This is a genomic window from Devosia albogilva (assembly GCF_042685625.1).
Classification (GTDB): Bacteria; Pseudomonadota; Alphaproteobacteria; order Rhizobiales; family Devosiaceae; genus Devosia; species Devosia albogilva.
In genome coordinates this window covers 1,566,069-1,674,349 of sequence record NZ_JBHUNP010000001.1, presented here as the reverse complement: position 1 = coordinate 1,674,349, position 108,281 = coordinate 1,566,069, and the positions used below count along the sequence as shown (strand labels likewise).

The 108,281-nt window shown below is 65.5% G+C and carries 115 protein-coding genes (1 of these 115 only partly in view); 55 read left to right on the top strand and 60 right to left on the bottom strand.

The window, feature by feature from the left end; all coding sequences use genetic code 11:
• Positions 1 to 226 carry the beginning of an LPS assembly lipoprotein LptE gene (gene lptE / locus ACFSX5_RS08485; RefSeq protein WP_386832841.1) on the bottom strand. The gene continues 287 nt to the left of window position 1, outside the view, so only the first 226 of its 513 coding nucleotides appear in the window; its start codon is at positions 224 to 226; its stop codon lies beyond the left edge, outside the window.
• On the bottom strand, positions 213 to 2,828 hold the full coding sequence (gene leuS / locus ACFSX5_RS08480; protein ID WP_386832840.1) for a leucine--tRNA ligase: 2,616 nt from the start codon (positions 2,826 to 2,828) through the stop codon (positions 213 to 215). Before leuS ends, lptE begins: the two co-directional genes overlap by 14 nt.
• 126 nt (positions 2,829 to 2,954) lie before the next feature.
• Between leuS and ACFSX5_RS08475 the strand changes: the two genes are divergently transcribed.
• The 3 genes from ACFSX5_RS08475 (at position 2,955) to ACFSX5_RS08465 (ending at position 5,005) form a co-directional block, all read left to right on the top strand.
• Positions 2,955 to 3,620 carry a YggS family pyridoxal phosphate-dependent enzyme gene (locus ACFSX5_RS08475; RefSeq protein WP_386832839.1) on the top strand — a complete coding sequence of 222 codons (666 nt, stop codon included), beginning with the start codon at positions 2,955 to 2,957 and terminating at the stop codon, positions 3,618 to 3,620.
• Positions 3,621 to 3,785: 165 nt separating this feature from the next.
• Positions 3,786 to 4,469: a response regulator transcription factor gene (locus ACFSX5_RS08470; protein ID WP_386832838.1), complete on the top strand. Its 684-nt coding sequence runs from the start codon at positions 3,786 to 3,788 to the stop codon at positions 4,467 to 4,469.
• An 86-nt stretch (positions 4,470 to 4,555) separates the two neighbouring features.
• Complete coding sequence (locus ACFSX5_RS08465) at positions 4,556 to 5,005, top strand: Crp/Fnr family transcriptional regulator (RefSeq protein WP_386832837.1); 450 nt, start codon at positions 4,556 to 4,558, stop codon at positions 5,003 to 5,005.
• 3 nt (positions 5,006 to 5,008) lie between these two features.
• On the opposite strand, the gene ACFSX5_RS08460 is transcribed toward ACFSX5_RS08465, so the two are convergent.
• The 5 genes from ACFSX5_RS08460 to rimM form a co-directional block, all read right to left on the bottom strand.
• A complete protein-coding gene (locus ACFSX5_RS08460) occupies positions 5,009 to 5,971 on the bottom strand; it encodes an alpha/beta hydrolase (RefSeq protein ID WP_386832836.1) in 963 nt (320 codons plus the stop codon).
• A gap of 22 nt (positions 5,972 to 5,993) precedes the next feature.
• Positions 5,994 to 6,806 (bottom strand): exodeoxyribonuclease III, encoded by an 813-nt coding sequence (locus tag ACFSX5_RS08455; protein ID WP_386832835.1) that lies wholly within the window; start codon positions 6,804 to 6,806, stop codon positions 5,994 to 5,996.
• 107 nt (positions 6,807 to 6,913) lie between these two features.
• Positions 6,914 to 7,465, bottom strand: a complete 552-nt coding sequence (gene rplS, locus ACFSX5_RS08450; RefSeq protein WP_386832834.1) for a 50S ribosomal protein L19 — start codon at positions 7,463 to 7,465, stop codon at positions 6,914 to 6,916.
• A 185-nt stretch (positions 7,466 to 7,650) separates the two neighbouring features.
• Positions 7,651 to 8,331: a tRNA (guanosine(37)-N1)-methyltransferase TrmD gene (gene trmD, locus ACFSX5_RS08445; RefSeq protein WP_386832833.1), complete on the bottom strand. Its 681-nt coding sequence runs from the start codon at positions 8,329 to 8,331 to the stop codon at positions 7,651 to 7,653.
• A complete protein-coding gene (rimM, locus tag ACFSX5_RS08440) occupies positions 8,328 to 8,864 on the bottom strand; it encodes a ribosome maturation factor RimM (RefSeq protein WP_386832832.1) in 537 nt (178 codons plus the stop codon). Before rimM ends, trmD begins: the two co-directional genes overlap by 4 nt.
• Before the next feature lie 121 nt (positions 8,865 to 8,985).
• Here rimM and ACFSX5_RS08435 point away from each other — a divergent pair, with 121 nt between their 5' ends.
• The gene (locus tag ACFSX5_RS08435; RefSeq protein WP_386832831.1) at positions 8,986 to 9,366 is read left to right on the top strand and encodes a hypothetical protein; all 381 of its coding nucleotides are present in this window, start codon (positions 8,986 to 8,988) and stop codon (positions 9,364 to 9,366) included.
• On the opposite strand, the gene ACFSX5_RS08430 is transcribed toward ACFSX5_RS08435, so the two are convergent.
• Both ACFSX5_RS08430 and leuC read right to left on the bottom strand, forming a co-directional pair.
• Positions 9,363 to 9,785 (bottom strand): metallopeptidase family protein, encoded by a 423-nt coding sequence (locus tag ACFSX5_RS08430; protein ID WP_386832830.1) that lies wholly within the window; start codon positions 9,783 to 9,785, stop codon positions 9,363 to 9,365. The genes ACFSX5_RS08435 and ACFSX5_RS08430 overlap by 4 nt on opposite strands.
• A complete protein-coding gene (gene leuC / locus ACFSX5_RS08425; RefSeq protein ID WP_386832829.1) occupies positions 9,782 to 11,188 on the bottom strand; it encodes a 3-isopropylmalate dehydratase large subunit in 1,407 nt (468 codons plus the stop codon). Before leuC ends, ACFSX5_RS08430 begins: the two co-directional genes overlap by 4 nt.
• 212 nt (positions 11,189 to 11,400) lie before the next feature.
• Between leuC and ACFSX5_RS08420 the strand changes: the two genes are divergently transcribed.
• Positions 11,401 to 12,714, top strand: a complete 1,314-nt coding sequence (locus ACFSX5_RS08420; RefSeq protein WP_386832828.1) for a lipopolysaccharide biosynthesis protein — start codon at positions 11,401 to 11,403, stop codon at positions 12,712 to 12,714.
• Between the two features lie 187 nt (positions 12,715 to 12,901).
• A complete protein-coding gene (locus tag ACFSX5_RS08415) occupies positions 12,902 to 13,987 on the top strand; it encodes a carboxylate--amine ligase (RefSeq protein ID WP_386832827.1) in 1,086 nt (361 codons plus the stop codon).
• Here ACFSX5_RS08415 and purH read toward each other — a convergent pair.
• The 4 genes from purH to htpX all read right to left on the bottom strand — a co-directional run bounded on the left by purH (position 13,984) and on the right by htpX (position 19,637).
• On the bottom strand, positions 13,984 to 15,582 hold the full coding sequence (gene purH / locus ACFSX5_RS08410) for a bifunctional phosphoribosylaminoimidazolecarboxamide formyltransferase/IMP cyclohydrolase (RefSeq protein ID WP_386832826.1): 1,599 nt from the start codon (positions 15,580 to 15,582) through the stop codon (positions 13,984 to 13,986). The genes ACFSX5_RS08415 and purH overlap by 4 nt on opposite strands.
• Positions 15,583 to 15,637: 55 nt before the next feature.
• Positions 15,638 to 17,227, bottom strand: coding sequence for a heparinase II/III family protein (locus tag ACFSX5_RS08405; protein ID WP_386832825.1), 1,590 nt, complete (start codon positions 17,225 to 17,227; stop codon positions 15,638 to 15,640).
• 130 nt (positions 17,228 to 17,357) lie between these two features.
• Positions 17,358 to 18,644 (bottom strand): RsmB/NOP family class I SAM-dependent RNA methyltransferase, encoded by a 1,287-nt coding sequence (locus ACFSX5_RS08400; protein WP_386832824.1) that lies wholly within the window; start codon positions 18,642 to 18,644, stop codon positions 17,358 to 17,360.
• A gap of 9 nt (positions 18,645 to 18,653) precedes the next feature.
• A complete protein-coding gene (htpX, locus tag ACFSX5_RS08395) occupies positions 18,654 to 19,637 on the bottom strand; it encodes a zinc metalloprotease HtpX (protein WP_386832823.1) in 984 nt (327 codons plus the stop codon).
• A 73-nt stretch (positions 19,638 to 19,710) separates the two neighbouring features.
• On the opposite strand from htpX, the gene ACFSX5_RS08390 reads away from it, so the two are divergent.
• The 3 genes from ACFSX5_RS08390 to ACFSX5_RS08380 all read left to right on the top strand — a co-directional run bounded on the left by ACFSX5_RS08390 (position 19,711) and on the right by ACFSX5_RS08380 (position 21,378).
• A complete protein-coding gene (locus tag ACFSX5_RS08390) occupies positions 19,711 to 19,923 on the top strand; it encodes a DUF1674 domain-containing protein (RefSeq protein ID WP_386832822.1) in 213 nt (70 codons plus the stop codon).
• A 728-nt stretch (positions 19,924 to 20,651) separates the two neighbouring features.
• A complete protein-coding gene (locus ACFSX5_RS08385) occupies positions 20,652 to 20,822 on the top strand; it encodes a leucine zipper domain-containing protein (protein WP_386832821.1) in 171 nt (56 codons plus the stop codon).
• Complete coding sequence (locus tag ACFSX5_RS08380; protein WP_386832820.1) at positions 20,815 to 21,378, top strand: hypothetical protein; 564 nt, start codon at positions 20,815 to 20,817, stop codon at positions 21,376 to 21,378. Before ACFSX5_RS08385 ends, ACFSX5_RS08380 begins: the two co-directional genes overlap by 8 nt.
• Before the next feature lie 139 nt (positions 21,379 to 21,517).
• Here ACFSX5_RS08380 and ACFSX5_RS08375 read toward each other — a convergent pair whose 3' ends face one another.
• Complete coding sequence (locus ACFSX5_RS08375) at positions 21,518 to 22,810, bottom strand: IS110 family transposase (RefSeq protein ID WP_386832819.1); 1,293 nt, start codon at positions 22,808 to 22,810, stop codon at positions 21,518 to 21,520.
• Between ACFSX5_RS08375 and ACFSX5_RS08370 the strand changes: the two genes are divergently transcribed.
• Positions 22,809 to 23,225: an integrase core domain-containing protein gene (locus ACFSX5_RS08370; protein ID WP_386835604.1), complete on the top strand. Its 417-nt coding sequence runs from the start codon at positions 22,809 to 22,811 to the stop codon at positions 23,223 to 23,225. The two genes, ACFSX5_RS08375 and ACFSX5_RS08370, sit on opposite strands and share 2 nt — an antisense overlap.
• Before the next feature lie 443 nt (positions 23,226 to 23,668).
• On the opposite strand, the gene ACFSX5_RS08365 is transcribed toward ACFSX5_RS08370, so the two are convergent.
• The 5 genes from ACFSX5_RS08365 to ccmA are packed head-to-tail and all read right to left on the bottom strand — an operon-like array spanning position 23,669 to position 26,401.
• A complete protein-coding gene (locus ACFSX5_RS08365) occupies positions 23,669 to 24,202 on the bottom strand; it encodes a DsbE family thiol:disulfide interchange protein (RefSeq protein WP_386832818.1) in 534 nt (177 codons plus the stop codon).
• Positions 24,202 to 24,360, bottom strand: a complete 159-nt coding sequence (gene ccmD, locus ACFSX5_RS08360) for a heme exporter protein CcmD (protein WP_386832817.1) — start codon at positions 24,358 to 24,360, stop codon at positions 24,202 to 24,204. Before ccmD ends, ACFSX5_RS08365 begins: the two co-directional genes overlap by 1 nt.
• The gene (locus tag ACFSX5_RS08355) at positions 24,357 to 25,130 is read right to left on the bottom strand and encodes a heme ABC transporter permease (protein ID WP_386832816.1); all 774 of its coding nucleotides are present in this window, start codon (positions 25,128 to 25,130) and stop codon (positions 24,357 to 24,359) included. Before ACFSX5_RS08355 ends, ccmD begins: the two co-directional genes overlap by 4 nt.
• 9 nt (positions 25,131 to 25,139) lie before the next feature.
• Positions 25,140 to 25,793, bottom strand: a complete 654-nt coding sequence (gene ccmB, locus ACFSX5_RS08350) for a heme exporter protein CcmB (RefSeq protein ID WP_386832815.1) — start codon at positions 25,791 to 25,793, stop codon at positions 25,140 to 25,142.
• Positions 25,790 to 26,401, bottom strand: a complete 612-nt coding sequence (gene ccmA, locus ACFSX5_RS08345) for a heme ABC exporter ATP-binding protein CcmA (RefSeq protein ID WP_386832814.1) — start codon at positions 26,399 to 26,401, stop codon at positions 25,790 to 25,792. Before ccmA ends, ccmB begins: the two co-directional genes overlap by 4 nt.
• A 159-nt stretch (positions 26,402 to 26,560) precedes the next feature.
• Between ccmA and acnA the strand changes: the two genes are divergently transcribed.
• The 4 genes from acnA (at position 26,561) to ACFSX5_RS08325 (ending at position 31,391) form a co-directional block, all read left to right on the top strand.
• Positions 26,561 to 29,233 (top strand): aconitate hydratase AcnA, encoded by a 2,673-nt coding sequence (gene acnA, locus ACFSX5_RS08340; protein ID WP_386832813.1) that lies wholly within the window; start codon positions 26,561 to 26,563, stop codon positions 29,231 to 29,233.
• A 272-nt stretch (positions 29,234 to 29,505) separates the two neighbouring features.
• Positions 29,506 to 30,249 carry a DUF1223 domain-containing protein gene (locus ACFSX5_RS08335; RefSeq protein ID WP_386832812.1) on the top strand — a complete coding sequence of 248 codons (744 nt, stop codon included), beginning with the start codon at positions 29,506 to 29,508 and terminating at the stop codon, positions 30,247 to 30,249.
• 381 nt (positions 30,250 to 30,630) lie between these two features.
• The gene (locus tag ACFSX5_RS08330) at positions 30,631 to 30,921 is read left to right on the top strand and encodes a DUF2794 domain-containing protein (RefSeq protein ID WP_386832811.1); all 291 of its coding nucleotides are present in this window, start codon (positions 30,631 to 30,633) and stop codon (positions 30,919 to 30,921) included.
• A complete protein-coding gene (locus ACFSX5_RS08325) occupies positions 30,918 to 31,391 on the top strand; it encodes a GNAT family N-acetyltransferase (RefSeq protein WP_386832810.1) in 474 nt (157 codons plus the stop codon). Before ACFSX5_RS08330 ends, ACFSX5_RS08325 begins: the two co-directional genes overlap by 4 nt.
• 12 nt (positions 31,392 to 31,403) lie before the next feature.
• Here the strand turns inward: ACFSX5_RS08325 and deoD are convergent, their stop codons facing one another.
• Positions 31,404 to 32,120 carry a purine-nucleoside phosphorylase gene (deoD, locus tag ACFSX5_RS08320; protein ID WP_386832809.1) on the bottom strand — a complete coding sequence of 239 codons (717 nt, stop codon included), beginning with the start codon at positions 32,118 to 32,120 and terminating at the stop codon, positions 31,404 to 31,406.
• Between the two features lie 118 nt (positions 32,121 to 32,238).
• On the opposite strand from deoD, the gene ACFSX5_RS08315 reads away from it, so the two are divergent.
• Positions 32,239 to 32,715, top strand: a complete 477-nt coding sequence (locus tag ACFSX5_RS08315; RefSeq protein WP_386832808.1) for an SRPBCC family protein — start codon at positions 32,239 to 32,241, stop codon at positions 32,713 to 32,715.
• Positions 32,716 to 32,763: 48 nt separating this feature from the next.
• A complete protein-coding gene (gene argC / locus ACFSX5_RS08310) occupies positions 32,764 to 33,714 on the top strand; it encodes an N-acetyl-gamma-glutamyl-phosphate reductase (RefSeq protein ID WP_386832807.1) in 951 nt (316 codons plus the stop codon).
• Here the strand turns inward: argC and ACFSX5_RS08305 are convergent.
• The gene (locus ACFSX5_RS08305; protein ID WP_386832806.1) at positions 33,711 to 34,457 is read right to left on the bottom strand and encodes an SDR family NAD(P)-dependent oxidoreductase; all 747 of its coding nucleotides are present in this window, start codon (positions 34,455 to 34,457) and stop codon (positions 33,711 to 33,713) included. The genes argC and ACFSX5_RS08305 overlap by 4 nt on opposite strands.
• A 155-nt stretch (positions 34,458 to 34,612) precedes the next feature.
• Here ACFSX5_RS08305 and leuD point away from each other — a divergent pair, with 155 nt between their 5' ends.
• Genes leuD through ACFSX5_RS08285 form a run of 4 tightly spaced genes read left to right on the top strand, consistent with a single transcriptional unit; the run spans position 34,613 to position 36,698 of the window.
• Positions 34,613 to 35,218, top strand: a complete 606-nt coding sequence (gene leuD, locus ACFSX5_RS08300) for a 3-isopropylmalate dehydratase small subunit (protein ID WP_386832805.1) — start codon at positions 34,613 to 34,615, stop codon at positions 35,216 to 35,218.
• Positions 35,219 to 35,228: 10 nt separating this feature from the next.
• Positions 35,229 to 35,618, top strand: coding sequence for a RidA family protein (locus tag ACFSX5_RS08295; protein WP_386832804.1), 390 nt, complete (start codon positions 35,229 to 35,231; stop codon positions 35,616 to 35,618).
• The gene (locus ACFSX5_RS08290; RefSeq protein WP_386832803.1) at positions 35,615 to 36,043 is read left to right on the top strand and encodes a GNAT family N-acetyltransferase; all 429 of its coding nucleotides are present in this window, start codon (positions 35,615 to 35,617) and stop codon (positions 36,041 to 36,043) included. Before ACFSX5_RS08295 ends, ACFSX5_RS08290 begins: the two co-directional genes overlap by 4 nt.
• Before the next feature lie 4 nt (positions 36,044 to 36,047).
• Positions 36,048 to 36,698 carry a CPBP family intramembrane glutamic endopeptidase gene (locus tag ACFSX5_RS08285; protein WP_386832802.1) on the top strand — a complete coding sequence of 217 codons (651 nt, stop codon included), beginning with the start codon at positions 36,048 to 36,050 and terminating at the stop codon, positions 36,696 to 36,698.
• Positions 36,699 to 36,744: 46 nt separating this feature from the next.
• On the opposite strand, the gene ACFSX5_RS08280 is transcribed toward ACFSX5_RS08285, so the two are convergent.
• Positions 36,745 to 37,698 (bottom strand): homocysteine S-methyltransferase family protein, encoded by a 954-nt coding sequence (locus ACFSX5_RS08280; RefSeq protein ID WP_386832801.1) that lies wholly within the window; start codon positions 37,696 to 37,698, stop codon positions 36,745 to 36,747.
• Between the two features lie 330 nt (positions 37,699 to 38,028).
• Between ACFSX5_RS08280 and leuB the strand changes: the two genes are divergently transcribed.
• Positions 38,029 to 39,129 (top strand): 3-isopropylmalate dehydrogenase, encoded by a 1,101-nt coding sequence (gene leuB, locus ACFSX5_RS08275; RefSeq protein WP_386832800.1) that lies wholly within the window; start codon positions 38,029 to 38,031, stop codon positions 39,127 to 39,129.
• Positions 39,130 to 39,396: 267 nt separating this feature from the next.
• On the opposite strand, the gene rpsP is transcribed toward leuB, so the two are convergent.
• The 4 genes from rpsP to ACFSX5_RS08255 form a co-directional block, all read right to left on the bottom strand.
• A complete protein-coding gene (gene rpsP, locus ACFSX5_RS08270; protein WP_386832799.1) occupies positions 39,397 to 39,762 on the bottom strand; it encodes a 30S ribosomal protein S16 in 366 nt (121 codons plus the stop codon).
• Between the two features lie 28 nt (positions 39,763 to 39,790).
• Entirely contained in the window at positions 39,791 to 41,374 is a 1,584-nt protein-coding gene (ffh, locus tag ACFSX5_RS08265; protein ID WP_386832798.1) for a signal recognition particle protein, read from the bottom strand.
• Between the two features lie 321 nt (positions 41,375 to 41,695).
• Positions 41,696 to 43,126 carry a methyl-accepting chemotaxis protein gene (locus ACFSX5_RS08260; RefSeq protein ID WP_386832797.1) on the bottom strand — a complete coding sequence of 477 codons (1,431 nt, stop codon included), beginning with the start codon at positions 43,124 to 43,126 and terminating at the stop codon, positions 41,696 to 41,698.
• Between the two features lie 65 nt (positions 43,127 to 43,191).
• On the bottom strand, positions 43,192 to 43,629 hold the full coding sequence (locus ACFSX5_RS08255) for an SAM-dependent methyltransferase (RefSeq protein WP_386832796.1): 438 nt from the start codon (positions 43,627 to 43,629) through the stop codon (positions 43,192 to 43,194).
• A gap of 127 nt (positions 43,630 to 43,756) precedes the next feature.
• Between ACFSX5_RS08255 and ACFSX5_RS08250 the strand changes: the two genes are divergently transcribed.
• Positions 43,757 to 44,947, top strand: a complete 1,191-nt coding sequence (locus tag ACFSX5_RS08250) for a GNAT family N-acetyltransferase (RefSeq protein WP_386832795.1) — start codon at positions 43,757 to 43,759, stop codon at positions 44,945 to 44,947.
• A 60-nt stretch (positions 44,948 to 45,007) separates the two neighbouring features.
• On the opposite strand, the gene ACFSX5_RS08245 is transcribed toward ACFSX5_RS08250, so the two are convergent.
• Positions 45,008 to 45,958: a cupin-like domain-containing protein gene (locus ACFSX5_RS08245; protein WP_386832794.1), complete on the bottom strand. Its 951-nt coding sequence runs from the start codon at positions 45,956 to 45,958 to the stop codon at positions 45,008 to 45,010.
• A complete protein-coding gene (locus tag ACFSX5_RS08240; RefSeq protein ID WP_386832793.1) occupies positions 45,955 to 47,145 on the bottom strand; it encodes a GNAT family N-acetyltransferase in 1,191 nt (396 codons plus the stop codon). The genes ACFSX5_RS08245 and ACFSX5_RS08240 overlap by 4 nt, the downstream gene beginning before the upstream one ends.
• 227 nt (positions 47,146 to 47,372) lie before the next feature.
• Here ACFSX5_RS08240 and dapF point away from each other — a divergent pair, with 227 nt between their 5' ends.
• From dapF to ftsY, 3 genes are all read left to right on the top strand, one after another.
• Positions 47,373 to 48,242, top strand: a complete 870-nt coding sequence (dapF, locus tag ACFSX5_RS08235; RefSeq protein ID WP_386832792.1) for a diaminopimelate epimerase — start codon at positions 47,373 to 47,375, stop codon at positions 48,240 to 48,242.
• Positions 48,242 to 49,504 carry a tRNA (N(6)-L-threonylcarbamoyladenosine(37)-C(2))-methylthiotransferase MtaB gene (gene mtaB, locus ACFSX5_RS08230; RefSeq protein ID WP_386832791.1) on the top strand — a complete coding sequence of 421 codons (1,263 nt, stop codon included), beginning with the start codon at positions 48,242 to 48,244 and terminating at the stop codon, positions 49,502 to 49,504. The genes dapF and mtaB overlap by 1 nt, the downstream gene beginning before the upstream one ends.
• Before the next feature lie 80 nt (positions 49,505 to 49,584).
• On the top strand, positions 49,585 to 50,826 hold the full coding sequence (ftsY, locus tag ACFSX5_RS08225; RefSeq protein WP_386832790.1) for a signal recognition particle-docking protein FtsY: 1,242 nt from the start codon (positions 49,585 to 49,587) through the stop codon (positions 50,824 to 50,826).
• 184 nt (positions 50,827 to 51,010) lie between these two features.
• Here ftsY and ACFSX5_RS08220 read toward each other — a convergent pair whose 3' ends face one another.
• Positions 51,011 to 51,589: an NUDIX domain-containing protein gene (locus tag ACFSX5_RS08220; protein ID WP_386832789.1), complete on the bottom strand. Its 579-nt coding sequence runs from the start codon at positions 51,587 to 51,589 to the stop codon at positions 51,011 to 51,013.
• Between the two features lie 212 nt (positions 51,590 to 51,801).
• Between ACFSX5_RS08220 and sdhC the strand changes: the two genes are divergently transcribed.
• The 5 genes from sdhC to ACFSX5_RS08195 are packed head-to-tail and all read left to right on the top strand — an operon-like array spanning position 51,802 to position 55,519.
• Positions 51,802 to 52,188 (top strand): succinate dehydrogenase, cytochrome b556 subunit, encoded by a 387-nt coding sequence (sdhC, locus tag ACFSX5_RS08215; RefSeq protein WP_386832788.1) that lies wholly within the window; start codon positions 51,802 to 51,804, stop codon positions 52,186 to 52,188.
• A gap of 1 nt (position 52,189) precedes the next feature.
• Positions 52,190 to 52,585, top strand: a complete 396-nt coding sequence (gene sdhD, locus ACFSX5_RS08210; RefSeq protein ID WP_386832787.1) for a succinate dehydrogenase, hydrophobic membrane anchor protein — start codon at positions 52,190 to 52,192, stop codon at positions 52,583 to 52,585.
• A 5-nt stretch (positions 52,586 to 52,590) separates the two neighbouring features.
• A complete protein-coding gene (gene sdhA / locus ACFSX5_RS08205; RefSeq protein ID WP_386832786.1) occupies positions 52,591 to 54,402 on the top strand; it encodes a succinate dehydrogenase flavoprotein subunit in 1,812 nt (603 codons plus the stop codon).
• Positions 54,402 to 54,686, top strand: a complete 285-nt coding sequence (locus ACFSX5_RS08200; RefSeq protein ID WP_386832785.1) for a hypothetical protein — start codon at positions 54,402 to 54,404, stop codon at positions 54,684 to 54,686. Before sdhA ends, ACFSX5_RS08200 begins: the two co-directional genes overlap by 1 nt.
• Before the next feature lie 47 nt (positions 54,687 to 54,733).
• Positions 54,734 to 55,519, top strand: coding sequence for a succinate dehydrogenase iron-sulfur subunit (locus ACFSX5_RS08195; protein WP_386832784.1), 786 nt, complete (start codon positions 54,734 to 54,736; stop codon positions 55,517 to 55,519).
• A gap of 189 nt (positions 55,520 to 55,708) precedes the next feature.
• Here the strand turns inward: ACFSX5_RS08195 and ACFSX5_RS08190 are convergent, their stop codons facing one another.
• The 4 genes from ACFSX5_RS08190 to ACFSX5_RS08175 form a co-directional block, all read right to left on the bottom strand.
• Positions 55,709 to 57,391 carry a hypothetical protein gene (locus ACFSX5_RS08190; protein WP_386832783.1) on the bottom strand — a complete coding sequence of 561 codons (1,683 nt, stop codon included), beginning with the start codon at positions 57,389 to 57,391 and terminating at the stop codon, positions 55,709 to 55,711.
• A gap of 73 nt (positions 57,392 to 57,464) precedes the next feature.
• Positions 57,465 to 58,412 carry a DMT family transporter gene (locus ACFSX5_RS08185; RefSeq protein ID WP_386835602.1) on the bottom strand — a complete coding sequence of 316 codons (948 nt, stop codon included), beginning with the start codon at positions 58,410 to 58,412 and terminating at the stop codon, positions 57,465 to 57,467.
• Positions 58,413 to 58,635: 223 nt separating this feature from the next.
• Positions 58,636 to 59,565: a tyrosine recombinase XerC gene (locus tag ACFSX5_RS08180; RefSeq protein ID WP_386832782.1), complete on the bottom strand. Its 930-nt coding sequence runs from the start codon at positions 59,563 to 59,565 to the stop codon at positions 58,636 to 58,638.
• Positions 59,566 to 59,777: 212 nt separating this feature from the next.
• The gene (locus ACFSX5_RS08175; RefSeq protein WP_386832781.1) at positions 59,778 to 59,975 is read right to left on the bottom strand and encodes a hypothetical protein; all 198 of its coding nucleotides are present in this window, start codon (positions 59,973 to 59,975) and stop codon (positions 59,778 to 59,780) included.
• Positions 59,976 to 60,101: 126 nt separating this feature from the next.
• Between ACFSX5_RS08175 and ACFSX5_RS08170 the strand changes: the two genes are divergently transcribed.
• Positions 60,102 to 62,270 carry a primosomal protein N' gene (locus tag ACFSX5_RS08170; protein ID WP_386832780.1) on the top strand — a complete coding sequence of 723 codons (2,169 nt, stop codon included), beginning with the start codon at positions 60,102 to 60,104 and terminating at the stop codon, positions 62,268 to 62,270.
• A gap of 8 nt (positions 62,271 to 62,278) precedes the next feature.
• Here ACFSX5_RS08170 and ACFSX5_RS08165 read toward each other — a convergent pair whose 3' ends face one another.
• On the bottom strand, positions 62,279 to 62,467 hold the full coding sequence (locus ACFSX5_RS08165; RefSeq protein ID WP_386832779.1) for a DUF3008 family protein: 189 nt from the start codon (positions 62,465 to 62,467) through the stop codon (positions 62,279 to 62,281).
• A 271-nt stretch (positions 62,468 to 62,738) separates the two neighbouring features.
• On the opposite strand from ACFSX5_RS08165, the gene ACFSX5_RS08160 reads away from it, so the two are divergent.
• The 5 genes from ACFSX5_RS08160 to ACFSX5_RS08140 all read left to right on the top strand — a co-directional run bounded on the left by ACFSX5_RS08160 (position 62,739) and on the right by ACFSX5_RS08140 (position 67,714).
• Positions 62,739 to 63,299 carry a F0F1 ATP synthase subunit delta gene (locus ACFSX5_RS08160; protein ID WP_386832778.1) on the top strand — a complete coding sequence of 187 codons (561 nt, stop codon included), beginning with the start codon at positions 62,739 to 62,741 and terminating at the stop codon, positions 63,297 to 63,299.
• Entirely contained in the window at positions 63,300 to 64,832 is a 1,533-nt protein-coding gene (atpA, locus tag ACFSX5_RS08155) for a F0F1 ATP synthase subunit alpha (RefSeq protein WP_386832777.1), read from the top strand. It begins immediately after the preceding gene.
• Between the two features lie 25 nt (positions 64,833 to 64,857).
• Positions 64,858 to 65,745 (top strand): F0F1 ATP synthase subunit gamma, encoded by an 888-nt coding sequence (locus ACFSX5_RS08150; protein WP_386832776.1) that lies wholly within the window; start codon positions 64,858 to 64,860, stop codon positions 65,743 to 65,745.
• 20 nt (positions 65,746 to 65,765) lie between these two features.
• Positions 65,766 to 67,205: a F0F1 ATP synthase subunit beta gene (gene atpD, locus ACFSX5_RS08145; protein ID WP_386832775.1), complete on the top strand. Its 1,440-nt coding sequence runs from the start codon at positions 65,766 to 65,768 to the stop codon at positions 67,203 to 67,205.
• 83 nt (positions 67,206 to 67,288) lie between these two features.
• Positions 67,289 to 67,714, top strand: coding sequence for a F0F1 ATP synthase subunit epsilon (locus tag ACFSX5_RS08140; protein WP_386832774.1), 426 nt, complete (start codon positions 67,289 to 67,291; stop codon positions 67,712 to 67,714).
• A 230-nt stretch (positions 67,715 to 67,944) separates the two neighbouring features.
• Here ACFSX5_RS08140 and ACFSX5_RS08135 read toward each other — a convergent pair whose 3' ends face one another.
• From ACFSX5_RS08135 to ACFSX5_RS08115, 5 genes are all read right to left on the bottom strand, one after another.
• Positions 67,945 to 68,553, bottom strand: coding sequence for a DedA family protein (locus tag ACFSX5_RS08135; protein WP_386832773.1), 609 nt, complete (start codon positions 68,551 to 68,553; stop codon positions 67,945 to 67,947).
• Between the two features lie 145 nt (positions 68,554 to 68,698).
• Positions 68,699 to 70,513 carry a translational GTPase TypA gene (typA, locus tag ACFSX5_RS08130; protein WP_386832772.1) on the bottom strand — a complete coding sequence of 605 codons (1,815 nt, stop codon included), beginning with the start codon at positions 70,511 to 70,513 and terminating at the stop codon, positions 68,699 to 68,701.
• Between the two features lie 204 nt (positions 70,514 to 70,717).
• Positions 70,718 to 71,140, bottom strand: coding sequence for a hypothetical protein (locus tag ACFSX5_RS08125; protein ID WP_386832771.1), 423 nt, complete (start codon positions 71,138 to 71,140; stop codon positions 70,718 to 70,720).
• 131 nt (positions 71,141 to 71,271) lie between these two features.
• Positions 71,272 to 73,398 (bottom strand): putative bifunctional diguanylate cyclase/phosphodiesterase, encoded by a 2,127-nt coding sequence (locus ACFSX5_RS08120; RefSeq protein WP_386832770.1) that lies wholly within the window; start codon positions 73,396 to 73,398, stop codon positions 71,272 to 71,274.
• A gap of 91 nt (positions 73,399 to 73,489) precedes the next feature.
• Positions 73,490 to 74,713, bottom strand: a complete 1,224-nt coding sequence (locus ACFSX5_RS08115; RefSeq protein WP_386832769.1) for an argininosuccinate synthase — start codon at positions 74,711 to 74,713, stop codon at positions 73,490 to 73,492.
• Between the two features lie 111 nt (positions 74,714 to 74,824).
• On the opposite strand from ACFSX5_RS08115, the gene ACFSX5_RS08110 reads away from it, so the two are divergent.
• Both ACFSX5_RS08110 and ACFSX5_RS08105 read left to right on the top strand, forming a co-directional pair.
• Positions 74,825 to 75,472 carry a LysE family translocator gene (locus tag ACFSX5_RS08110; protein ID WP_386832768.1) on the top strand — a complete coding sequence of 216 codons (648 nt, stop codon included), beginning with the start codon at positions 74,825 to 74,827 and terminating at the stop codon, positions 75,470 to 75,472.
• 58 nt (positions 75,473 to 75,530) lie between these two features.
• Positions 75,531 to 76,379 carry a 23S rRNA (adenine(2030)-N(6))-methyltransferase RlmJ gene (locus ACFSX5_RS08105; RefSeq protein WP_386832767.1) on the top strand — a complete coding sequence of 283 codons (849 nt, stop codon included), beginning with the start codon at positions 75,531 to 75,533 and terminating at the stop codon, positions 76,377 to 76,379.
• Here ACFSX5_RS08105 and ACFSX5_RS08100 read toward each other — a convergent pair whose 3' ends face one another.
• From ACFSX5_RS08100 to thpR, 6 genes are all read right to left on the bottom strand, one after another.
• Positions 76,380 to 76,751 carry a VOC family protein gene (locus tag ACFSX5_RS08100; protein WP_386832766.1) on the bottom strand — a complete coding sequence of 124 codons (372 nt, stop codon included), beginning with the start codon at positions 76,749 to 76,751 and terminating at the stop codon, positions 76,380 to 76,382.
• A 46-nt stretch (positions 76,752 to 76,797) separates the two neighbouring features.
• Positions 76,798 to 77,175, bottom strand: a complete 378-nt coding sequence (locus ACFSX5_RS08095) for a restriction endonuclease (RefSeq protein ID WP_386832765.1) — start codon at positions 77,173 to 77,175, stop codon at positions 76,798 to 76,800.
• On the bottom strand, positions 77,175 to 78,383 hold the full coding sequence (gene rlmN / locus ACFSX5_RS08090; protein WP_386832764.1) for a 23S rRNA (adenine(2503)-C(2))-methyltransferase RlmN: 1,209 nt from the start codon (positions 78,381 to 78,383) through the stop codon (positions 77,175 to 77,177). The genes ACFSX5_RS08095 and rlmN overlap by 1 nt, the downstream gene beginning before the upstream one ends.
• A 110-nt stretch (positions 78,384 to 78,493) precedes the next feature.
• Positions 78,494 to 78,997: an invasion associated locus B family protein gene (locus ACFSX5_RS08085; protein ID WP_386832763.1), complete on the bottom strand. Its 504-nt coding sequence runs from the start codon at positions 78,995 to 78,997 to the stop codon at positions 78,494 to 78,496.
• An 84-nt stretch (positions 78,998 to 79,081) separates the two neighbouring features.
• Positions 79,082 to 79,603 (bottom strand): invasion associated locus B family protein, encoded by a 522-nt coding sequence (locus ACFSX5_RS08080; protein ID WP_386832762.1) that lies wholly within the window; start codon positions 79,601 to 79,603, stop codon positions 79,082 to 79,084.
• A gap of 236 nt (positions 79,604 to 79,839) precedes the next feature.
• Positions 79,840 to 80,379: an RNA 2',3'-cyclic phosphodiesterase gene (thpR, locus tag ACFSX5_RS08075; RefSeq protein ID WP_386832761.1), complete on the bottom strand. Its 540-nt coding sequence runs from the start codon at positions 80,377 to 80,379 to the stop codon at positions 79,840 to 79,842.
• Positions 80,380 to 80,578: 199 nt separating this feature from the next.
• Here thpR and ACFSX5_RS08070 point away from each other — a divergent pair, with 199 nt between their 5' ends.
• The 5 genes from ACFSX5_RS08070 (at position 80,579) to ACFSX5_RS08050 (ending at position 84,883) form a co-directional block, all read left to right on the top strand.
• Positions 80,579 to 81,304 carry a Bax inhibitor-1/YccA family protein gene (locus ACFSX5_RS08070; protein ID WP_386832760.1) on the top strand — a complete coding sequence of 242 codons (726 nt, stop codon included), beginning with the start codon at positions 80,579 to 80,581 and terminating at the stop codon, positions 81,302 to 81,304.
• Between the two features lie 95 nt (positions 81,305 to 81,399).
• On the top strand, positions 81,400 to 81,897 hold the full coding sequence (locus tag ACFSX5_RS08065; RefSeq protein ID WP_386832759.1) for a GNAT family N-acetyltransferase: 498 nt from the start codon (positions 81,400 to 81,402) through the stop codon (positions 81,895 to 81,897).
• Between the two features lie 458 nt (positions 81,898 to 82,355).
• Positions 82,356 to 83,696, top strand: coding sequence for a hypothetical protein (locus tag ACFSX5_RS08060; RefSeq protein ID WP_386832758.1), 1,341 nt, complete (start codon positions 82,356 to 82,358; stop codon positions 83,694 to 83,696).
• Positions 83,693 to 84,526, top strand: a complete 834-nt coding sequence (locus tag ACFSX5_RS08055) for a COG3904 family protein (protein WP_386832757.1) — start codon at positions 83,693 to 83,695, stop codon at positions 84,524 to 84,526. Before ACFSX5_RS08060 ends, ACFSX5_RS08055 begins: the two co-directional genes overlap by 4 nt.
• 54 nt (positions 84,527 to 84,580) lie before the next feature.
• Positions 84,581 to 84,883, top strand: a complete 303-nt coding sequence (locus tag ACFSX5_RS08050; protein WP_386832756.1) for a hypothetical protein — start codon at positions 84,581 to 84,583, stop codon at positions 84,881 to 84,883.
• Here ACFSX5_RS08050 and ACFSX5_RS08045 read toward each other — a convergent pair.
• Positions 84,871 to 86,091: a GGDEF domain-containing protein gene (locus tag ACFSX5_RS08045; protein WP_386832755.1), complete on the bottom strand. Its 1,221-nt coding sequence runs from the start codon at positions 86,089 to 86,091 to the stop codon at positions 84,871 to 84,873. The two genes, ACFSX5_RS08050 and ACFSX5_RS08045, sit on opposite strands and share 13 nt — an antisense overlap.
• A gap of 71 nt (positions 86,092 to 86,162) precedes the next feature.
• Entirely contained in the window at positions 86,163 to 87,170 is a 1,008-nt protein-coding gene (locus ACFSX5_RS08040) for an LLM class flavin-dependent oxidoreductase (RefSeq protein ID WP_386832754.1), read from the bottom strand.
• 150 nt (positions 87,171 to 87,320) lie between these two features.
• Here ACFSX5_RS08040 and ACFSX5_RS08035 point away from each other — a divergent pair, with 150 nt between their 5' ends.
• The gene (locus tag ACFSX5_RS08035; RefSeq protein ID WP_386832753.1) at positions 87,321 to 87,872 is read left to right on the top strand and encodes a hypothetical protein; all 552 of its coding nucleotides are present in this window, start codon (positions 87,321 to 87,323) and stop codon (positions 87,870 to 87,872) included.
• On the opposite strand, the gene ACFSX5_RS08030 is transcribed toward ACFSX5_RS08035, so the two are convergent.
• Positions 87,869 to 89,065 (bottom strand): BaiN/RdsA family NAD(P)/FAD-dependent oxidoreductase, encoded by a 1,197-nt coding sequence (locus ACFSX5_RS08030; protein ID WP_386832752.1) that lies wholly within the window; start codon positions 89,063 to 89,065, stop codon positions 87,869 to 87,871. The two genes, ACFSX5_RS08035 and ACFSX5_RS08030, sit on opposite strands and share 4 nt — an antisense overlap.
• A complete protein-coding gene (locus ACFSX5_RS08025; RefSeq protein ID WP_386832751.1) occupies positions 89,062 to 90,150 on the bottom strand; it encodes an outer membrane protein in 1,089 nt (362 codons plus the stop codon). The genes ACFSX5_RS08030 and ACFSX5_RS08025 overlap by 4 nt, the downstream gene beginning before the upstream one ends.
• 402 nt (positions 90,151 to 90,552) lie before the next feature.
• Between ACFSX5_RS08025 and ACFSX5_RS08020 the strand changes: the two genes are divergently transcribed.
• The 3 genes from ACFSX5_RS08020 to ACFSX5_RS08010 all read left to right on the top strand — a co-directional run bounded on the left by ACFSX5_RS08020 (position 90,553) and on the right by ACFSX5_RS08010 (position 93,544).
• On the top strand, positions 90,553 to 91,593 hold the full coding sequence (locus ACFSX5_RS08020) for an aspartate-semialdehyde dehydrogenase (protein WP_386835600.1): 1,041 nt from the start codon (positions 90,553 to 90,555) through the stop codon (positions 91,591 to 91,593).
• Positions 91,594 to 91,784: 191 nt separating this feature from the next.
• On the top strand, positions 91,785 to 92,663 hold the full coding sequence (locus tag ACFSX5_RS08015; RefSeq protein WP_386832750.1) for an EamA family transporter: 879 nt from the start codon (positions 91,785 to 91,787) through the stop codon (positions 92,661 to 92,663).
• Positions 92,663 to 93,544 carry an EamA family transporter gene (locus ACFSX5_RS08010; RefSeq protein WP_386832749.1) on the top strand — a complete coding sequence of 294 codons (882 nt, stop codon included), beginning with the start codon at positions 92,663 to 92,665 and terminating at the stop codon, positions 93,542 to 93,544. Before ACFSX5_RS08015 ends, ACFSX5_RS08010 begins: the two co-directional genes overlap by 1 nt.
• A 66-nt stretch (positions 93,545 to 93,610) precedes the next feature.
• Here ACFSX5_RS08010 and ACFSX5_RS08005 read toward each other — a convergent pair whose 3' ends face one another.
• Together ACFSX5_RS08005 and ACFSX5_RS08000 are read right to left on the bottom strand one after the other, a co-directional pair.
• The gene (locus ACFSX5_RS08005) at positions 93,611 to 93,859 is read right to left on the bottom strand and encodes a hypothetical protein (protein WP_386832748.1); all 249 of its coding nucleotides are present in this window, start codon (positions 93,857 to 93,859) and stop codon (positions 93,611 to 93,613) included.
• Positions 93,860 to 94,265: 406 nt separating this feature from the next.
• The gene (locus tag ACFSX5_RS08000; RefSeq protein WP_386832747.1) at positions 94,266 to 94,904 is read right to left on the bottom strand and encodes a carbonic anhydrase; all 639 of its coding nucleotides are present in this window, start codon (positions 94,902 to 94,904) and stop codon (positions 94,266 to 94,268) included.
• A gap of 70 nt (positions 94,905 to 94,974) precedes the next feature.
• Between ACFSX5_RS08000 and ACFSX5_RS07995 the strand changes: the two genes are divergently transcribed.
• From ACFSX5_RS07995 to ACFSX5_RS07980, 4 genes are all read left to right on the top strand, one after another.
• A complete protein-coding gene (locus ACFSX5_RS07995) occupies positions 94,975 to 95,181 on the top strand; it encodes a DUF1737 domain-containing protein (protein WP_386832746.1) in 207 nt (68 codons plus the stop codon).
• An 84-nt stretch (positions 95,182 to 95,265) separates the two neighbouring features.
• On the top strand, positions 95,266 to 95,886 hold the full coding sequence (locus tag ACFSX5_RS07990; RefSeq protein ID WP_386832745.1) for a septation protein A: 621 nt from the start codon (positions 95,266 to 95,268) through the stop codon (positions 95,884 to 95,886).
• A 352-nt stretch (positions 95,887 to 96,238) separates the two neighbouring features.
• Positions 96,239 to 96,883 (top strand): SRPBCC family protein, encoded by a 645-nt coding sequence (locus tag ACFSX5_RS07985; RefSeq protein ID WP_386832744.1) that lies wholly within the window; start codon positions 96,239 to 96,241, stop codon positions 96,881 to 96,883.
• A complete protein-coding gene (locus tag ACFSX5_RS07980; RefSeq protein WP_386832743.1) occupies positions 96,883 to 97,212 on the top strand; it encodes an ArsR/SmtB family transcription factor in 330 nt (109 codons plus the stop codon). Before ACFSX5_RS07985 ends, ACFSX5_RS07980 begins: the two co-directional genes overlap by 1 nt.
• A 101-nt stretch (positions 97,213 to 97,313) precedes the next feature.
• Here ACFSX5_RS07980 and ACFSX5_RS07975 read toward each other — a convergent pair whose 3' ends face one another.
• From ACFSX5_RS07975 to ACFSX5_RS07960, 4 genes are all read right to left on the bottom strand, one after another.
• Positions 97,314 to 97,868, bottom strand: coding sequence for a dihydrofolate reductase family protein (locus tag ACFSX5_RS07975; protein WP_386832742.1), 555 nt, complete (start codon positions 97,866 to 97,868; stop codon positions 97,314 to 97,316).
• An 83-nt stretch (positions 97,869 to 97,951) separates the two neighbouring features.
• Positions 97,952 to 98,626, bottom strand: coding sequence for a hypothetical protein (locus ACFSX5_RS07970; RefSeq protein WP_386832741.1), 675 nt, complete (start codon positions 98,624 to 98,626; stop codon positions 97,952 to 97,954).
• Positions 98,627 to 98,859: 233 nt separating this feature from the next.
• Positions 98,860 to 99,315 carry a hypothetical protein gene (locus tag ACFSX5_RS07965; RefSeq protein WP_386832740.1) on the bottom strand — a complete coding sequence of 152 codons (456 nt, stop codon included), beginning with the start codon at positions 99,313 to 99,315 and terminating at the stop codon, positions 98,860 to 98,862.
• A 260-nt stretch (positions 99,316 to 99,575) separates the two neighbouring features.
• On the bottom strand, positions 99,576 to 101,729 hold the full coding sequence (locus ACFSX5_RS07960; protein WP_386832739.1) for a sodium-translocating pyrophosphatase: 2,154 nt from the start codon (positions 101,727 to 101,729) through the stop codon (positions 99,576 to 99,578).
• Between the two features lie 253 nt (positions 101,730 to 101,982).
• Between ACFSX5_RS07960 and ACFSX5_RS07955 the strand changes: the two genes are divergently transcribed.
• A complete protein-coding gene (locus tag ACFSX5_RS07955; RefSeq protein WP_386832738.1) occupies positions 101,983 to 102,357 on the top strand; it encodes a VOC family protein in 375 nt (124 codons plus the stop codon).
• A gap of 122 nt (positions 102,358 to 102,479) precedes the next feature.
• On the opposite strand, the gene ACFSX5_RS07950 is transcribed toward ACFSX5_RS07955, so the two are convergent.
• The gene (locus tag ACFSX5_RS07950) at positions 102,480 to 103,841 is read right to left on the bottom strand and encodes a serine hydrolase (protein WP_386832737.1); all 1,362 of its coding nucleotides are present in this window, start codon (positions 103,839 to 103,841) and stop codon (positions 102,480 to 102,482) included.
• 57 nt (positions 103,842 to 103,898) lie between these two features.
• Positions 103,899 to 104,357, bottom strand: a complete 459-nt coding sequence (locus tag ACFSX5_RS07945; protein WP_386832736.1) for a MarR family winged helix-turn-helix transcriptional regulator — start codon at positions 104,355 to 104,357, stop codon at positions 103,899 to 103,901.
• A gap of 77 nt (positions 104,358 to 104,434) precedes the next feature.
• Between ACFSX5_RS07945 and ACFSX5_RS07940 the strand changes: the two genes are divergently transcribed.
• Positions 104,435 to 104,953, top strand: a complete 519-nt coding sequence (locus ACFSX5_RS07940; RefSeq protein ID WP_386832735.1) for a cytochrome b — start codon at positions 104,435 to 104,437, stop codon at positions 104,951 to 104,953.
• On the opposite strand, the gene ACFSX5_RS07935 is transcribed toward ACFSX5_RS07940, so the two are convergent.
• Positions 104,916 to 105,551 (bottom strand): chloramphenicol phosphotransferase CPT family protein, encoded by a 636-nt coding sequence (locus ACFSX5_RS07935; RefSeq protein ID WP_386832734.1) that lies wholly within the window; start codon positions 105,549 to 105,551, stop codon positions 104,916 to 104,918. The two genes, ACFSX5_RS07940 and ACFSX5_RS07935, sit on opposite strands and share 38 nt — an antisense overlap.
• Before the next feature lie 2 nt (positions 105,552 to 105,553).
• Positions 105,554 to 106,087, bottom strand: a complete 534-nt coding sequence (ppa, locus tag ACFSX5_RS07930; RefSeq protein ID WP_386832733.1) for an inorganic diphosphatase — start codon at positions 106,085 to 106,087, stop codon at positions 105,554 to 105,556.
• Positions 106,088 to 106,202: 115 nt separating this feature from the next.
• Here ppa and ACFSX5_RS07925 point away from each other — a divergent pair, with 115 nt between their 5' ends.
• Together ACFSX5_RS07925 and ACFSX5_RS07920 are read left to right on the top strand one after the other, a co-directional pair.
• A complete protein-coding gene (locus ACFSX5_RS07925; RefSeq protein ID WP_386832732.1) occupies positions 106,203 to 106,760 on the top strand; it encodes a hypothetical protein in 558 nt (185 codons plus the stop codon).
• 60 nt (positions 106,761 to 106,820) lie between these two features.
• Positions 106,821 to 107,597 carry a DUF2243 domain-containing protein gene (locus ACFSX5_RS07920; RefSeq protein ID WP_386832731.1) on the top strand — a complete coding sequence of 259 codons (777 nt, stop codon included), beginning with the start codon at positions 106,821 to 106,823 and terminating at the stop codon, positions 107,595 to 107,597.
• On the opposite strand, the gene ACFSX5_RS07915 is transcribed toward ACFSX5_RS07920, so the two are convergent.
• Positions 107,594 to 108,046: a tellurite resistance TerB family protein gene (locus ACFSX5_RS07915; protein ID WP_386832730.1), complete on the bottom strand. Its 453-nt coding sequence runs from the start codon at positions 108,044 to 108,046 to the stop codon at positions 107,594 to 107,596. The two genes, ACFSX5_RS07920 and ACFSX5_RS07915, sit on opposite strands and share 4 nt — an antisense overlap.
• Positions 108,047 to 108,281: the final 235 nt, after the last annotated feature.

Genomic DNA, 108,281 nt, shown 5'->3' with positions numbered 1-108,281 from the left:
GCGCATCGGGTGCTTCCGACGAGCCCAGACGCAAGCGCAGTTCCTGATAGATGATCTGCTCGAGCCGCCCGCTCGGCTCGGCGTAGTTCAGTGCCAGCGTTTGCTGGCCGGCCAAGGCTCCGGCGCCGCCATAAACGGGAGAGAAGCTGCAGCCGGCAAGCGGCACCGCCACGGCGACGAGCGCCGTGGCAAAGGCAAGGGAGCGGAACCCGCTAGACCACCACATTCACGATCCTGTCCGGTACGACGACGATCTTCTTCGGCGACTTCCCGTCCAGTGTGCGAAGAACGGCCTCATTCGACAAGACCAGTTTTTCGACCTCCGCCGACGGCAGGCCCTTAGCCACGGTAATCTCGGCGCGGCGCTTGCCGTTGATCTGGATCGGCAGCACCACTTCGTCGTCAACCAGCAGGGTAGGGTCGACCTCTGGCCACGGAGCGTCGGCGACCAGACCGCTCTTGCCCATGAGCTCCCAGCAGCTTTCGGCCAAATGCGGCATCATCGGCGCGATCAGTTGCACCAGGCGCTCCACGCCCTCCTCCAGCGCCGCGAGGCGCGTAGCGGGGGCAGCGGCTACGAGACCGATGCCGCGGCTCAAGGCGTTGGTCAGTTCGTAGATTTGAGCGACGGCACGGTTGAAACGCAGCCCTTCGATATCGTGGGCCACGCCCGCAACGGCACGATGTGCCGCCTTGCGCATGGCGGTTCCCTCTTCGTCTGCAGAACCCGCTTCAACGGTAACGAATTGCTGTCGCAACGCCACAGTATCGTTCACCAAACGCCAGACTCGCTGCTGGAAACGGCTGGCGCCTTCGACGCCGGCTTCGGTCCACTGCACGTCGCGTTCGGGCGGGGAGTCCGACAGCATGAACCAGCGGGCCGTGTCGGCGCCGTAGGTGGAGACGATCTCGTCGGGATCGACCACGTTCTTCTTGGATTTGCTCATCTTTTCGACCGAGCCGATGGTCACCGGCTCATTGGTCCTGAGATGGCGGGCCGAGCGGGCGTCCCCATCCGATTCGATAACGATGTCGGAGGGCGGTACCCATTCGCCGGTCTTGGCCTTGTAGGTCTCGTGGGTGACCATGCCCTGGGTGAAAAGCCCACGGAACGGCTCATCCAGCCCGACATGGCCGGTCGCCTTCATCGCCCGGGTGAAGAAGCGCGAATAGAGCAGGTGCAGAATCGCATGCTCGACGCCCCCGATATACTGGTCGACCGGCAGCCAACGATCGGCCACCGCCGGAACCGTGGGTGTCTCGGCGTCTGGCGCAGTGAAGCGCGCGAAATACCACGACGAATCCACGAAGGTGTCCATGGTGTCGGTTTCGCGCCGGGCAGCGCGGCCGCATTGCGGGCAGTCGACATGCTTCCAGGTCGGGTGGTGGTCCAGCGCATTGCCGGGCTTGTCGAAGGTCACATCCTCCGGCAGCACCACCGGCAGGTCCTTCTTCGGCACCGGCAGCGTGCCGCAGACTTCGCAGTGGATGACGGGGATCGGGCAACCCCAATAGCGCTGGCGCGACACACCCCAGTCGCGCAGGCGGTAGTTGACCTCCACCCGGCCCTGCGGCTTACCATCGACAGTGCGGGCGGCGAAGAACTCGGCGATGCGCTTCTTGGCATCCTCGATGCTCAGCCCATCCAGGAAGTCCGAGTGGAAGATGGTGCCGGCGTCGGTATAGGCCTCGGTACCCACCTCGAAACTGGCTGCATCGGCGTCCGGCGGCAGCACCACGGGCTTCACCGGCAGGTCGTATTTGCGGGCGAAGTCGAGGTCGCGCTGGTCATGGGCCGGGCAGCCAAAGATGGCGCCGGTGCCATAGTCCATCAGCACGAAATTGGCGACATAGACGGGCAGGGTGGCCCCGTCCACAACGGGGTGCTTCACCGCCAGACCCGTGGCGTAGCCCAGCTTTTCAGCCTTCTCGATGGTCTCGGTCGCCGTGCCATGGCGGCGGCACTCGGCGATGAACTCGGCCAGCGCCGGATCATCCTGCGCGAGTTCGCCGCTCAGCGGGTGATCCGGGGAGAGGGCGATGAAGGAGGCACCGAAAATGGTGTCCGGCCGGGTGGTGAAGACTTCGATGCTGTTGCGCGCGCTCTTGCCAGGCAGCAGCTCGAACAACAGGCGCAAGCCTTCGGACTTGCCGATCCAGTTGCGCTGCATGGTGCGCACCTTCTCCGGCCATCCGTCCAGACCATCGAGGGCCTCCAGCAGCTCTTCGGCCATGTCCGAGATCTTGAAGAACCACTGAGTCAGCTCGCGCTGCTCGACCACGGCGCCAGAACGCCAGCCCTTGCCGTCGATCACCTGCTCGTTGGCGAGCACGGTCATGTCGACCGGGTCCCAGTTGACCTTGCTCTGCTTGCGGGTCACCAGACCCGCCTCCAGCATGTCGATGAACAGCGCCTGCTGGTGGCGATAGTATTCAGGCTCGCAGGTGGCGACTTCGCGCGTCCAGTCGATGGCAAGGCCCATGGACTTGAGCTGCGCCTTCATGGTGGCGATGTTCTGCCGCGTCCAGGTGCCGGGATGAATGTTGCGTTCGATCGCGGCATTTTCGGCGGGCAGGCCGAACGCATCCCAGCCCATCGGATGCAACACGTTGCGGCCACGGGCGCGGTAATAGCGCGCCACGACGTCACCCATCGAGTAGTTCCGCACATGGCCCATATGGATACGGCCGGACGGGTAGGGGAACATCTCGAGCACATAGTAGGGCTCACGCGCATCGTCATTGCGGGCGACGAAGCTCTGGCGTTCATCCCAGATCTTCTGCCACTTGGGTTCCGTTTCACGCGGATTGTAGCGTTCGCCGCTCACTGGTTCGCTCGTCCTTGGGAAGGGGCCGCAGAGCGCCGGCCGGAAGGCTGGCGCAGCTTGCGTTCATTGGGGATTTTGGCTACCGGACCATCACCAGAAATCCCCAGCAAGGTCAACAGCGGCGCCATGAGTACAGACGCTCCCGGCCGGCTTCAGGCCATCCAGGCTATGGTGAACCGGGCCAGCAAGCGCTTCGATCCCGCCGGCCGACCGGTGAAGCTCGTTGCGGTGTCGAAGACCTTCCCGGCCGAGGCCGTCGAACCGCTGCTTGATGCCGGGCACCGGGTGTTCGGCGAAAACCGGGTGCAGGAGGCCAAGGACAAATGGCCCGCCCTGCGCGAGCGCTATCCGGATCTCGAGCTACACCTGATCGGGCCGTTGCAGACCAACAAGGCCCGCGAAGCCGTTGCGCTGTTCGACGTGATCGAGACGGTTGATCGCGACAAGCTCGCGGGTGTTCTCGCTGCAGAGATGAACCGGGCGGAGCGACGACTGCCCTGCTACGTCCAGGTCAATATCGGCGAGGAACCGCAAAAGGCCGGCGTCGCCCCTGGGGAGACCCTCGCCTTTGTGGAGCGCTGCCGCGAGGTTCATGGGCTCGACGTGGTCGGCCTGATGTGCATACCGCCGGATGGGGTGCCGCCCGGACCCTATTTCGCGCACCTTAACGGTCTGGCGCGGCAATCGGGGCTCGCCGGTCTTTCCATGGGCATGAGCGCAGACTTCGAAACTGCGATCGGCATGGGCGCTACGGTGGTGCGGGTGGGCTCCGCCCTTTTCGGCCGCCGCTGAGCCCAGCTTGACTTCGCTCTAGGGCAAACCACATCAGGTCTGCAACTTAAGTGCCCAAAGTCCCGTTTCTGCGGGAAGAATTGCAACACGCCGATGTGATTGGCAGCACCGGAATCGACGACTCTAGTGTTGCCTCTGGCGGGCACCAAGACCCGGAGACCGACGATGAACAAGCGACGCCTGCTGCTGGTGGACGATGACGCCGATCTGCGCCAGACCCTTGTCGAGCAGCTAAGGGACCAGCCGGAGTTCGAAGTGTTCGAGGCAGGCACCGCCAACGACGCTCTCAAGCTGCTGCGCGAAGTCAATATCGACCTCACCATTCTCGACGTCGGTCTTCCCGACATGGACGGCCGCGACATGGTCAAGCGCCTGCGCGAGGAGGGCTTTCGCAGTCCGATCCTCATGCTGACGGGCCACGATGCCGATGCCGATCAGATCCAGGGGCTCGAGGCTGGCGCCAACGACTACCTCACCAAGCCCTTCCGTTTCCCGGTGCTGCTGGCCCGCATCAACACCGCGCTGCGCCAGCACGACCAGAGCGAGGACGTGGTCTTCACCATCGGGCAGTACAGCTTCCAACCATCGGCCAAGCTGCTCGAGGCCAATGACGGAACCAAGGTGCGCCTGACCGACAAGGAAACTTCCATTCTGAAGTTCCTCTACCGGCAGGGTCCGAAGACGATCACCCGCGACATTCTGCTTAAGGAAGTCTGGGGCTACAATAATCGGGTGACGACCCACACGCTCGAAACCCATATCTACCGCCTGCGCCAGAAGATCGAGCGCGACCCGTCCAATGCCCGTCTGCTCGTCACCGAAGACGGCGGCTATCGCCTGGTGCCGTAAAAGTCCGTTCAAAACGACGGCAAATGCCCTATAGGTTGCTTCGGCTCCGCCTTGGCGGGGCCGAAACCGCATCCGGATAAGGGTTCATGATCAGGGACGATGCGGCCGAGGCGCTGGCGCGGGCCGAGTTTTTCGAAATCTGCGACGATCAGCAGCGAAGCATGCTGGCCTTCGCCGGCGACACGCGCCATTTCCATGCCGACGATGTGCTCTATCAGGCCGGCGACACGCCCGAGGGAGCCATGGTGCTGATCGAGGGCACCTTGCGCGTCAAACCCGAGGGCGCCGCCAAACCCTACGCTCTGTCCGAACCCGGAAGCGTCATCTCCGCCCTGGCGCTGGTGCTCGACAAAGCTCGTCCGATCACGGTTACGGCGGTCACCGACGCTCGGGTGCTGGTGGTGCCGCGTCAGGCGTTTCGGAAGCTGATGCAGCAGTCGCCGGACCTGGCGCAACGGGCCGCCGAGCGCATCGAATACGAGATTTCCGGCTATCTCGGCGCGCTCGAGCCGTTGCGCCAGCGGATGAAGGAATAGCCTCTAGTCGACTGCCAACAGGAACGCAGAGAGGTTGGCGTCGTAGCGGGCGGGGTCCGCGTGCCAGGACTGGATGTGATCGGCCTCGGTCCTGAGATAGCTGGTCACACCCTGGCGCTGCGCAACGAGCACATCGCTGGAACTCACCGGCACCACACGATCGGTCGAGCCGTGCGACAGGAACAGCGGACCATCGAAGCCAGCAAAGGTGCCCACCGTCTCTGCGTCGGCGAGGCGGATCGGCGCGGTGATGCCGCTGAACCAGAGCGCGCCCTGAGCCAGCCACGGCGCCAGTGGCAGCTTCATCTGCTGCATCTGCGCGGCAAGAATGCCGGCGAAGTCATTGGCCGCGGCATCAAGAACGACGGCTGAAACAGCGGTTGCGCTGTCGGAGCGCTGCAGAAACTGACCGGCAATCCCGCCGCCCATGGATTCCGCCACGAGAACGACGGAAGGGGCGCCTGCCGCCACTGCATAGTTCACGGCGGCTTCGAGGTCGCGCCATTCCGTCAATCCGAAGGCGTAGAGCCCGCTGGGGTCGGCCGGCGCATCGCTGTTATTGCGATAACTGATCAGCAAGACCGGCAAGCCGGCCTCGTGCAGCGTTGGCAGGAAGCGGTAGCCATTCTCGCGGCGGCCGCCGATGCCGTGCACGAAGATGGCCCAAGGCTTGGCGCTGTCGCTGTTGGCCGCGGGCACGAGCCACGCCGGCATGGAGCCGAGTTCTCCGTCGATGCCCACCGTCTCGAAGCTGTAGCCGAAGGCTGCATTCGGATCGCCTTCGTAGCCGATGTCTTCGGGCCGCTCGGGTGCTGGCCAACCAGAGTTCTGAACCGTGGCGGCACCAACCCGCAGTGTCTGCTCCAGGATGCGGGCGCCCTGCCAACTGCCGACGACGAGATAGCCGCAGACCAGGAAGGTGGCCCCGCCGAGAACCCAAGTGATCAACTTACGAGATGTAAGCACCGCTTACCTCCCCTTGAGCAGGCTAGAGCGAACCGAAGCGCGCTACCACCGGCACGTGATCCGACGGTTTGTCGCCGAAGCCGCGATAGGGTTTCAGGATCTCGGCGGCCGTGCAATGCGCCGCGACGTCCGCCGTCGCCCAGATGTGATCGAGGCGGCGGCCGCGATCCGACTTCTGCCAATCCTTGCCGCGATAGCTCCACCATGAGTAGAGCTTCTGGTCCGCCGGCACGTGCTTGCGTACGAGGTCCACCCAGCCATGGCCGCCATTGAGCAAGGCGGTCAGGGCTTCAGTTTCGACCGGCGTATGGCTGACGACCTTGAGCAGTTGCTTGTGGCTCCAGACATCGGTCTCGAGTGGCGCCACGTTGAAGTCGCCGGCAATGAGCTGGGCGCGGGCGAACGGCGCCTCGGCGAACCAGGTCTGGAGCTCGGACAGGAAGCCGAGCTTGTGCTTGAACTTGGGGTTTATCTCGGGGTCGGGTTCGTCGCCGCCGGCCGGGATGTAGAAATTGTGCAGCGTCACCGGGCCGTGGCCGAAATCGGTGACCGCCGAGACGTGGCGGGAATCATCGATCTCGCAGAACACGCGGCTCGAGATATCAGTCAGGGGCGTCTTCGAGACGATGGCCACGCCGTGGTAGCCCTTCTGTCCATGCACCGCCTGATGCGGATAGCCGGCGTCCACGAAGGCATTGCGAGGAAACTGATCGTTGGTGCACTTGATCTCCTGCAGCATCAGCACGTGGGGCTGGTGCTGCTGCAGCAAGTCCAGCACCATGCCGATACGCAGACGGACGGAGTTGATGTTCCAGGTGACGACTGAAGCGGGCATGGGTCTCGCGAGGTAAGGTGCAGCGACGTTTCACGTGAATCCGACGCAAAAGACAAGGCCCGGCACCTTTCGGGACCGGGCCTTAGAACTTGGACGGCTGCGAAGAGCTATTCGCTCTTGGCTTCGCCTTCGGCAGCGCTGGCCTGCTCGGCGGCAGCAGCAGCGGCTGCAGCCTCGGCGTCCTTAGCAGCCTGTTCGGCGGCAAAGGCCTCGGCAGCGGCGATCTTCTCGGCTTCACGAGCCTCGCGGGCGGCCTGAGCGGCTTCGCGCTCGCCGGCTTCGATCTTGCGGGTACGTGCGTTGGTCGATTCGAAGATACGCGCCGACTTACCGCGACGGTCGCGCAGGTAGTACAGCTTCGCACGACGCACCTTGCCGCGCTTGATCACTTCGATCGAAGCAACGTTGGGCGAGTAGAGCGGGAACACGCGCTCGACGCCTTCGCCGTAGGAAATCTTGCGGACGGTGAAGCTCTCGTTGAGGCCGCCACCGTTGCGGGCAATCACCACGCCTTCATAGGCCTGGAGACGCTCCTTGTTGCCTTCGGTGATCTTCACCCACACCTTGACGGTGTCGCCGTGGGTGAATTCGGGATGCTCGCGCTTGGCGGCGAGCGCCTGGAGCTGCTCGGCTTCGAGCTGCTGGATGATGTTGGTCATGGTCGATCCGTTTCGATCTTTTCGATGGAGCGATTTGCCGGCCCGAAGGCCGTCGCCCGGTCTTGGTTGGTGTAACGGAGGGTAGTCTTCTTGTTGCCAGGCGCGCCGGGTCCGAACCGCCCGTCACGCAATCGTCGCGCGTATAGGGGAAAACGCGGGGAGAGTCCAGCCTTCCGCTCCGGGTCCTACTTCAACAGGTCCGGCCGCCGCTGCCTTGTAAGGTCTTCACTTTGCTCCTGGCGCCATTTGCGGATGCGGGCGTGGTCGCCGGAGGTCAGCACCCCCGGAATGCTCCGCCCCTCGAATACCTGCGGCCGTGTGTACTGCGGATACTCCAGCAGCCCGTTTTCGAAGCTCTCTTCGGCATGGCTGTCTGCGCCGCCAAGCACGCCGGGGATCAGCCTTACAACCGCTTCAAGCAGGACCATGGCCGCCACTTCGCCGCCGGCAAGTACATAGTCCCCAATAGAGACTTCCTCGAGGTCCCGAGCGTCAATGACCCGTTGATCGATGCCTTCGAACCGCCCGCATACGATTACCGCACCGGGGCCAAGCGCCAGTTCCCGTGCTCGTGCCTGCGTCAGCGGCTTGCCGCGCGGCGACATCAGCAGCCGGGGCCGTGGATCTGCTGCCGGTGAGACTGCGTCGATGGCGCTGGCAAGGATGTCGGGCTTCAGCACCATGCCGGCGCCACCACCGGCGGGCGTGTCGTCCACCGTCCGATGCCGATCCGTAGCGAAATCGCGCAACTGTACTGTCTCGAGCGACCACAGACCGTCCGTGAGGCCGCGGCCCAGCACCGACGCCCCGAGCGTGCCGGGAAACAGGTCGGGGAACAGCGTGATGATCGACGCGGAAAAGCTCAATCCGGCTCTTCCTCGCCCTCCGGCGCGTCAAGCGGCACCACGATGGTCAGATAGCCGTCGGCGAGCTTTATTTCCGGCACCACGGCTTTGGTGAAGGGGTAGAGGAAGCTGTCGCCCGACTGCTCGTCCCGCACCTCGATGATGTCGCCGGCGCCATGGTTGTGGATCGCCGCGACGGTACCGATGACGGTACCATTGTCGATCCGCGCCTCGAGACCGATCAGGTCGGCGTGGTAGAAATCGTCCTCGTCGTCGGGATCGGGGAGGCGATCGCGATCGACATAGAGTTCCACGCCGTTGAGGCGCTCGGCCGTGTCCCGGTCGGAGACACCTTCCAGTGTCGCGATGACGACGTTCTTCTGGCGCCGAACCTTGGTGATGGTGACGGTGAGCCCCGCCCGGTTGGTGGCGAGCGGGCCATAACCGGCAATGTTTTCGGGTTCGGCGGTATGGGTGGCTATGCGGACCTCCCCCTTGATGCCGTGGGCGGCGCCGATCTGACCGAGAAGGATGGACTTGTTGCTGCGGCTCATGCGGCCTCGCTGGTTTTCGTGTCGTTTAGCAGGTGGATGCGCGGTTGCAAATCGGCCCGGGAACCATTGCTGCCGCCCTGTAATTGTCCTGCGGAAACACTGAATACCCGAGGAGCGATCCATGGCCCAGGTCCTGAGCAGCCGAGACGACATCAGACAATGGGTGGAAGCGCGAGGTGGCTACCCAATGCTGATGGACGTGCCGGAAGGGACCAGCAACCGCACGCTGCTGCAACTGACCTTCGGCCAGCACGCGCTCAACTCGGACAACAACGAAGGACCTGACCGCATCGGCGGCTTCCACCTCGTGAGCTGGGAAGAATGGTTCGCGGCGCTCGAAGAGGGGCAACTTGCCTTGCGCGTGTCCGACGATCCGGCGGGTGGCAATGAGGCCGAATTCGAGTTCGTGTCCAATGACGGCGAGGGGGAGACGACTGACGCGGCCCGCAAGCCCGCAGCCATCGACGTCCAATCGCCGACGCCCGAGGACCGCGGCTTCTAGCCTTCGTCGGCTGCTGCTTCGATGGCCTCCATGTCTTCGTCGGAGAAGCCGAAGTGGTGCCCAAGTTCGTGTATCAGCACGTGGGTGACGACCTCACCCAAGGTGTTGTCGTCGTTCTCGGCCCAGTAGTCGAGAATGGCACGGCGGTAGAGAAAGACGGTGTTAGGGAGCTGACCGGTCTGCGGTACGGCCCCATCCTGGGTCATGCCGATGCCGTGGAACAGGCCCATCAGTTCGAAAGGGCTCTCCATGCCGAAGCCTTCGAGCACGTCATCCTCGGCGAATTCGGCGACCGAGCAGGTCACATCCGCTGCAAGCGAGCGGAACGGCTCCGGCAAGGTGCGTAGGGCTTCGCTCGCCAGGGCCTCGATGTCGTCGAGGGTGGGCGCGTAGCGCCCGCCCCAGTCGTTCTGGCTCACTGCCACTCGCGAATGTCGACGAAGTGGCCGGCGATGGCGGCAGCAGCGGCCATGGCCGGCGAGACCAGGTGCGTGCGGCCCTTGAAGCCCTGCCGGCCCTCGAAGTTGCGGTTCGAGGTCGAAGCGCAGCGCTCGCCGGGCGCCAGCTTGTCCGGGTTCATGGCAAGACACATGGAGCAGCCCGGCTCACGCCAGTCGAAGCCTGCGTTCTTGAAGATGACGTCCAGGCCTTCCTGCTCGGCCTGTTCCTTCACCAGGCCAGAGCCGGGCACGACCATGGCAGAGACGTGGCTCGCCACTTTGCGGTCCTTGATCACGGCGGCAGCGGCGCGCAGGTCCTCAATGCGGCCATTGGTGCACGAACCCAGGAACACCCGATCGAGCTTGATGTCGGTGATCTTGGTGCCGGGCTTGAGGCCCATATATTCGAGCGCCCGCCACTTCGAGGCACGCTTGTTCTCGTCGGCGATGTCGTCGGGGTTCGGAACCACCCCGGTCACCGAGATCACGTCTTCGGGCGACGAACCCCAGGATACGATCGGCGGCAGGCTGCTGGCATCGAGCACCACGACCTTGTCGAAATGCGCGCCCTCATCGGTGTAGAGCGTCTTCCAATAATCGAGCGCCATGTCCCAGGCCTTGCCCTTGGGCGCACGTGGGCGGTCCTTCACGTAGGCGAAGGTCTTTTCGTCGGGGGCGATCAGGCCGGCACGGGCGCCGCCTTCGATGGTCATGTTGCAGACCGTCATGCGGCCTTCCATCGACAGCGAGCGGATGGCTTCGCCGGCGAACTCGATCACGTGGCCATTGCCACCGGCCGTGCCGGTCTCGCCGATGATGGCGAGGATGATGTCCTTGGCGGTGACGCCGGCCGGCAGTTGGCCGTCGACACGCACAAGCATGTTCTTGGCCTTCTGCTGCTTCAGCGTTTGCGTCGCCAGCACGTGCTCGACTTCCGAGGTGCCGATGCCGTGCGCCAGCGCACCGAAGGCGCCGTGGGTTGAGGTGTGGGAGTCGCCGCACACGATGGTCATGCCGGGCAGGGTGAAGCCCTGCTCGGGACCAACGATGTGCACGATCCCCTGCCGCCGGTCGAACGGGTCGTAATATTCGATGCCGAAGTCGCGGGTGTTTTCCTCGAGCGCCGCGATCTGCACCGCGCTTTCCGGATCAGGATTGGGCAGCGAGCGATCGGTCGTTGGCACGTTGTGGTCGACCACGGCGAGCGTGCGCTCCGGGTGGCGCACCTTGCGGCCGCTCATCCGCAGCCCCTCGAAGGCCTGCGGGCTTGTCACTTCGTGGACGAGGTGCCGGTCGATATAGAGGAGGGAGGTCCCGTCCTCGTTGTTCTGCACCAGGTGGTCGTCCCAGATCTTGTCGTAAAGCGTGCGCGGATTGGCCATTCACGAAGTCCAGCAAAGAGTTTGGGGTCGTTCTAAGCCTCAGCCACTTGACGGTCAAGCACAACCGTACTCACGGGTACGGCATGGCGTGGTGTGGTGGTGGGGAGCGAGCGGCGCAAGTGTTTACGCTTCGGCTTAACGGGATCAACACGGCTCAGGACTAGCGTATGCAAGGGGCCAGCGCGGCCCGGTTGTGCGAAACGGAAGTCGCTTTGCAGTCACTTTGGCGTCTCGTCCTGTCGCTTGCGGGCCTGATGGGTGCGCGCCTTTCGGGCGCGGCGTTTGGGTTCCTCAGCCAGGTGGTGCTTGCCCGCACCTTCCTGCCGCACGATGTGGGCACGATCTTTCTCGGCATGAGCCTCACGGCCTTTGTCAGCCTGCTCATCACCGGCGGCTATCATTCGATTGCGCTGACCTATCTGGCGCGTTTCCAGGCCTTCGGCCGCAGCCGCCTCGTGGAAGCCTTCCTCACGGCAGCGCGGCGCGACATGTACGCGCTGACCGCACTGTTTCTGCTGCTTGCGCCGGCTGCCTTCGTCCTGCCGCTCGAGGACGGCATGGCCAAAGCCGTGCTGTACGGCGTGCTTGCTGCGATCCCGGTTGCTGCAATCCGCCTCAACAACAGCGCCGCCAACGCGCAGCGGCGTTTTGCGCTGTCCTATATGCCTGATTTCGTCGTCCGGCCCGGATTGCTGCTGGCGTTCCTGGTCGTCATGATCCTGTTGGGCCTGCCTCGCACGATCGATGCGGTGCTGATCGCAACAGTGGTGATCTCGCTGCTGGTCGCCGTCGGTCAGGCGATCATCATGGGTTCCGACAATGCCTTTGGGCGGCAGAGTGGAGACGCACCGCAGCGCGATCTGCGCACGTTCTACCGTCGACGCGCTGCCGCGATGCTGATGGTCACGATCGTCGCCGGCGCCACAGCGGATCTGGTCGTGCTGCTCGGGGGCCTGTTCCTGCCACCCGATCAGGTGGCAGTACTCGGTGTCGCCATTCGGGTTGCCGCGTTGGTCGGGTTCTTCAGCACGGCTTCGCAGCAATTTGCCCTCCGCGATCTCGCCACCTCGATGGCGACGAACCGGGCGGCGACGAGTGGCATTCTCTGGCGCACCAATCTCATCGCCTTGGCAACAATGCTCGGCACCACCGTGCTGGCGATCATATTCGGCCCGCTGGTTCTGGCGCTGTTCGGTCCGGAATACGTTGCGGGCTACTGGCCCCTGGTGATCTTCCTGTTTAGCCAATCCGTGCGAGTCATGGGCGGGATGAACGCCCATCTGCTGTCGCTGGGCGGGCACCAGGTACGCAGCGCCCGCCTGTGCCTCATGGCTGTCGTGATGCTGGTGGCGGTCGCGGCGGTGCTGACACCGGCCTGGGGCCTTGTGGGCATTGCCTCGGCGCTGCTGGTGGCAGAAATCTTCTGGGCAGTCAGCCTTGGCATGCTCACGCAGCGGCTCGAGGGGCGCAGAGGCGACATCTTTCAGGGGCTTGCCACTCACCGAATCTTCACCGCAGTCCGATAAGCCGCTGGTGGGCCAATAGCGCCGGTGCCGAGCTTCGGCTATGGAGACACGGCCCGCGGACAAGCCTCTTCCCATGACCCCAGACTCGCCCAAGATCAGAACCGCTTTGCCGGCAGGCGCCGTTGTGCTCGGTGGCTCCTATGGTGCGCTGGCGGTGGCCCGCAGTGTCGGCCGGCAGGGACTTGGCGTGGCCTATCTGGCCAGCACCGACACGGTCGCCCAATACTCCAAATATGTACGGCACCACGTTGCCTGGGACGGACCAGGCGCACCCCGCGCCCTCGAGCAGCTGTTTGGCATTGCGGGTGAGTTACAGCTCGACGGGTGGATCCTGCTGCCTGCCAGCGACCATGACGTTCAGTTCGTCGCCCAGAATTACGATGTGCTCAGTCAACGCTTCTCGCTGGTGACGATGCCCTGGTCTGAGCTCGAGCAGCTCAACGACAAGGGGCAGCTATACCAATTGGCCGAACAGCTGGGGATCGAATTCCCGCGGGTGTTCTGGGACGGAAAGACGCTTCGCACGGCGCCTGAACACGTCCGGTTGCCAGCGGTGATCAAGCCAGCGTCTACCGAAAAAGCGAACCCGTTGACCAAGGCCAAAGCCTGGAAGGCGGAAACTGCCGGGGAGTACCGGCAGAAGTTCGATCTTGCGACCAGCTATATGGGCCCTGCGGGATTCGTGGTGCAGGAACTGATTCCGGGCGATGGGACCACGCAGTATTCGTATGCCGGGCTGTGGGATCACGGGCGCGAGCTCTGCGGGCTCACAGCGCGTCGTGCGCGGCAGTATCCGGCCGAGTTCGGCACCAGCCCGTTCGTCGAGACGGTCGAAGTGCCCCGGGTGCTGCAGGAGAGCCGCAGACTTCTCGAGGCCGTTCGATATCACGGCCTGGTGGAGGTCGAGTTCAAGCACGACCGGCGCGATGACAGGCTGAAGCTGCTCGACGTCAACACGCGGGTGTGGGCCTGGATCGGCCTTGGGGCAGCGGCGGGGCTGGATTTTCCGTTGCTGGCGGTCGCGCTGGCCAGCGGCCTGTTTCCCGGCGTGGCCGAGCCGATCTACGGCGCCAGCTGGATCCATCCAATTCCCAATACGGCGTCACTGCTCACCAGCCTCGTCGGCAGCGGCCGGCTTGGCTATGCCGGCCGCCGGTCGTTGCGGCGGGGTTCGGTGTCTTCGATCTATGCCGCAGATGACTGGTGGCCGGCGCTGGCGGAACTGCCGGTGCAGGTCACCCGACGCCTCAAGGGGTTGCTCCGCCGCGGCTAGTGGCGGAAGTGGCGCATGCCGGTCAGCACCATGGCGATGCCGGCCGCATCGGCCGCCTCGATGACCTTGGCATCGTTCACCGAGCCGCCGGGCTGGATCACGGCGGTGGCACCGGCAGCGACCAAGGCCTCCAGACCGTCGGGGAAGGGGAAGAAGGCGTCGGAGGCTGCGACCGAGCCTTCTGTCAGTGCGCCTTCCAGCCCCGCGGCCCTGGCGGCATCGATGGATTTCCTGTGCCCCGTGAGCGAAGAATCGACGCGGCTCATCTGGCCGGCACCGATGCCGACGGTAGCACCGTCCTTGACATAGACTATGGCGTTGGACTTGACGTGCTTCGCGACTTTCGCGGCGAGGCGCATGTCGGCCACTTCCTGCTCGGTGGGCTGACGCCTAGTCACGACGTTGAGGTCGCAATCATCCACGTTGCGGTTGTCGCGACCCTGGACCAGCAGGCCGCCGGCAACCGAGCGGACGGTCAACCCGTCCGCCTTGGGATCGGCGACGCCGCCGGTGAGGAGCAGGCGGAGGTTCTTCTTGGCCGCGATGATCTCCTGCGCCTCGGGCGTCGCGGAGGGGGCGACGATCACCTCGGTGAAGACCTTGACGATCTCGTTGGCGGTGGTGGCGTCGATTTCGCGATTGGTGGCGACGATGCCGCCGAAGGCGGAGACCGGGTCGGTCCGCAGCGCCAGCCGGTAAGCCGTGACGAGGTCGGCGGCGGTCGCGACACCGCACGGATTGGCGTGCTTGATGATGGCGACGGCTGCGACTTCGGCAGGATCAAACTCCGACACCAGTTCGAATGCGGCGTCGGTGTCGTTGATGTTGTTATAGCTCAGCGTCTTGCCTTGCACCTGGGTGGCGGTGGCGACGCCCGGCCGGTTCTCGCCCGTGGCATAGAAGGCCGCCCACTGGTGCGGATTCTCGCCATAGCGCATGACCTCCCGCAGGGTGCCGGCAAAGCTGCGGTAGCCGACATCGGGGTAGTCGATCTCACGCGCGAACCAGGCGGAGATGGCGCTGTCATAGGCGGCAGTGCGGGCATAGGCCTTCGCCGCCAGACGCTGGCGCAGGGCGTAGGGAACGCCGCCGAACCGTACGGCCTCCAGCACTTCATCGTAGTCGGTCGGGTCGACGATCACCGTCACGTAGCGGTGGTTCTTGGCTGCCGAGCGCACCATGGCCGGGCCGCCAATGTCGATGTTCTCGATGATGTCGTCGTAGCCTGCACCCGAAGCTACGGTCTTTTCGAAGGGGTAGAGGTTCACGGCGACGAGGTCGATGGCGCCGATCTCGTGGGTGTCCATCGCCGCCTTGTGCTCGGCATTGTCGCGGACCGAGAGCAGACCGCCATGCACCTTGGGGTGGAGAGTCTTGACGCGGCCGTCCATCATTTCGGGGAAGCCGGTGAGGTCGGAGATCTCGCGGACCGGCAGGCCGGCTTCGCTGATGAGGCGGTGGGTGCCGCCGGTCGAAACCAGTGCGGCGCCGGCTTCGCTGAGCCCCCGCGCGAACTCGGCCATGCCGGTTTTGTCGAAGACCGAAAGCAGGGCGCGGCCGACGCGGACAGTGTCGCTCATCTCACCAAATTCCATGTGTGTGCTGGTGCCGGCTCGCTAGCACGAAGCGCATTTGGCGCCAACCACCCGCTTACTGCTCCAGGGTGAAGATCCATGCGATCTCCGTGCCGGGGGCAACCGGCGCCTCGAGCACCAGTTGCCGCGTGCGGTGAAAGCCTAGATAGGCCGACTGACGGACGCTTTCCTCGTCGCGCAGGCTCGCGCCCTCCCAGAGGAAGCTCCAGATCTGCCCGTTCGGGAGCACCAGGCGCACGATAGCCTCGCCACGGTTTTGACGCACCATGGTGCCCGGGCCGAGATGAAACCGTACGGAGAGCAACCCCGTGCCGCCATTGTCGCCGACCAGCCGATCCTGCCCCACCACAGTGGTACCTTCCGACAGCAGGCTGATGCGGCGCTCGATCTCGAACCCGGTGCGTTTGGCGTAGCCTTGGCTGGTGATGGTCAGCGCGTGCTCGGCCGGATCGAGGGTGATCTGCGCGCCACCGGGGACGTCCTCGGCATCAATGGTCGGAGCCGAATGGGCGACGCCTTGGCGGAAGAGATCGCGGCTCTCGATGAGATCAGTGGGAGCAGGCCCGCAACTGCCGACAATGAGCTCGCTGCCGTGCGAGAGCTCGAAGGCGAGGGCACCGGCGTGGATGTCGCGATCCAGGCCCGGCGGAGGACGCAAACCGGAGTCGGCAATCACCACGGTGTCGCCATCGCGCAGGGTGCCGTAGCCGCCGAGCAGTTGAGATTTGCGCTTGGCCGCCGGGCCATGAGCCTGCACTGCGACGAGGATGTCATGCGGCAACTGGCCGGTGCCGTTGAAATAGACCGGTTCACCGGTCGACAGGGTCAGCGCATCGAGCGTTGCGTGCATGCGGTCGATCTGGGCGGCGAGTTCGTTGGCGGCTTCGCTCTTGGCTGAAGCGGCAAGTGGTCGGATGCTGGCGAGTTCCACGAGGAGCTGCAGCTGGAGCCGTGCGTTGCGCGACAGATGCAACCCACTCGGGTCGAGTTGGCTGGCAAGGGTGGCATTGAGCGCGTCGACGCGGCTGGCGAGATCGGCGGATTCGCTCTGGTCGCAGAAGGCGGCGCCAACCAGGGCTATGCCGGCGAGCAGGGCATCGGCCGGATCTCGGGCGAGCGGCGCGCGGAACTTGAGGCTCTGCACCTGGGTGCCGAGGACGCGCTGGATGGTGCGGGTCTGTTCGGCGGTGGCGTCTTCGAGCAGCAGCGCGAGGTGCCGCAGCCAATTGAGCACGCGTTGGGCAGTAAGCCCGACAGCCCAACTGGCACGGTCGAACTCGCCTTCGCGGCTGATCCAGTCCAGCACCAGAGTGCGGGCGAAGCGACGGGATGCGGGGTCACGCACATCGCGGAAGTGGCGGAGCCAGGAGAAGCCGTGGAGGTTCTGCCACCAGTCCGGGTGGGCGTCGTCGAGGCAGAAGGGCGAGGCACCGCCGGTTTCAACCAGCTTGTTGGCGAGCAGATAGCGGCCAGCCATCATGTCGCGGACGGTTTCGCTGTCTGAGGGCCGGATTTCCGGGATCTCGCCGGCAAAGGCGTCGTCACCGAGGCCGCGCCAGGTCCAGCGCATCAACGGCCAGGTCACCACGGAATCGGCGGCGCCGAGTGCGGCGCCGCGCAAGCGATCGGACAGGGGAGGTGTCACCACACTCGCTCCCGCCTGGGCATGCAGATCGCCAGGGCCGCTCTGCCGCCAATAGTCACGCTGTTCACCCTCGTCCGGTTGTCCGCCCCGGCTCGATAAGTCGAATCTACGCCGAGCGCCCTCTCAAATGCTAGCGGCGGCGGTAGCGCGCCACGAAGAAACCGTCGATTCCCCCAGGGATAATCCCCGGCAGGATGCGGAGGGTGCCTTCAGCGGTTACCGCATCGGCAAGCTCGGGCAGTTCTTCCGGGTTGATGGGGTCGGCCACCAGGTCGCCCAGCTCGGTGCCGATCCAGCGGGCTTGCTCTTCGCCTTCGGCCGGTTCGAGCGAGCAGACGCAGTAGATCAGCGTGCCGCCCGGGGCGAGGCAGTGGACGGCGCTCTCGAGCATCCGGCGCTGGAGTTTGACGCGATTTGGAATGTCGCGTTCGCTGCGGTGCCAGATCACCTCAGGATGGCGGCGGAAGGTGCCGGTGGCCGAGCAGGGTGCGTCGAGCAGCACGCCATCGAATGGTTCGTGCGGGCTGTAGGTGACCGCGTCGGCAAGAATCGTCTCAGCCGTCATGCCAAGGCGACGGAGGTTGCCGGCCAGACGGTCGAGCCGGGCGGCATCGGTGTCGAGAGCGGTGACGGTGTGGCCGCCCTTGATCAATTGGACGGTCTTGCCGCCGGGGGCGGCGCAGAGGTCGAGAACGCGGCCCGGTGCTTGCAGCTTGAGAAGCCGCGCCGGGACGGCGGCGGCGGCATCCTGCACCCACCAGCGGCCTTGGGCATAACCGGGCAGATCGTCGACAGAGCGGTCGCGGCTGTCGAGGCGGACGGTATCGGCCATGATCGGGCGGGCGCCGAGCGCCTCCACCAGCTCCGGATCGTCCTCTCGCAGGGTGAGGTCGAGCGGGGCGCCGGCGAGCAGGGCTTCGGCGATGTCGGCCACCGTCTCGTCGCCATAGGCACTGCGCCAGGCCTCCGCGCTGGACGGGGGCAGCAGCAGCTCGTCGGGCAGGAGGCCGTAGCGAGCCGAATTGGCCTGGGCGCGGCGCAGCACGGCGTTCATCAAGCCGGTGAGGTGGCGGGCCTTGTTGTCGCGTTTGAGGGCTTCGACCGCCAGGAACAGGGCGCTGTGGGCGCCGAGATCCGGCAGGAAGACGAGTTGCGCCAGCGACAGGCGCAGGACGGCTTCGAAGCTGCCGGAGCGTGGCGGCAAGCCACGATCCAGCAGTTCGGCGATGATGTGATTGATCTGCCCGTGCCGGCGCAGGGCGGTGGTGATCAGCCGGTTGGCGAGGGCGCGGTCCCGCCCATCGGCCAGATCGGCTGCAGACAAGGGGGTGAAGTGTTCACCCCCGAGGACGGCCTTGAGACGGTCTGCTGCGATGACGCGGAGCTTGAGCCCCGCCGGTTCTGCCTTGCTTGCCACGCCTGCCGCTCAGCTCCAGGGACCGCGCGAGTGCGGACCGTCGCCGCGGCCGGCGCTCGGCACACGCCAGCCCCGCTGGCCGGCGGGCGAGGGGGCGACGCGGGGGCGGGGTGCGGTGCGGGTGAAGCTGGTGCCACCGCCGGTGCCGGTTTCGGCCGCAAGGCGCTGCAGCGCGGCAATGCGGTTGCCGGTGTCGGGGTGGGTCGAAAACAGGTTGTCCATGCGCTGCCCGGAAAGGGGGTTGACGATATACATGTGCGCCAGTGCGGGATTGCGCTCGGCGGCGACGTTGACCTGCCGGCCTGCCAAGGTCGCGATCTTGTGGAGCGCCGAGGCAAGAGAGAGCGGGTCTGAGGAGATCTCGGCGCCATCCTTGTCGGCCTCGTATTCGCGGGTGCGGCTCACGGCCATCTGCACCATCATGGCAGCGACGGGCGCGAGGAACACCATCAGCAGGGTGCCAATGCCGCCGAGGGGATTGTCGCGGTTGTTGCCGCCGCCGAAGAACAGGCCGAACTGGGCCAGGGCCGAGATGGCGCCGGCAAGGGTCGCCGTCATGGTCATGGTGAGGGTGTCGCGCGAGCGGATATGGGCCAGTTCGTGGGCGACCACGGCGGCCACTTCGCGGGTGTCGAGGTGGCGCAGCAGGCCGGTCGACACGGCGACGGCAGCGTTCTGGGGGTTGCGGCCGGTGGCGAAGGCGTTGGGCTGATCGGTCTGGATCACATAGACCTTGGGGGTGGGGATGCCGGCCTTGCGCGACAGGGTGTCGACCATGTCGTAGAGCTCGGGCACGCGGGAGCGCTCGACCGGCACGGCGTTCTGCATCCTGAGCACCATCTGGTCGGAGTTCCAGTAGGCGAACAGGTTGGTCACGGCGGCGAAGGCCAGGGCGATCATCATGCCGGAGGTGCCGCCGATGAAATAGCCCACCACCATGAACAGAGCCGTCATGGCGGCAAGCAGGACAGTGGTGCGCATGAAGTTGGCCATCGGAACCCCTTGGGCTGGGACGTAACGGCAATTATGTTGTGTGTCCAAGGGTTCCCTGCAAGCACGGGCCGAAATGGATAGCGACGACACCAACACAGACCAGACCGGAGCGCCGCCCAAGGTGCTGACCCCGGCGGCGCAGCGGGCGCTGGCGGAGGCCGAAGCGCGGCGGCAGGCGATCGACGCCAAGACCGCCTTTGCGCCGGCGGAGAAGGGCGGCCGCGGCGGGCTCGAGCCGGTGCGCTATGGCGACTGGGAGATCAAGGGCATCGCCGCCGACTTCTGAACGAGCGCCGGCACCCGCCGGCTTTCGCCGTCGGTTGAGAGAGGAGCGGGCCCCGAGGCGGTGCCGCCTCTGAGGATTTAGTAGTGAGACGACCTCGCCTCGGGGCGCCGGGATTTTAGAACGGGGTGCAGCGACTCCATTTCGGACAGGGGGTGCGGGCCTTACCGCACCTCGCCGAACCTGAGCGGCTCACCCAGAGCCCAGGGAAAGAGCGACCTCCCCCTGCCCGGCCGTCCTTCCGCCACTGGTCGCTGCAGGCCGCCCCGCGCGGAAGAGATGGGTGGGAGTATGGGGCATGTGGAGGGAGCGGGGATAAGGGGGATAGATTGAGGGGCTGGTGGGTGTTGGGAGAGCCCCCACCTAACCTCCCCCGCACGCGGGGGAGGGACGGATCGAGTGTGCGGAGGTGCCGTGGCAGGCTCCATGCAGCTCCTCCCCCGCTTGCGGGGGAGGTTGGGTGGGGGTGTGAGTTCACAACAAGCTCTATGTCATTCCCGCGAAGGCGGGAATCCGGCCTGAGATGCTTGCACCACCATCTAGCGGCTGTGGAGGCATCTCGAGATGGGCCCCCGCTTTCGCGGGGGTGACATCGAGTGTGGGGTGGGGGTGGTGAAGGGCGAGAGATCGCACACCCCCACCTAGCTGTCGAAGCTATGAAGGTTGTTCACTCGGGGGCGCGGTGAGAAGCTGGGGTTGCGAAGCCAACCAGCGATCAGCGAGGTCCGCGAATGAACGTCCATAAGAATGCGCGTTTGACGCCGTCCGGTCGAGTGCTTTTGGTGCAACGGATAGAGGGTGGCTGGCCGGCCTGGCGGGCTGCTGCGGCGGCGGGTGTTTCGGTGCGGACGGCCTATCGCTGGTTGCACCGCCATCGTCTGGGCGACGGTGAGTTTGTATGATCGCAGCTCTGCACCGCATCACTGCCCGCACCGTCTTGCCGGCGATGTTATTGCCGCGATCGAGCGGTTGCGCCGCCAGCGCCAAAGCGGTCCGTCGATCGCCCAGGCTTTGAACCTGGCACGTTCGAGCGTTGGCCTGGTGCTGCGCCGGATCGGGCTGAACCGGCTGGAGCGGCTTGAACCCAGGCCAGCGGCCGTCCGCTACGAACGTGAACGCCCCGGCGAGTTGGTGCATATCGACATCAAGACCTTGGGTCGCTTTGAACGCAGTGGCCATCGGGTGACCGGCGCGCGCATCGAGCACAACAGAGGACGGGGCATTGGCTGGGAGCACCTGCACGTGGCCGTCGATGATGCCAGTCGGCTGGCCTATACCGAAGTGCTGCCCAGCCTGGGCAAGGAAGATGCCACGGCCTTTCTCAGCCGGGCGCTGGGCTGGTTCGAACGGCTTGGCGTGACCGTCGAGCGCGTCATGACCGACAACGTCCTAGGTCACAAAGAGACGCGATATCGGGGCAAGCAGGTCTCGATGCGGGAGTTTGCACCCGCGGAGTGATCATCGTCAATCCAGGCGGCTTCCACCGGTCAGGAAGAGCTCTCTGCCATAGCAAACACAGGGTCCATAGGCGTTCTAGCCTTGGCCCTGACCGTCCTTAAAACGAGATGCAGATCCAGGTGGAAGACCCAAGCATTATCTACAGGGTCGCGCTTTGCGCCCTAATGGCTCCACAGAGAGGGGTTCTCCCACCTGGCACCGTCCCCTCGAAAAAGGGGCGGTAGTCGGCACCGCTTTTGATGACGGCGTGGACAACACGCGCCATCTTGGCGGTTATAGCGGTGAGCGCCTTGCGCCGCAGATCGGGGTTGTCCCGGTCACGAGCTATGTAGCGCTCGAACTTGTCGCGAAAGCTATTCTCCTTCTGGCGAATGGCCACCTGCGCGGCTAACCACAGGGTCCGCCGCAAGCGTGCATTGCCATACTTGGACAACTTGGTTCGGCCGCGAAACACACCGGACTGGTGCGTGGACAGGTCCAAACCGCAGAACTTGAGGAACTGGCGGTGATGACCGAAGCGGCTGATGTCGCCAGCTTCGGCGATGATCGACAAGGCGTTGATCGGGCCGATGCCCGGGATCTTGCGCAGCTGCTGGTAATCAGGACTGTGCGCCAGCATGGTATCGGCCATCTTCTCGATGGTATCGCGCTGCCGGATCAGGCTGCGTGCCTCGGCCAGCACCATCCTGAACATGGTGATGGCAGGAGCGTTGAGCGGGATGGGAAGACCTATGGATGTTCTTGCGGTCTGATAAATATCGGCCAGCAGCCTCGCCTTGGATACCTTGCGGCCAACGACGTGCCAGGCTGCCTCAATAAAGGCTGCTTCATCCATGACGGTGATGCTGGCCGGCGTGGGGAACACTTCCAGGAAGGCAAAGAACCAGTCGCTGCGGCTGCTCTGCCGGAAGCGCTCGGCCTCTGGGAAATAGAGCGGCAGGTAGTGGCTCTGGATCCGGTGCAGGATCTCGGTCTTGGATCGGGAGATCGCCTCATGGGTTTTGGATAGTTCCTGCACGTCATTGATCCCGGCCAGCAGCGGGTCATGATAATGCTGAGTGGCGCCAATCCGCAGCATATGCAGGATGACCTGTGCGTCCTTGGGATCGTTCTTGTCCCAGCTGTTGTGCAGTGCCTCTCGGGTGCGCGCCGCAGCCATTGAGGAGACCAGCCGAACTTCGAAGCCGGCCTGGATCAATCGCCAGGCGATGGGCCGGTGGTAGTTGCCGGTCGCCTCGAAACCGCAGATCACCGTCTTGCCGGTGTCGAGCAGCAGGGCGATCAGCCGGTCATGATCCTCGCGGGCATTGCGGATCGTGAGCTTGCGCCGGCGTTGCCGGCCCGGGATCTCGATCAGGACTTCGTTGCGAGCCTTGGCAACATCGATCGCTACCAGTACGGCGTCGGCTGGCGTAGTCTGCTTATTGGTCATGGTCGGTCAGTCTCCAAACGAGGCATTGAACACCTCCAGTTTAGAGACCTGCTGGTCGGCCATGGCCACGCGAAGCGGCGCTGCTCCGCAACCCTGGCCAGTTCCGCTGCGCCGCTTCCCAATGTGCTATGGTTCTGCCTATAGTTCCAGGCTCTTCGCGCAAACCATCCAAGCCGCAGGTGTTCGCCACATCCGTACCCGGCCCTATCGGCCGCAAACCAATGGCAAGGCTGAACGCTTCATCCAGACAACACTGCGCGAATGGGCCTATGCCCACCCCTATCAGACATCCGAACACCGAAAACAGGCCATCGGCCCATGGACCGATGCCTACAATCAGCAAAGACCCCACTCAGGCATCGGAGGGAGAACACCCTTCCAACGACTGACAGACCTTCTTGGAAACGACACCTAGCCCCCCCTGAAGGGGGAGGGACGGGCTGGTGGTTGGTCAAAGCAGCGAGGCAAGCTGGATGCGGCTCCGCCCCCGCTTGCGGGGGAGGTTGGGTGGGGGTTCTTCGCAACAAACTCGGTGTCATTCCCGCGGAGGCGGGAATCCAGCCTGATGCTTGCACTACCATCTGGCGGCCGTTGGGGCATCTCAGGATGGGCCCCCGCTTTCGCGGGGGTGACACCGAGTGGGTTGGGAGGGGGAGGTGAGGGGCGAGAGATCGCAAACCCCCACCTTATCTCCCCCGCAAGCGGGAGAGGGGAGGCTGGATTGCAGATGAACTTTCACCACCATCTGGCGGCCGTTGAGAGATCTCAGGATGGGCCCCGGCTCAAGGCCGGGGTGACATCGAGTGGGTGGGAGAGGTGGTGAAGGGCGACAGCATCGCACCTCACTCTGCCATCCGATCAGCCTCTTGCGGCTTCGATGGCGGGGAGGAGTTCGGTTTCTATGGCGTCGGGGGTCAGGGGGCCGACGTGCTTGAAGGTGATGATGCCGTTGGCGTCGACGACGAAGGTCTCGGGGACGCCGTAGACGCCCCAGTCGATGGAGACGCGGCGGTCGCGGTCGGCGCCGATGCGGTCATAGGGATTGCCGAGTTCGTCGAGGAAAGCGCGGGCGTTTTCGGGGGCGTCGGCCTGGTTGATGCCGAAGAGGCGCACACCGGTCTCCGCCTTGAGATCCACCAGCAGCGGATGCTCGGCGCGGCAGGGGATGCACCAGCTCGCCCAGACATTGACCACGGTTGGCTCGCCCTTGAGGGCGGCGGTGTCGAAGCTGGGGGTGGCGAGGCCTTCCACGGCCGGCATGCTGAATTGCGGCGCCGGCTTGTCGATCAGGACCGAGCGGATGAGTTGCGGGTCGCGGTCGATCGAGGAGGCGAAGACGGCAACGAGGCCGGCGAGCAGGATCAGCGGCAGCGCGAACAGGACGTAGCGCATCAGGTGCGGGTCCGCTCGCGCAGGCGATCGAGCTCGGCGAGGCGCCGGTCGGTGCGCCGGGCGGAGGTGACGGTCCAGGTGATCAGGCCGGCAATGGCAAGCGCCACCCCGGCATAGGACCAGAGAATGAAGGCGGCGTGCTGGCCGAGTTCGATCATGACGTCACCGCCTTGCCGGCGCCGAGCACCAGTTTTCGCTCGAGCGTGGTGATGCGGCGGCGCTTGATCTCGGTGTGGATGCCCTTGAGCTGCAACACCCCGAACAGGAAGGTGAAGGCGAAGAACATCACGAACAGCGGCACGAGGATGGAAGGCGGCATGGTGGGGCCGTCCGGACGGAAGACGCTGGCGGGCTGGTGGAGCGTGTTCCACCAATCGACCGAGAACTTGATGATCGGGATGTTGATGGCCCCGACCAGGGTGAAGACGGCGACGACGCGGGCAGCGCGGAGCTGATCGTCGAAGGCGCGCCAGAGGGCGATGATCCCGAGATAGATGAAGAGGAGCACGAGCGTCGAGGTCATGCGCCCGTCCCACTCCCAATAGGTGCCCCAGGTGGGACGGCCCCAGAGCGAGCCGGTGAACAAAGCGAGGGCGGTGAAGGTGGCGCCGAGGGGCGCGGCGACCTTCATCGACACGTCGGCCATGGGGTGGCGCCAGACCAGGGTGCCGATGGCGGAGGCGGACATCACCACATAGACGAACTGCGACAGCCAGGCATTGGGCACGTGGACGTACATGATGCGGACGGTGTCGCCCATCTGGTAGTCGGCCGGGGAGTTGAAGAAGGCGAACCACAGCCCGGCGAGGAAGAGCAGGGCGGTCAGCACGGCCAGCGGCATGATCCAGGGGCGGGTGATGCGGGTGAACTCGCCGGGATGGGCGAAACGCTGCCACCAGCTCTGCTTTTGTGTGGTGTCGATCGTCATGCGCGGGCTCTAGTCCTCCGCCGAACTTATCGCAAGCGCCGCGGCAAAGGGAGCGAATGCCACAGACGTGAGGCTCAATGCCGCAAGCAGCAGCAGGGCGGAGCCGGCCTGCTGGCCGCCGATGCTGCCGGCGCCGAAGATGAGCACGGGAACCGACAGGGGCGCAACCAGGATGGGCGCGACCAATCCGCCGCGCCTGAGGCCGACCGTGACAGCGGCACCGACGGCGCCGAAGGCGGCCAGAGCCGGGGTGCCAAGCAGCAGCGACAGCATGGTGCCGACCATCATGGAGCCATCCATGGCCAGCAGCACGGCGACGAAGGGCGAGGCAACGAGCAGCGGCAGGGCGGCGACCAGCCAGTGGACCAGCATCTTGGCGGCAACCACGGCCGACATGGGCAGGCCGGAGAGGCGGAGCAGGGCCAGGGTGCCGTCCTCGTGGTCAGGGCGGAACAGCCGGTCGAGGCCGAGCAGCATGGCGAGGAAAGCGGCGATCCAGACGATGCCGGGGGCGATACGGGCGAGGAGTTCCTGGTCGGGGCCGACGGCGAAGGGAACGATGGCGCCGGTGATGACGAAGAACAAAACCAGCGTCAGCACGTCGCCGCCGCCACGCCCGACCTGGCGGAGTTCGTGACGAAGAAGGGCGAGGAAGGCGCTCATCGAGCCGGCTCGATGGTCAGGTGGTCGACCGTGGCGGGGTCGAGGGCGAGCGGATCGTGGGTGGCGGCAACCGCGAGGCCGCCGCCGGCGAGGTGTTCGCCGATCAGGGCGGCGACCAGCGCGTGACCTTCGGCGTCGAGGGCGGCGGTGGGTTCGTCCAGGAGCCAGACCGGACGGCGTGTGACCAGCAGACGGGCAAGGGCGAGCCGGCGGGTCTGGCCGGCGGAGAGATAGCCCGCATCGAGATGGGTGATCGCGCCGAGCCCGACCCGCTCGAGGGCGGCGGAGGATTCGATGCCGGTCGGACCGTTGACGCCGGCCCAGAAGTCGAGGTTTTCGCGCACCGTCAGCCGCGGCTTGACGGCATTGCGGTGGCTGAGGAGGTGGACGCCGTCTTCGGCCTCGATCTCGACCGTGCCGGCGAGCGGGGCGACGAGGCCGGCGAGGGTCAGGAGCAGGGTGGACTTGCCGGCGCCGTTGGGACCCCGGAGTACGAGGCAGCGGCCGGATCCGACGGTGAGATCGAGCCCCACGACGAGGGGCATGCCGCCGCGCCCGCAGGCGAGCGCCGTGGTGCGCAGATATGGCCGGACTTGCCCTTGGGTCATGACCCCTTCTCGTATTGAAGCTGTGGCGAGACTGGCAAGACCAATCTTGTTTCACTATAAGCCGTCTAGATTGGACTCATTCCAGGATAGGCGGCGCCAGCAGCGGCTTTCGGGCCGCACGATCCCCGGCGCCGCCCACAGAAAAAAGGGCGGAGCACCGTGACCTCAGTAAACAGCTTCAATGCCAAGTCGACGCTCACCGTCGGCGGCAAGACCTACACCTATTATTCCATCGCCGAGGCCGAGAAGAACGGGCTCGAGGGGGTGTCGAAGCTGCCGCACTCGATGAAGGTCGTGCTCGAGAACCTGCTACGCTTCGAGGACAACCGCACGGTCACCAAGGCCGATATCCTTGCCGTGGCCGAATGGCTCAAGACCCGGACCTCCGAGCACGAGATCTCCTACCGCCCGGCGCGCGTCCTGATGCAGGACTTCACCGGCGTGCCGGCGGTGGTCGACCTCGCCGCCATGCGCGATGCGACCGCCAAGCTCGGTGCGAACCCCCAGAAGATCAACCCGCTGGTGCCGGTCGACCTCGTCATCGACCACTCGGTGATGGTGGACTCGTTCGGCAATGCGCTGGCCTTCCAGCAGAATGTCGAGCTCGAATATGAGCGCAATGGCGAGCGCTACGAGTTCCTGCGCTGGGGCCAGTCGGCGTTCGACAATTTCCGCGTGGTGCCGCCGGGCACCGGCATCTGCCACCAGGTGAACCTCGAATACCTGGCGCAGACGGTGTGGACCAAGGACGAGAACGGCGAGACCGTCGCCTATCCCGACACGCTGGTGGGCACTGACTCCCACACCACCATGGTCAACGGCATGGCCGTGCTGGGCTGGGGCGTGGGCGGCATCGAGGCCGAGGCGGCGATGCTGGGCCAGCCGATCACCATGCTGATCCCCGAAGTCGTCGGCTTCAAGCTGACCGGCAAGATCAACGAGGGCATCACCGCCACCGACCTGGTGCTGACGGTCACCGAGATGCTGCGCAAGAAGGGCGTGGTCGGCAAGTTCGTTGAATTCTACGGCCCCGGCCTCGACTATCTGAGCCTCGAGGACCAGGCGACCATCGGCAACATGGCGCCGGAATACGGCGCCACCTGCGGCTACTTCCCGGTCGATGCCGATACGCTGAAATACCTCGCCACCACCGGCCGCGATCCGGAGCGGGTGGCGCTGGTGGAAGCCTATTCCAAGGCGCAGGGCATGTTCCGCGAGACGAGCTCGCCGGACCCGGTGTTCACCGATACGCTCGAACTCGATCTCTCGACCGTGGTGCCGTCGATCTCGGGCCCGAAGCGCCCGCAGGACCGGATCGTCCTGGCCCAAGCCAAATCGAAGTTCGCCGAGGCGCTGCCGAAGGAATTCGGCAAGACCGACGACCCGAAGATTGCCGTCGAGGGCGAGGACTACGAAATCGGCCATGGCGACGTGGTGATCGCCGCCATCACCTCGTGCACCAATACGTCGAACCCGTCGGTGCTGGTCGCCGCGGGCCTCGTCGCCCGGAAGGCACGGGCGCTGGGCCTCAACTCCAAGCCGTGGGTGAAGACCTCGCTGGCACCGGGCTCGCAGGTGGTGACCGACTACCTCACCGCCGCCGGCCTGCAGGACGATCTCGACGCCATCGGCTTCAACCTCGTCGGCTATGGCTGCACCACCTGCATCGGCAATTCCGGCCCGCTGCCGGCGCCGATTTCGAAGGCCGTGCAGGCCGGTGACCTGGTCGCCGCCTCGGTGCTGTCGGGCAACCGCAACTTCGAAGGCCGCGTGAACCCGGACGTCAAGGCGAACTTCCTCGCTTCGCCGCCGCTGGTGGTGGCCTATGCGCTGGCCGGCTCGATGAAGATCGACATCACCACCGAGCCGCTCGGCATCGGCTCCAACGGGCAGCCGGTCTATCTCAAGGACGTCTGGCCGACCAACCACGAGATCGCCGAGATCGTGCGCGAGTACGTGACCGCCGAAATGTTCCGCAAGCGCTACTCGGACGTGTTCAAGGGCGACGAGAACTGGCAGGCGATCCAGATCGAGGGCGGCGAGACCTATGGCTGGAGCTCCAGCTCCACCTATGTGCAGAACCCGCCCTATTTCGAGGACCTGACGATGGAGCCCAAGCCCGTCACCGACATCAACGGTGCGCGCGTTTTGGCGCTGTTCCTCGACTCGATCACCACCGACCACATCTCGCCGGCCGGCTCGTTCAAGCCGAACACCCCGGCCGGCCAGTACCTCATCGAACGCCAGGTGGCACCGAAGGACTTCAACTCCTATGGCGCGCGCCGCGGCAACCACGAAGTGATGATGCGCGGCACCTTCGCCAATATCCGCATCAAGAACCAGATGCTGCCGGGGGTCGAAGGCGGGTTCACCAAGGGTCCGGACGGCTCGCAGATGCCGATCTACGACGCCGCGATGGCCTATCAGGGGCAGGGTACGCCGCTCGTCATCTTCGCCGGCAAGGAATACGGCACCGGCTCGTCGCGGGACTGGGCGGCCAAGGGCACCAACCTCCTCGGCGTCAAGGCGGTGATCGCCCAGAGCTTCGAGCGCATCCACCGCTCGAACCTGGTCGGCATGGGCGTTATCCCGCTGCAGTTCAAGGAGGGCGAGAGCTGGCAGACGCTGGGACTCGACGGCTCGGAAACGATCGACATCGTCGGGGTCGAGACCATCACGCCGCGCGCCATCGTGCCGGTGAAGATTACCCGTGCGGACGGCTCCTCGATTACCATCGAGACCCGCTGCCGGATCGATACCGCCAACGAGCTCGACTACTTCAAGAATGGCGGCATCCTGCACTACGTGCTGCGCAGCCTCGTTGCCGCGTAAGCAGCGCTTACTTTCCAACGTCAAATGGCGGTCCTTCGGGGCCGCCATTTTCGTTTGAAGGGCAGCAGTACGGCCATGGCGTCGTTCCCGCGAAGGCGGGAATCCACTTCGGCGATCTCTCGGGGGAAGGGTGGATCCCCGCCTTCGCGGGGATGACGTTGGGAAGGAGATGGGGGAATGCAAGGGCAAGAAGCCCGCCCTCTGCGTCCGTGCCATCGTGTCACCCGCTTTTGACTAGCAGCGCGGGTTGGGGCAGGCTTACAACCGTGCCCATGACTTCGAGACTTCCCCTTACGGCCGCGCTGGCGGCTACGGCCGTTCTGGCCCTGTGCCTGCCGTCAGCGGCAGAGGAATTGCGCGTGCGTCCCAAGGCGGTGGTGGAACTGTTCACCAGCCAGGGCTGCGCGCAGTGCCCGCCGGCCGATGCGCTGCTGACCGCCCTGGCCGAAGAGGACGACGTGGTGGCGCTCGCCTACCATGTGGACTACTGGGACTATGTGGGCTGGACCGACACTTTCGGCAGCCCGGAATTCTCCGACCGGCAGCGCGCCTATGCCAAGAGCTGGAACTCGTCGCGCATCTTCACGCCGCAGATGGTGATCAACGGCGCCAAGGGCGTGGTCGGATCGCGCCGCAACGAGGTGCATGGGGCGGTCGACGGCGCCAACCTGCCGCTGGCGATGGACCTGGCGCTGGTGGGTGACGGCAACATGCTGAAGGTGACCATCCCGCCCGATCCGGCGCTGGAAGACGCCATGGTTTGGCTGGTGACCTATCGCGACCGTGCGGAAGTGAGCATCGACAGCGGCGAGAATGCCGGCAAGTCGATGGTTTATACCCAGGTGGTGGCGGAGCGGCAGCTACTCGGCATGTGGGAGGCCGCGACCGGGGCGGAGCACAAGCTGCCGCTGGCGGAACTGCTGGACAACGGCGAGGATGGCATCGCCATCCTGGTGCAGCAGGAACATTCGAGCCTGCCGGGGCCGATCCTCGGCGCTGCCGCCTACGAACCCTGATTGCTCAAAAAGAAGCTCCCGTTCCGGGGGAAACGGGAGCAGGGGACTGACTGGTCAACTTGGGCGGACGGCACCGGGGCGTCATGTTGGGGGCTCGGTCGGCCCCGGTGCCGGCCACTGGAGGCAATGGTTGTAACCTGACCTGTGTTTCGGGCGCAGTGAGGGACAAAATGTGACCGAAATCGGGTTTTTGCGTTGTCGCCCTGAACGGCGCATTGCGCTTGCACCCGCCCCGGAATGCCGCGATCATGACGGCGCGTTGACAAGGAGAGCATCGGACCAGTGCCGATCCGCCCACACCAGCCAAACACTTCGCTGAGCCTCGTGCATTCGGCCGAGCCGTCACCGCAAGTGCCCTCGCATGCCCGTGCGGCTACCGTCGTGGCATTCGATCGCCGCGAACTGGCGCTGATCCTTTCGGTTTATGGGCGCAAGGTGAGCCAGGGCGAGTGGCGCGACTATGCCATGGATTTTTTGCGCGAGCGGGCGGTGTTCTCGGTCTATGCGCGCGGGTCGGAGCGGCCGCTGTTCCTGATCGAGAAACAGCCCAAGCTCAGGAACCGGCAGGGCCAGTACTCGGTGACCAACCAGCAGGGTCGCATCCTCAAGCGCGGCCACGATCTCGGGCAGGTGCTGCGCGTGCTCGACCCGCAACTGGTGGTGATCGGGTGAAGATCGTCGTCCGCCGCGCCAGCGAGGCGGATGCGCCGGAGATGAGCCGGATACTGATCGCCTCCATCACCGAACTCTGCTCGGCCGATCACCACGATGATCCGTCGGCGATAGCGGCCTGGACCGCCAACAAGAGCGAAGCCGGCGTGCTGGCGATGATGGCGCTAGCTGACAGCGAGTTCTATGTCGCCGAGCGTGATAGCGTGGTACTGGCGGTCGGCGCGATTCAGGGGGATACGATCGGGCTCAACTATGTCGACCCGCAACACCGGCGCATGGGCGTGAGCCGGGCGCTGATGCTGGGGCTCGAGGATGTTCTCAGAAACCGAGGCGTCGCCGTGGCGCGGCTCAAGAGCACCGCCACGGCCCATGATTTCTACAAGGCACTGGGTTGGAGCGATGTTGGGCCGGCGGCCCAGGGGCGGTTCATCTCGGCCTATCCGATGCGCAAGGTGTTGAGCGGCCGCTGAGCCCCCTGCGGCTCAGGCGCCCACGGCGACGTCGAGCGCCAGTTCCACCATCTCCCTTAGCGAGCTCTGCCGCTCGTCGGCGCTGATCTCCTGGTGGGTGATCAGGCAGTCGGTCATGGTGCACACGGTCAGTGCCTTCACTCCGAAGCGGGCGGCCAGCATGTAGAGGGCGGCCGCCTCCATCTCGACGCCGATCACGCCGTGATCGAGCAGCGCGCCATAGCCTTCGAGACCCGGCTCGCGATGGTAGAAGATGTCGGAGGAGAGCATGTTGCCCGCATGGTAGCGGAAGCCACGGGCCTCCGCCTTGTCGGCCGCAGCGCGCAGCAGGCCGAAATCGGCGATTGGCGCGAAGTTGTAGGGGCCGAACCGGTCCTTGACGATGCCGCTGTCGGTGGTGGCGGCCTGGGCGAGGACGAGATCGCGCACCTTCACCTTGGCGTTGAGGCCGCCGCAGGTGCCCACCCGGATCAGGGTCTTGCTCCCATAGACGTTGATCAGCTCGTGCACATAGATGCCGAGCGAGGGCTGGCCCATGCCGGTGGCCTGCACGGAAACCGGCTTGCCCTTCCAGGTGCCGGTGAAACCGAGGCAGTTGCGGACCGAATTGACCTGGCGGGGCGCTTCGAAGAAGTTTTCGGCAATCCACTTGGCGCGCAGGGGATCGCCCGGCAGCAGCACGGCCTCGGCATAGTCACCCGGTTTGGCGTGGTTGTGCGGCGTGGACATAGGCGGCTCCCTTACATGCGGTCTGGCGCCATCCTTGCCACCGGCAGCCCAGGATGACAACGCCTGGCCGGGAACGTTTGGCCCTGCCGGGAACTTGATGCACGGAAGGAGCCTGCCCGTGACGGATACCATCGAAGTCAAGGTGACCCACCGCTTCGCCGCCAGTCCCGAGCGCGTCTATGACGCGCTGCTCGACCCGGACAAGGCGCGGCTATGGCAGCAGGGCTGGATGGCGCAGACCGGCAGCCCGGGAACCATCATCACCAGCGAGATCAACCCGGTGGTGGGTGGGCGCTTCCAGTTCGTCGGTCGAGGCGAGGATGGTGTCGATGCGCGCAGCTGGGGCAGCTACCGGCGGCTCGAACGACCGAACCTGGTGGAATTCACCTGGATCGTCGATCCTGCGGGGGAGGACGACCCGTCCGTGGTGACGGTGATCATCGAGCCCGAACCGGAGGGATCGGGATCGGTGGTGACGCTCTACAATCCGATGGGCGCGGAATGGGCCGACTACCGTGAGCGGACCGAGCGGGCCTGGATGGCGATGCTGAGTGCCGTCGACGCGGTGTTGCGGGCGGAAGGCCCCGCCGCTTGACGGCAGACGAAACGGGAGCCATCTAGCCGGAACAGCAAGGAGCAGGGCATGGTCGCGAAGATCTTCATCGACGGGGAAGCCGGAACCACGGGCCTGCAGATTCGCGAGCGCCTGGCGGGGCGGCGCGATCTCGAGGTGATCTCGATCGATGCCGACAAGCGCAAGGATCTCGACGAGCGCAAGCGGCTGCTGAATGCGGCCGACATCGCCATTCTCTGCCTGCCCGATGACGCGGCGCGCGAGAGCGTCAGCCTGATCGAGAACGACACCACGCGGGTGATCGACGCCTCGACGGCGTTCCGGGTCGACCCGAGCTGGACCTATGGCTTCGCCGAAATGAGCAAGGACCAGACCGACGCCATTGCCCAGGCGCGGTTCGTCGCCAATCCCGGTTGCTGGCCACAGGGGCTGATCGCCGCACTGCGTCCGCTGGTGGAAGCCCGGCTGGTTCCCGGGGACTATCCGATCAGCTACCACGGAATCTCGGGCTATTCGGGCGGCGGCAAGCAGATGATCGCCGAATATGAGGGCGCTGCGACGCCCAGCCAGTACATGCCCTATGCCCTGACCTTCGTGCACAAGCACCTGCCGGAGATGGCGCTCTATGCCAAGCTCAACCGCACCCCACTGTTCGAGCCGGTAGTGGGCAATTTCGCGCAAGGCATGGCCACTTCGGTGCCGCTCCATCTCGACCTCATGGCGGAGATTCCGAGCGGTCGGGATCTCCATGCGGCGCTGGCCGACCACTATGCGGCGATCCCGGACAGCTTCGTCCGGGTGGCGCCGTTCGACTCTGCCACCGCAAAGACGGCGACGCTTGATCCGCAGGTCCACAACGGCACCAACACCTTGACCCTGCACGTGTTCAGCAATGACGAGCGCCAGCAGGCGGTGATCGCGGCGGTCTACGACAACCTCGGCAAGGGCGCTTCGGGCGCGGCGGTGCAGAACCTCAACCTGATGCTCGGCGTCGGGGCGCGGGAGAGCTTGGCGGCCTAGTAGGTCGCACGGCCTCCAGAGAGGTCGAACACCGAAGCGGTGGTGAAGCTGTTCTCCTGGCTGACCAGCCAAGCGATCATGCTCGCGGCCTCCTCGACCTCCAGGAAGCGCCCCCGCGGAATGCGGCTCAGCATGTAGTCGATGAACTCGGGCTTGAGCTCGTCGAGGATGCGCGTCTTCGCGGTGGCCGGGGTGACGGCGTTGATGGCGATGTCGAAGCCGGCGCATTCCTTGCCGACGGCCTTGGTCATGCCGATCACGCCGGCCTTGGCGGCGGCATAGGCGGAGGCGTTGGGATTTCCCTCCTTGCCGGCGATCGAAGCGATGTTGACGATGCGGCCGTAGTTGCGCGCCTTCATGCCCGGCAGGACCGCGCGGTTGACATAGAAGGCGCCGTGGAGGTCGACGTCGATGACGCGGTGCCACTCGGCGAGATCGTATTCGTCGAGCGGGGCGTTACGTCCGGCGATGCCGGCGGAATGGACGAGAATGTCGATACGACCGAGGCGCTGCTCGGTATCGCTTACGGCGGCCTCGACAGCCTCGTAGTTGGTGATGTCGACAGTGATGCTGGTGGTGCCGCTGCCGAGTTCGGCGCCGGCGGATTCCAGGGCGGCGGTGTTCATGTCCCACAGGCACAGGGTGGCTCCGGAGGCGCGCAACCGTTGTGCCACGGCGAAGCCGATGCCCTGAGCGCCTCCGGTGACGACGGCGACCCTTCCCTCGAGATCGATGCGATTCATGCTGTTTGTTCTCCTCGAGCACCAGAAGGCCATGCAGGAGGCGCATCTGTCCACCACCACCGGTACTGCTGCCGAACGGTTTCGCCCGCCCGTGACTTGACCCAAAGGCCGGTTTTGCCGCATCACCTCGGCAACAGCGAGGTTTCCAGGCGAAAATGGAAAAGTTCACCACTCTGACCGGTGTCGCGGCGCCCATGCCGATCATCAATATCGACACCGACATGATCATTCCCAAGCAGTATCTGAAGACGATCAAGCGGACCGGCCTCGGCACGGCGCTGTTCAGCGAGATGCGCTACAACGAGGACGGCTCGGAGAACCCCGATTTCGTGCTCAACAAGCCGGCTTACCGGAACGCGCAGATCATCATTGCCGGCGACAATTTCGGCTGTGGCTCGTCGCGCGAGCATGCGCCGTGGGCGCTGCTGGACTTCGGCATCCGCTGCGTGATTTCCACCAGCTTTGCGGACATCTTCTACAACAACTGCTTCAAGAACGGCATCCTGCCGCTGGTGGTCAGCCCCGAGCAGCTCAAGCTCTTGCTGGACGATGCCGAGCGCGGCGCCAATGCGACGCTGACGGTCGACCTCGAGGCCCAGACCATCAAGGGTCCGGACGGCGGCACGCTCCATTTCGACATCGACCCGACCCGCAAGCAGATCCTGCTCGAGGGGCTCGACGACATTGCCGGTACGCTGAAGGCTGACCCGGCGATCTCGAGCTTCGAGAGCAAGATCGCCGCCGAGCGGCCCTGGCTGTAAGGGGCGGATCATGGTGCAGCGCGTTTCCACCGGATCGCCATTCGAAGCGACCTTCGGCTATTCCCGTGCCGTGCGGCACGAGGACACGGTCTATGTCTCCGGCACCACCGGCTATGACTATGCCACGATGACCATGCCGGAGAGCGTCGGCGAGCAGGCGCGGAACGCGCTCAACACCATCGACAAGGCCCTGCGCGAGGCGGGGTCGTCGATCGCCGACACGGTGCGGGTGGTCTACTATGTGGGCGACCGCTCCTATGTCGACGAGGTGGTCGCGGCGGTGGGCCCGGTGTTCAAGGACATCCGCCCGGCGGCATCGATGCTGATCGTCTCGATGATCGAAGCAGGCATGAAGATCGAGATCGAGGTGACGGCGCGGATCGGAGCGGCGACCTCGTGAGTGCGCCGCCGCGCATCGAGTTCATCGACGAGCCGGCCCCGGAACATATCGAGGCGGTGGTCGGCATTCTCGGTGCGGCGGCGGAACAGCAGCATCCGGGCGGCAACTACCGTGACTATGGCTTCCTGCTCAGGGACGAGGCCGGCGAGATCGTTGGCGGCCTGACGGGGTACATCCTCTACGACTGGATGTTCGTGCAGTTCATCTCGGTGGCCCAGGAGCTGCGCGGTCAGGGGCTCGGCGAAAAACTGATGGCTGAGGCAGAGGCGTGGGCGCGCGGGCAAGGACTTGCCGGCATGTGGCTCGACACCTTTGCGTTCCAGGCGCCGGAGTTCTATCGCAAGCTCGGCTTCAGCGAGTTCGGCACCATCGAGGACCACCCGGTGGGCTCGCGACGCATCTTCTTCCAGAAGCGTTTGCGCTGACGGCATGTCCCGCCCGCAGCTCGGTCTCGTCTTGCACGCAGCGCTCCTGATCGGGGCGCTGTTTTTCCTTGTGCCGGTGCTGACGGGCTGGAATGTGCAACTCGGCTATCTGCTGGTGCTGGCGATCTACTGGCTGGGGTTCTGCCTGCCGGTGATCTGGTGGCATGTGCGGCCGCTCCGAGATGAGCGGTTGTTTTCGGAACGGCTGCGTTGGCGCGACTGGTTCGTGCCGGTGTTGCTGCTGGGGCAGGTGACGCTGGTGGCGGCGGTGGCGCTGGTACCGCATACCGCTATTCTGACCACGCAGGGGGCGATGCTGGCGGCCGTGGTGGGAGTGATCAACGGGCCGCTGGAGGAGATCGCCTGGCGCGGCGGTTTCCTCCGGCGCTTTGCCGACCGGCCGCGGCTCGGTTTCTGGATGGGCTGGGCGCTGTTCACGCTGTGGCACGTGCCGCTGGCGCTGAGCCAGGGTATGGTCTTCGACCACGGCTGGATCGGGTTGGTGGGCGGAGCGGCGGCGCTGGGCTTGTTCTGGAGCTGGATCGCCTGGCGCACCGGCTCGGTGTTCTACCTCGCCATCGCCCATGCGCTGACCAACACCATCACCTTCTGGGTGCTGTTCAACCAGAACGGTTTCGTGTCGCCCTACCATTGAGGGCGGCGGCCGCCCACCGAAGTGGTGCGGCCACGCTGTTCGACGCTTAGGCGGCGACGCTGGCGAAGCAGTGCTGCGAGATGGCGCCGATATGGCGATGATCGGTGCCGCAACAGCCGCCGATCACCCGCACATTGGGGAGCAGCGGCAGCAGTTGGCTGTAGCGCTGTGCCAGGTCGTGCCAGTCCCCGATGTCAAGCGTATCGCTCTCATCGAGCTCGGCGTGGCTCTTCATCGAAGCGTTGACCCGTAGTCCGCCGATCCGGTCCAGCCACGTGCCCCCGTGCCGGATGGTGGAAGCGAAGTGGATAGGGTGGGCGCAGTTGATCATGAAATAGGCCGGGTAGTTGCCGGTAGCAGCGTCCACTTCGGTGATGGCCTGGGCCAGCGGCTTGCCCCCCGGCAGGTTGCCATCGGTCTCCAGCGTGAAGGACAGAACCACGGGAATGCCGGCCCCCGCTGCCACGTTGGCGATACCGATCGCCTCGGGCGTATTGGTGAGAGTGTAAGCCGTCACCAGATCGGCACCGGCAGCGGCGAAGCTGAGAATCTGCGGCCGGTGGTAGGCCTCGGCCTCGCCGATGGTCATGACACCGTCGTACTGCCAGGCATCGCGCCGCGGTCCGATGGCGCCGCTGACGACGGTTGGCACCCCGACGACCTCGAATTCGCGGGCCATGTCGCGGCAGAAGGCGATGGCGCCGCGATTCACTCGGTCGAGCCCATCGGCGTCATAGCCGACCAGCGCGCCCCAGTCCGGATTGGCGCGCCAGGTGTTGGTATCGAACAGGAAGCCCTGGCCGCTCGCCTTGGCGATCGGAATGTAGCGCCGGTAGTACTCGGCCATCCGGGCGCGACCCGGCTCGCTGTCGTTCAGCGTAAACACCGCAAAATGCTGTACGTCCTCGCCTTCGTTGAAGATCAGGTGTGTCTCGACGCCGCCGTCGGTAATGAACATCTGGCCTTCCTGCTGCGGCAGGCGCCGCTGTGTATGCATCATCGGTACATCTCCATAAATCTGGCAACTGCCGGAGCAGTATTGCCGTCATGGGCATAAGGCGGGCGCGGAGTGATGAGCCCCACTCATTTCGGTGGGTTTGCAGAGGTGGCAGACAAGTAGTTGCGGATTCTCTTGTATGTCAGAGGCTTACCTCAGATCGACTGATGGGGTGTTTGTAGAGTCTGCTTCTAAACTGCTGTGAAACAGCAATTTCGGAGCTGCGTTTTTTCTGTTCGTTGGCTTCATGCATGTCGCGCTTGCATGGGCGCGCCAAAAGCCGCTATGTGCCCGCCAGGTGTACCCACCAGTACGGCAGGAGCTTTTCCCATCATGGCCACCCATTCCCTCTTCCTCATCCCCGGCGACGGGATCGGCACCGAGATCATGGCCGAGGTGGAAAAGCTCATCGGCTGGACCAACAGCGAGGGGCTGACCGATTTCTCGCTCGACCGTGGCCTTGCGGGCGGTGCGGCCTATGACCGGCACCAGGTGGCGATCACCGAGGAAGACGTCGCCAAGGCCAAGGCGGCCGACGCAGTGATCTTCGGCGCCGTGGGCGGGCCGAAGTGGGACAATGTACCCTACGAGCACCGGCCCGAGGCTGCACTGCTACGCCTGCGCAAGGAGCTGGCGGTGTTCGCCAATCTTCGTCCCGCCATCTGCTATCCGGCGCTGGCCGAAGCCTCCTCGCTCAAGAAGGAGCTGGTGGAAGGCCTCGACATCCTGATCGTGCGCGAGCTGACCGGCGGCGTCTATTTCGGCGAACCCAAGGAGATCACCGATCTCGGCGACGGGCAGAAGCGGGCGGTCGATACCCAGGTCTACGAGACCTACGAGATCGACCGCATCGCCCGCGTCGCCTTCGACCTGGCGCGGACGCGTTCGGGCAAGGTGCACTCGGCCGACAAGAAGAACGTGATGAAGTCCGGCGTGCTCTGGGACGAAGTGGTCAAGGGCGTCGCCAAGGACTATCCGGACGTCGAACTGCACCACATCCTTGCCGACAACGCCGCGATGCAGCTGGTCCGCACGCCCAAGCAGTTTGACGTGATGGTCACCGACAATCTGTTCGGCGACATCCTCTCGGACGTGGCGGCGATGCTGACCGGTTCGCTCGGCATGCTGCCCTCGGCTTCGCTCGGGGCACCCGATCCCGCCACCGGCAAGCGCAAGGCGTTTTACGAGCCGGTGCACGGTTCGGCGCCGGACATTGCCGGCAAGGGCATCGCCAATCCGATCGCTATGATTGCCTCGGTGGCGATGGCGTTGCGCTATTCATTCGGGATGGTCGAGCTGGCCACCCGGGTGGAGAATGCGATTTCGGCCGTGCTCAGTGACGGGCTGCGGACCGGCGACATTGCCCAGGACAACCGCAAGACGGTCGGGACGGAAGAGATGGGCGCGGCGATTTTGGCGAAGCTGAAGGCGTAGGGTTTCGCGCAGGTCTACCGGAGTGCGCCAGTTCCGGGACGGTAGTGCCTCCCGAGGCTGACGATTGCATCCGCTACGTCATTCCCGCGAAGGCGGGAATCCACTCTTTCCATTCGTTCAAGCGGAAGAGTGGATCTCCGCCTTCGCGGGGATGACGCTGTGAGAGGGACCCGCGGGCCCGAGCGTGATCCACACGCATGCTGCAAGCGACCAACAAAAAGCCCCGGTGTCTCCACCGGGGCTTTTCCATTCCAGAACCGGCCGGGCTTACTCGGCAGCGGCTTCTTCGGCCGGGGCGGCGGCGCGGGCGGCGCGTTCTTCAGCGCGTTCCTTGGCCTTGTCGCCCGGGACACCCTTGTTGGGGTTGTTGCGCGGGTCGCGCTTGGCAACGCCGGCGGCGTCGAGGAAGCGGAGGACGCGGTCGGTGGGAACGGCGCCGACCGACACCCAGTGCTGGGCGCGCTCGGTGTTCAGCACGACGCGGTTCTCGGCGTCCTTGTTCAGCAGCGGGTTGTAGGTGCCGAGCTTCTCGATGAAACGGCCGTCGCGGGGCGAACGGGCGTCGGCAACGACGATATGGTAGAACGGGCGCTTCTTGGTGCCGGCGCGGGCGAGACGGAGCTTGAGGGCCATTTGAGTCTTCCTGAGGTGTGTTGGGGGGTTACTTTTTCTTGCCCAAGCCAGGCAGGCCAGGGAAACGGGGAGCGCCGCCGATCCCCGGCAGAGCCGGGCCACCGGAGGACTTAAGGAGCGAACCGACATCGGTCGGCAGCTTGTCGGCGATCGGCAGGTCGGCCGATGGCAGGTTCTTGAGCTGGTCGGGGTTGATGCCGGCCTGGCGGGCCATCTGCTCCAGCTGCTTGGGATCCATGCGACCGAGGTCGGGCATGCCACCGAGCATGCCGCCCATCTTGCCGCCGAACATGCCGGCGAGCGAACCCATGCCGCCCTTCGACACCTTCTTCATCATGTCCGCCATCTGGCGGTGCTGCTTGGCCAGCTTGTTGATCTCGCTGACCTCGACGCCGGCACCGGCAGCGATGCGCTTGCGGCGGGAGGCGTTGAGCAGGTCCGGATTGGCCCGCTCCTTTTTGGTCATCGAGTTGATGATGGCGATCTGGCGGTCGAAGACCTTCTCGTCGACATTCGCCCCGGCCATGGCCTTCTTGAGCTGGCCGGCACCGGGCAGCAGGCCCATAAGGCCGTTCATGCCGCCCATCCTCTTCATCTGCAGCAGTTGGGCACGCAGGTCCTCGAAGTCGAAGGAGCCCTTCTTGAGCTTCTTCGCCATCTTCTCCGCCTCTTCGGCGGAAACGTTCTGGGCGGCCTTCTCGACCAGCGAGACGATGTCGCCCATGCCGAGGATGCGGTCGGCGATGCGCGAGGGGTGGAAGTCCTCGAGCGCATCCATCTTCTCGCCGACGCCGATCAGCTTGATCGGCTTGCCGGTGGCGGCGCGCATGGAGAGGGCAGCACCGCCGCGGCCGTCACCGTCGACGCGGGTCATGACGATGCCGGTGGCATCGAGACGCTGGTCGAAGGAGCGGGCGACGTTGATGGCGTCCTGGCCGGTCAGCGCGTCGACGACGAGCAGGATTTCGTGCGGCCGGGCGATCGACTTGATCTCGGCCGTCTCGGCCATGAGCTCTTCGTCGACATGGGTGCGGCCTGCGGTGTCGAGGATGAGGACATCGTAGCCACCGAGGCGGCCCTCGCGCTCGGCGCGGCGGGCAATCTCGACCGGGGTTTCGGTGGTGACGATCGGCAGGGTGTCGACGCCGACCTGCTCGCCGAGCACGCGCAGCTGCTCCATGGCGGCCGGGCGGCGGGTGTCGAGCGAGGCCAGGAGAACCTTTTTCTTCTGCCGGTCCTTGAGGCGCTTGGCGATCTTGGCGGTGGTGGTGGTTTTGCCCGAGCCCTGCAGGCCGACCATCAGCAGGGTAACAGGAGCCGCCGCGTTGAGGTCGATGGTGACGGCGTCGGAGCCGAGTACCGAAACCAGTTCGTCATGGACGATCTTGACGACCTGCTGGCCCGGAGTGACCGAACGGGTGACCTCGGCGCCGACGGCGCGCTCGCGCACCTGCTCGACAAAGGCACGGACCACTTCGAGGGAAACGTCGGCCTCGATCAGCGCCCGGCGGATTTCGCGCATGGCGGCGTCGACGTCCGCCGCATTCAGCGCGCCGCGGCCACGAAGCCCATCGAAGATCTTGCCAAGCCGGTCTGAAAGGCTCTCGAACATGTGGTTTCCTTTGTCTCGCCGGGTGATCCGGCAGAGATAGGGTGCAACGGGCCAAACACCAAACCCACCCGCGGGCGCAACGCGCTGGCGGATGTTGACCTCCGGGATCGGGCCCCGGTCGGCGGCTCAGAGGCAAAGCCTGATGAACGGGCTGCGTGTAGGGGAAGCGGGCCGGAGAGTCAAGGAAAGAGGCAGGTCGGGGGGCTGCGAGCCCTCGCGGATCTCATGGTGAGCCCCGTCAAACCACAAGGTGGGTAACTCAGCGGCCGCGACCTCGTCCTTCGACGGGCTCAGGATGAGGTCTACGAAGCTGCCGCGCTCCTAAACTCGATATGCCACGCGCACCCCGCCCCAGTGGCGGCTGTTGACCATGATGGGGGCGGAGCAGTCCTTCATCAGCACGTATTCGCCGCCGCCCATATCGCGACGATAGGTCTGGAGCAGGAAGGGCTTGGTGGAGCGGCCGGCGGAAAGACCGGTACGATCGTTGAAAATACGCCGGTTGCGGCAGTGGGCGGCGTTCCAGACCGGATCGTCCCCCTGCGGCTGGGAATAGATGCGGTTGTGGGTCGGCAGGTACCCGTTGCGGTCGACCGTGGCACAGAAGGCGATGCGGCGGTCGAAGGCGAGCACCGGCTCCTGGACCGCAGGAAGCACGCGGTCGGTGAAATCGGTGAAGCGGGTGACGACCTGCTGCGGATTGGTGCCGGGCACCTCGCGATAGTTGGTGTCGAACAGGTCGGAGAGGGTGATCTCGCCTCGCTTGACCGCCTCGGTGAAGATTGCAGCGACTTCCTGGGCCTTGCTCTGGGCAAGGGCGATGAAGGGCGCGTCGGCGGTTTCGACGCCGGCCTCGACCAGGAACAGCATGAAGTCTTCGGAGATGCCGAGAATGGTCTGGGTGCCGGCTTCGGCCTCGTCGAGATGCTGGCGGCAGGTGGCGGCACCTTCGGCAAGAGCGGAGAGTTCACCCTGCATGGTCTCGAAGCCGCTGATCGAGCGCTCGACCGGCTCGGCCAGGGCGTCGATGTCGGCGACGAGCCGGTCGAAGGACTCGACCAGTGCCGACAGCGTGGCGGTGGCGCTGCGGGCGAGTTCGGCGTCCTGCATCGCCTGCTGGGCGGCCTCGGCATTGGCGCCGGCCTGTTCGCGCAGGTCGCCGAGCGCGACACCGAGCTCGGCGAGGTGCGTTACCGTCTGGCCGGAGAAGTCGTGGATCTGGTCGGCCAATCCCTTCACGGCATTGGCGATGATCGCGAAGCCGCGGCCAGCATCGCCGGCGCGCGCGGCCTCGACCGAAGCGTTGAGAGCGAGGAGCTTGGTTTCGCGCGCGATCTGGGCGATAGCGGAACTGGCCTTCTCGACTCCGCGCAGGGTGCCGGAAATGTCCTCGAGCGTGGAGCGGATGCCGAGGGCACCCTCGGTCAGTTGGGTCATGGTGGTGCCGGTGCGCTCGACCACGCCGGACACGGCGGTGGTGCTGTCATCGAGAACATGACGAGCGTCGGCAGCGGTTTCACGGGTTCGGGCCATGCCGTCGCCGAGCTGGGCCGCGGCGGCGTTCATCTCGGCCGCAGCAGCTTTGGCGGCGTCTGCCTGGAGCGCCTGCTGCCGGCTTATGGCCGAAACGTCCGAGATCAGGCCGGCCACACCGGCAATCTCCACCCCCAAACGACCAGCACGGTCGCCGATGTCCCCCAGAGCGCGCGCGTCGCCGGCTGGCTCCGCCGCCACCATTGCGATTGCTGCCATGTTCCCCCTCCACGTTCAGCGAGGGCAGGGTAACGGGCGCTTCGGTAAGAAGAGATTAACCGTGCCTACAAATGAGGCATATCGCTGGCGCGAACAGGCGGGCGGTCGTCGATCAGCAGCAATGCGTCCGGGTGAAGCGCGGCCTTGATACGGGACAGTGCCGCCGCTTCGAGTTCAGGGTGCCGGCCGTCGAGCGCGCCCACGCGCATGGCGAAGGCGAGATCGAACGGCGCCTCATCGGGCGCGAGAACGAAGTGTTCCACCGCGGCCTCGCGAAACTCGAGCCGGCCGCTTGCCAGTTCCGCTGTCGACCCGGCAATTGCCTGAGCGATGGCCTTCGCGGAACGATCGATTGCGACCATGCGGCCGGTGGTGAGTTGGCGGGCAACGGCGCGAGCCGCGACGCCAGGACCGCAACCGATCTCCAGCACCCGCATGTCCGCGCGAAGCGGGAGAGCCGCGACACAAGCGACGATACGAGGGGAGATGCGCTCAAGAGCCATGCCGGAAAGCTAGCAAAGCGCACCGCGCGCGCAAACGGCATTGCAACGACGCGCATTAAGAAAATGCTGCCGTTTCCCAGCGTATCTTGCCGCCTCTATTTCGGGACCACGGGCCACTCAAGAGATGATGCTGCTGGCACGGCAGAGCGACGCTGAAAGCCGATCGATCTCCAAGCCCGTCGGGCTTGAGGTCGAGGTGTTCGGCGACCTCGCCAGCGCCGAAGCCGAATGGCGGGCGCTGGAGCCGGTGGCGGTGATGACTCCCTACCAGCGCTTCGACTGGGTGCAGGCGCTGGTCACGGCAGGACTCGAGACCGGCGAGGGTATGGCGATCGCGGCGATCCGACAGGATGGGTGCACCGTGGCGCTGCTGCCGCTGGTGATCAAGTCGCACCTGGGGGTGCGGATTGCATCCATGCTGGGGACGAACTTCTCCAACAGCGACTGGCTCATTTCCCGTCCCGAGTTCCGCCCCGACGGCGCCACTCTGGCGTCGCTGCTGCGCCAGATCTGTTCGGCGGCGGGAGGAGCGGACCTCGTGACCCTCTACAACCAGCCGGCGCAGTGGCAAGGCATCGACAATCCGGTGCTGTCCCTCGCACGGGCGCCCGGCGCGTCCAATTTCTACATGGCGACGATCGGCCCGACGCCGGTGCCCTATATCGAGCATCGCCTCACCACCAAGCGGCGGAGCAACATCAAGCGCGGCATGCGGCGGCTCGAGGAGAATCACGGGCCGCTGCGGGCGGTGCGCGTGAACGATGCGGCGTTGCTGGAGGTGGCGCACCGGGTGTTCCTGGAACAGCGGGGCGCGCGGTTCGGCGAGATGGGCGTTCGGAACGTGTTCGCCGACGACGGCTTCGTCCGTCTGTTTCGCGAGCTGACCGCCAAGGAATTCGGCAAGAACCGGCCCGCCCTGTGTCTGCACGTGCTCATCGCCGGCGAGGAGATCGTTGCCACCTGTTGGGGGACGATGGCCGGCAATCACTATTCGCAGTACATCAACTCGACCAGCAGCGGCCCCGCCGCGCAGTACAGCCTAACGGCGATCCTCAACGGCATGGTGATGGACGACCTCACCCAGGCGGGGATCGTTACGATGGACATGGGGCTGGGGGACTTCGGCTACAAGACGGAATGGACCGAGCCGACGCCGGTCTACCACAGCGTCATAGCGCTGACGCCCCGCGGGCGCCTCGCCGAGCAGGTCATGTCCGCAAGAGCCTTGGTGAAGCGGCGGATCAAGCAGACGCCGTGGTTGTGGAGCGCCGCGAAGCGGTTGCGGCACACGCTCTACCAACTGGTCCACAAATGCTGAAAAATGGAAAGGGCGGCCGATGTACCGGCCGCCCCGCTTGCTGCTCTTGAGCGTGGGGAACTACATCCCCACCTGCTTCGGCTTGGCCTTGTCGCGGTAGTAGTAGTTCGCGTCCTTGCCCAGCACCAACGAGCGGATCACCTTGCGCAGTCCTTCGCTACGGCGCAGCGGCGCGGCCAACAGCGCCATGGTCTGGACGGCAGCGACCTTGACGGCGTCGAAGGCCGGGTTGACGCCGGGTGCCTGCTGCGGAAAGCCGCGATCGCGCAGCATGGAATTGGCGACATAGAGATTGTTGCGGCGCTTCACCTCGGGCGTCTTCCAGGTGATGGCGAGCGAGATGGAGTAGCTGTCCTTGGTCTTCACCCAGTGCGGCCAGATGTAGGGCACGAACACGCCTTCGCCGGGCTTGAGTTCGTTGACGGTGCCGCGGGACGCATAGGCGTCCTCGAACTTCAGATTCCGGTGCTTGGTGATCGCGTGCTCGATCTGGTCCTCGCTGGCGATGCTGCGGTCGGTGTTGTCATAGATGGCGAACTGCTTGTCGCCATGGATCTGAACGAAGAAGTTGTCCTCGCTGTCGAGGTGGAACGGGGTCGTCGAGTTCGGGGACGAAACGAACATGAAGCCCTGGATGTCGGTGAACCGGGCACGCTTCACGTCACGGAAACCACGGGCCCTGGCCACCGACTCCAGCACTTCTTCGAGCAGGGCCTTGTAGGTCGGGTGGTGCTCGACCCGCTTCAGCACCATCCAGGCGCCGGCGGTTTCGATCTGGGTGACGACTTCTTCGGGGTCGAGATCGACCAGCGGGGTGGAGGAGGGGTCCTGGCTGACCGCAGCCTTGCCGGAGTTGTACTCGATGCGATCGCGCGGCAGCGCCTTCACCAGTTGCAGGATGGCCGGCAGCGTCAGGCGCGGGTCGCCCGCAAGAGCATGGTTGATGCGGAAGGGCTGGTCGGGGAACAGGTTTTCGAAAGCCGCGTCGTCGGCGGTCAACAGAGCAGTCACGAGCGTTTCTCCTTGAGTTTTCGGGCGGCATGAAGAAGCCGCTTGGCGCCACTGCGGGCGCGGCGGCGCGCTGCCATGAGGCCGATAATGGCAGCGCTGATCGGGTCGTTGGGCGTGGTGGGGATCAGGAGGTCGCCGATGGTCAGGCGCTCGCGCCAGACATGGTCGATCATCGGATGTCCGGCATCGGCGGTGGAGTCGACCAGCGCGATCTCCGGGTCGGCGGCGTAGTGTCGCGTGAGTTCCAGGGTCAACTGGACTCCTGGTGAGTAGCGGGACCGGGTCTCGTCGTAGGCGATCTTGAAGAACAGCACCCGATCGCGCTGGCGAATGAGAATGCCGGAAGCGAGGACGGTATCGTCGAGGGTGAGTTCGGCGATCTCGATACGGCCGTCGGCGCTCAGGCCAGCGGCGGCCTTGCGGATGAAGGCCGCGTCGCTCTCGACCTGGCCAAGGCCGGTGCCGCCCGCGCCCTTCCATCCGAGCGCCTCGAGCACCAGGAAGCGCTCCAGCGCCGGCACGACCGCTTCCGGAGTCCTGGCAATGGTGAAGGCCACCGAGCCTTCGTCGGCCAGGCGGCTGCGCTGGCGGCGGAGCTCCTTGAGCTTCTTGCCGCCCAACGCTTCGCGCAGATAGGTCTCGGCGTCGGTAGCGGCGTCGAATGCCGCACGCTGATAGCGGTTGTGGATGACGGGGCGGATGCCCCGCTCGGCCATTGCCGCGGACAGGGCCGCGAAAGCCGGGCCATCAAGCGTCATGGTCGGCAGTGACAGGACACGAGCACCGCCGGCGCGCGCAGCGTCGATCAGCTGACCGGCCGCTTCCTTGGCCCGCTCGGCGTGCAGCAGTGGCACCGTCAGCGGGCTGTAGGGTTGCTGGGCGACCAGAGCGGGCACCGGCAGGCGCAGGGCGGACCAGGCCGGAACCACCGGAAGCAGGCCGATCACCTCGTGGGCCGCGTCATCCGCAAAGGCAAGGAGCAGGCCGGGTTTTTGAAGCTTCCCGGTGATCTCGAAGGCCGGCAGGGAGTAGTGCGCGTCGTAAAAGGCGTTCGGCTCCACGGCGTTGTCGCCGAGCCGGTTCCAGGTGGCGCGCGAAAGCGCTGACAGGCGCGCGATGGACGGGCGCGCCGCTGCCTCGGTCCGCTCCGCTGCTGTCCCGATGCTGTCCACCATGGTTCCGCGCATCTGGCCCACTCGCCTGTTACCGATCGGAACATAGGGCAAGCAGGGGGTGCGTGGGGGAACTGCCTCGCACGCTGGTTAAGACGGGGTGATGCAGAAGCCCTTCAAATTCATGAATAATTTTACCGATGCCGGCCATCGTGAGGCTGGCTTGCATCGGGCCCGCTGGCAATTGCGGGCCAGTTCCGCCATATAGGGCTACAGCTATCTTACGCAGGCGCCGCGCCAGGATGAACGTACCCTTCGCCAAGATGAACGGGCTGGGCAACCAGATCATCGTCGCCGACATGCGCGGCCGAACCGATCGGGTGTCGGCTGAAGCTGCGGTGAACATCAATGCGCGCGCCGAGACCCGCTTCGACCAGATCATGGCCATCCATGATCCGCGCACGCCGGGCACCAACAACTACATCGAGATCATCAATTCCGACGGCTCGCGGGCGGAAGCCTGCGGCAACGGCATGCGTTGCGTGGTCCAAGCGCTGACGGCAGAGCAGGGGCGGCACCGCTTCATCTTTGAAACCGTGGCTGGCATCCTGTTCGGGGAAGAGGGCGAGGACGGGCTGATCACGGTCGACATGGGGACACCCAAATTCGCCTGGTACGAGATCCCGCTGGCGGAAGAGTTCGCCGATACGCGGCAGGTGGAGCTGCAGATCGGGCCGATCGACGCCCCGGTGCTCCACTCGCCGTCGGTCGCCTCGATGGGCAATCCGCACGCGACCTTCTGGGTGAAGGACGATGTGTGGAGCTTTGCGCTCGACCGCTTCGGGCCGTTGCTCGAGAACCATCCGCTGTTTCCGGAGCGCGCCAATATCTCGATCGCGCAGGTGACGGCGCCGGACCGGATCATCCTCCGCACCTGGGAGCGCGGTGCGGGTCTGACCGAGGCCTGCGGAACCGCCGCCTGCGCGGCGGTGGTCAACGGCGCTCGTACCCGGCGCACGGCGCGAAAGGCGACGGTGACGCTGCCCGGTGGCGACCTCGCGGTCGAGTGGCAGCCAGACGACCATGTGGCGCTGACTGGCCCCGCCGAGTGGGAATGGGGAGGGCAACTCGATCCGGCCACCGGCGCCTGGACCCGCGACGAGGCGGCGTGATGGCTGTGGAGACGCTGACATTCGGCTGCCGGCTCAATGCCTATGAAGCCGAGGTGATGAAGGGCGAGGCCGAGAAGGCCGGGCTCGACAATGCCGTCATCATCAACACCTGCGCGGTGACGGCCGAAGCGGTGCGGCAGGCCAAGCAGGCCGTGCGCAAGGCGCGGCGTGACCATCCGGAGGCTAGGATCATCGTCACCGGCTGTGCGGCACAGACGGAGGGGCGCACCTTCGGCGACATGGCCGAGGTCGACCTCGTCATCGGCAACGCCGACAAGCTCAAGGCCGACAGCTACAAGCCGATGGTGTTCGGCACTGCCCTCAACGACAAGGTGCAGGTCAACGACATCATGAGCGTGCGCGAGACCGCCGGGCACCTCATCGAGGCAATGGATGGACGCACGCGGGCGTTCGTGCAGGTGCAGAACGGGTGCGACCACCGCTGCACCTTCTGCATCATTCCGTTCGGACGCGGGCCGTCGCGTTCGGTGCCGATGGGGCTGGTGGTCGAGCAGATCAAGAAGCTGGTCGGCAATGGCTATCGCGAGGTGGTGCTGACGGGCGTCGACATAACCTCCTATGGTCCGGACCTGCCGGGTGCACCGACGCTGGGCAGACTGGTGCAGGCCATCCTGAAGCACGTGCCGGAACTGCCGCGGCTGAGGATTTCCTCGATCGACTCGATCGAGGCCGATCCGGCGCTCTACGACGCGATGGCCGATCGGCGGCTGATGCCGCACCTGCATCTGTCGCTGCAGTCGGGCGACGACATGATTCTCAAGCGCATGAAGCGGCGGCACCTCCGGGCGGATGCGCTGGCGGTGGTCGAGAAACTGCGTTCGATCCGGCCGGAGATGGTGTTCGGCGCCGACATCATTGCCGGCTTCCCCACCGAGACCGACGCCATGTTCGAGAACACGCGGCGGATCATCGGCGAGGCCGGGCTCACTTATGTGCATGTGTTCCCCTATTCTCCGCGACCGGGAACGCCGGCGGCGCGGATGCCGCAGATCGACAAGCGGGTGGCTCGCGAACGCGCCGGGCTGCTACGGGCCGAGGGCGAGAAGCAGTTCGCCGCCTTGTGCGCGAGCCGCGTCGGGGCGGTGGAAAACGTGCTGGTCGAGCGGGACGGGTTGGGTCGGACGGAACAGTTCGTGCCGGTGCAGGTTGCAGGCTCGGTAGCGGGGGAGTTGGTTACGGTGCGGATTACCGGGGTGACGACCGAGGGTCTCGTTGGTGAGGCGCTGCGGGTGGCCGCATAGGCCGGTGGCCGCGACCTCGTGGTTCGACAGGCTCACCATGAGGTCTACTCGGGCGACACCCGAAGCTGAGGAACAAGAAAATGGCACAAGAAAAACCCGGCTTCTTCAAGCGCCTGTGGGGCGAGATCATCGGGGAGGAGCCGAAGCCGGCCCAGAGCCCGGCCCCTCCCGAGACCGTTCCGGAACCACATGCAGCGCCGGTTGTGCCCGAGCCGGTACCGCCGACGCCGGAGCCCACCCTTCCCGAGCCGGATGCTCCGGCCGAAGAGGTGCCGCCGCCGGGTCCGCCGGAAACGACCCCGGACTATGTGGAGGAAATCGAGGAGCAGGCCACCGCTGCGCGGCTCGCCGAGGGTATGCCGGATGCCGCACCGGTGATCCCGGCGCCGGCCACGGCTGAGCCGAAGCAGGGCTGGTTCCAGCGGCTGACCACCGGGCTCAAGCGCTCGTCGGACCAGTTGACCGGCTCGATCACCGCCGTCTTCACCAAGCGCCGGCTAGATGATGCGACGCTGGAAGAACTCGAGGACGTGCTGATCCAGGCCGATCTGGGTCTCGAAACCGCCACGGCCATCACCGAAACGCTGCGGCGCGACCGCTTCGATCGCGACGTCTCCGGCGAGGAGGTGCGCGGCGTGCTCGCCAGCGAAGTCGAGGCGGTGCTGGCGCCGGTGGCAGAGCCCCTGCGGATCGACCCGGCGCAGCGACCCTTCGTGATCCTGATGATTGGGGTGAACGGGTCGGGCAAGACCACCACCATCGGCAAGCTGGCGCAGAAATTGTCGGTCGAGGGCAAGTCGGTGATGCTGGCTGCGGGCGACACCTTCCGTGCGGCCGCCATCGAGCAGTTGCAGGTGTGGGGGCAGCGGACCAATTCGCCGGTGGTGGCGCGGCCGGCCGGCTCGGATGCTTCGGGGCTGGCCTTTGATGCGGTTACCCAAGCCAAGGCCGAGGGTCGGGACATCCTGATCATCGACACGGCGGGACGCCTGCAGAACCGGGACGAGCTGATGAACGAGCTCGAAAAGGTCATCCGCGTGATCAAGAAGGTGGACCCGACCGCCCCGCACGCGACCTTGCTGACGCTTGATGCCACGACGGGGCAGAACGCGATGAAGCAGGTGGAAATTTTTGGCCAGCGGGCCGGGGTGACGGGGCTGGTGATGACCAAGCTCGACGGCACCGCCCGCGGCGGTATCCTGGTCGCCATCGCCCGCAAGTTCGGCCTGCCGGTGCATTTCATCGGCGTGGGTGAAGGCGTGAACGACCTGCAGCCGTTCCGCGCGGACGAGTTCGCGCGGGCGATCGCGGGGCTGGAGTAGACGTCTCAGCGCGTGGGTGGAGAGAACCCCTCACCCGTCTCGCGCTTCGCGCGATCCACCCTCTCCCCGGAGGGGCGAGGGGAAGCAGGAGCCGCGGACTTTGAGCTGCGAGAGGCACCGCGGCTGCACCCATCGTCCCCTCGCCCCTCCGGGGAGAGGGCCAGGGTGAGGGGTTCTTCCCGAACTAACCCCGTTCCCGTAGCTGCAGGGCCTGCAGCATCATTACGGTCTTGGCGTCGTTGATTTCGCCGGTGCGGATCATGGCGAGTGCGTCGGCGAGTGGCAGTTCAACCACTTCGATCTCCTCGCCCTCGTGGTCGAGGCCACCGCCCTGGCTGAGGCGCAGGCCGGGGGTGTAGCGGGCGAGGAAGCAGGCCACCTTTTCGGTGAGGGCGCCGGGGCTCGGATAGACTTCGAACAGGAATTCGAGTTCCTGCGGCTCGTAGCCGGTTTCCTCGAGCGCCTCGCGCCGGGCCGTTTCTTCTGGTGTCTCGCCCTCGTCGCGCATGCCCGCACAGGCTTCCAGAACCATCGGTGTGTCACCGTTGAGCTGAGCGGGCAGACGCCACTGTCGTGTCAGCAGCACCTGGCGGGTAGTCGGATCATACATCAGCACGGAGGCGGCGAGGCCATGATCGTACACCTCGCGATCATACTCACGCGCGACGCCATCGGCGCCGATATAGGTGATGTGGTAGTTGTCGAAGCGGCCCCAGACATGGGCCAGCTTGGTCTTGCCGCGAATGGTGATCTTGGGCTGCACGTTCCGCTCCGGATGGTTTGCTGCTCTATGCCCCACGACGCCAGGCCGCGCCAGCGCCCCTGCGTCGTTCCGCGCACGCGATGTTCGCTTTGCGAACAAAGTGCGCACTGCGACGAAAGTCGGTTTGCCGCGCTTTGATTTGGTAAGCATTGCAGTCTAGAAGTCTCGAACCATTCCAAACTGCGCGCGGTTCCGCGCACCAGCGAGGCCTTATGGCAGTTCGATCCCGCCCGCTTTCTCCGCACCTGCAGATCTATCGCTTCACCATCACGATGACGATGTCGATCGTCCATCGCGCCACGGGCATCGCCAACTATGTCGGCATGGCCTTTCTGGCGCTGTGGCTCGCCGCCGCGGCGTGGGGCCAGGAGCCGCTCGATGTGGTCAACAGAATCTATGGAAGCTGGTTCGGACAGCTGGTGCTGTTCGGCTATACTTGGAGCCTAGTGCACCACATGTTGGGGGGCATTCGCCACTACCTGTGGGATGTGATCATTGGCTTTGAGGCCGGGCAGCGCGAGGCTATGGCCTGGGCGAACCTCGTCGCTTCGGTGGTGATCACGCTGTTGGTCTGGACCGTCTTCGTGTGGGTGGGCTGAGATGCGCGAACAAGTCGTCACCAGCAGCGTCGTCGCCAATCCGAAGTCCCGCTACGGCAATGCCCGTTCGGCCACGCGGCACTTCATCGTCCAGCGGCTGACCGGGTTTTCCAACATCCTGTTTCTCGGGTTCCTGCTGTTCGTGGCGGTGCGCCTTGCCGGGCAGGACCGCACCGACATGGTGGCCCTGCTGGGGCAGTGGTATGTGGGGCTGCCGTTCGCGCTGCTGATCGCCATCGTCTGCGTGCATATGCGTATCGGCATGCGCGAGGTGGTGGAGGACTATGTCCATGAACCGCGCACCCACCGGCTGGCGCTGTCGCTCAATACCTTTGTCGTGCTGCTGATCGGCGTCGTTGCCGTCGGTTCGCTCGTCAAGCTCGTCTTCTGGGGTTAGGCCTGATGGCTAGTTACGAACTCATCGACCACGAATTCGACGTGGTGGTGGTGGGCGCCGGTGGCGCCGGCCTGCGCGCCACGCTTGGCATGGCCGAGCAGGGCTTCAACACCGCCTGCATCACCAAGGTGTTCCCCACCCGCTCGCATACGGTGGCGGCGCAGGGTGGCATTGCGGCGTCGCTGCAGAACATGGGTCCGGACTCCTGGCAGTGGCACATGTACGACACCGTCAAGGGGTCGGACTGGCTCGGCGACAATGACGCCATGGAATACTTGGCGCGCGAGGCGCCGGCGGCAATCTACGAGCTCGAGCATTATGGCGTGCCGTTCTCGCGCACCCAGGACGGCCGCATCTACCAGCGCCCGTTCGGCGGGCACATGACCGAATTCGGCGAGGGCCCGCCGGTGCAGCGCACCTGCGCCGCTGCCGACCGCACCGGTCACGCGATCCTCCACACGCTCTACGGCCAGTCGGTCAAGAATGACGCGCAGTTCTTCATCGAGTACTTCGCACTCGACCTGATCATGGGGGACGACGGGTCCTGCCAGGGCGTGATCGCCTGGAAGCTCGACGACGGCACGCTGCATCGCTTCCGCGCAAAGCTGGTGGTGCTGGCCACCGGCGGCTATGGCCGCGCCTATTTCTCGGCGACTTCAGCCCATACCTGCACCGGCGACGGCAACGGCATGGTGGCGCGCGCCGGGTTGCCGCTCCAGGACATGGAGTTCGTGCAGTTCCACCCGACCGGCATCTATGGCGCCGGGGTGCTGATCACCGAGGGCGCGCGTGGCGAAGGTGGGTACCTGACCAATTCGGAAGGCGAGCGCTTCATGGAGCGCTATGCCCCCAACGCCAAGGATCTTGCGTCACGCGACGTGGTTTCGCGCTGCATGACTCTGGAGATCCGTGAAGGGCGCGGCGTCGGGCCGAAGAAGGACCACATCTTCCTCCACCTCGACCATCTGGATCCCAAGGTGCTGCACGAGCGGCTGCCCGGCATTACCGAGAGCGCCAAGATCTTTGCCGGCGTCGATCTGACGCGCGAGCCCATCCCGGTGCTGCCGACGGTGCACTACAACATGGGCGGCATCCCCGCGAACTATCATGGCGAGGTGCTGAACCCGACCCCGGAAGATCCGAACCGCATCGTGCCCGGGCTGATGGCCGTGGGCGAGGCGGCCTGTGCCTCGGTGCACGGGGCCAACCGGCTCGGCTCGAACTCGCTGACCGACCTCGTGGTGTTCGGCCGCGCTGCGGCGCTGCGCGCCGGCAAGGTGCTCGACAAGAATGCCCCCGTGCCCGGCATCAACACCGCGCAGGACGACAAGATTCTCGCCCGCTTCGACCGGCTCCGCCACGCCAATGGCTCGCAGCCGACGGCCAAGCTGCGCGACGAGATGCAGCGCACCATGCAGCAGGACGCCGCGGTGTTCCGCACCTCCGAGTCGCTGCGCCAGGGTGTGGCCAAGATGGGCGAGATCTATTCGCGCCTGCCGGACGTAAAGGTCACCGACCGCTCGCTGATCTGGAACTCGGATCTGGTCGAGACGCTGGAACTCGAGAACCTGATGGCCTGCGCCATGACGACCGTGGTGTCGGCGGAAGCCCGGCACGAGAGCCGCGGCGCCCATGCGCACGAGGATTTCCCGAACCGCGACGACGAGAACTGGCGCAAGCACACGCTGAGCTATCTCGAAGTGGCGAGCGGGGCGGTGGAGCTGTCCTACCGGCCGGTGATCACCGATCCGCTGACACCGCAGGACCAGGGCGGCATCGACCTCAAGAAGATCGCGCCCAAAGCGCGGGTGTACTGATGCGGGCGCTGCTTTTCCCGCTGGCGCTTGTTGCCATGGTTGCGCCGGCTCTCGCCGCGCCGACCGAGGCGCAGAAGGCCGAGTTCTACCAGGTGTGCATGGGTATCGCGCAGGATGCGGCGCTGTGCGGCTGCAAGGCCGATGCGGCGATGACGCTGATCGACGAACGCTTCATGGGCGTGGTGATCGCCTCGATGAAGGGCGCCTCGCCGGCGGCGGAGGATTTCCGCGCCTACAACGCCTACGTCGCCAAGTCGAACCAGATCTGCAAGCCGACCTACTAGGTTTCACGCGCCGGGTTGAGCGGCGCGTCTCGAGAAGGAAGACCACCATGGCCGAACTGCTGCTGCGCAAGGCCGACCAGCCGACCAAGGGCAAGACCTGGCCGAAGCCGGAAGGCGCCAAGCGCCTGCGCGAGTACCAGATCTACCGCTACGATCCGGACAAGAACGAGAATCCGCGGATCGACACCTATTTCGTCGACCTCGACGATTGCGGGCCGATGATCCTGGACGGGCTGTTGTGGATCAAGAACAAGGTCGACCCGACCCTGACGCTGCGCCGCTCGTGCCGCGAGGGCATTTGCGGGTCGTGCTCGATGAACATCAACGGGCTCAACACGCTGGCCTGCACCAAGGGGATGGATGACTCGACCGGCCCCATCAAGATCTATCCGCTGCCGCACATGCCGGTGGTGAAGGATCTGGTGCCGGACCTGACGGCCTTCTACGCCCAGCACCGGGCCATCGAGCCGTGGCTCAAGACCACCTCGCCCACCCCTGACAAGGAGTGGACGCAGTCGATCGAGAACCGCGCCAAGCTCGACGGGCTCTATGAGTGCATTCTCTGCGCCTGCTGCTCGACCTCGTGCCCGAGCTATTGGTGGAACGGGGAGAAGTATCTCGGCCCGGCCGCGCTGTTGCAGGCCTATCGCTGGCTGATCGACTCGCGCGACGAGACCACCCAGGAGCGGCTCGACAACCTAGAGGATCCGTTCAAGCTCTACCGCTGCCACACGATCATGAACTGCGCCAAGGTGTGCCCGAAGGGGCTGAACCCGGCAAAGGCGATCGCCGAGATCAAGAAGATGATGGTGGAGCGCCGCGTCGCGGCGTAGCCGGACCGGACGCTGACATGCAAACGGCGGGACCTTGGTCCCGCCGCTTTTTGTCTGTACCCCCACCCTTGATCCCTCCCCACAAGGGGGAGGGAGACGATGAACATCGGCGCCTCGGCTCCTGCGCCTCCCTCCCCTTGATGGAGGATTGAGGGTGGGGTGGGCCGCGCCCGCCGAGGCCCGGCTGCCCTAGATCTCCTCCACCAGCATGACCGTCCCGGCCTTGTAGGCGGCTTCGCAGTCGGCGGCGTCGTGTTCGATGTCGGCGTCGTAGAGCACCGAAGCGGTGCCGGGGCCGACGAAGCGGGGGTCATCGCAAAGCTCGTCGTTGGCGTAGCTTGAGCTGTTGTCGCCGAACGCGATTCCCTTGCTGTCATAGGGTGCCGCGGCGGCATATTCCGGGGTGTAGACCGGGATGATGCGCACTTCGCCGGCTTCCTCCAGGGTGCGGCAGTCGGTGGCGTCGCCGTATTCGTCCTCGTCGAGCAGCTTCTTGGCGGTTCCGGGGCCGGCAAAGCGCGGGTCGTCGCACTCGCCGTCATTGGCCCATTTGGACCAATCCGAACCGTAGTCGAAGGTGGCGACAGCGGGAGCACCCAGTTCGCCGATATAGGTGGCGGTGCCTTCTTCCACGGCGGTGCGGCAATCGGTGGCGTCGCGGCCGATATTCTCCGTCAACGGGTTCTGCGCCACGGCTTCCCCTGAAAAGCGAGGATCATCACACTCCTCGTCATTGGCCCATTCGGAACTGTCGTTGCCATAGTCGATGGCGGGCGTGGCGGCCCCGGTGTCGGTCCCAGCGCCGGCGCCGACGTCACCCTTGAAGGTGAGGCCTTCCATGAACAAGGCGCGGCAGTCGGTGGCGTCCTTGCCGATGTCGCTATCCAGCAGTTCCTCGGCCATGCCGGGACCGGTAAAGCGCGGGTCGTCGCACTCGTCGTCATTGGCCCACTCGGAACTGTCGTCGCCGAAGTCGATGGCCGTCTGTTCGCCGGCATAGCTCAGCGTGCCGGCCTCGACGCCGGCGCGGCAGTCGGTGGCATCCTTGCCGATATCGGCCGCGTCGAGTTCGGCGGCCATGGCCGAGCCGGTGAAACGGGCGTCGTCGCATTCCTCGTCGCGAGCCCATTCGGAGGTGTCGTCGCCATAATCGATGTCGTCCGCGGGTTGCGTCTCGCCGACATAGGCGATGCTGCCGTCCTCGAGCAGCGCACGACAGTCAGTGGCATCCTTGCCGATGTCGGCTGCCTCGAGTTCGGCGGCCATGCCGGTGCCGGAGAAGCGTGGATCATCGCATTCCCCGTCATGGGCCCAGGCGGAGGTATCATCGCCGAAATCGACGTCAGCGCTGGCGGTCTCGGCCTCACCGGTGAAGGTGATGCTGCCCGCCTCGTAGAGGGCCCGGCAGTCGGTGGCGTCCTTGCCGAGATCGACGTCCTCGAGTTCGGCAGCCATGCCGGTGCCCGTGAAGCGCGGGTCGTCGCACTCCTCGTCCTTGGCCCAGACGGAACTGTCGTCGCCGAAGTCGATCGCGGGAGCGGTGGTCGCGGTGGTGGTGTCTGTGCCGGTCTCGATCAGGGTGATGGTGCCGGCCTCGAACGCGGCCTGGCAGTCGGCCGCGTCGTGGCCTTCATTGTCGTCCCAGGTTTCCGCAGCCATGCCGGTGCCGGTGAAGCGGGGATCGTCGCATTCGTCGTCATTGGCCCATTCGGACGTGTTGTCGCCGAAGTCGACACCTGGCGAGGACGTCGTGGTTGCTGCGACCGGCGGGTTCTTCTTGTCGATCCTGTCCTGCGCAAAGGCCGGCGACAGGCCGACCGACAGCACCAGTCCCAGCATTGCCCCGGCCAGCACCTTCGTTCTGGTGATCATCACTGATCCCTCCCCCACTGAAACACCACGCCGCGGCGCACCTTACAGCGGCTTCACGACGGCCAAAAGCCACTCACTGCTGGCGCAGTGCCTGCCGTTCGGCCCGGGTGAAAAGGACCGAACCGAGCAGGACCAGCGCCGCGCCGAGTGCGTCGAAGCCGCTGAAGGGTTCACCGAGGATGGCAACGGCAAAGGCAATCGTAACAACCGGCCCGAGAGCGGCGGTGGACGAGGTGGCGCGCGCGCCGATGCGGGACATGCCGGCATTCAGCAACAGGCTCGGCAGCACTGTGCCGAAAATGCCAAGCGCCAGCCCCAGCCCCCACACTTCCACCGGCAATGCAGCATAGGCGGCAGGACCTTCCACCACTACGCCCTGGGCGATGGCGCAGACCGCTGCAGTGGACATGGCGATGCAGGTGAAAGCGGTGGAGCCGAGGCCGCGGCTCATCTGTCGGCGGGCGAGGTGTTGATAGAGGGCAAAGGTGATAGCCGAACCCAGCACCAGCAGCGTGCCCACCACGAGCCCGTCCGGCGCCATCATCAGGTTCCAGCCGAAGATCACCAGCAGCCCGGCATAGGACACCAGCATGGGCGGTACGACCCGCCAGACCAGCCTTTCGCCGAAGAACCAGGCGCCGAACAGCACCACAAAGAAGGGGTAGGTGAACAGCACCAGCCGCTCATACTGCGCCGAGACGAAGTTGAGGCCGAGGAAATCGAGGTAGCTCGAGATGTAGTAGCCGAGAATGCCGATGGCCATGGTGACGAGCACGAGCCGCGGGGACAGGCGACCGGGGAGCTCGGGGCTGCGCCGGAACAGGCTGACGAAGATGACCAGATAGACCGGCAGCGCCACCAGCATGCGCAGGCTGAGCAGTATCTCGGTCGAGACGCCATAGCCATAAGCGAGCTTGATGAAGATGCCCTTGGTGGAAAACAGCACCGAGCCGGCAATGGCGAGGCCGTACCCGAAGGCATCGAAGCTCTGCGGGTTTCTGGCGGTGGCGGCGGTGGGCATCGGCAAGGCCTGCTCTGCTGTGGTCCGCCGCCATCGTCACACCGGAGCGCCTGGCGGCGGCCGGTGAAACGGAAGGGCTGAACGTCAGCGCGCGTTCCGGACCCGGCGGGGACCGAAAAGACCAAGCCAGAAAGAAATGAGGCCGGTGAACGCGTGCATGAACCAAGTTCTAGGGCGCGGGCGATGCCGGCGGCAAGGCGGTCTGGGCTCAAACCGTTCGGCTTTATCCGCGCGGATGGGCACGTCGATAAGCGTCGAGCAGCCGGTCGGTATCGACGGCGGTATAGATCTGGGTGGTCGACAGCGAGGCGTGGCCGAGCAGTTCCTGGATCGCGCGGAGGTCGCCCCCCCGAGAGAGCAGGTGGGTGGCAAAGGAGTGGCGCAGGGCGTGCGGCGTCGCGGAAGGCGGCAGGCTGAGGGCGCCTCGCAGTTGGGCCACGCGCATCTGGATCAGCCGCGGCGACAGCACGCCGCCCTTGACGCCGCGGAACAGCGGCGCATCGGGCTCGGGGGTGAAGGGGCAGAGTTCGATATAGTGCTCCACTGCCTGGCGCACAGCGCCGAGCAGGGGCACCAGCCGCACCTTGCCGCCCTTGCCGGTGACGCGCAGGCTCGCCGCTTCGAGGTCGCTGCGGGTGATGGCCAGCGCCTCGGAGATGCGCAGGCCAGCGCCATAACAGAGGGCAAGGACGGCGGTGTCGCGGGCGGCGACCCAGGGCCGATCCTCAAGCTCTTCGGTAGTGGCGATGGTCGCCCGAGCCTCCGGCACCGTCAGCGCCTTTGGCAACGAGCGCGGCAGCTTGGGGGTGCGAATGACGTTGAGGGCCTCGCTGGAGAGGATGCCTTTGCGCTCCAGGTGACCGAGGAAACTGCGCAGTGCAGAAAGCGCGCGAGCCAGCGAACGCGAGCCGATGCCGTCGCCGCGACGCACGGCCATGAAGGCGCGGATATCGGCGCCGCGAAGCTGGCGCAGCGTATCGAGGCTGACGGCGCCGCCGGAATGGCCAGCGAGAAAGCTGAGAAACTGGTCGAGGTCGCGCTGGTAGGATTCGAGCGTCTTGGTGGCCAGCCGGCGTACCGATTCGAGCTCGGTGAGCCAGCCGGAGACGAGTGCCGAGACGGTGCTGTCAGTGGCAAAGGCGCGATCAACCATGCCGCGAGGATAGCGGGGGAGGGTTAGCGATTGGTGGCTGGTGAACCAGGATCCGGAGCAGTGGGGAGACCCCCTCCCAACCTCCCCCGCAAGGGGGGAGGTGCCGGCCGGTGGTGGTGGCTGGATGGTGCCGTCGAGTGGGGCCACCCTCCCTTGCGGGGAGGGCAGGGCGGGGGCGGCAGGGGGTGGAGGAGCGGTGACTGGCGAGCCGCTCAGGGGAATCGGGTTGTTCCGCACGAAGCGGGGTCGGCATCGGCGGGAAAACCGAGGTCGGCCAACAGAGCCCGCGGTAGGCGCTGCGGGCGCCGGGACCGACGGGCAAGGCTCAGCAGCCACTCATATTGGCTGGCCCCGGTGGCGATGGTCACAAGGTCGCCGCGGAGCGGCCGGTCTTCTGCTACGGCAGTCATGCGATCCTCCTTTTGTGATTGGAAAAGGAGACTATGCCGCTGCCGTGACAGGCGATGTCAGCACCCGCACCCCTTTGGAGAATCACTTGCAGTTCCTATGTTCGGATGCGAACAGAACGGGCACAAATGAATGAACTCGGCGGCATAGTGGCGGTGATGGTGGGGGTGGCCGTGGAAGGCCCCTATTCCTACCGCGTGCCCCAGGGCATGTGCGTGCGCCGTGGGTCGATCGTGGCCGTGCCGCTGGGTGCCCGTTTGACCCTGGGCGTGGTGTGGGGCGAGCCGAAGGACGCGGTTTCGCATAACCGGCTGCGCGACATCGCCCATCTCTACGACGTGCCGCCGCTCAGCGAGGAATTGCTGGGGCTGGTGGATTGGGTGGCGCGCTACACCATCGCTCCACCGGGCATGGTGGTGCGCTCGGTGCTGCGCTCGACCGAAGCACTCGATCCGCCACGACCGGTAGTGGCGTTTCGTGCTACCGGGCACGAGCCGGAAAAGCTCACCCCGGCCCGGCTGCGCGTGCTCGATACGCTCAACGACGGCAGTGCCTGGCCCAAGGCGGCGCTGATCGGGGCGACGGGGGTATCGGCTTCGGTGATCGAAGGCCTCGAGCGGGTCGGGGCGGTCGAACGGCTGGAGATGAAGCCGCCGCCGGTGGTGCTGCCGCCCGACCCGGAGGCCATGGCGCCGAAACTGTCGGCGGAGCAGCAGGCGGCACTTGGCCACATCACTGCCATCGATCCGCACAGCTTCGGGGTGGCGCTGCTCGACGGCGTCACCGGCAGCGGCAAGACAGAAGTGTTCTTCGAGGCGGTGGCGGATACGCTGCGCGCGGGGCGGCAGGCGCTGGTGCTGCTCCCCGAGATCGCGCTCACCAATACCTTCATCGACCGCTTCACCCGCCGCTTCGGGGCACGACCGGCCGAGTGGCATTCGGACATGACGCCGGCGCAGCGGGCGAAGGTCTGGCGCGGGGTGCTGGAAGGCACGGTGCGGGCGGTGGTGGGCGCGCGCTCGGCGCTTTTCCTGCCGTTCCGTGAACTCGGGCTGATCGTGCTCGATGAGGAGCATGACGGCGCCTACAAGCAGGCCGACGGGCTCAACTACCATGCGCGCGACATGGCGGTGGTGCGGGCGCGCAACGCAAGGGCGCGGGTAGTGCTGAGTTCGGCGACTCCGTCGGTCGAAACCCGCAACAACGCCAATCTTGGCCGCTATGCCCATGTGCTGCTCACCAGCCGCTTTGCCGAGGCGGCCATGCCGGACGTCAAGGCGATCGACATGCGCACCGATGGTCCGGACAAGGGGCAGTGGATCTCGCCGGTCCTGGCGCGCGAGGTGTTCACGGCGATGGACCGAGGCGAGCAGGCGTTGCTGTTCCTCAACCGGCGTGGCTACGCGCCGCTGACGCTGTGCCGGTCCTGCGGGCACCAATACCAGTGCCCGGACTGCTCGGTGTGGATGGTGGAGCACCGCTTCCGCGGTGTGCTGATGTGCCACCATTGCGGGCATGAGGTGCGCACGCCGATGGTGTGCGCCCAGTGCGGCGATGCGGACTCGCTGGTGGCGGTGGGACCGGGGATAGAGCGCATTGCCGAGGAGGCGGCGGAGCGCTTTCCGGATGCGCGGCGGGTGATCCTGTCGTCGGACATGGGCAACCACGCGCAATTGCGGGAGCGGTTCAGCGAGATCGAGCGGGGCGAGTACGATCTGATCATCGGCACGCAACTGGTTTCCAAGGGCCATCACTTCGAAAAGCTCAGCGTGGTGGGGGTGCTCGACGCCGACCTGGGGCTTGCCCATGGCGATCCGCGCGCTTCGGAAAAGACGTTCCAAATCCTGACGCAGGTGGCGGGCCGGGCCGGTCGGGCCTCGCGGCATGGCAAGGCGTTCCTTCAGACCTACCATCCCGACCATCCGGTGATGCAGGCGATGGTCACGGGCGACCGGGAGTCGTTCTACCGGCATGAACTGATGGCGCGCGAGGCCGGGGGGCTGCCGCCTTATGGGCGGCTGGCCGCGCTGATCGTGTCGGCCAACGAGCACCAGATCGCGATGGGCTATGCCAAGTCGCTCCTGTCAGTGGCGCCGATGGCGGAAGGCGTACGGCTGTTCGGGCCGGCGGATGCGCCGATCGCGCAGATCCGCGGCCGGCACCGGGTGCGGCTGCTGGCGCGGTCGGGCAAGGATTTCGACCTCAGCGGCTATGTGCGGTTTTGGCTCAGCCAGGGCGAGAAGCTCACCGGCAATCTCAAGGTCCAGGTCGACATCGACCCGATGAGCTTTCTCTAGCCGTCCGTTTAGCTGGCGGACTTGTGCTCGGGCTTGCCCTTGCGCTTGGTGGCGGCCATGTCATGCAGTTCCTTCTCGCTCATGGATTTGTACATCGACTTCGAGGCGCCCTGCAGTTCGCCGACCTTGGTGTCGCCGCGCTTGGCCGACAGGGCCGCGCCGGCTGCCTTCTGCTGTGCCTTGGATTTCGCGGGCATGATGGTTTCTCCTGTTGAGAGGAGAGAAACGCCGCGGTCGGCTCGCGGTTTCCGTCACAAGCGCAAGGCGGGCCTGCCTGCGACACTTTCGCCGCTTCTGAATCACGGTGGCGCGCCTTGCGTCGCGCGCGGGCCCTATGCTAGAGGGGCAGCGATTTCCAGGGGGTGGTGGTGCGCCCCCCTTCCCGGACAAGAACAACGTCGGCAACCGGCCGGTCCCGCGGTAAAACCGGGGTCGATCCGGACGGCAAACCAAGAGGGTGAAGCGGCATTGGCAGCGCAGAATTCAGTGCTTACCCACATCGCGCGGCCATATGCGTCGGCGCTGTTCGATCTCGCCGAGAGCGAGAACCAGCTGGCCTCCGTCGAAACATCGCTGTCGGACGTCACCCGCATGATCGGTGAAAGCGCCGATTTCTCGCGCTTCCTTCGCTCTCCCGTGATCACGACCACCGACAAGGCGCAGGCCCTAAACGAGATCCTGGCTCGTGCTAACGCCCATCCGCTGGTCGCCAACTTCCTTCGGCTTGTGGCCAAGAACGGCCGGCTGTTTGCGCTCGACGCGATCATCGCCGCCTTCCGCGAACTCGCCGCCAAGGCACGCGGTGAAGTCACCGCCGACGTCACCTCGGCTGCCCCGCTGACCGGCGAGCAGGCCTCGGCCCTCGCCGAGACCCTGCGCCAGCGCATCGGCAAGACCGTGACGCTCAACCAATATGTCGATCCCTCGCTGATCGGCGGCCTTCAGGTGAAGGTCGGATCGCAGATGATCGATTCTTCGCTCAAGACGAAATTGACCGCGATGAAGATCGCCATGAAAGAGGTCGGATAAATGGACATCAAAGCCGCGGAAATCTCTGCGATCCTCAAGGACCAGATCAAGAATTTCGGCCAGGAAGCCCAGGTCTCCGAAGTCGGCCAGGTCCTGAGCGTCGGCGACGGTATCGCCCGCGTCTACGGCCTCGACAACGTGCAGGCTGGTGAGCTCGTCGAGTTCCCGGGCGGCGTGCAGGGCATGGCGCTGAACCTCGAAACCGACAATGTCGGCGTCGTGATCTTCGGTTCCGACCGCGCCATCAAGGAAGGCGACGTCGTCAAGCGTACCGGCTCGATCGTGGATACCCCGGTCGGCACCGGCCTGCTCGGCCGCGTGGTCGACGGTCTCGGTAACCCCATCGACGGCAAGGGCCCGATCGTTCACACCGAGCGCCGCCGCGTCGACGTCAAGGCCCCGGGCATCCTGCCGCGCAAGTCGGTGCACGAGCCGATGTCGACCGGCCTCAAGGCCATCGACGCGCTGATCCCGATCGGCCGCGGCCAGCGCGAGCTCATCATCGGCGACCGCCAGACCGGCAAGACCGCCATCATTCTCGACACCTTCCTCAACCAGAAGCCGGCCCATGACGCCGGCAACGAAACCGAGAAGCTCTACTGCATCTACGTCGCCGTGGGTCAGAAGCGCTCGACCGTTGCCCAGTTCGTGCGTCAGCTCGAAGAATCCGGTGCCATGCAGTACTCGGTCGTCGTGGCCGCGACCGCGTCCGACCCGGCCCCGCTGCAGTACATCGCGCCGTTCACCGGCTGCGCCATCGGCGAGTGGTTCCGCGACAACGGCAAGCACGCCGTGATCGCCTATGACGACCTGACCAAGCAGGCCGTCGCCTACCGCCAGATGTCGCTGCTGCTGCGCCGTCCGCCGGGCCGCGAAGCCTATCCGGGCGACGTGTTCTACCTGCACAGCCGCCTGCTCGAGCGCGCCGCCAAGATGAACGAGGACAACGGCCTCGGCTCGCTGACCGCGCTGCCCGTGATCGAAACTCAGGCCAACGACGTGTCGGCCTACATACCGACCAACGTGATCTCGATTACCGACGGCCAGATCTTCCTCGAGACCAACCTGTTCTTCCAGGGTATCCGCCCGGCGGTGAACGTCGGTCTGTCGGTGTCGCGCGTGGGCTCGTCGGCCCAGGTCAAGGCGATGAAGCAGGTGGCCGGTTCGCTCAAGGGTGAGCTGTCGCAGTATCGCGAAATGGCGGCCTTTGCCCAGTTCGGTTCCGACCTCGATGCTGCAACGCAGCGCCTGCTGAACCGCGGCGCCCGCCTGACCGAGCTCCTGAAGCAGCCGCAGTTCTCGCCCCTCAAGACCGAGGAGCAGGTGGCGGTGATCTTTGCCGGCGCCAATGGCTACCTGGACTCGATCCCGGTGAACAAGGTGCAGGACTTCGAGCGGCACGTGCTGTCGAACCTGCGCTCCAAGCATGCGGACCTGTTGACGACGATCGCCACCGATAAGGCGCTCAGCGACGACACCCGCGGCAAGCTGAAGTCGGCGCTCGACGCGATCAAGCAGACCTACGCGGCCTAAGCGCCCTTAAGGAGACGACAGGCCCATGCCGTCGCTGAAGGACCTAAAGAACCGCATCGACTCCGTCAGGTCGACGCAGAAGATCACCAAGGCCATGCAGATGGTCGCGGCGGCCAAGCTCCGCCGCGCCCAGGAAGCTGCCGAGGCGGCGCGTCCCTATGCCGAGCGCATGGCGAAGGTGCTGTCGAGCCTGGCTGCCGTCTATGACGGGCAGGAGAATGCTCCCGTGCTGCTGGCCGGCAATGGCCGCGACCAGGTGCACCTGCTGATCGTTGCAACCGGCGAGCGTGGCCTTGCCGGCGGCTTCAACTCCTCGATCGCGCGTCTTGCCCGTGACCATGCCAACCGGCTGCTCGCCGAGGGCAAGACGGTCAAGATCCTGACCGTGGGCCGCAAGGGCCACGACATCCTCAAGCGCCAGTTCGCCGACAACATCGTGGAAGCGATCAGCTACCGCGAAGTCAAGAATGTCGGGTTCGTTCAGGCCAACGAGGTATCGCAGAAGGTCCAGGCGATGTTCGCCAATGACGAGTTCGACGTGGCGACGCTGTTCTTCGCCAAGTTCAACTCGGTGATCTCGCAGGTGCCGCAGGCGGTGCAGATCATTCCGGCCAAGATCGAGCGCAGCGAAGGCGAGGGCGAAGTTGCCGCTTCGGCGGTGCCCTACGAATACGAGCCGAGCGAAGAAGCCATCGTCGAGGACCTGCTGCCGCGCAACATCAGCGTGCAGATCTTCCGGGCGATGCTCGAAAACAGCGCCTCCTTCTACGGTGCGCAGATGTCCGCCATGGACAATGCGACCCGCAACGCCGGCGAAATGATCAACCGCCTCCAGCTGAGCTACAACCGCCAGCGCCAGGCGCAGATCACCAAAGAACTCATTGAAATCATCTCGGGCGCGGAAGCGCTCTAACCCATAGCGAGGACGAAGAAATGGCAGACAAGAAGGCCGGTCGCGTATCGCAGGTCATCGGCGCCGTCGTCGACGTGGTCTTCGACGACCACCTGCCCGCGATCCTGAACGCACTGGAAACCACCAACAACGGCCAGCGCCTGGTGCTGGAAGTCGCCCAGCACCTGGGCGAGAACGCCGTGCGGACCATCGCCATGGACACGACCGAAGGTCTGGTGCGCGGCGTCGAAGTGGTCGACACCGGTGCTCCGATCGCCGTTCCGGTCGGTGACGAGACGCTGGGCCGCATCATCAACGTGATCGGCGAACCCATCGACGAGGCCGGCCCGGTCACCACCGGCGGCACCCGCGCCATTCACCAGGAAGCTCCCGACTTCGTCGAGCAGTCGCCGGAATCGGAAGTGCTGGTCACCGGCATCAAGGTGGTGGACCTGATCGCTCCCTACGCCCGTGGCGGCAAGATCGGCCTGTTCGGCGGCGCCGGCGTGGGCAAGACCGTGCTGATCCAGGAACTGATCAACAACGTCGCCAAGGCGCACGGTGGTTATTCGGTGTTCGCCGGCGTGGGTGAGCGCACCCGCGAGGGCAACGACCTCTACCACGAAATGATCGAATCCGGCGTGAACAAGGACCCCAAGGAGCATGGCGGTTCCGCTGCCGGTTCCAAGTGCGCCCTGGTGTTCGGCCAGATGAACGAGCCCCCGGGTGCCCGTGCCCGCGTGGCGCTGACCGGCCTGACGCTGGCGGAACACTTCCGCGACCAGGGCCAGGACGTGCTGTTCTTCGTGGACAACATCTTCCGCTTCACCCAGGCCGGTGCCGAGATGTCGGCCCTCCTGGGCCGCATCCCGTCCGCTGTGGGTTACCAGCCCACGCTGGCGACCGACATGGGCGCGATGCAGGAGCGCATCACCACCACCACGAAGGGCTCGATCACCTCGGTGCAGGCCGTGTACGTGCCGGCCGACGACCTGACCGACCCGGCTCCGGCCACCACCTTCGCGCACCTTGACGCGACGACCGTGCTGAACCGCGCGATCTCGGAAAAGGGCATATACCCGGCCGTGGACCCGCTGGCCTCCAACTCCCGTATCCTCGACCCGCAGGTCGTCGGCCAGGAGCACTACGAAACCGCCCGCGCCGTGCAGGCGATCCTGCAGAAGTACAAGGCGCTGCAGGACATCATCGCCATCCTCGGGATGGACGAACTGTCGGAAGAGGACAAGCTGACCGTGGCGCGCGCCCGCAAGATCGAGCGCTTCATGTCGCAGCCGTTCGACGTGGCCGAAGTGTTCACCGGTTCGCCGGGCGTGTTCGTCCAGCTCGAAGACACCATCAAGGGCTTTGCTGGCCTCGTGCGTGGTGACTACGACCACCTGCCGGAAGCGGCGTTCTACATGGTCGGCACCATCGAAGACGCTGTCGCCAAGGCCCAGAAGCTGGCCGCTCAGGCTGCCTAATCCGGTCGGGCCGCTCCGGCGGCCCGCCCTCTCGTCAGAGAGCCCGCGTTCCATCACGGGCTTTTTTGCCAAAGGACAAGAGAATGGCTGAAGGCCTCAAGATCGAGATCGTGTCGCCCGAGCGGCTGCTGCTGTCGGAAACCGTGCACTCGGTCACCGTTCCGGGCACCGAAGGCTATTTCACGGTGATGAACGACCATGCGCCGTTCATGACCACCCTGCGTCCGGGTTTCATTACCGTTACCCGCACCGGCGGGCAGGCCGACATCTATTTCGTGCGCGGCGGCTTCGCCGACGTGTCGCCGGACGGGCTGACCATTCTTGCCGAGGAATCGGTGCCGTTCTCCGAGTTCGACCACGCCGATCTGCAGGCGCAGATCCAGGCCGCACAGGAAGAACTGACCCGCGCTGAGTCCCCCGAGGACCGCACCTATGCCCAGGACGTGGTGAGCGGGCTGCTCAACCTCGCCGTGGAAGCGCAGCAGATCAACGGCGCGCACGTTCACTAAGCGGACGTAGCTACACCAATTCAAATGCCCGGCTTAGTGCCGGGCATTTTTGCTTTCCTGCCAGAGATAGCGGTGGAGCTCCGGGTCCCCCACAACACAGTTCCGTCCTCGGGCTTGACCCGAGGACCGCTTGCGGCGGCACTGGATGTGGAGAACGGCCCTCGGATCAAGTCCGAGGGCGGAACGGTGTTTTGGATGGGCTGTGAAGCTGGAGCCGCTACTGGCTGATCTCAGCCGATATCCTTGATCGGCTTCCAGGTGGCGAAGCGCCAGAGATAGATCACCACGGCCAGGATCACGACGCCGGTGGAAACGGGGTCTACCCAGGCCTCCACGATGTGGTAGCCCGCCTGCAAGAGGTAACCGGCGGCCGTGAGCAGAGCCGTCCAGGCGAACGTGCCGGCTGCCGAGATGGCGAGGAAGCGGCCGAACGGCATGGCGGCAAGCCCGGCCGGTACCGAGATCAACGTGCGGACGGCAGGGATCAAACGGCCGACGAACACGGCCCAGCCACCATGGCGCTCGAACCAGTGATGCGCCTTGTCGATGTCGTCTTCGCTGATCGTGGCGATACGCCCGAGCTTGTTGCAGAGCCAGGTGAAGCGCTCGAGCCCCATCATGCGCGCCACCAGGTACCAGGCGGAGGTGCCCACGAGCGATCCAAGCGTGCCCGCGGCGAGCACGCCGAAGGCATTGAGGTCGCCATTGGCGGCGACGTAGCCGGCGAACGGCATGATGAGTTCGGAGGGGATCGGCGGGAAGATGTTCTCCACCACCATCAGCAGGAAGATGCCGAAATAGCTCCAGCTGGTGATGAAGCCGATGATGAACTCGCTCATGCCGTTCCCCCTTGGGCTGAGTGGCTGTCCCTGTGTTCCGCAGAACTGGGTATCACCCCGGCCTTGAGCCGGGGCCCATCTTGAGATCTCAGGATGGATCCCCGCTTTCGCGGGGATGACATCGAGAGTGAGGCGATTTCCAGGATCAGGCCGACTTCGACGCCCGGCTCTGCTTCTTGCGCTCGTTCGGGTCGAGCCAGATCTTGCGCAGGCGGATCGACTTCGGCGTCACCTCGACATACTCGTCCTCGGCGATGTAGCCGAGCGACTGTTCCAGCGACAGCTTCTTGGGCGGGGTGAGGCGGACGGCCTCGTCCTTGGAGGTCGTACGGATGTTGGTGAGCTGCTTGCCCTTGAGGGGGTTCACCTCGAGGTCGTTGTCACGGCTGTGCTCGCCGATGATCATGCCCTCGTACACTTCCACGCCCGGATCGATCATCATCGGCCCGCGCTCTTCAAGGTTCCACAGCGCATAGGCGACTGCGGTGCCGGTGCCGTTCGAGATCAGCACACCGGTGCGGCGGCCGGGCAGGTCACCCTTGTAGGGGGCGAAGCTGTGGAACAGGCGGTTGAAGATGGCGGTGCCGCGGGTATCGGACAGCAGTTCCGGCTGGTAGCCGATCAGGGCGCGGGTGGGGACCAGCAGCTTGATGCGGGTGCGGCCGGTGCCCGAGGGGCGCATGTCGGTCAGTTCGCCACGGCGCTCGGTCAGCTTCTGCACGACGGCGCCGGTGAACTCGTCGTCGACGTCGATGATGACCTCTTCGATCGGCTCGAGCGTCTGGCCGCCTTCCTGCTTGAACAGCACGCGGGGACGACCGATGGTCAGCTCGAAGCCCTCGCGCCGCATGTTCTCGATCAGCACGGCCAGCTGCAGTTCGCCGCGGCCGGCAACATCGAAGCTGTCGCCGTCCTCGCCGGGGGTGACGCGGATCGCGACATTGCCCTCGGCTTCGCGCATCAGGCGCTCGCGGATGACGCGTGACTGCACCTTGTCGCCTTCGCGACCGGCGAGCGGGCCGTCATTGATGCGGAACGTGACCGACAGGGTCGGCGGATCGATCGGACGCGCGGCGATCGGCGTGGTGATCGACGGCGAGCAGATGGTGTCCGCCACGGTCGAGGTCTCGAGGCCGGCGATGGAGATGATGTCCCCTGCCTCGCCGACATCGATCGGCGTGCGCTCGAGGCCGCGGAAGGCGAGGACCTTGGAGACGCGGCCCTTTTCCACTTCCTTGCCCTCACGATTGAGGGTGTGGATCGGGTCACCCGCCCGGACGCTGCCGGCGGCGACGCGGCCGGTCAGAATGCGGCCCAGGAACGGGTTGCGCTCGATGGTGGTGACCAGCATGCGGAAGGCACCGTCTTCCACTTCCGGAGCCGGCACGTGGGCGACGATCTTGTCGAGGAGCGGCGCCAGCGTTTCGCGCGGGCCGGCCGGATCTTCGGCCATCCAGCCCTGCTTGGCCGAGCCGTAGAGCACCGGGAAGTCGAGCTGCTCGGAGGTGGCGTCGAGGGCGATGAAGAGATCGAAGATCTCTTCGAGCACTTCGAGGTGCCGCTCGTCGGCCTTGTCGATCTTGTTGATGGCAACGATCGGGCGCAGGCCGCGGGCCAGGGCCTTGCCGAGCACGAACTTGGTCTGCGGCATCGGGCCTTCGGCGGCATCAACGAGGATCACCACGCCGTCGACCATGGACAGGATCCGCTCGACCTCGCCGCCGAAGTCGGCATGGCCGGGGGTGTCGACGATGTTGATGCGGGTGTCGTTCCACATCAGCGAGGTGACCTTGGCGAGAATGGTGATGCCGCGCTCGCGCTCGATGTCGTTGGAGTCCATGGCGCGTTCTTCGACGCGCTCGTTCTCCCGGAAGGCACCGGACTGCTTGAGGAGGACGTCGATCATGGTGGTCTTGCCATGGTCAACGTGGGCGATGATGGCGATATTGCGAAGGGACATGAAATCCGGGTGGTTGCGAGGACCGCCCGGAGGAAAAGCCGCCCGGCCCTATCGGGAAACACGCGCGCCAGCCGCTTCGAGGCAGGCTGGCGCAGTCGTGCGGCTCAATACCGCAGATGCGGAAGGCGAACAAGCGCCGGCGCTGCACAGGGGGGTTGCATTTCGCAAGAAGAACGGCGCGCCGGGGGCGCGCCGCTGCTGCGATTACTTGTTGTTGATCGGCAGGTCCGGCACGTCAATGCCGCCGCCGCCACCGCCATTGTCGAAGGGCAGGTCGGGAACCTGGATGCCGCCGCCACCGCCATTGCCGCCAAGAAAGAGCCCGAAGGAAGAACTCGACGGCAGGGTGGTGAGAGTGCCGATCAGCCGTGTGACCGGGCGGGTCTCGGCACCGTCCCAGGCGCAGCTGGCGCGGTGGAGCGACTTGAATTCGCAGGCGACTGCGACCTGCGGGGTAACGCAGGTGAGGGTCGCTGCTGCTTGGGAGACCGAGCCGCCATTGTCGGCGCAGCGGTTGGCGAAGACGTGCGGCTGCAGGTCGGCCATGCGGGTGGCGGCCTGGGCGGGCAGGGCGGAGGCGCCGGCAAGGGTGATGGCGGCGAGGGCGAAAGCGAAGGTCTTGTGCATGGGGAGCTCCCGTTCGTTGGTGCGGCGCCGACGGGCGTCGCTGATCGGGGAGCTTCTAGTGAGGCCGAGTTCACTCCGGCGTGAACCAGCCGTTTAGGCGGCGTTCAGCGAAACGTGAGCCGACGAAGGGGTCAGGAGGCCTTCTTCTGCGTCAGCACCTTGATGTGGTCGGAGTGGAGCAGGTTGGCGAGAGCCGCCGGAGCGAGCGGGGGAGAGAACAGGAAGCCCTGGACCTCGTCGACCCCGAGATCGCGCACCAGTTGCAGTTGCCGCTCGGTTTCCACGCCCTCGGTCGTGGTGGTCATGCCGAGGCTTTTGCCGAGCCCGATGACGGCCTGCATGATCGCCTGGCTGTCGGCCCGATCCCCAAGATCGCGCATGAAGGAGCGGTCGATCTTGATCTTGTCGAAAGGGAAGCTGCGCAGATAGCTCAGCGACGAATAGCCGGTGCCGAAATCGTCCATGGAGATGCGGACGCCCATGGCGCGCAACTCGTGCAGGGCACGCAGCGTGGTTTCGTTCTCGTTGAGCAGCAGGGACTCGGTGATTTCGAGTTCAAGCCGCGTTGCGGGGATGCGGGCCTCGGCGAGGGCATTGCGCACCGTCCCCACCAGGTCGCGGTTCTTGAACTGGATGGGCGACAGGTTCACCGCCACGCGGACGTCGCCGGGCCAGCTGGCGGCAGAAAGACAGGCCTCGCGCAGCACCCACTCGCCCACGGGGACGATGAGGCCGGTTTCCTCGGCGATGGGGATGAACTCGGTGGGCGAAATGGTGCGCCCGTCGTGATCCCAGCGCAGCAGGGCCTCGACGCAGGTGACACGGTTCTCGGGAACGCCGAGCAGGGGCTGGAAGACGAGGCGGAGCTCGTTGCGCTGCAGGGCGAGGCGCAGCCCTGCCTCGATCGAGCGACGCTGCTGCAGTTCGGCGTCCATGCCGGGCTCGAAGAAGTGGAAGGTCGACCGACCTTCGGACTTGGCCTTGTAGAGGGCGAGGTCGGCGTTCTTGACCAGGGCGTCGGTCTTGACGCCGTCGCTGGGGCCGATGGCAATGCCGACGCTGGCGCCGATTTCGATCTGGTGGCCGCCGATCATCATCGGGGCGGCGATCGACTTGATGATGCGGTCCGCCACCTTAGCGGCATCGGCGGCGCTGCCGATCGGGCGCATCAACAGCGCGAACTCGTCGCCACCGAGGCGGGCGAGGACGTCGGTCTCGCGGGTGGTTCCCCACAGGCGGGCGGAGGCCTGCTTGATCACCTCGTCGCCCACGGCATGGCCGAGCGTATCGTTGACGGCCTTGAAGTGGTCGAGGTCGATATAGAGCACGGCCGCCATCTCGCCGCGGCTGAGCCCGGCTTCGGCCTTGGCCATCTGTTCCAGGAACTCGATGCGGTTGGGCAGATCGGTCAAAGCGTCGTGGCGCGCCAGATGGCGGATGCGGGCCTCGTTCTGGCGCTGCTCGGTGATGTCCTCATGGGTGGACACCCAGCCACCATCCTTCATCGGATGGTGCTGCATCATGATGGTGCGGCCGTTGAGCTCGTGGATGTTCTTGCCGTATTCGCGCCGTTCGATCACCTCGCGGCGCCAGGCGATGTATTCCTCGCGCGTGGTGCCGGCGCTCATGCCCTCGTCGAACAGGTGCGAGAGGATGTCGTCGAGATGGGTGCCGGGGCGCAGCAACTGCGTCGGCAGGTTGTAGATGCGGGCATAAGGCTCGTTGCAGATCACCAGCCGGCCCTTGGGATCCATCATGCAGAGGCCGATGGAGATATTGTTGACCGCCGCGTCGAGCCGGATGTTCTGGCGCTCGAGTTCCAGCTTGCGGCGCTGGATCATCTCGGTCTGGGCGATCTCGTCGGTGATGTCCTCGTGGGTCACCACCCAGCCCAGCGCTTCCGAATAGACGTGGGCGCGCTCCACCGTGCGGCCGCCATGCACCAGTTCACGGCTCTTGATCCGGGTACCGGACCGATTGGAGAGCAGTTCTTCGGTGTAGCTCTCGTAGAAATCGGCGGCGCTGACGCCCTCGAAATTGCCGAGCTGCACCGAAAGCTGCACGGCCTCCTCGAGGGTCATGCCGCGATAGACCGCCTCGGGCGAAAAGCCGTAGATGTCGCGCCACTGCTTGTTCCACATCACCAGGCGGAACTGGGGCGACCAGACGCAGAATCCATAGGGGATGTTTTCGAGCGCAGCATCAAGCAGCAGCGCCTCCGCCATCTCGCTCAGGCTGCCAGCATCCTCTGACCGCACGGCGGCGCATCCCCCGATACATGTGCTTGCTGCACCGGAGGACGCTAAATCGATATCGTTAAGAGCGGATTAAGCGAGGCGGACGAGCCGCCTAGCGCCCGGCCTTGCCATTGCGGGCCGCCCAGGTCTTGAGACGCAGGCCATTGAGGCGAATGAAGCCTTCGGCATCATGATGGTCATAGGCGACGGCGCCTTCCTCGAAGGTGACGAGGTCCATCGAGTAGAGGGAGTAGGGCGAGGTGCGCGCGGTGACGTTGGCAGAGCCCTTGTAGAGCTTTACCGTTACTTCGCCGGTGACATATTGCTGCGACTTGTCGATCAGCGCCTGCAACATCTCGCGTTCCGGCGAATACCAGAAGCCGTTGTAGATCAGCTCGGCATATTTCGGCATCAGCTCATCCTTGAGATGAGCTTCGCCGCGATCGAGGGTGATGGACTCGATGCCGCGGTGCGCGGCCAGGAGGATGGTGCCGCCGGGGGTCTCGTAGAGACCACGCGACTTCATGCCGACAAAGCGGTTCTCGACCAGGTCGAGCCGACCGATGCCGTGCTTGCCGCCGAGCTCGTTGAGCTTGGTCAGGAGGGCGGCGGGGCTGAGCTTCTCGCCATTGATCGAGACCGGGTCACCCTTCTCGAAGCCGATGGTGATGATCTCCGGCTGATCGGGCGCCTTCTCCGGGTCGACAGTGCGCTGCGGCACGTAGTCGGGGAAGGGCACGGCGGGGTCTTCCAGCACCATGCCCTCCGAGGAGGTGTGGAGCAGGTTGGCGTCGACGGAGAACGGGGCCTCGCCGCGCTTGTCCTTGGCGATCGGGATCTGGTTCTGCTCGGCATAGCTGAGCAGCGCGGTGCGCGAGCGCAGATCCCATTCGCGCCAGGGGGCGATGACCTTGAGGCCGGGCATCAGCGCATTGGCGGTGAGCTCGAAACGGACCTGGTCATTGCCCTTGCCGGTCGCGCCATGGGCGATGGCGTCGGCGCCGGTCTCGCGGGCGATGTCGACCAGGTGCTTGGCAATCACGGGCCGGGCGATGGAGGTGCCGAGCAGATACTGGCCTTCGTAAAGAGCGTTGGCGCGGAACATCGGGAACACGAAGTCGCGTACGAATTCTTCGCGCAGATCGACGATGCGGATGTCCTTGATGCCGAACATCTCGGCCTTCTTGCGCGCCGGCTCCAGTTCCTCACCCTGGCCCAGATCGGCGGTGAAGGTGACGATCTCGGCCTGGTAGTGCTCCTGGAGCCACTTCAGCATGATGGAGGTGTCCAGACCGCCGGAATAGGCGAGGACGATCTTCTTGATATCGTTGGCCATGAGTGTGGTATCCGCTGGGTTGGGCCGCCCCCGGCCCGAAATCGGGCGCACCCTAGTCATCCCGGCATGGTCATGCAATTGTCCGCGGCGCAGAATCTTCGCCGGTGCCCGATGCCCGATTTCCTTCCCGACCTGCCCGTCATCCTTGCCTTTGCTTTGGCCGCCTTCCTCCTTGCCGTGACACCCGGCCCGGACATGGCGCTGTTCGTGTCGCGCACCATGAACTGGGGGCGCAGTCACGGCTTTGCGACGGTGTTGGGGGCGCTGACCGGCATTGCCGTACACACCATGCTCGTTGCCTTCGGCATTTCGGTGCTGATCGTCACCGCGCCGACGGCCTTCTGGGTCCTCAAGATCGTGGGCGCCCTCTATCTCGTCTGGCTCGCCATTCAGGCGGTTCGCGCTGGCGGCGGCATCCTGGTGTCGAAATCGGGCGGCCGGCAGCCGAGCTGGCGGCAGAGCTATCTCACCGGGCTCGGCATCAACCTGACCAATCCCAAGGTGGCGCTGTTTTTCGTGACCTTCCTGCCGCAGTTCGTTTCCGCCGACGATCCGGCCGCTTCCGCCAAGCTCCTGTTTCTCGGCGTCGAGTTCGTGGCGGTGTCGCTGCCGGTGGTGATCGCGGTCGTCCTGTTCGCCGAATGGCTGACGCGGACGCTGCGGGAGAAACAATGGGTGGGCAAGGCGCTCAACTGGAGCTTTGCCGCCGTGTTCATGGCGTTCGCCGCCACGATCCTGTTCGCCGAGGGACGCAAGTAATGACCATGGTCGCGCTCGCGAACCGGAAAAGTCTGCAACTTTTCCTGCTCACGCTTCGATGAACTACCGCCACGCCTTTCATGCCGGCAATTTTGCCGACGTGGTCAAGCACCTGATCCTGACGCGCATTCTCGTTTACCTGCAGCGCAAGGAGGCGCCGTTTCGGGTGATCGACACCCATGCCGGCATCGGGCTCTACGACCTTCAGGGCGACCAGGCGGAGCGCACGGGAGAGTGGCTCGACGGCATCGGCCGGGTGCTGGAGCGCGGCCTGCCCAAGGCTGCCGCAGAGCTGGCGGCACCCTATCTCGAGGCCGTGGCGGCGCAGAACCCCCAGGGAGGCCTCCGCTTCTATCCCGGCTCGCCGCTGGTCACGCGGCATCTGCTGCGGCCGCAGGACCGGTTGATGGCGCTGGAACTGCACCCCGAAGATGCTGCCGTGCTCAAGGCCAACTTCGCCGGCGACATCCAGACGAGGGTCACCGAACTCGACGGCTGGGCCGCGCTCGGCACGCACCTGCCGCCCAAGGAGAAGCGCGGACTGGTGCTGGTCGATCCGCCCTTTGAGGAGCCGGGCGAGTTCGGGCGCATGGTCTTCAGCCTCACCCGCGCGCACCAGCGCTGGCCGGGCGGCACCTACGCCTATTGGTACCCGATCAAGAACACGGCCGAGATCCGCGACTACCATGATGGGCTGCGCCGGAGCGGTATCCGCAAGATCCTCAAGCTGGAACTGACCATCCGCGCCCCGTCGACGCCGCCGCGCCTGCATGGCACCGGCATGATCGTGGTCAACCCGCCCTTCGTTCTGGAAGGGGAAATGCGAGTGCTTCTGCCGGCGCTGGCGGACCTGCTCGCCGACGAGGGTCGCGGCAAATGGTCGGTGGAGTGGCTGGCGGGGGAGTAGTCAGCCCGTCCTGACCTGGCTCATCAGCGCCAGTGGGCGGTCCTCATTGTCCGAAAAGAATGCCATCCATTCCTCCGTGCCGTCGGCATGGCGATGGATGCAGTGCGGCGGGCGGAGAAAGCTCACCCCGCGTTCCAGCAGGGCGGCGTGGGCGGCGGCGATGTCTGTTACGCGGAAGTAGATGATGTTCGCTTGCGGTGGTCCCTCGGGTTCAGCGCTCAGCATCAGGCGCACGCCGCCACAGTCGAAGAAGGCGAGATTGCCGTACGTGAAGAGGTGCGGAACGCCGAGCACGTCGCGCCACCAGATTTCGGCAGCTCCGATGTCGGCGACGCTGCGGCTCAACTGTCCGATGGTCCCGAGTGCTTCCATGACGTTTCCCCGTGCCGGCTGCCGCAGGGTAGCACGGAGCGCGAAATCAGTCGCGCTGCTTGCGGGCGGCGCGACGGGCGCGCGTCATGCGGGTGGGGGCATGAAAGGCCGGCGGCTTGTCGGCCACCCAGCGGATGAAGGCGGCGAGTTCGGGATCGGTGCGCCAACTCTCGGGATCGGCCAGGTTGCGCGCCAGTTCGGCTTCGGAGAAGCGGGCGTGGATGGCACTGTGGCAGATCTGGTGCAGGCGCACCGTGCCCTTGTGGGTGCCTCCCTTGAGCCGGGGGATCAGGTGATGCCGGCTCGATCTGGCTTCGGGCGGGATGGGGCGGCCGCAGAGCACGCAGATCGCCGGCTGGCGCTGGGCCGCCAGTGCTTCGGCGGCGGCCACGGCCTGCTCGATCCGGCGCTGCGAGGGGCGCATCAGACCCCGGCCAGCGCCTCTCGATCCTTGCGGCTGAGGCGTTCGCTTTCGCTCTTGAGCTGGCCGCAGGCGGCGAAGATGTCGCGGCCGCGCGGGGTGCGGACGGGCGAGGCATAGCCGGCGCGGTTGACGATATCGGCGAAGCGCTCGATGCGCGAGGACGGCGAGGTGCCGTAGTTCGAGCCCGGCCAGGGATTGAACGGGATCAGATTGATCTTGGCGGGGATGCCCGCCAGAAGCCGCACCAGTTCGCGCGCCTCGGCGTCGGAATCGTTGATGCCGTCCAGCATCACATATTCGAAGGTGATGCGGCGGGCATTGCTGAGCCCGGGATAGTTGCGGCAGGCGTCCAGCAGTTCCTTGAGCGGCCACTTCTTGTTGATCGGCACTAGGACGTCGCGCAGTTCGTCATTGGTGGCGTGCAGGGAAATGGCCAGCATCACGTCGATTTCGCGCCCGGTGGGCTCGATATAGGGGACCACGCCCGAGGTCGACAGGGTGATGCGGCGCTTGGAGATACTCATGCCGTCGCCGGTCGAGGCGATCAGCAGCGCCTGCTTGACGTTGTCGTAGTTGTAGAGCGGCTCGCCCATGCCCATCATCACGATATTGGTGATGGCGCGGGTGTCGCCGCCGGGCACGAGGCCGCCGTCATCGGGGCGCTGGCCGCCGGGGAAGTCGCCGAGGCGCTCGCGCGCCATCAGGATCTGGCCGAGGATCTCGCCGGCGGTCAGATTGCGCACCAGCTTCTGCGTGCCGGTGTGGCAGAACGAGCAGGTGAGCGTGCAGCCAACCTGCGAGGAAACGCAGAGCGTGCCGCGGTCTTCCTCGGGGATGTAGACGGTTTCCACTTCCACCGGCGGGAAGTTCGGGTTCTGCGGATCGCGGAAGCGGAACAGCCACTTGCGGGTGCCGTCGGCGGAAACCTGCTCCGAGACGATCTCGGGGCGGTCGAGGTTGAAGGTATCGGCCAGCTTCTGGCGCACGGGCTTGGCCACATTGGTCATGCGGTCGAAGTCGGTGACGCCGTTGACATAGAGCCAGTTCCACAACTGGCTGGCGCGCATCCGGCTCTCCTTTTCGGAGGCGATGCCGTGTTCGACCAGGGTGGCGGCGAGCGTCGGCTTGCCGAGGCCGATCAGCGACGGCCGGCTGGCAGTGGCCGGCCGGACGGCGGTCGAATGGTCGAGGTTCAGCGCGATGCTCATGGGCGGCCGGAAAAATACGGGGATGCGGGGAAGTCCCGCGGCCCATAGCATATGGGGGCGTTTTGCGCAAAGTCACGGGGCCGTGGGGCAGCTATTCCCGCCCGACCGGCTCAGCACTCGGCGTCGATCGATTGCTGCGCGGCGGTGGCGCCGGAGAGCGAGTAGGACTGGGTGACCTTGATGCCGGCCGCGGTGGTGCCTTCGACAACCATTGACGACCCGGCGCGGATGGCGCTGGCAAGCGCGTCGGCCTGGGCGGCGTCGTCGAGCCAGGCGGCATCGCCCTGGGTGAACAGATTGAAGCTCTGCCCGCCGATGCTCACCGTGGCCATGCTGTCGGCCTGAAACTGGAAGCCGGCGACGAGATTGAACTCGTCGCTGACGCCCTCGCCCGGACGATTGGTGATGTAGAGGTAGGCTTGGGTGTAGCCGTCCGGGGTGGGAGCCACCCGCTCCGGCTTGGTCATGGCGAAGCACACTTCGCCAGCACCGTCATTGGCCGCATAGCTCGACCAGGCGCGGTGCTCGCCGAGAATGCGCACCTGTTGTGCCGCCGCGGGGGCGGCGAGGGGCAGCGTGGCGAGAACGGCAAGCGCCAGGGCTCTCTTGGTCATATAGTCCTCAGCGTCAATGGCAGTGTGGGCCCCTGAGGGCCCACGACAGTTAGGCGGTCACCGGGGGTGCCGCAACCCTTTCGATCAGGCGCAGGCGGCGTCGATCGCGTTCATCGCGGCGGTGGCGCCGGAGAGCGAATAGGTGTCGACCGTGTTGGTGCCGCGCTGGGAGGTGGCGCGCACCACCAGTTGGGCGCCGGCCTTGAAGGCGGCAACGAAGCCGGCTTCGTCGCCGGTCGAGGCAAGCCAGGCGGCGCTGCCCTCGGTCACCATCGGATAGCTCTTGCCGTCGATGGTGGCGCTGGCCTTGGGCTCGGTCTGGTGCAGCGGATAGCCGACAATGGTCTGCACCTCGTTCTTGGTGCCCATGCCCTTGCGGTGAATGATCAGGAAGCTGATCGGGTCGCGGTTGACGCCGGCCGGCTCGGTGGCCTGCGGCGTCGAGGAGATATAGCAGAGCAAGCCGCTGGAATCGTTGGCTGTCCAGGCCGTCCAGGCGTTGAAGGTGCCGAGTTCGGTGGCCTGCTGAGCCTGTGCGGCCGATGTCAGCGCCATGAGTGCGCCCACCGCAAGCCCGGTTACGAGGCTGCCGGTTTTCATCGTCATCGCCAGTGTGTCCTTTTGCTGATCAGGTTTCCCGTGTCGGGGGCGCCAGCCCCGCGCCTAATGTCGCCCGACATGGTTACCAAGTGGTCAAGGCGTCGCTCCGCCAAGCGACAACTTGGTTCAATTGCGAGCAAAGGCGGCGGCAATGCGGCGGCGCTGCACACGGCTTCGCGCGCGGGACAGCAGCGTTAACAATTGCTTGCGTTCCGTTACCGTCGAGACCCGAACTGCAGCGATCAGGCGGCCAATGGGTAACTTTGTTCCACAACATAGGGACCGCCGCCGACGGAGTCCCTGCTCGAGAACAAGACGAACCGCCCGACGGGGAAACTGAGCGGCTCGAAACGTCCCGCTTCGGCGATGAAGCGGGCGAGTTCCTCGGCACTGGTGCCGCGCAGGCGGGCGAGGGTCACGTGGGGCACGAACTTGCGGCCCTCGGGTGGCAGGCCGGCGCGCTGCAGCACCCGTTCCTGCGCCGCCTGCAGCCGGGTCAGGGCCTCGCTCGGCTCGACGCCGGCGAACAGGGCGCGCGGCTTGTCGCCGCCGAAGCTGCCGAGATGGGTCAGCCGGACGGTGAAGCGCATGGAGTTGGCCAGCCGGTCGAGCGAATCCGCGACCTCGTTGGCGGTCTGGCCATCGACATCGCCGATGAAGCGCAGGGTGATGTGGTAGTTCTCCGGATCCACCCAGCGGGCGCCGGTCAGGCCACCACGCTTGAGCGACAGCAGGAACGCGGTCTCGGAGGGGACTTCAAGTCCGGTGAACAGCCTGGGCATGGGGCCCTCCCGCACACGGCACAGCACACGAATACGTGCGAGACCCTAGCATGAAAGTCGACGCGGACCAGTCGAATCGTCGCACGGAGACGTCTTGTAAAGCTTTGGGTCGGCATCCATATTGTGCGACAAGTGGCAAGTGCCAATTGCCCCCGGCGGTGACAAGCCGCAGAGTTTTAGGGAAAGGAACCCGACTAAAATGGCTCCATATGACCGTCAGACCCTCAATGCGCGGGCCGGCTCGGCCTTAGCCATCGACGAGGGCCTTCGCAGCTACATGCTGCGCGTCTACAATTACATGGGCCTCGGCCTGGTCGTCACCGGGCTCGTGGCCTGGTTCACCAGCAACTGGGCAATGTCGAGCCCGGCCAATGCCGAGCTGCTCTATGCGAGCCCGCTGGCCTGGGTGATCATGCTGTCGCCGCTGGCCTTCGTGCTGGTGTTGAGCTTCGGCATCAACAAGCTCTCCGTGGGCGCGGCGCAGGCCGTGTTCTGGGCCTTCGCGGCCGTGATGGGCCTGTCGCTCTCCTCGATCTTCCTGGTCTATACCGGCGCCTCGATCGCCAAGGTGTTCTTCATCACCGCCGCCCTGTTCGGCTCGATGAGCCTTTATGGCTACACCACCAAGCGCGATCTGACCTCCATGGGCACCTTCCTGTTCATGGGCCTGATCGGCATCATCATCGCCTCGATCGTGAACATCTTCCTCGGCTCCGGCCCGCTGGATTTCGCGATTTCGGTGGTTGGTGTGCTGGTGTTCACGGGCTTGACCGCCTGGGACACCCAGAAGATCAAGGAAAGCTACGCCGATCACTTCGGTGCCGACGTCCTGGCCAAGAACGCCATCATGGGCGCGCTGAGCCTCTACCTCGACTTCATCAACCTGTTCCTGATGCTGCTCCGCCTGTTCGGCAACCGCGAGTAAGCGCCAGGCTTGATCGGACCGATCAAGCAAATTGGTTGGACGACGTCGGGGACCGCAGCCTAAAAGGGCTGCGGTCCCTTCTTTTTGGTGCTCCGTTGCCCTTCGACCTGCGTCCGTTCCAGTGGAGTGATGTGCCGGCTATCACCGCCATCTACCGCCACTATGTCGAGCACTCCGTCGCCACCTTCGACCTGACCGCCCCCGGCGAAACCGCCATGGCCGAGAAGTTCGGGCATATGCGCGAACTGGGTCACCCCATCGTCATCGCGACCGATGAGAGCGGCGCGGTGCGGGGCTATGCCTATGCGTCGGTCTACCGGCCGCGGCCGGCCTATCGCTTCACCTGCGAGGACTCGGTCTATTGCGCGCCGGATGCGCAGGGGCAGGGGCTCGGCCGGCAGATGCTGGAGCGGGTAATCGCGGAGTCGCGCCAGTTCGGCTTCAAGCAGATGATCGGGGTGATCACCGCCGATGGTGCCGGCTCGATCCGGCTGCATGAAAAGCTCGGCTTTCGCCATATCGGCCGGCACGAAAAGCTCGGCTTCAAGTTCGACCGCTGGCTCGACATCGTCCATATGCAGCTGGAGCTGTAGCGACGGCGGCCGGACTCCGGCGTTGGGGTTTCAACAGCGTCACCCCCGCGCAGGCGGGGGTCCATTCTTCCGGAAAACTCCTGGAAAGAGTGGATTCCCGCCTGCGCGGGAATGACGTGGCGGAGGATGGGGAGGGCTCACGCACTCGTCAGGCCGTTGCCAATCGGCTTCAAGTTCGACCGCTGGCTCGACATCGTCCATATGCAGCTGGAGCTTTGGCGACGGCGGCCGGACTCCGGCGTTGGGGTTTCAACAGCGTCACCCCCGCGCAGGCGGGGGTCCATTCTTCCGCAGAACTCCTGGCAAGAGTGGATTCCCGCCTGCGCGGGAATGACGTGGTGAAGGTCGGGGAGGGCTCACGCACTCGTCAGTCCGTTGCGAAAATGCGCCACGATTGCGCCGCCATCCTTGTGCTAATTTCCCGTTAACGGGCGCGGGACCGCTCGGGGGGACAGCACATGCAGCTCAAGCCGAATGCCTACCGTCTCAGCGAGACCGTCAAGGGCGTGGAGACCATGACCCGCTTCGCGCTGGCGGTGCTGGCGCTGGCCTCGGGTGTCTACACCTATCTCGGCGTGCGCGGCATTCTCGACGGGTCGGCGAACTTCGTGTTCTTTGCCGCCATCATCTATTCGGCGGCGGTGTCGGTCGCGATCTACGCCTTCTGGAGCTTCATGCTGCGCTTCGTGCCGCTGGTGACGAGCGGCGTGCAACGCCTGGCGCTATTCGTGACCATGGCCATCGGCTGCGCCATGATCATCGCCATGTCGAGCTGGCTCAATGCGGCGGCGCTGGCCGGCTCCGCGGCGACCGAGCAGCATATGGCGGTGACGCTGCAGGGCTATGCCGAGGATCTCGACCTCGCCCACTCCAATGCGCTGGCGGCGCAAAGCCTGTTGCCGGACGTCGAGCGGGCCTCGCAGCGCTTTGCCGGGCTCGCCGCGGACGAACGGGAGTCCGGCGCGCTGACCGGTACCACCGGCTCGGGCAGCGTGGTGCAGCTTCTCACCCAGATGTCGACGCAGATGAACCAGCTCGCCGCCAGCATTATCGGCTCGCGCGAGGAGGTGAACTCCCTCTTCGCGCAAGGATCGGAACGGCTCGCCACCATGCGCGAGCTGGTGTCCACCCCCGGCGAGATCGGGCCGCGAGCCGATGCGTTCCAGACCGAGGCCGTGCAGCTTTCCGCGGTGATCGCTGCCCTGCAGCAGACCGGTATCGCCGCCTCGGTGAAGCGCGCCTCCGCCGACCTTGCCGCCGGCTTCATCGCGCCGGTGGCCGATGGCAGCACTGCCGATCTCGCCAACCGGCAGGACCAGGTGATGGCGACGGTGCAGAGTGCGGTCGGCGTGCAGTCGGCGGCACTGACCGCGGCTGCGGACGAAATCCTGGCGACGCCGCCGGTCGAGCAGCGCCGCTTCGTGCCGCTGTCGAGCGCCGAAGCGGTAATCCGTTATTGGCAGGATTTCATTCCGTCCTGGGCCGGCGCCATCTCCATTGACCTGTTGCCGGTGGTGCTGGTGCTGGTGCTGATGATCGTCAACGACGCCATGCGCCGGGACTCGGAATCGCTGGAGGCGGCCGAGAACATCACCGCGGCCGAGATGCTGCGGGCGATGGCGCTGTTCCGGCAGATGGAGGGAGCAACGCCGACGCCGGTTCCGGCTGCCGATCCAGTCGAGCCGGCCACGGCGGAACCGGTGCCGGAAGACCAGCCGGCTACGGCGACCGATGAAGCCACGGTGACCCCGATCGACGCCGCGCAGCGCAAACGCACCGATGGGCCGCGGCCGGCATGAGCGCCGCCGACCGCGCCCAGCGCCCGTCGCTCTATCGCCGGTTCCTGCAGGCAGTGGAGCGGGTCGAGGACGGGGCCATCTTGCGCGTCGCCTTCTTTGCGCTGCTGATCGGCACCGCCTCGGTGCTTTATGTCGACTTCCGCGAGCTGACCGCCAGTGACGGCGCGGGGCTGGCCGCACCCATGCGGCCGATCCTGCCGCCGGCGGTGGAGGGGCCGGGGCAGGGCGCCAATCCTGCCATCACCAGCGATCCGGACCTGCTCGATGATCCTCTGGAGGTGGCGCTGCGCACCGGCGGCGCGCTGCACCTGACCGGGTCGTTCGAGCCGGGTTCGGCCGAACGGGTGCGGAGCGAACTCGAGGCGCGGGGTGAATACGTCACCACGGTGGTGCTCGAATCGCCTGGAGGGTCGGTCAAGGATGCGCTGGCAATCGGTGAAATGATCCGCGAGCGGGGCCTGGCGACCGTGGTGCCGGCGGGGGCGCTGTGTGCCTCCTCGTGCCCGCTGGTCTTTGCCGCGGGAGCGGAGCGCCGGGCGACGGCGGAGTCGGCCATCGGCCTTCATCAGGTCTATGCCGCCGCCATCAGCGCCGATCCGGCGAGCACGCTGAAGGCAGCTGGGGTCGCCATGTCGGATGCCCAGGCAGTGACGGCGCGTATCCTGGCGCACCTCACCGCCAGCGGGGTCGATCCGGCCCTGTGGCTGCATGCGCTCGAGACGCCGCCCAACCAGCTCTACTACCTGTCGGGCGAGGAGATGGAGCGTTATCGGCTGGTCACATTAACCGGTGATAGTCCGACGGAGCTAGCGGAACCGGCAGAGAGCTAGATCGTTGAAGCTGGCGAGAAGGTCCGCAGAGACCGACGTGTGGGGAGGCCAGCCGTGACTTACAGCCGTACACTCGTGCGCCATCGCGACATCCAGAACTGGGTGACCGATCGGCACGGAATTCCCGCCATTGCGCGGGTGCGTAATCGTTTCGGAGAGGCAAGGGCACAGCTCAAGCTCAGCTTCGACCGCCGCCGCAAGCAGGACCATGCCAGCCAGGACGACGGGCTGAGCCCGTGCTCGTGGACTGCGTGGTTTGCGGAACTCGACCGGCAGCAGCTTGCGCTCAAGGTCGATCCGGCCCGCGACGAGTATGAGCTGGTCGAGCGGCGCGAAGCCAACGATCAACTGGCCTGACGCGAGCCCCGGCTGCGTCCGCGCGGTAGCGCCGTCACATTCGCCATATTTGGTTCCGCCTCGGGCGCGACGCAGACGCGATCGCGCCCGCTGCGTTTGGCGTCGTAGAGCGCCATGTCGGCACGCCGCAGCAGGTCGGGCAGCTGGTCCCCCGGCTGCAGTGCGGCCACGCCGAAGCTGGCGCTGTGCCGACCGCCGGACCCGGCCACGGCCGAGGCTCCGGCGAAGCCACTGCGCACGCCCTCGGCATAGAGGCGGGCCGTCGCAACATTGGCGCCGGGAATGAACACCGCAAACTCCTCGCCGCCCAGCCGGCCGATCAGTGTGCGCTCGTCGCTGGTCGCCACCAGGATGCGGGCGAAGGCGACGATGACCCGGTCACCGGCCTCGTGGCCGAAACTGTCGTTGATGGCCTTGAAGTGGTCGAGGTCGGCGACCACGACGCTGGCAGGGCTGCCATTGCGCTGCGCCTGCTCGAGGGCCCGGCCGGCGCGGGCCTCGAAGCCGCGCCGGTTGAGCAGGCCGGAGAGATTGTCGGTTTCGGATTCGGTGGTGATCTCGGCCATCACGTCGCGCACGATGACGAGCAGCATCAAGAGGCCATTGGCGATCAGCAGCAATGCGCCGAGCGTTTGCGAATAGGCGGCGTAGTTCGAGGCGAGATAGCCCTGAGGATTGGAACCCGACCCGATGGTCACTGCCATGATGGGCTTGATCAGGAAATGCAGGGCCGAGAGAGCAAACAGTCCGAGCAGGGCGATGTCGAGCGCGCGCTTGTTGCGATGGGAGGCAACGACGAAGAAGGCCAGCGTCTGCACCACGGCATAGGGGCCCTGGTACAGCAGATTGCGCAACAGGCTGTCGCGCGGCATGTCGAGAATGGCGAGGTTGATCAGGAGCGAGGCAACGACAACGCCGACCAGCACGCGCCAATGCGAGGGCACGCGATAGTGACGGGCGAGGCCAACCACGCCGCTCGAAAGCGCCAAGAGGAAGATCGCGAAGATGCCGAAGCTGACCGGCCGGTGGTCGGTCTGGTAGGGCAGGACGAATTCGAGCACCAGATAGAGCGCGCCGAAACCGTAGGAGAAGGCGAGCCAGCGCGCGCCCACTGCCGAGCGCTTATAGGCAGCCACTATGCCGAAGGCGGTGGCGAAGATGCCGGCGACAAACAGGTTTATCGCCAGGACGAAGGCAGCGGCGCTCATGGGTGGCGGAGTCTGGTGAAAGTGGCGCCACCCTAGGCCGGCAGGGAAAACGACAGGTTAATGCCGCCGCCTCAGCTTGAGGCGATACCCAGCGATTCCGCAAGGAGGCGATAGGAGCGGCGGCGCAGTTCGTAGGAATGCATGGTGGTGGTGATCATGACCTCGTCGGCACCGGACTCCCTGGCCTTTTCGGTGATGGTCTCGGCCATGCGCTCGGGGCTGCCCACCAGCCAGAGGCTCGACTGGCGATCGATCACTTGCTGCTGCTGCGGGGTGAGCTGGTGCTCCTGCGCTTTTTCGGGGGCGGTGAGCTGGCGCTGTTCGCCGGTGACAAAACGGGCCCAGTTCACCGCCTGGGAGAGACCGAGGAATTGCGCTTCCTCGTCGGTGGGGGCGCAGATGACCGACAGGCAGAGGATGGTGCGCGGCTCGGGGAAATCCTCGGACGGCACGAAGGCGTCGCGATAGGCGGCAAAGGCCGGAGCGGCCGGGGTGTGGCTGAAATGGGCGGCGAAGGCATAGCCGAAGCCGAGCTGGCCGGCGGCCTGGGCACTGGCGCCGGAGGAACCAAGCAGCCATTTTGGCGGCAAGCGGATGCCGCCGGGGGAGACGGGCACGCGCGAAAAGGGGTGGTCGGCCGGGAAGCCCTCCTCGTCGAAGGCCATCAGTTCGGCGAGATAGGCGGAAAACTCCTCGCCGCCGCCGGAGCGCAGCGCCCGCATGGCATAACCGTCGCCGCCCGGGGCACGGCCGAGGCCGAGGTCGATGCGGCCGGGGTGGAGCGCCTCGAGGGTGCGATAGGCCTCGGCGATGCGGAGCGGGGCGTGATTGAGCAGCATGACGCCGCCGGAGCCGACGCGGATATTGCTGGTGTGGGCGGCGGCGCTGCCGATCAGGATTTCCGGCACCGAGGAGGCGATCGAGGGCATGCCGTGGTGCTCGGCATACCAGAGCCGCGTGTAGCCGAGCCGGTCGGCCTCCTGGGCGAGGAGGATGGTCTCGTGCATGGCTTGCGCCGTGCTGGTGCCCTCGGCGATGGGGGCGAGATCCTGGAGCGACAGGGCGAAGGGGGCGGGCATGGGCAACTCGGATAGGGGTCGGAATGTGCCACTCATATCGGTAAGTGCCGATGCGATTGCCAGAGTTAAGGTTTGGTTCAGGGCAATTTGAGGCAAATCTTGCGGATCGGCGCCGCGGCGGGCGGGATGGCCTTTTGCGGAGGACATCCGATGCGCTCGATCCTGCTTGCCCTCAGTGTTCTGGTGCTGGTGACCGCGCCGGCCGCGGCGCAGTTCAACCTCCTGCCCGAAGTGCGCGCGGGGATTTCGGCGCGCGGGGTGGATGGCGGCAGCAATCTCTTCGACCCCAACCGCATTGGCGACGCCAATGTGGAACTGCTGTTTTCGGCGCCCGACCTCAGCGCCTGGACGGTGATCGGCGAACTCCGGCCGCATCTCGGGGCGACAGTGAGTTTTCGCGGGCAGGACAGCTATGGCTATGCGGGGCTGAGCTGGACGGTGCAGGCGCCGATCCTGCCGGTGTTCGTCGAGGCGAGTGCCGGTGCGGTGGCGCGGACGTCGCTGTTCTCGGCGCCGGAGGGGGCGCCGGAGCGCAATTTCGGCTGCGGGGTGGGCGTGCGCGTCGCCGGCAGCGCCGGCATCAACCTGCCACTCGGCACGTCGCTGGTCGGCACGGTGGAACACCTGCCCGATTTCGGTGCCTGCGGCACGCCGGCGCGAGCCAACACCAATGTCGGCGTGCGGCTCGGCTTCCGGTTCTAGGCCGCTTGGCCCGCGGCCCAGCCGGAGGCCCAGGCCCACTGGAAATTGTAGCCGCCGAGCCAGCCGGTCACGTCCACCACTTCGCCGACGAAGTAGAGCCCGGGCACGTCGCGGGCCTGCATGGTCCTGGCGTCGAGGCCAGTCGTGTCGACGCCGCCGAGGGTGACTTCGGCGGTGCGGTAGCCTTCCGAGCCGACGGGCTTCACCGTCCAGTCTTCGAGCCGCTGGGCAACGGAGGCGAGGCGCTTGTCGGAAAAGTCACCGATCATGCCGGGCAGCGCCAGTTCGTCGGCGACCAGTTGCGCGAGGCGCCTGGGCAGGAGGGTTGCGAGCACGGCCGGCAGGTGCAGCTTGGGCGTGGTGGCGCGGGCTTGCCGCAGCGCCTCGAGCGCATCGCGGCCGGGCAGGAGGTCGAGGTGAATGGCGTCGCCTTCGCGCCAAAAGGACGAGATTTGCAGGATCGAGGGGCCGGAAAGGCCGCGATGGGTGAAGAGCAGCGCTTCCTCGAAGCGGGTCTTGCCGTGGCGGACTTCGGCATCGAGGCTGATGCCGGCGAGGGGCTTCAGCCGTTCCAGAGTGCCGATCTCGAAGGTCAGCGGCACCAGGGCCGGGCGGGTTTCGGTGACGGCAAGGCCGAACTGCTGGGCGAGCTGGTAGCCGAGGCCCGTGGCGCCCATCTTGGGGATCGACTTGCCGCCGGTGGCGACCACGAGGCTGTCGCAGGTGACGGTGCCGGTCGAGAGGCGTAGGCGGAAGCCGGTGTCGGCCTTGGCCACCGCCTCGACCTCGGTTTCGAGCTGCAGGGTGCCGCCGGCGCGGCGGAGCTCGGCGACGAGCATGCCGACGATCTGGGTCGCCGAGCCATCGCAGAACAGCTGCCCGAGGGTCTTTTCGTGCCAGGTGATGCCGTGGCGGCGGACCAGCTCGATGAACATTTCGGGCGTATATCGCGACAGCGCCGCTAGGGCGAAGCGCGGATTGCGGCTGAGGAAGCGTTCGCGGCCGGTGGTGTGGGTGGCGTTGATGTTGGTGAAGTTGCAGCGGCCGCCGCCGGAGATGCGGATCTTCTCGCCGGGATTCCTGGCGTGGTCGACCACCAGCACGGACCGGCCGCGCTTGCCGGCCTCGATGGCCGCCATCAGCCCGGCGGCACCGGCCCCGAGCACCACGACGTCATAATTCAGATCGGTCAATCGAAACGCCAGACTGCGCCCAGCGTCACTTTGGAGGTGGTCGGGCCAGAGACGCCGCTCAGCCCCGGCGCGCCGTCCATGCGGCCGAGCACCAGTGCTTCGCCGCGGAGGCTCGTCTGCCCCCACAGCGCATATTCGACGCCGCCACCGAAGGCATAGGCGCCCTTGCCTTCCACCAGCCCGAGGCCACCGGCGGCATAGGCGAGCACCTGGTCGGTCGCAACGAGCCCCAGCCGGCCGAGCGCCAGCAGGTCAACGCCGGCATCGCCGGAGGTGTCGTAATTGCCGCCGAGCTGCACTTCGACGCCGGCGCGGATCTGGTCGGTGACGGCATGGTCGTAACCGACAAAGCCGCCCATTTCGAAGCGGCTCAGGTGCCAGCCCCAGCCATAGTCGTCAAAGAAGTTGAACTGCGGATCGGCGAGGCTGCCGATGTTGAGGCCGGCATGCCAGCCGGTGAAGTTGGTGGTGTCGCCGTGGTGGAAGGCGGTGGTGGATGCCGGCGCGCCATCGAGCTGCCAGATGGCGCCGGAGGTGATGCGCATGGCCGAGATCGCCGGGATCGACACCCCGCTCGGCACCGAGCCGATCTGGCCGATGCCCGCCGCTTCGAGCCGCAAAGCCATGTTCGGCGTCAGCATGGTCTCGGCGCCGATGCCGACCTCGAAGGCCGCACCGGAGCCGACGACGCCAAGTCCGCCCAGGGCATAGATCAGGGTGTTGTCCCCAGCGGCAAAACCGAGCCGCGCCAGGGCCATGGCGCGCATATAGGTGGTGGAGATGTCGGTCGCGACAGTGGCCTGCAGTTCTCCGCCGAGCACCACGCCGGGAGCCACCGGCTGGTTCCAGCCGACCACGGCGCCGAATTCAGGCCGGATGTCCTCGCCGCCGGCATTGAAGTTGTTCTTGCGCGCCGAGATGGCGCCGAGCAGCACGCCGGCATAGAGCCCTTCGAATGGCGTTGGCGCGACGAAGTCTGAGGGCAGGGCCGGATCGAAATAAAGCTGCTGCGCCGACTGCGCCAATGCCACCACCGGTGTCGCCGTTGCCAACACCAGACCTGCCACGATTGTCGCAACCCGCATGCGTCCGCCTCCGCTTGCCCCTATTGCGCCGCGAAAATGCCGCGCCGGCAACAGAATTATTGCCAGATGGTTGCCGTGATGTACCCGCTGTTGCGGCGCCGCACCAGCAGGGGATTGCCGCAAAGCCAAGAGTTTCATTGACTCTTGACGGTTTCGGCGTATGAGACGGGCCGAGCTTTTTCAGACGAAAGCAGTCGATTTCATGTGCTTCGCCCCATCCGCCACCGGATGCGTTCTCACCGGCCTCGTTGCCGGTGGCGTTGCCCTGTCGACTAAACTGACCAAAACCGCCTGACGCCTGTCCCCGGGGCCATCCTCCCCGCCGGGGAGAGGCCGATGAACATGGCCGCGGCCGATCTGGCTGGCGCGGGGCGGATTGGCAAGGGACCGGAGTTCCGAAAAATGGGTTATCGCGTCGCTGTCGTCGGTGCCACGGGCAATGTGGGCCGCGAAGTCCTCAATATCCTCGCCGAGCGCAAGTTTCCGGCCGACGACGTGGTGGCGCTGGCCTCCTCGAAGTCGATCGGCATCGAGATCAGCTATGGGGACAAGGTGCTCAAGGTGAAGGACCTCGAGCACTTCGATTTCTCCGGCACCGACTTCGCCATCATGTCGGCCGGCGGTTCGGTCTCCAAGGACTGGGCGCCGCGCATCGCCGCCGCCGGGGCCATCGTCATCGACAATTCCAGCTACTGGCGCTACCACTCGGACGTGCCGCTGATCGTGCCGGAAGTGAACGGGCACGTGCTCGAGCGCTGGCTGGCCGATCCCAAGCGCAACAACATCATCGCCAACCCCAACTGCTCCACCGCCCAGCTCGTGGTGGCGCTGAAGCCGCTTCATGACGCTGCGACCATCAAGCGCGTGGTGGTGTCGACCTACCAGTCCGTCTCCGGCGCCGGCAAGGCGGGCGTCGACGAGCTGTGGGGCCAGACCAAGGGCATCTTCGTCAACGACCAGCCCACCCCGGCCAAGTTCCCCAAGCAGATCGCCTTCAACGTCATCCCGCATATCGATGTGTTCATGGAAGACGGCTACACCAAGGAAGAGTGGAAGGTGCTGGCCGAAACCAAGAAGATCCTCGATCCCAAGATCAAGGTGAGCTGCACGGCCGTGCGCGTGCCGGTGTTCGTCGGCCACTCCGAGGCGGTCAACATCGAGTTCGACAAGCCGATCAGCGCCGACGAGGCGCGCGACATCCTGCGCGAAGCGCCGGGAATCTCGGTGATCGACAAGCGCGAGGCCGGCGGCTACGCGACCCCGGTGGAATCCGTGGGCGAATACGACACCTTCGTGTCGCGCATCCGCGAGGACGTGACGGTCGAGAACGGCCTTGCCATGTGGGTGGTGTCGGACAATCTGCGCAAGGGTGCCGCCCTCAACACCGTCCAGATCGCCGAAGCGCTGATCGAACGCGGGCTCGAGGCGCGCAAGGCCGCGTAACGCGGGCAGGACGCGGGCACCGCGTTCCTGGCTCCACCCCACCGTCGATCCCTCCCCATCAAGGGGAGGGAGGCGATGAACACCAGCCTCTGGTTTTGTGTGGGCGGGGGCTTCCCACCTAGTGGCCGCGACCCCGCTTTCGCGGGGGCAGGCTCTCGTGCCATGAGGTCCAGGAGATTTCGTCCGGTACCATGCCCCTCCGCGATATTCTCCTGGCCCTGGTCGTCGTCACTGTCTGGGGCGTCAACTTCGTCTTCATTCGCTGGGGCGTCGAGGCCATTCCGCCCCTGTTCATGACCGGCTTGCGCTATGTGGCGGCGGCGCTGCCTGCCGTCTTTTTCGTGCGCCGGCCGCACGTGCCGCTGTCGATCCTAATCGGCTATGGCCTTGCCATCGGCGTGGGGCAGTTCGGCCTGCTGTTCACGGCGATCAGTGTCGGAATGCCGGCGGGACTGGCATCGCTGATCATGCAGGTGCAGGCCTTCTTCACCTTCGCGCTGGCCATCCTGTTTCTCGGCGAGCGGATCAACCGCTTCCAGCTCCTGGGCGCGGTGATCGCCTTTGCCGGCATCGCCCTGATCGCGACGGAACGGCTCGAGCTGCAGGTGCTGGTGCCGCTGCTGATGTGCCTCTTGTCGGCGTTTTTCTGGGGCGCGGCCAATATCATCACCAAGAAGGCGGGCCGCATCGACATGTTCGCCTTCGTGGTGTGGTCGAGCCTGGTGCCGCCCATTCCGCTGTTCGCCCTCTCCATGCTGGTGGAAGGTCCCGATGCCGTCCTGCAGGGGCTGACGCATATCAATGGCCTCGGCCTCGCCTCCATCGCCTTCAACGGCTATGCGGCGACGCTGATCGGGTTCGGGCTGTGGAGCGTGCTGCTTGCCCGCCATCCGGCCGGCACCATCGCCCCGTTCTCGCTGCTGGTGCCGGTGGCCGGCATGATCAGCGCCGCGCTGTTGCTGGGCGAGGGCATTTCCGGGCTGGAACTGGCGGGGAGCGTCGTGGTGTTCATCGGCCTGCTCGTCAACATCTTCGGCCCGCGGCTTAGGGCCCGATTTCAGGCTGCCTGATGCCCCTCCGCCACGTTCTTCTCGCCCTGGTCGTCGTTGCCATCTGGGGCTTCAACTTCGTCGTCATTAAGCTAAGCGTCGAAGCGCTGCCGCCGGTGCTTGCGGCGGCGCTGCGGTTCCTGGCGGCTGCGGTGCCGATGGTGTTCTTCATCAAGCCGCCCAAGGCGCCGTGGTGGATCGTGGTCGGCTTCGGGTTGAGCTTCGGCTTCCTGCTCTACGCCTTCCTCAACGTCTCGATCGCCTGGGGCATGCCGGCGGGCCTGAGTTCGGTGGTGTTGCAGACGCAGGCCTTCTTCACCATGGCCATCGCCTTCATGGTGCTGGGCGAGCGGCCGAGCCGCTTTCAGGTCATGGGGGCGGGCATAGCCTTCGCCGGCATCGGGGTGATGGCGCTGGAGCGGGCGCAGGGTGCCGGGCTGGTGCCGCTTGGCCTCACCATCCTCGCTGCCATCAGCTGGGGCCTCGCCAATGTGCTGACCAAGAAGGCGGGGCGGGTGAACGCCGTCGCCTTCACCGTGTGGGGGGTGCTGGCGGCACCGCTGCCATTGCTGGCGCTGTCGCTCCTGGTCGAAGGTTGGCCCGCGGTCTCGACCGCGCTCGCGGGTTTCGGCTGGGACGATGCGGCGTTGATCGCCTTCCTTGCCTATCCCGCGACCCTGCTCGGTGGCGCCATCTGGGCGTGGCTGCTCGGCCGCCATCCGGCTTCGGTGGTGGCGCCGTTCACGCTGCTGGTGCCCATCACCGGCCTGGCCTCAGGCTATCTGGTGCTGGGGGAGCGGGTGACCGCGCTCGAAATTGCGGGTGGGCTGCTGATCATCGCCGGGATCGGCGTGACCTTGATCAAGCGGCAACCGATCGAAGTGCCGGTGCGCAGCGACTGAAACGACAGGAGCCACCCCGGGGGCGGGGGTGGCTCCATGAAGCGTCCGCCGAAAGCGGACGCTGGATCAGCTCGCCGGAGCGGCGCTGGCCACCAGGGCGTCGTACTCGGCGGCCGACAGCTCGCCATTGCCATCGGCATCGGCGGCAGCGAAGGCTTCCGGGGTGAGGTCCGGCCAGGCGGTCTGGGCCTCGGCCAGCGAAATGCCGGTGCTGAGATCAGCATCGAGCGTCGCAAAGTCGGTGGCAGCGGCTTGCGCATAGGCGGCCGAAGCCAGGCCGAGGGCGAAAACGGAAGTGAGTACGATCTTCTTCATAGGAGGTCTGCTCCATGATGGGGAAAGGCGGCGGCGGGTCTGCCCGCCTCCGACGGTCGCTTCCCTGCGATCCGTGGATGGGAAGATGCTGGCGGTTTGCGGCGGAGGATGGCCAGCAAACGGGTATGATCTGGGTTATTCTGGGCAGGGCCTGCCGCAACGGGGGCAAGTTGTGGCCGAAGATGTTCTCGTGCAATGGCCGGATGTATTCGCCGCCCCATTCATGCCGCACCAGACTCCTGGTGGAGCAGTCATTGTGACATTTGTGCTCACGGGAAAGTATCTTGCAATGCCGTGCCCACAACTCGCTTTCACGCGCGCGTGATCGGCTGCTCGTGGCAAGACGAACTGCCGATGATCACCAGCGATGGAAAGAAGAGCGGCAAAGGCAGGGGCGAGGCGCCCCTCAGAGATCGGGGCGGTAGAAGTCGCCGTCGCCGTTCATCACCCAGAGTTCGCCCGTGGAAATGTCGAACCAGGCGCCGTGGACGGCAAGGCGGCCTTCCTTCTCGAGGGCGGCGACGTAGGGGAAGGTGCGCAGATTGCGGATGGAGTTGCGGATGGAGATCCGCTCCATCGCCGTCTGCCGCTCCGAGTCGGTCAGCAGGGCGTTCTGGCCGAGCTGCGCCGGCAGGTCGCCCAGCATGCTCATCCACTTGCCGATGAAATCGCCATCGTCGAGCGGGGTGTGGGTGTGGCTGAGCGCGGCGCGGATGCCGCCGCAGCGGCCATGGCCCATGATCACGATGTTCTCGATCTCGAGCGCCTTCACCGCGAATTCGATGGCGGCCGAGGTGCCGTGCTGACCGCCATCGGGCTGGTAGGGCGGCACCAGATTGGCGACGTTGCGCAAGACGAACATCTCGCCCGGGCCGGCATCAAAGATCATTTCCGGCGCCGCGCGGCTGTCGCAGCAGGCGATGATCATGGTCGGCGGATGCTGGCCGGCGCTGGCCAGGTCGCGAATCCTGTCCTTCTCGCGGGCATAGCGCCCATCCATGAAGTTGGCGTGGCCCTTGAGGAGATGTTCAGGAAAGCTGTGCATGGACTTCCGATTAGCGTTAGCTAGACGCGAGATCAACTGCGGCCGTGATCGGGCCAATGGGGTAACACGCATGCTCATCTACCGTTTCCTCACCGGCGAGGACGATGCCAGCTTCTGCCACAAGGTGACCAAGGCGCTGTCGGAGGGTTGGCAGCTCCATGGCAGCCCCACCTATGCCTATGACGCGGTCAGCAAGAAGATGCGTTGCGGGCAGGCGGTGACCCGCGTCGCCAAGGACCAGCCCTATGACCCCGACAAGAAGCTGTCCGACTTCTGAAGCCAAATTCTCACCACGCTTGAAGGATATGCGGGTCTTGCATGTGCGGGCGATCGACCGCACATTGCCGGAAACGAGAGTGCCATGAGCGACAAGACCGCCGAGCCCGAAGTCAACTGGGACGAGTTGCGCCCGCAGCTCATCAAGATGGCGCTCGAACTCGGACCGCTGGTGGTGTTCTTCATCGCCAATGCCCGCGCCGATATCTTCGTCGCCACCGCCTGGTTCATGGGCGCGATGGTGGTGTCGCTGGCGCTGACCTGGGCGATCCTGCGCAAGATCGCGGTGATGCCGCTGGTGACCGGCGTCGTGGTGCTGTTGTTCGGCGGGCTGACGCTGTGGCTGCAGGACGATACCTTCATCAAGATGAAGCCCACCATCACCAACTCGCTGTTCGCGGCGGTGCTCTTGGGCGGGCTGCTGTTCGGACAGTCGCTGCTGAAATATGTGTTCGGCGACGTCTACAAGCTCCGCCCCGAGGGCTGGAGCAAGCTGACGCTGAACTGGGGCCTGTTCTTCGTGGCGCTGGCCATCATCAACGAGATCCTGTGGCGGAATTTTTCCACCGACGTGTGGGTGGCGTTCAAGGTCTGGGGCGTGATGCCGCTGACGGTGATCTTCTCGCTGACCCAGGTCTCGCTGCTCAACAAATACGCCCCCGCCAGCGAACCGCCGCATGTGCCGCCGGTGGTGGTGGAGAGCTGAGGGGCTTTTCTACGCACAGTCTTCACCTCTCCCCTGAGGGGAGAGGTCGCCGCTTGCGGCGGGTGAGGGGTTCAGCGCTGTGGTTCTGCCGAGAGTGTGAACCCCTCACCCTAGCCCTCTCCCCTCAGGGGAGAGGGGACGCAGGGCGCAATGCTTGTTTTTATCTCCCCACCACCCCCATCTCTGTCCTCGGGCTTGACCCGAGGACCATTCCCCACACGTGCCGAACTGCAGCTGGCCCTCGGATCAAGTCCGAGGGCAGCTGGTGGTTGGATTGGTGTCGGTGCCGCTCTCGACTCTTGATTTAGGCTGTGCTTATATAAGTATCAGCTAAATCAAAGGAGGAACATCGATGACCTTCGATCTCGCCACCCATCTCGGGCTGGTCAACCGCCGGGTGGAGTCGCTGACCCATGAGGGCGAACCTGCCAAGGCGGTGGTGCTGTCGCGGCGCTATGACACCGACCCGGCCGATCTGTGGGAGGCGCTGACCACGGCCGATCGGCTGCGGCGCTGGTTCCTGCCGGTATCGGGCGAACTCCGGCTGGGCGGGCGCTACCAGTTCGAGGGCAATGCCGGCGGCACCATCACCGAATGCGACCGGCCGCGGCGGCTCGGCGCCACCTGGGAATTCGGCGGCACGGTGAGCTGGGTGTTCGTGACGCTGACCGAGGAGGCGGGGGGCACGCGCCTCGAACTCCGGCACGTGGCGCCGCTCAGCCCGCATTGGGATCAGTTCGGCCCCGGCGCGGTGGGCGTCGGCTGGGATCTCGGCATCATGGGCCTCGCGCGGCACCTGGCGGATCCCTCCATCGAAGTGCCGCCGGAAGCGGCGGCGGAGTGGGCGACGTCGCAGGAGGCGAGGGACGGTTATGCGTTCAGTGCCCGCGCCTGGGGCGAGGCGGCGATTGCCGATGGCGAGGACCCCGAGCACGCCCGCAAGGCCGCCGAGGCCACCCGGGCTTTTTACTGCGGCGAACCCCCGCCGTCCGCCTGATGCACGCCTTCGACGTTCTGGGCGACCCCGTCCGCCGCCGCATCCTCGAACTGCTCGCCGAGGGAGAAATGAGCTCGGGCGAGGTGGTGGCGGTAATCGGAGCGGAATTCGGCATCTCGCAGGCGGCGGTGTCGCAGCACCTGAAAGTGCTGCGCGACAGCGGCTTTGCCACGGTGCGGCCGCAGGCGCAGCGCCGGATCTACACGCTCGACCCCGGTCCGCTACGCGACGTCGACGACTGGCTCGACCATTTCCGCGGCTTCTGGACCCACAAGCTGGAGGCGCTGGCGACCGAAGTGGCGCGGGGCAAGAAGCGGCGGGGGGAGTAGGGCATCCTTCCGCCACGTCATTCCCGCGCAGGCGCGAATCCATTCTTCCGTCGACGTTCAGCAAGAGTGGATCCCCGCCTGCGCGGGGATGACGCCGAATCCTACTGCGCCTTCCGCCCGTACCACACGACCACATTGCCCTTGCTGGTGATCTCGGAGCGCTGGAGCTCGAGGCGGGTGGTGGGGGTGTCGGGGGTGAAGAGGTGCCGGCCCTTGCCGCTGATCACCGGGTGCATGATGAGGCAGAGTTCGTCCATCAGCCCGGCAACCAGCAGCTGGCGGACCAGCGACATGCCGCCCATGACGGCAATGGTGCCGCCCTCGGTCGCCTTGAGCTGGCGGACGAAGTCGAGGAGGTCGCCCTCGATCAGGTGCGAATTGCTCCAGGTGAGGTCGGCCGGCTCGAGCGTCGTCGAGGCGACGTGCTTGGGCACGGCGTTGATGAAGTCGGCGAAGTCGTTGTCCGCGGTGGCATTGGGCCACCACTGCGCCCATTCCGACCAGCCGACCCGGCCCATGAGCACGGTATCCACCGTCGCCATGGTCTCGCCGAGCAGCGCCCCGAGCTCGTTGTCGAAACTGTCGAACTGGAACTGGTCGGGCGACTCGGCGACGCCATCGACGGAATAGAACAGGCCGGCTGTGACTTTGCGCATGATGGTTCCCCGCTGGTGTTGTGGCAGCCGAAGAAGCTGCCGATTGCACTCGCGACGAGTGGGGTGGGGAGATTTCGACGTAGCTACTCCACGAAAATAATACTGGACTTCCGTAGCTGTCTAGCGCCGTTTGGAGCCCAAAACTCAATCATTTCAAGATTGCGTCTCGCACGTTCACCAGTATACTGCGCGATGTCGAGCATATAAGCTTCGTAAATCTTTCCAACTCTGGATCGAACAGTTACCCGTGCATCGCAGTGGTGTAGCAATTTGAGGTCAACTAGTTCCGCAATCATCTTCATGCGTTCGTCTCGAGCGTCCTTAAGCACTAGAAAGCAGTTTGTATGATTCTGCTCGACGCAAAAGTCCGTAATTTCCGCGAAGAAATCCCTTAGTCCTCCGGCCTCATCTGCATCGGTGTCTCGGTTAAATTCGCTCTGTTTGTAATTGTCGTTTTCACCGGCCGCTTTGTTGACATCTTCTGCTCCAACCTTACCACCCCGGGCCAAATCTCCAGACGATATTCTTTCCTTAGAGATTTCAATTGACCTCCTAAAGATGGAAAGGAAATCACGAGCCACGCCACCACTACCAATAACTAGTCTGTCTCTAGCTCCATCTGTCAGAATGTTACTGAGCTTAACCCCGCACTCCTCAGCGAACTGCGTTAGGACCTTAAACAGGAACGTCTTGGTGAGTTGATATTTTTCGAGAGTGACATCGAGGTCTATCTCCTCGCAATCGTCCCCTATTTTCATTCCTTTAGGTGGATCGCCAGGCAAATAATAGTTGGTGCGGTGTCTGATTGTACCGATTTTGAGCCAAATGCCAGTGCCCTTGAGGATTCTATGAAAGTAGTCTACAACGTCGACTTGGTCGTCGCCGCGGATATGATAGAGGTCGTCACGAAGAACGTAACCGACGGAGCTGCCTATGGACGAAATGTCGCTTAAGAGCTCTCGGTAAATCAGTATATTCCGATGCAGGGCAGCTATTTTCGCTTGTAGGTATCTTCTGTCGCACCGGTTTGCTCGTATCGACGTTCGGCAGATTCATTGAAATCTAGTTCGAGATTGGGCACAGAGACCTTCCCCCCACCCTTTGTGTTGGTCAGCTTCCCTTTTGAAGCTGTACGGCTCTCTTTCCTGTCGCTTTCATCGGGAGAATGAAGCAGTGCGTCGAGTTCTCTGACCGTCTTGACCAGCCGCTCCTTAACGCCGGCCAATCTCCCATCTTTGATAGGGCCACGATTGGGCAGGCTACCGATGAGTTTTTTCCAGAAGCTTTGTTTGGAGCCCGGCTCAACCGCTACGCCATCAATCCACTTTCCAAACTCGTTGAACGTGGAGAGCAGGACGCTAACAAGCACGTCGGGGTAGCTGTGGCCTTTGAACGACTCCATATCGATGTATACAATTGGGCTGCGGTCAGCCTGAGCATCAGTCAAGACCTTATGTAGCAGGCTGGATTTTCCAGAACCGCGTCGACCAAAGATGATGTGATGCCGTTTTGAGCGTGCTCTACTAAGAGTATTGCTAGCTGGCTCCACGAAAATCTGGCGCCCTCCTTAGACGAACGTGTAGATTCCTCGATAAGTCCGGAGAGCTTGTCTACTGTCGAGTCATCAAGGACCGACTTTGAGTTCTTCTTTGCCATCTCGTCCTCTGCGATGAAGGGCCGCTGTACGCGGCCCTTCCGTGCCTGCAGTCACCCCAGATGCGCCAGCACCGCCAACAACAGCAGGGCCACGATGTTGGTGATCTTGATCATCGGGTTCACCGCCGGGCCGGCGGTGTCCTTGTAGGGGTCGCCGACGGTGTCGCCGGTGACGGAGGCCTTGTGGGCGTCCGAGCCCTTGAGGTGCTTGACGCCGTGGCTGTCGGTGAATCCGTCCTCAAAGCTCTTCTTGGCGTTGTCCCAGGCGCCGCCGCCGGCGGTCATGGAGATGGCGACGAAGAGCCCGGTGACGATCACGCCCATCAGCATGGCGCCGAGGGCGGAGAAGCCGGCGGCGGGGCCCGCGATCCAGTAGATCACGAAGAAGACGACGATGGGTGACAGCACCGGCAAGAGCGAGGGGATGATCATCTCGCGGATGGCGGCGCGGGTCAGCATGTCGACGGCGCGGGCATAGTCGGGCTTGCTGGTGCCGGCCATGATGCCGGCATCGGCCTTGAACTGGCGGCGCACTTCCACCACCACGGCCTGGGCGGCGCGGCCCACGGCAGTCATGGACATGCCGCCGAACAGGAACGGCAACAGGCCACCGAAGAGCAGACCGACGACCACGTAGGGATCGGCCAGCGAGAAGGTGAGGTTGCCCATGCCGGCAAAGATCTCCGGGGCGTCCGGCAGTCCGGCGAAGTAGATCAGGTCCTGCGTATAGGCGGCGAACAGCACCAGGGCGCCGAGGCCGGCCGAGCCGATGGCATAGCCCTTGGTCACGGCCTTGGTGGTGTTGCCGACGGCGTCGAGCGCATCGGTGTTGTGGCGGACGGATTCGTCGAGCCCGGCCATTTCGGCAATGCCGCCGGCATTGTCGGTGACGGGGCCGAAGGCGTCGAGCGCGACGATGATGCCGGCCAGTGCCAGCATGGTGGCGACCGCCACGGCGATGCCGAACAGGCCCGCCAGCGAGTAGGTGACGATGATGCCGGCAATGATCACCAGCGCCGGCAGGGCGGTCGACTCGAGCGAGACGGCAAGGCCCTGGATGACGTTGGTGCCGTGGCCGGTGACCGAGGCCTCGGCGATGGAGTTCACCGGGCGCCGGTTGGTGCCGGTATAGTATTCGGTGATGACGATGATCAGCCCGGTGATGACGAGGCCCACCACGCCACACCAAAACAGCGACCACGGGGTGAAGGCGTTGCCGGCCCGGTCGCTGGCTTCGATGGCGACGTTCATGTCGCCGAACATCAGCCACAGCACCGGCAAGAGCGCCACGAGCGAGAGCACGCCCGAGGCGATGACGCCCTTGTAGAGCGCGCCCATGATGTTGTTGTCGGCGCCGAGCTTGACGAAATAGGTGCCGATGATCGAGGTGACGACGCAAGCGCCGCCGATGGCGAGCGGCAGCACCATGCCGACCAGCTTGAAGGCGTCGGGCAGGATGATGGCCGCCAGCACCATGGTGGCAACGATGGTCACCACATAGGTTTCGAACAGGTCGGCGGCCATGCCGGCGCAATCGCCGACATTGTCACCGACATTGTCGGCGATGGTGGCGGGGTTGCGCGGATCGTCCTCGGGAATGCCGGCTTCGACCTTGCCGACCATGTCGCCGCCGACGTCGGCACCCTTGGTGAAGATGCCGCCGCCGAGACGGGCGAAGATCGAGATCAGCGAAGCACCGAAGCCGAGCGCCACCAGCGAATCGATGACGGTGCGGCTGGTCGGCTCGAAGCCGAGGACCTGGGTGAGAATGATGAACAGCAGGGTGACGCCGAGCAGGCCCAGACCCGCGACCAGCATGCCGGTGACGGCGCCGGACTTGAAGGCGAGGTCGAGCCCCTTGCCGAGCGAGCCCACCGCCGCCTGGGCGACTCGGACATTGGCGCGGACGGACAGGTTCATGCCGATGAAGCCGGCAGCGCCCGACAGGACGGCACCGATCAGGAAGCCGAGGGCGGCATAGATGCCGAGGAGAAAGAAGGCAGCGATCAGGATCACCACGCCGACAATGGCGATGGTGGTGTACTGGCGCTTGAGATAGGCCGAGGCGCCTTCGCGCACGGCAGCCGAGATTTCCTGCATGCGGGCGGTGCCGGCATCGGCGGCCAGCAGGCCCTGCGTGGTGACCACGCCGTAGACGATGGACAGAGCGCCGCACGCGACGATCAGCCAGAGTGCCAAAGTCATTCTGTTAGTCCTCGGGTTCTTGTGCCTGACGGGAACCCGCACATGCCCAGCACCGACTCTCCCCCTGCGGCACCGGAGCCTGCCCTCCTCGAGCCCCCTCCGAGGGTCGAGATTACGTGGTTTGAGTGGTTAAGCAATGGAAATTGCGCTGTTTTGTCGCGGGCCGGGCGCCCGGGCAAGAAATCAGCGGCGACGCTGTCGAAATGGGCGGAGTTGGCGCGACACTGGTTCGAAGCAAACAGGGAGCAGAACCATGACCGTCGACAACAAGCCCATTGCCGTCGTGGGCATTTATGCCGGCATCGCCGTCGCCGACTTCGCGGCAGGTGTCGTCTGGTATTCCAAACTCATGGGCCGCGCGCCGGACGACCGGCCGATGCCGAACCTGGCGCAATGGCGCAATATGGGCCAAGCGGGCCTGCAGGTGTGGGACGACGCCGAACGCGCCGGAAAATCGCTCGCCACCATCGTGGTGCCGGTGCTGGCGACCGAGCGCGAACGGCTGGCGGCCGAGGGCATCGGCTTTGTCATGGAGGCGGAGGGCGATTTCGGCCGGGTGGCGAAGTTGCGGGACCCGGAGGGGAACGAGATCGCGCTGGCGGAGCCGCCACAGGGGTTTGCGGGCTAGGGCGGTCCCTCCGCAACGTCATCCCCGCGCAGGCGGGGATCCACTCTTTCCGGGAGTGCGGCGGGAGAATGGATTCCCGCCTGCGCGGGAATGACGTGGTGTGTGTGGGAGCACCGAGTCTCCTACTTCACCCGCACCGCGGTCTGGTTCATGCCGTTCTGGTGCAGCACCAGGGCAGGAGAGCGGCCCTCCTCCGGCTCGCCGAACGTGATCTGCGCCTCAACGATGCGGAAAAAGAAGCGGCGTTCGCTTTCGGGGAAGATCTCGAAGCGCTGCTGGCCGGTGAGCTGGGCAAACAGGCGGCCATCTTCGGCGGTGACGGTGATGACGATGCCGGGGGCGAGCAGGTACTCGCCGATATACGCATCAAGGATGGCGGGGTCGATCTCGACCATCTCGCGCGGCTTCGGCTGCTCGCGCAGCGGCACTTCAGGATCGAGGATGTGGAGGCCGATATCCTCGATGCCGGCTTCGGTCACCATGTTGGAGAGCACCACCACCGCCTTGCCGGTGTCGCGGCGGAAGCCGAGGAAGCTGCGATAGCCGGCGGTGATGCCGTTGTGCCAGGCGATCTTGTCATCGGGGGTGACGAACCAGCCGAGGCCGATGGTTTCCCCGGCGTCACCGGTGGGGCGGGTTTGCTCGAACATCAGCGCAAAGGCTTCCGCCAGCGGCGTTTCCGTGGCGCCCGAGGCGGCGGCGGCGAACTTGGCGAGATCGGCCGCGGTGGAGCGCAGGCCTCCTGCGGGGTTGAAGGCATCCATCTCCCAATTGCCCACCGGCTCGCGGGCGGCGTCGTGGCCGGTGGCCAGCCGCTCGGCCTGGGCCGGGTCGGCGCCGATGCTGGACTCATCCATGCCGAGGACTTCGAAGATGCGGGTCTCGACCAGTTCGGCATAGGGCGTGCCGGTGACCTGTTCGAGCACCTGGCCGAGGAGAGCCAGGCCGGCATTGGAATATTCGAAGCTCTCGCCCACCGGCCGGTTGAGCTCGGTTTCGGCGAGCCAGGCCACCAGCTCTTCGGCGGTCGACCCGGCATAGGGGTTGTCGATACCCCGCTCCGTCACCTTCGGGGGCAGGCCGGTGAGGCCGGAATGGTGGGTGGCAAGGTCGAATACGGTGATGGTGTCGCCCTCGCCCCCGGCGATCGTGGTGCCGTCGGGCAGGTAGTCGATCACTGGGGCGTCGAGCTCAAGAGTGCCGGCCAGCACCTCCTGGGCGACAAGAATGTTGGTGAAGAGCTTGCCGATCGAGCCGGCCTCGAACACGGTGTGCTCGTCCACCGGCTGGTCGCTGTCCACGGCGAGCGTGCCGGCGCTGTGGAAGCGGGTGTCGCCATCTTCAATCACGGCGACGGCAATGCCGATATTGGCCAGATCGCGGGTGATGCGGTCGGTGAGGATCTGGTCCACGTCCACCTCCTCTGCCGCAACCGGTGCGGTCAGCATCAGCGTGGCGGCGAGCAGTCCCGTCCAGTGTCGCATGGTCCATCCTCCTCAGGAGGCGGAAGAATTCATCGGCATTGAGACGAGGATGTGGCGCTAGTCGGGGACGCTGCGGGGGCGGCCGGACTGCACTTCGAGCACGCCGATGACCTGGCGCAGGAGCCGGAGAAGCTGTTGCCGTTCGGCTGGCTCGAGCTGTTCGAGGGCGATCTCGTTGGTGGCACGGGTGATCTGTTCCACCACCGGCAGTTTGGCGCGGCCGCTGTCCGTGAGGGCAATGAGGGTGCTGCGGCGATCCTCGGGGTGCGGCTCGCGGGCGATCAGCCCGTCACGCACCATGCGGTTGAGCGTGGCAGTCATGGTCGGCTGTTCCACTGCCGCCCGTTCAGACAGACGCTTGGGCGTCATGGCCCCCTCATCCGCCAATGCGAACAGCACCGGCATATAGGCGGGCATCAGTCCGTGCGGCGCCAGCTGCCGGTCCAGCTCGCGCGCGAACAGCCGGGCGCACCAATTGGTCAGGTAGCCGGCGGACTGGTGGCGATCGAGAACCATTGCTTAGTATGCTCAGTATATGTATAGTATGCTAATCATATGTCTCGGACGGGCTGGTGTCACGGGAGATGTCGGGAATGTCACTGAAGAGTTCGCCGCAACGCTATGGCCGGATGCCGGTCGTGATTCACTGGCTCTCGGCGCTGGCCGTGGTCATCATGCTGGCCACCGGGCTGACCATGGACAGCCTCGGCGACGCTGATCCGGGAGGGATACTCGTGGTGCATGTGCTGGTGGGGGCGACGCTGGCGCTGCTGACCATCCTCCGCATCGTCTGGTGGCTGGCGATCGATCGTCAGCCGGAGGCGCCGGCGGGGCTGAGCCCTGTGCAGGTGTGGAGCGCCCGCATCGTCCATCTCGGGTTGTATCTGACGCTGGTGGTGACGATAGCGTCCGGCATTGCGACGGTGGCGCTCACCGGTGCCGCCCCGGCGATCTTCGGTGGCGGACAATTGCCGGACTTTGAAGCGGTGCCGCCCTTTTTCGCCCATGCGACCGTCAGCCGGGTGCTGCTGATCCTCGCCGTCGGTCACATTGCTGCGGCGCTGTGGCACCAGTTCATTCGCCGCGATCGGCTGCTGGCGCGGATGAGCTGAGCGCCAGGCGCTCGAAGGCCGAGGGCTGCGGCGGGTTGGCCAGCGCGGCAGCAATGGCCGCCGCGCACTCTTCGGGCGACTGCAGGCTGGTGTCGACCTCGAGGTCGTAGAGGCCGGGCTGGTGCACCGCCTCCTGCCAGCGGCGGACCGGTTCGGGCACGCCCGGACCATGGGCGTAGAACCCGCCCTGGGGATCGGCATTGCGCCGCCGCATGATCTCCTTGAGCGGGCAGCGGACGCCGACGAACAGCACCGAAAAGCTGCTCATGCGACGGGCCGATGCCTCCAGAATACCGAGCGGGCGCGAATAGAAATCGTGGTGGCCGAGGTCGGCGACCACGTCGAAACCGGCGCGGGCATGGGCGGCGATGCTGTCATAAAGGGCGGCATAGAGCGCCACCACCGCCGGTTCGAGCTCGGGCCGCTCGCCGCCCGGGCGGAGGCCGATGCCTGGCAGCAGGTCCGGTGGCAGGGTGCGGTTCTGCGCGTCGACGCCGAGGTTGATCCAGCGGCCCGGAACGCCCGCCTGCACTGCGGCGGCAATGGAGGATTTGCCGGAGCGTGGCGCCCCGTTGAGCACCACGATCCGGCCGGTCACGGTCAGCCTTGCGCCTTGTGGCGCTCGATCGAGTCGAGGATCACCTTCTGGGCATCGGCGAGGTTGCCGATCCGGTCGATCTTGGCCCACTTGCCCGGCTCGAGGTCCTTGTAGTGGACGAAGAAGTGCTCGATGCGCTCGAGCTGGATCTTGGGGAAGTCCTCGATGTCGAGGATGTTGTCGTACATGCGGGTCAGCTTGGACACCGGCACGGCAATGATCTTCTCGTCCTGGCCGCCGTCGTCTTCCATGAACAACACGCCCACGGGCCGGGCCCGCACCACGGCGCCGGGCACCAGCGGACGGGAGTTCATGACGATGACGTCGAGCGGATCGCCGTCGCCGCATAGGGTGTGCGGAACGAAGCCGTAGTTCCCGGGATAGCGCATCGGGGTGTAGAGGAAGCGGTCGACGAACAGGGCGCCGGAGGCCTTGTCGATCTCGTACTTGATCGGTTCACCACCCAGAGGGACTTCGATAATGACGTTGAGGTCGTCGGGCGGGTTCTTGCCGGTCGGGATGGCGTCAATGTTCATGGGTCGTTCAGCTTCGTTCATCGAAGGGGAGGAGTGGCCCCGCTTCTGCCCACAAGGGCATTCAAAAGCAAGCCATATCGGCGCTTGGTCGCCCATGCAGGATCGGAGGACACCCGTGCGTTTCGCCCTTGTTGTTGTTGCCGCCACCCTGGCAATGAGCCCGCCTGCCGAGGCGCAGTCGGGGTTCACCAGCGCCTATACCGACCTCGATCTCACCCAGTGCCTGGTGCTCGAGGCCGATGATTTCGGCGCCAGCTGGGCTTGCCCGGGCTACAAGGGTTTTCCGCTGCTGGTGCGCGAGGGCGACCTCCGCTTCTCGCTCGCCTATGGCTTCGAGGCCGAGGCGAACAGCCAGCACGGTACCCAGACCCTGCCGCCCTTCAACCGGCTGGGCGAAAAGCTCGAATGGCGCCTTTCGAACGGGAGCGGCCGCTGGCTGCCGGTTGCGACCATCGTGCGCTACCACACCGCCGACCCGGAAACCGGCGAAGACAAGGGCCAGGTGCTGGTGGTGTCGCAGATCGCGGAGGGCAATTCCTGCCACATCGCCTATGTCGATGCGCTCGCCAATGAGGGTGCCAACGAACTGGCGCGCGAGGCGGCCGAGCAGGCCGGCGACTTCGACTGCGCCAATGACACGCCCGAGGTGATCGGAGACTTCGAAGCCTACTGAGGCTGCGGTCCGGAACGATCACGGTTTCACGCGTGTTGCCTCCGCAAAGCGGAGGCGGGCATGGCGGAAGCAACGGAACGGGCCTCAACGCGGGTCGACTGGCCCGGATATCTCCTGGGCTTCGGGCTCGGCGGGTTCTTCGACGGCATCCTGCTGCATCAGGTGCTGCAGTGGCATCATCTGCTGAGCGGCGTCGAGCAGGCGCGGCAGGATATTGGCGTGCTGATCCTCACCGACGGGCTGTTCCACGTGCTGATGTACGTGGTGACGGCCATAGGGCTGTGGCTGTTGTGGCGGGTGCGGAGCGACTTCGCGGCACCCGGCGCCGACCGGCGATTGCTGGCGGCGGCGCTGATCGGGTTCGGCTTGTGGCACATCGTAGATGGCGTGCTGTCGCATTGGGTGCTCGGCATTCATCGCATCCGCATGGATGTCGATAATCCCCTGTTCTGGGACCTGTTGTGGTTTGCCGTGTTCGGCATCGTGCCGCTGGTGGTCGGCTGGTTGCTGCGGCGGGGCGGCGGCAGGGGACCGCAAGTTGCGAGTTCCCCGTTGTCGCTGGTGCTTGCGGTTGTGGTGGCCGCGCCTCTGGCGGCACTGCCGGCACCGGGCGACGGACCGGTGATGGTGCTGTTCCGGCCGGGTGTGGCCCCGGCCGAAGCGCTGGCAGCGGTGCAGTCGGTCGGAGGCGGGTTGGTCTGGGTCGATGCGGCGCAGCAGCTCTGGGCCATCGAACTGCCGGAGGGTGCCGACGCGACGGCGCTTTACGGGCAGGGAGCGCTGCTGGTCAGCAACTCCATCCTGCCGCTCGGGTGCTTCGACTGGCTGCGGGCCTAGAGGGCCGGGTCCTCGGTCTTTTCGCCGCGGATCTGGTTGCGCAGCACGGTGCGGTCGCGGCTGGAGACGCCGATCAGTTCGGCGATGCGCCAGACCATGTTGTCCTCGAGCTCGTGGTTCTTGCGATCCGCAAAAACTACCGTCCACATCATGCGGATGATCTCGATGCGGTCTTCCATCTCGAGGCGGGTAATGCCGGAAGTGAAGCGGTAGAAATCGACTGCCTCGGCATCGCGCCGCGCCGCTTCGCGCACCAGCTTCTCCACCGCCGATTCGTCGAGACCGTAATGGTCCATCAGCGCGCCCTTGATGGTCTCGCGCTCGGCATCGGTCATGGTGCCGTCGACGGCGGCCAGATGCACCAGCAGCGCCGCCACGGCGAGCTTGGGGTCATGGAGGTCGACCGCCGCCTCGGGCTTGCCGAACAGACGGGAGATGGCCTCGAACATGGCGGTGGGCCTTTCTTCGGGGGAAACAGGCGGGCGGTGATGCGTGAGCCGGTCCAGCATTGCCGGCCCGGTGAGAGTTAGCGATCCAGCCGATTAGCTCAATGGGCAAAGCCTTTGTTTCACGCGGGTTTGAGCGGTGCTGATGCGATGTCGCCACACCGGCTGGCAGGGCGGAACGCAAAAGGGACTCGACTCCTTTCGGATTCGGAGTCACGATGTTCCTGTTTTGTTCACA

What these genes read in the sequence shown, in the direction of transcription:
- ACFSX5_RS08475 (WP_386832839.1), top strand. Translation starts at nt 2,955, where the DNA reads ATGAGTACAGACGCTCCCGGCCGGCTTCAGGCCATCCAGGCTATGGTG.
- ACFSX5_RS08470 (WP_386832838.1), top strand. Translation starts at nt 3,786, where the DNA reads ATGAACAAGCGACGCCTGCTGCTGGTGGACGATGACGCCGATCTGCGC.
- ACFSX5_RS08465 (WP_386832837.1), top strand. Translation starts at nt 4,556, where the DNA reads ATGATCAGGGACGATGCGGCCGAGGCGCTGGCGCGGGCCGAGTTTTTC.
- ACFSX5_RS08455 (WP_386832835.1), bottom strand. Translation starts at nt 6,806, where the DNA reads ATGCCCGCTTCAGTCGTCACCTGGAACATCAACTCCGTCCGTCTGCGT.
- rplS (WP_386832834.1), bottom strand. Translation starts at nt 7,465, where the DNA reads ATGACCAACATCATCCAGCAGCTCGAAGCCGAGCAGCTCCAGGCGCTC.
- rimM (WP_386832832.1), bottom strand. Translation starts at nt 8,864, where the DNA reads ATGAGCCGCAGCAACAAGTCCATCCTTCTCGGTCAGATCGGCGCCGCC.
- ACFSX5_RS08435 (WP_386832831.1), top strand. Translation starts at nt 8,986, where the DNA reads ATGGCCCAGGTCCTGAGCAGCCGAGACGACATCAGACAATGGGTGGAA.
- leuC (WP_386832829.1), bottom strand. Translation starts at nt 11,188, where the DNA reads ATGGCCAATCCGCGCACGCTTTACGACAAGATCTGGGACGACCACCTG.
- purH (WP_386832826.1), bottom strand. Translation starts at nt 15,582, where the DNA reads ATGGAATTTGGTGAGATGAGCGACACTGTCCGCGTCGGCCGCGCCCTG.
- htpX (WP_386832823.1), bottom strand. Translation starts at nt 19,637, where the DNA reads ATGGCCAACTTCATGCGCACCACTGTCCTGCTTGCCGCCATGACGGCT.
- ACFSX5_RS08390 (WP_386832822.1), top strand. Translation starts at nt 19,711, where the DNA reads ATGGATAGCGACGACACCAACACAGACCAGACCGGAGCGCCGCCCAAG.
- ACFSX5_RS08385 (WP_386832821.1), top strand. Translation starts at nt 20,652, where the DNA reads ATGAACGTCCATAAGAATGCGCGTTTGACGCCGTCCGGTCGAGTGCTT.
- ACFSX5_RS08370 (WP_386835604.1), top strand. Translation starts at nt 22,809, where the DNA reads ATGGTCGGTCAGTCTCCAAACGAGGCATTGAACACCTCCAGTTTAGAG.
- ACFSX5_RS08375 (WP_386832819.1), bottom strand. Translation starts at nt 22,810, where the DNA reads ATGACCAATAAGCAGACTACGCCAGCCGACGCCGTACTGGTAGCGATC.
- ACFSX5_RS08365 (WP_386832818.1), bottom strand. Translation starts at nt 24,202, where the DNA reads ATGCGCTACGTCCTGTTCGCGCTGCCGCTGATCCTGCTCGCCGGCCTC.
- ccmD (WP_386832817.1), bottom strand. Translation starts at nt 24,360, where the DNA reads ATGATCGAACTCGGCCAGCACGCCGCCTTCATTCTCTGGTCCTATGCC.
- ACFSX5_RS08355 (WP_386832816.1), bottom strand. Translation starts at nt 25,130, where the DNA reads ATGACGATCGACACCACACAAAAGCAGAGCTGGTGGCAGCGTTTCGCC.
- ccmB (WP_386832815.1), bottom strand. Translation starts at nt 25,793, where the DNA reads ATGAGCGCCTTCCTCGCCCTTCTTCGTCACGAACTCCGCCAGGTCGGG.
- ccmA (WP_386832814.1), bottom strand. Translation starts at nt 26,401, where the DNA reads ATGACCCAAGGGCAAGTCCGGCCATATCTGCGCACCACGGCGCTCGCC.
- ACFSX5_RS08335 (WP_386832812.1), top strand. Translation starts at nt 29,506, where the DNA reads ATGACTTCGAGACTTCCCCTTACGGCCGCGCTGGCGGCTACGGCCGTT.
- deoD (WP_386832809.1), bottom strand. Translation starts at nt 32,120, where the DNA reads ATGTCCACGCCGCACAACCACGCCAAACCGGGTGACTATGCCGAGGCC.
- argC (WP_386832807.1), top strand. Translation starts at nt 32,764, where the DNA reads ATGGTCGCGAAGATCTTCATCGACGGGGAAGCCGGAACCACGGGCCTG.
- ACFSX5_RS08305 (WP_386832806.1), bottom strand. Translation starts at nt 34,457, where the DNA reads ATGAATCGCATCGATCTCGAGGGAAGGGTCGCCGTCGTCACCGGAGGC.
- leuD (WP_386832805.1), top strand. Translation starts at nt 34,613, where the DNA reads ATGGAAAAGTTCACCACTCTGACCGGTGTCGCGGCGCCCATGCCGATC.
- ACFSX5_RS08295 (WP_386832804.1), top strand. Translation starts at nt 35,229, where the DNA reads ATGGTGCAGCGCGTTTCCACCGGATCGCCATTCGAAGCGACCTTCGGC.
- ACFSX5_RS08285 (WP_386832802.1), top strand. Translation starts at nt 36,048, where the DNA reads ATGTCCCGCCCGCAGCTCGGTCTCGTCTTGCACGCAGCGCTCCTGATC.
- ACFSX5_RS08280 (WP_386832801.1), bottom strand. Translation starts at nt 37,698, where the DNA reads ATGATGCATACACAGCGGCGCCTGCCGCAGCAGGAAGGCCAGATGTTC.
- leuB (WP_386832800.1), top strand. Translation starts at nt 38,029, where the DNA reads ATGGCCACCCATTCCCTCTTCCTCATCCCCGGCGACGGGATCGGCACC.
- rpsP (WP_386832799.1), bottom strand. Translation starts at nt 39,762, where the DNA reads ATGGCCCTCAAGCTCCGTCTCGCCCGCGCCGGCACCAAGAAGCGCCCG.
- ffh (WP_386832798.1), bottom strand. Translation starts at nt 41,374, where the DNA reads ATGTTCGAGAGCCTTTCAGACCGGCTTGGCAAGATCTTCGATGGGCTT.
- ACFSX5_RS08260 (WP_386832797.1), bottom strand. Translation starts at nt 43,126, where the DNA reads ATGGCAGCAATCGCAATGGTGGCGGCGGAGCCAGCCGGCGACGCGCGC.
- ACFSX5_RS08255 (WP_386832796.1), bottom strand. Translation starts at nt 43,629, where the DNA reads ATGGCTCTTGAGCGCATCTCCCCTCGTATCGTCGCTTGTGTCGCGGCT.
- ACFSX5_RS08250 (WP_386832795.1), top strand. Translation starts at nt 43,757, where the DNA reads ATGCTGCTGGCACGGCAGAGCGACGCTGAAAGCCGATCGATCTCCAAG.
- ACFSX5_RS08240 (WP_386832793.1), bottom strand. Translation starts at nt 47,145, where the DNA reads ATGCGCGGAACCATGGTGGACAGCATCGGGACAGCAGCGGAGCGGACC.
- dapF (WP_386832792.1), top strand. Translation starts at nt 47,373, where the DNA reads ATGAACGTACCCTTCGCCAAGATGAACGGGCTGGGCAACCAGATCATC.
- mtaB (WP_386832791.1), top strand. Translation starts at nt 48,242, where the DNA reads ATGGCTGTGGAGACGCTGACATTCGGCTGCCGGCTCAATGCCTATGAA.
- ftsY (WP_386832790.1), top strand. Translation starts at nt 49,585, where the DNA reads ATGGCACAAGAAAAACCCGGCTTCTTCAAGCGCCTGTGGGGCGAGATC.
- sdhC (WP_386832788.1), top strand. Translation starts at nt 51,802, where the DNA reads ATGGCAGTTCGATCCCGCCCGCTTTCTCCGCACCTGCAGATCTATCGC.
- sdhD (WP_386832787.1), top strand. Translation starts at nt 52,190, where the DNA reads ATGCGCGAACAAGTCGTCACCAGCAGCGTCGTCGCCAATCCGAAGTCC.
- sdhA (WP_386832786.1), top strand. Translation starts at nt 52,591, where the DNA reads ATGGCTAGTTACGAACTCATCGACCACGAATTCGACGTGGTGGTGGTG.
- ACFSX5_RS08200 (WP_386832785.1), top strand. Translation starts at nt 54,402, where the DNA reads ATGCGGGCGCTGCTTTTCCCGCTGGCGCTTGTTGCCATGGTTGCGCCG.
- ACFSX5_RS08195 (WP_386832784.1), top strand. Translation starts at nt 54,734, where the DNA reads ATGGCCGAACTGCTGCTGCGCAAGGCCGACCAGCCGACCAAGGGCAAG.
- ACFSX5_RS08190 (WP_386832783.1), bottom strand. Translation starts at nt 57,391, where the DNA reads ATGATCACCAGAACGAAGGTGCTGGCCGGGGCAATGCTGGGACTGGTG.
- ACFSX5_RS08185 (WP_386835602.1), bottom strand. Translation starts at nt 58,412, where the DNA reads ATGCCCACCGCCGCCACCGCCAGAAACCCGCAGAGCTTCGATGCCTTC.
- ACFSX5_RS08180 (WP_386832782.1), bottom strand. Translation starts at nt 59,565, where the DNA reads ATGGTTGATCGCGCCTTTGCCACTGACAGCACCGTCTCGGCACTCGTC.
- ACFSX5_RS08175 (WP_386832781.1), bottom strand. Translation starts at nt 59,975, where the DNA reads ATGACTGCCGTAGCAGAAGACCGGCCGCTCCGCGGCGACCTTGTGACC.
- ACFSX5_RS08170 (WP_386832780.1), top strand. Translation starts at nt 60,102, where the DNA reads ATGAATGAACTCGGCGGCATAGTGGCGGTGATGGTGGGGGTGGCCGTG.
- ACFSX5_RS08165 (WP_386832779.1), bottom strand. Translation starts at nt 62,467, where the DNA reads ATGCCCGCGAAATCCAAGGCACAGCAGAAGGCAGCCGGCGCGGCCCTG.
- atpA (WP_386832777.1), top strand. Translation starts at nt 63,300, where the DNA reads ATGGACATCAAAGCCGCGGAAATCTCTGCGATCCTCAAGGACCAGATC.
- ACFSX5_RS08150 (WP_386832776.1), top strand. Translation starts at nt 64,858, where the DNA reads ATGCCGTCGCTGAAGGACCTAAAGAACCGCATCGACTCCGTCAGGTCG.
- atpD (WP_386832775.1), top strand. Translation starts at nt 65,766, where the DNA reads ATGGCAGACAAGAAGGCCGGTCGCGTATCGCAGGTCATCGGCGCCGTC.
- ACFSX5_RS08140 (WP_386832774.1), top strand. Translation starts at nt 67,289, where the DNA reads ATGGCTGAAGGCCTCAAGATCGAGATCGTGTCGCCCGAGCGGCTGCTG.
- ACFSX5_RS08135 (WP_386832773.1), bottom strand. Translation starts at nt 68,553, where the DNA reads ATGAGCGAGTTCATCATCGGCTTCATCACCAGCTGGAGCTATTTCGGC.
- typA (WP_386832772.1), bottom strand. Translation starts at nt 70,513, where the DNA reads ATGTCCCTTCGCAATATCGCCATCATCGCCCACGTTGACCATGGCAAG.
- ACFSX5_RS08125 (WP_386832771.1), bottom strand. Translation starts at nt 71,140, where the DNA reads ATGCACAAGACCTTCGCTTTCGCCCTCGCCGCCATCACCCTTGCCGGC.
- ACFSX5_RS08115 (WP_386832769.1), bottom strand. Translation starts at nt 74,713, where the DNA reads ATGGCCAACGATATCAAGAAGATCGTCCTCGCCTATTCCGGCGGTCTG.
- ACFSX5_RS08110 (WP_386832768.1), top strand. Translation starts at nt 74,825, where the DNA reads ATGCCCGATTTCCTTCCCGACCTGCCCGTCATCCTTGCCTTTGCTTTG.
- ACFSX5_RS08105 (WP_386832767.1), top strand. Translation starts at nt 75,531, where the DNA reads ATGAACTACCGCCACGCCTTTCATGCCGGCAATTTTGCCGACGTGGTC.
- ACFSX5_RS08100 (WP_386832766.1), bottom strand. Translation starts at nt 76,751, where the DNA reads ATGGAAGCACTCGGGACCATCGGACAGTTGAGCCGCAGCGTCGCCGAC.
- ACFSX5_RS08095 (WP_386832765.1), bottom strand. Translation starts at nt 77,175, where the DNA reads ATGCGCCCCTCGCAGCGCCGGATCGAGCAGGCCGTGGCCGCCGCCGAA.
- rlmN (WP_386832764.1), bottom strand. Translation starts at nt 78,383, where the DNA reads ATGAGCATCGCGCTGAACCTCGACCATTCGACCGCCGTCCGGCCGGCC.
- ACFSX5_RS08085 (WP_386832763.1), bottom strand. Translation starts at nt 78,997, where the DNA reads ATGACCAAGAGAGCCCTGGCGCTTGCCGTTCTCGCCACGCTGCCCCTC.
- ACFSX5_RS08080 (WP_386832762.1), bottom strand. Translation starts at nt 79,603, where the DNA reads ATGACGATGAAAACCGGCAGCCTCGTAACCGGGCTTGCGGTGGGCGCA.
- thpR (WP_386832761.1), bottom strand. Translation starts at nt 80,379, where the DNA reads ATGCCCAGGCTGTTCACCGGACTTGAAGTCCCCTCCGAGACCGCGTTC.
- ACFSX5_RS08070 (WP_386832760.1), top strand. Translation starts at nt 80,579, where the DNA reads ATGGCTCCATATGACCGTCAGACCCTCAATGCGCGGGCCGGCTCGGCC.
- ACFSX5_RS08060 (WP_386832758.1), top strand. Translation starts at nt 82,356, where the DNA reads ATGCAGCTCAAGCCGAATGCCTACCGTCTCAGCGAGACCGTCAAGGGC.
- ACFSX5_RS08055 (WP_386832757.1), top strand. Translation starts at nt 83,693, where the DNA reads ATGAGCGCCGCCGACCGCGCCCAGCGCCCGTCGCTCTATCGCCGGTTC.
- ACFSX5_RS08045 (WP_386832755.1), bottom strand. Translation starts at nt 86,091, where the DNA reads ATGAGCGCCGCTGCCTTCGTCCTGGCGATAAACCTGTTTGTCGCCGGC.
- ACFSX5_RS08040 (WP_386832754.1), bottom strand. Translation starts at nt 87,170, where the DNA reads ATGCCCGCCCCCTTCGCCCTGTCGCTCCAGGATCTCGCCCCCATCGCC.
- ACFSX5_RS08035 (WP_386832753.1), top strand. Translation starts at nt 87,321, where the DNA reads ATGCGCTCGATCCTGCTTGCCCTCAGTGTTCTGGTGCTGGTGACCGCG.
- ACFSX5_RS08025 (WP_386832751.1), bottom strand. Translation starts at nt 90,150, where the DNA reads ATGCGGGTTGCGACAATCGTGGCAGGTCTGGTGTTGGCAACGGCGACA.
- ACFSX5_RS08020 (WP_386835600.1), top strand. Translation starts at nt 90,553, where the DNA reads ATGGGTTATCGCGTCGCTGTCGTCGGTGCCACGGGCAATGTGGGCCGC.
- ACFSX5_RS08015 (WP_386832750.1), top strand. Translation starts at nt 91,785, where the DNA reads ATGCCCCTCCGCGATATTCTCCTGGCCCTGGTCGTCGTCACTGTCTGG.
- ACFSX5_RS08010 (WP_386832749.1), top strand. Translation starts at nt 92,663, where the DNA reads ATGCCCCTCCGCCACGTTCTTCTCGCCCTGGTCGTCGTTGCCATCTGG.
- ACFSX5_RS08005 (WP_386832748.1), bottom strand. Translation starts at nt 93,859, where the DNA reads ATGAAGAAGATCGTACTCACTTCCGTTTTCGCCCTCGGCCTGGCTTCG.
- ACFSX5_RS08000 (WP_386832747.1), bottom strand. Translation starts at nt 94,904, where the DNA reads ATGCACAGCTTTCCTGAACATCTCCTCAAGGGCCACGCCAACTTCATG.
- ACFSX5_RS07995 (WP_386832746.1), top strand. Translation starts at nt 94,975, where the DNA reads ATGCTCATCTACCGTTTCCTCACCGGCGAGGACGATGCCAGCTTCTGC.
- ACFSX5_RS07990 (WP_386832745.1), top strand. Translation starts at nt 95,266, where the DNA reads ATGAGCGACAAGACCGCCGAGCCCGAAGTCAACTGGGACGAGTTGCGC.
- ACFSX5_RS07985 (WP_386832744.1), top strand. Translation starts at nt 96,239, where the DNA reads ATGACCTTCGATCTCGCCACCCATCTCGGGCTGGTCAACCGCCGGGTG.
- ACFSX5_RS07980 (WP_386832743.1), top strand. Translation starts at nt 96,883, where the DNA reads ATGCACGCCTTCGACGTTCTGGGCGACCCCGTCCGCCGCCGCATCCTC.
- ACFSX5_RS07975 (WP_386832742.1), bottom strand. Translation starts at nt 97,868, where the DNA reads ATGCGCAAAGTCACAGCCGGCCTGTTCTATTCCGTCGATGGCGTCGCC.
- ACFSX5_RS07970 (WP_386832741.1), bottom strand. Translation starts at nt 98,626, where the DNA reads ATGAAAATAGGGGACGATTGCGAGGAGATAGACCTCGATGTCACTCTC.
- ACFSX5_RS07960 (WP_386832739.1), bottom strand. Translation starts at nt 101,729, where the DNA reads ATGACTTTGGCACTCTGGCTGATCGTCGCGTGCGGCGCTCTGTCCATC.
- ACFSX5_RS07955 (WP_386832738.1), top strand. Translation starts at nt 101,983, where the DNA reads ATGACCGTCGACAACAAGCCCATTGCCGTCGTGGGCATTTATGCCGGC.
- ACFSX5_RS07950 (WP_386832737.1), bottom strand. Translation starts at nt 103,841, where the DNA reads ATGCGACACTGGACGGGACTGCTCGCCGCCACGCTGATGCTGACCGCA.
- ACFSX5_RS07945 (WP_386832736.1), bottom strand. Translation starts at nt 104,357, where the DNA reads ATGGTTCTCGATCGCCACCAGTCCGCCGGCTACCTGACCAATTGGTGC.
- ACFSX5_RS07940 (WP_386832735.1), top strand. Translation starts at nt 104,435, where the DNA reads ATGTCACTGAAGAGTTCGCCGCAACGCTATGGCCGGATGCCGGTCGTG.
- ppa (WP_386832733.1), bottom strand. Translation starts at nt 106,087, where the DNA reads ATGAACATTGACGCCATCCCGACCGGCAAGAACCCGCCCGACGACCTC.
- ACFSX5_RS07920 (WP_386832731.1), top strand. Translation starts at nt 106,821, where the DNA reads ATGGCGGAAGCAACGGAACGGGCCTCAACGCGGGTCGACTGGCCCGGA.
- ACFSX5_RS07915 (WP_386832730.1), bottom strand. Translation starts at nt 108,046, where the DNA reads ATGTTCGAGGCCATCTCCCGTCTGTTCGGCAAGCCCGAGGCGGCGGTC.